Genomic DNA, 113113 nt, shown 5'->3' with positions numbered 1-113113 from the left:
CGCCTCGGCCTTCAGCGGCGGCCAGTTGGTGGCGCATTTGTCGTAGCAGTTGGATTTGCCCTTCTCGTCCTTGTCGTAGGTATAAAGCGTCATGCCGTTGGCATCGGTGTAGATCTTGGTGCCATTGACCTCGGCTTCCTTCCAGGCGTCGGCGGCAAAGGACGCGGCGGTGCTGAGCAGAAGTGCTGTCAGCCCTGCGGTTATGATTTTCATGGAAATCTCCCTGACTGATATCTGGAGACACGCGGGAAATCGCGGCCTCACTGTATCAACGCCATGTGCTGGTGCTTTCTTCCCCGGCCGCGATGACTTGCCACACGATCTTGCCACACGATGGTGATTGGCGGACAAACCCGCGTGCCACTATATCGTCGCCATAACAGTCGGAGCTTTGGAATGGCATTGGACATCGGCTATGTCAGCGCGGTCGGGGCGGGCGCCATCTCGTTCCTGTCGCCTTGCGTGCTGCCGCTGGTACCGCCCTATCTCTGTTACATGGCCGGCGTCTCGGTTGACGATTTCCGTGGCAATGCGGGTGCGACGGCGCGCGCCGGCGCGCGTGGTGCGCTTCTCTATTCGTCGATCGCCTTCGTGCTCGGTTTCTCGACCGTCTTTGTCGCGCTCGGCGCCGGCGCATCGACCATCGGCCGGCTGTTGCGCGTCTGGCAGGAACAACTGGCGATGGGCGCCGGCGTGCTGATCATCCTGATGGGCCTGAATTTCCTCGGCATACTGCGCATTCCGCTGTTGTCGCGCGAAGCCCGCTTCCAGTCGCAGGGCAAGCCGGCAAGTGCGGTCGCCGCCTATGTGATGGGATTGGCCTTCGCTTTCGGCTGGACGCCCTGCATCGGCCCGGTGCTGGGACCGATCCTGACGCTGGCCGGAGGCCGCGAGACGGTGGGCGAGGGCGCGCTGCTGCTTGCCGCCTATTCGCTCGGCCTCGGCATCCCGTTCCTGATCGCCGCCCTGTTTTCCGGCGCCTTCATGCGCTTCCTCGGCAAATTCCGCGTCCATCTCGGCCGCGTCGAAAAAGCGATCGGCGCGCTGCTGGTGGTCGCCGGCGTGTTTTTCCTCACTGGCGGCGTGCAGACGGTCTCTTACTGGCTGCTGGAGAATTTTCCGGTGCTGGGGCGGCTGGGTTAAGCGGGTATCATCTCTCGAATACGGGTTGGTTGGGTGTTCAAAAAACAGTTTCTTTCATCACCCCTATGAGATTTTCGTGCTCAAAGGAGCTGTCATATTCGATCGTGGTTATAACCAGCTCTTTGCCCGCCCCAACTAGCAAATTGCTGCGCCTAGTGGATTGATCGGGACAGAAGAGTCCTTTTTGGGATTCCCCGGATCGCTTCGGCATGCGACATTGCGGGATGCGCACTGGTATCAGCATCGACATCACGGCTTCGGACAGAATTCGGCTTGAAGGGATCGTCGCAGCACGGAGTTCGCCTCAGAAGCATGTCTGGCGAGCGCGGATCATTCTGTTGAGCGGTGATGGCCTGGGGACCGCCGCGATCATGACGATGACAGCCAAGTCGAAGACCTGCGTGTGGCGCTGGCAGGAGCGCTTCATGAACGAAGGCGTCGACGGCCTGCTGCGCGACAAGACGCGGCCACCGGGCATTGCACCGCTTCAGTCTGTGCTGGTCGACAGGGTCGTGGCGCTGACACTCGATCCGCCAGACCACGAGGCGACGCACTGGACGGTCCGCGCGATGGCGAAGGCGGTCGGCATCGCGGCGTCTTCGGTGGTGAAGATCTGGCACGACCATGGCCTTGCGCCTCACCGCTGGCGCAGCTTCAAGCTGTCCAACGACAAGGCGTTTGCCGAGAAGCTTCACGATGTGGTCGGGCTCTACGTCTCGCCCCCCGCTCATGCCATCGTGCTGTCGGTCGACGAAAAGAGCCAAATCCAGGCGCTCGACCGCACTCAGCCGGGGTTGCCGCTGAAGCGCGGTCGCGGGGCGACAATGACGCACGACTACAAGCGCAACGGCACGACGACCCTGTTCGCCGCGCTCAACGTCCTCGATGGCTCGGTGATCGGCCGTAATATGCAGCGCCATCGCCATCAGGAGTTCATCCGCTTCCTCAACGCCGTCGAGGCTGAACTTCCGCCCGACAAGGCCGTCCATGTGATCCTCGACAACTATGCCACTCACAAGCAGCCCAAAGTACGCGCTTGGCTGGCCAGGCATTCGCGCTGGACCTTCCATTTTGTGCCGACATCCTGCTCATGGCTCAATGCTGTCGAGGGCTTCTTCGCCAAGCTCACACGCCGCCGGCTGAAGCACGGTGTCTTCTACTCCGTCGTCGATCTCCAGGCCGCCATCAATCGCTTCATCACCGAGCACAATCAGCAATCCCGACCGTTCGTCTGGAGAGCCGACCCACACAAAATCATCGCCGCCGTCAGGCGCGGGCACCAAACGTTGGAATCAATCCACTAGCTGCCATTCCACTCCGATCGTCTCTATGAAAATGAACCACCAATCCGTCAAAATAGAATCGAAACATAGGTTGATAGTATTCCGCCGATTCTCCAATTTTTGGAACGTATTTATCCTCTGCAAGAGGTGTCATATTGTGGATTATTCCGATGGTCGAAAATTGTGTCAGGCTGGCTGCGAATAAGTCAAAGGGTTCTGGATTGCGATCGATCAGCATCCGTCGGAGTTGCTCGATTTCGGTTGGCGTCAATATTACTTCTGACATTTCCTCTAGGGTCGATACGGCAGCGCGCCACAGCAAGCTCAACAAAAACAGGCGCAGCATTGTTGGGTCTTCCATCGTGATTTTGCGAGCACCCCAAGGCGTGTTCGGTATCGATGAATGAAGCTGGCCAAGCGCCATCATTGGCCCCCAACCGCTCCAAACTAGCTTGTTGGAACGGAGATATTTGATCGCCCAGTCATCGTAGAAAGATAGGATTTCCTCACCTGCCTCTGTGACAATCGATCTATCATACCAGCTATGCCACCTTCGGACTGCACGTCGACCGTGGCCACCCTGGATCAGTGGCAAGCCCGCTTGCTCGGACAATGTCAGCGCCTTTGGAAGGATATGCGATTTGACTAACTTCCCGGTTTGGCCAGTTAATTTGCAGACACCGTTTGCCATCTTGATCTTGTCGAATCTTGTTAGCCAGATTGTTTGATCGGCTTAGAACATGTGACCTGCTGCGAACAGACGGCGGGAGGGTCTCACCGGAATTTAACCGCATTGGTGCAGCATGGCGCCACTGCTACCCTGATCTGATTCCCAACCCATTTCATATGGTTGCTATCCCATGAGCCAGAGATCCTGCCTGTCCGTCATCCTTGCCGCCGGCGAAGGCACGCGCATGAAGAGCGTGCTACCGAAGGTGCTGCACCAGATCGCCGGCCTGCCGATGGTCGCCCATGTGGTGAAGGCAGCCGAAGCCGCCGGTGCTGGCAGCCAGGCGCTGGTGATTGGCCATGGCGCGGACGAGATGCGCAAGGCTGCGGCGAAGTTTGCGCCAAAGGCTGAGACATTCGTGCAGGAAAAGCGCCTTGGCACCGCACATGCCGTGTTGGCCGCGCGCGATGCGATATCAAAGGGTTATGACGATATCCTGGTGATGTTTGGCGACACGCCGCTGATCGACGCCGATGCGCTCACCGTGGCGCGGCTGAAACTGGCGGAAGGTGCTGCCGTCGTGGTCATCGGCTTCCGCCCGCCCAGTGCGACCGGTTATGGCAGGCTGATCGAGAAGGACGGCAAGCTGATTGCCATCCGCGAGGAGAAGGATTGCTCCGAGGAGGAGAGGAAAATAACCTTCTGCAATGCCGGCATGATGGCGGTTGCCGGCGCCCACGCGCTGAAGCTGCTCGATGCGGTTGGCAACAACAATGCCAAGGGCGAGTATTATCTGACCGACATTGTCGAGATCGCCGGCGCGCGAGGCCTCGATGTCGTCGCCACCGAAGCCAGCTTCGAGAGCGCGCTCGGCATCAACAACCGCGCCGAACTGGCGCAGGCCGAGGGCATCTGGCAGGCGCGCCGCCGCCATGAGGCAATGCTGTCGGGCGTGACGCTGATCGCGCCGGAGACCGTGTACTTCTCGCACGACACCGAAATTGGCGCCGACACGATCGTCGAGCCCAATGTCTGGTTCGGTCCGGGCGTGAAGATCGCCACGGGCGTCAAGATCCATGCCTTCAGCCATATCGAAGGCGCCACCATTGCGTCCAATTGCGATGTCGGGCCGTACGCGCGGCTGCGGCCGGGTGCGGATCTCCGGAACAAGGCCAAGGTTGGTAATTTCTGCGAGGTCAAGCAGGCCGTTATCGAGGAGGGCGCCAAGGTCAACCATTTGACCTATATCGGCGATGCCCGCGTCGGTGCGGGGGCCAATATCGGTGCCGGCACCATCACCTGCAACTATGACGGCTATTCGAAATTCTTCACCGACATCGGCGAGGGCGCCTTTGTCGGCTCGAATTCGTCGCTGGTGGCGCCTGTCACCATCGGCAAGGGCGGCTACATCGCCTCGGGCAGCGTGATCACGGAAAGCGTACCAGACGATGCGCTGGCCTTCGGCCGTGCTCGCCAAAAGACGATCCCCGGCAAGGGCAAGGAATTGCGCGAGCGCTTTGCTTCGGCCGCGGCTGCGAAGAAAAAGTAAAACCGGCCCGCAAAAAACCGAACGATTGCAGTAACCGGATTGCAAGAGCGGTCTGTCATGGTGCATCGACAAGAATGAGCGTTCCGTTACACGGGACGAAATGCAATGTGACTTTCGCGGCGGGCCGGCCTTCCCTAAATAGCGCTGGTTTTCCACAGGGAATCGGGGCTGTCTGCATGTGCGGTATCGTTGGAATCGTCGGCCACTCGCAGGTTGCGCCGCTCATCGTCGATGCGCTGAAGCGGTTGGAATATCGCGGCTATGACTCGGCCGGCGTTGCCACCATCGAGCATGGCCAGCTTGCCCGCCGCCGCGCCGAAGGCAAGTTGATCAACCTCGAGCGCCGGCTCAAGGACGAGCCGCTCGACGGCACGATCGGCATTGGTCACACACGCTGGGCGACGCATGGCGTGCCCAACGAGACCAATGCGCATCCGCATTTTTCCGACGGCGTCGCCATCGTCCATAATGGCATCATCGAGAATTTCGCCGAACTGCGCGAAGAGCTGATCCGCGACGGCTATTCTTTTTCGTCGCAGACCGACACCGAGGTCGTCGCCCATCTGGTGGCGCGGGAACTGGCCAGGGGGCTGAAGCCGGTCGAGGCCGCGCACCAGGCGCTGAAGCGGCTGGAAGGCGCCTTTGCACTGGCGATCCTGTTCAAGGGCGACGAGGATTTGATCGTCGGCGCCCGCAATGGCCCGCCTTTGGCTGTCGGCCATGGCGATGGCGAGATGTTCCTGGGTTCCGACGCCATCGCGCTCGCCCCCTTCACCAATTCGATCACCTATCTCGAAGATGGCGACTGGGCGGTGGTGCGCCGCGACGGCGTCACCATCTTCGACATCGACGGCACAAAGGTCGACCGCAAGCGCCAGCAGTCGCTGTCGACCAGCTTCATGGTCGACAAGGGCAACCGGCGCCATTTCATGGAGAAGGAAATCCATGAGCAGCCCGAAGGGATCTCGCACACGCTGGCGAATTATCTGGATTTCGTCGGCGGCGTCTCCAAGCCGCTCGACCTGCCTTTCGATTTCGCCAAGATCGACCGGCTGGCGATTTCGGCCTGCGGAACCGCCTATCTCGCCGGCCTTATCGGCAAATACTGGTTCGAGCGTTATGCGCGGCTGCCGGTCGATATCGATGTCGCCTCAGAATTCCGCTACCGCGAAATGCCGCTGTCGAAGAACGATGCGGCTTTCTTCATCTCGCAATCGGGCGAGACCGCCGACACGCTGGCCTCGCTGCGCTACTGCCGCAAGGCCGGGATGAAGATCGGCGCCGTCGTCAATGTGCGCGAATCGACCATGGCGCGCGAATCCGACGTGGTGTTGCCGACGCTGGCCGGACCGGAGATCGGCGTCGCCTCGACCAAGGCGTTCACCTGCCAGCTGTCCGTGCTGGCATCGCTAGCCGTGCGCGCCGGCGTGGCGCGTGGGACAATCTCGAAGGAGCAGGAAAAGACCTTTGTGCGCGAACTGTCGGAAGCGCCGCGCTTTGCCAACCAGGTGCTGAAGCTCGACCATCAGATCGAAAAGATCGCGCGCGACCTCGCGCACTACAAGAACGTGCTCTATCTCGGCCGCGACACCAATTTCCCGCTGGCCATGGAAGGCGCGCTAAAACTCAAGGAAATCTCCTATATCCACGCCGAAGGCTATGCCGCCGGCGAGTTGAAGCATGGGCCGATCGCGCTGATCGACGAGAACATGCCGGTCATCGTTATCGCGCCGCACGACCGGATCTTCGAAAAGACCGTGTCGAACATGCAGGAAGTGGCGGCGCGCGGCGGCAAGATCATCCTGATCACCGACAGCAGGGGCGCGGCACTGACGAGCGTCAAGACGATGGAGACCATCGTGCTGCCGGACGTGCCGGAAATCATCTCCCCGATCATCTACGCATTGCCGATCCAGATGCTCGCCTATTTCACCGCCGTGTTCATGGGCACCGACGTCGACCAGCCGCGCAATCTGGCGAAATCGGTGACGGTGGAGTAAGTTTCATCCTTTCGTCATCCACGGGCGGAGCAGGAGCGAAGCTCCTGCGCAGACCCGAGGATCCATTCCGTGACGGTGGTGGCGGATCAAGCGGTGCAGAACTTGGCGCTACCACCCAGTCCCGCGAAAAAGCTCGAACCACTCCGGATTGGCCTTTTCGATCAGTTCGATCTTCCATTGACGCGGCCAACGTTTCAGCGACTTCTCGCGCTGGATCGCATCGCGGATGTCGAAATATTCTTCGTACCAAACCAAGCGTTCTACGCCGTACCGTCCAGTAAAGCGCGAACCCTCGCCAGACTTGTGCTCGGGCATTCGGCGGCCGAGATCGTTCGTGACACCGATATAGATGGTGCCGCGTTTCCGGCTTGCAGTTAAATAGACATAGCCCGTCATGAACGAAGTATAGCGGCCGAACGATCCGCCGACCATCTTGAGGGGTTGCATTCTTCGGCCGACGTCACGGAATGGATCCTCGGGTCTGCGCCGCGTCGCTTCGCTCCTTGCTCCGCCCGTGGATGACGAAGGGAAGGATGTTTCGGCTAGTCGCGAACGTATGCTGGTTCCGTTTGGATTGCTTCGCTGGAAGCGGCGGCATAATCGGCCCTTTAAAAACCTCGCAGGTCCAAAGCGCCTTCCGGTTCACAGAGCCGCTGTGATGCAAATGCCATCACAGCGGCCCTTTTTCTTTTGAGCATGATCTTTTTCCGAAAACCGGTTCCCACTTTTCGGGATCATGCTCTATGTTGCGGTGCAATCCGTGCCCCGGTGAACCATGTCCGACGCTCCCAAGACCTCCGGCATGACCCGGCTGAGGAACTATTTCCTCACAGGCTTCATCGTCTGCGCGCCGCTGGCGATCACCGCCTACATCGCCTGGTCATTCATCGGCTGGGTCGATTCCTGGGTGAAACCCTATATTCCGGTCCGTTACAGCCCGGATTCCTATCTGCCGTTTCCGGTCCCGGGGTTCGGACTGATCGTGGCGCTCATCCTGATCACGCTGATCGGCTTCCTGACGGCCAACATTGTGGGCCGCGCCATCGTCAATTTCGGCGAGCGCCTGCTTGGCCGCATGCCGCTGGTGCGCGGCATCTATGGCTCGCTGAAGCAGATTTTCGAGACCGTGCTGTCGAATAAGGGCGACATGTTCCGCCAGGTCGGGCTGGTTGAATATCCGCGCAAGGGCGTGTGGTCGCTGGTGTTTGTCGCCAGTGAGAAGGAAACCGAGATCAACCAGAAGCTCGATCAGGAAGGGGATCCGCTGACCGCCGTGTTCATGCCCTGCACGCCGAACCCGACCACCGGCTTTCTCATGTATGTGCCGAAGTCCGACATCGTGCTGCTCGACATGACGATCGAGGACGGCGCCAAGCTGATCGTCTCGGCCGGGCTGGTGGCGCCCGAGGTCAAGCAAATGGTTGTCGTGAATGGCGAGCCGATCGAGGGGATGCTCGCCAACCCGTCGGTCGCCGCCTTGGCTCAGCCGGCGCGTAAGAGCCGCACGGCCTCATCGCGGCCGAACAAATAAAGCAGCAGGCGCAACGCCTCGCCGCGCTCGGATTGCAGCTCCGGGTCGCGGGACAGGATCAGCCTGGCATCGTCGCGGGCGGCCTCCAGAAGGTCGGCATGGACCTCGATGCGCGCCACTTGGAAACCCGGCGTGCCCGACTGGCGGGTGCCCAGCAATTCGCCTTCGCCGCGCAGCTTCAGATCCTCTTCGGCGATCAGGAACCCGTCCTCGGTCTCGCGCATTACCGACAGCCGGCGTTTTGCGGTCTCGCCGAGCGGGTCCTTGTAGAGCAGCACGCAGGACGACTTGCTGTCGCCGCGCCCGACCCGGCCGCGCAGCTGGTGCAATTGAGCGAGGCCAAAGCGCTCGGCATGCTCGATGACCATGACAGTGGCGTCGGGCACGTCGACGCCGACCTCGATGACCGTGGTGGCGATCAGGATGCGTGTCTCGCCCTGCTTGAAGGCGCGCATTGCCTCGTCCTTGTCGGCGCCTTTCATGCGGCCATGGACCAGGCCGATGCGGTCGCCGAACAGGGGTTTCAGCGAGGCGAAGCGATCCTCGGCGGACATCAGCTTGATCTCTTCGGATTCCTCGACCAGCGGACAGATCCAATAGATCTTCTGGCCGCCGGCGACGGCGTCGACCATGCGGCCGACCAGTTCGTCCAACCTTTCCAGAGGCAGCGTGACGGTGCGGATTGGCTGGCGGCCGGCTGGTTTTTCCGTCAGCTTCGACACATCCATGTCGCCGAAGGCAGTCAGCACCAGCGTGCGCGGGATGGGTGTGGCCGTCATCACCAGCATGTCGGGCGCGTCGCCCTTGGCGGTGATGGCAAGCCGCTGATGGACGCCGAAGCGGTGCTGCTCATCGATGACGGCGAAGACCAAGTCGTGGAAGGTGACCGTCTCCTGGAACAGCGCGTGGGTGCCGACGACGATGTCGGTCTCGCCGCTCGCCAGACCGGCCAGCGTGTCTGCGCGTTCGCGGCCTTTTTCACGGCCGGTGAGGATAGCGATGCGCAGCCCGACCTTGGCGGCGAGCGGCGCGATGGTCGCCAGATGCTGGCGCGCCAGGATTTCGGTCGGCGCCATCAGTGCTGCCTGGCCGCCGGCCTCGACGGCGCGCGCCATGGCCAGCAGCGCAACGACCGTCTTACCTGACCCGACATCGCCCTGCAGCAGCCGCAGCATGCGTTCGGGGTCGGCGAGGTCGGCATTGATTTCGGCCAGCGCAAACTCTTGGCTTGATGTCAGCGAATAGGGCAGTGCGGCGCGCAGTTTTTCGACGATGCTGCCGTCGCCGACCAGGGGACGCCCGGACAGGCGGCGGACTTTTGCCCGCACCAGCGCCAGCGAGACCTGGCCCGCCAGCAACTCGTCATAGGCGAGCCGCCGCCACGCGGCGCCGTCGACGGAGACATCGATCGGGTCGGCCGGATTGTGGATGCGGGCGAGCGCATCGTCGAAGGCCGCAAACGTGTGCCGGCGCATGAAGGCGCCATCCTGCCATTCGGGGAATTCAGGCACACGCGCCAGCGCCTGGCCGATCGCCCGGCGCAGCACCTTGCCCGAGAGCCCAGCTGTCAAGGGATAGACCGGTTCGACCAGCGGCAGGTTTTCCGCCTCGCTGGCGAGCGCAATATGGTCGGGGTGGACCATGCTTGGGCGGCCGTTGAACCATTCCATGCGGCCCGAGACCACGACATGCTCGCCTTCGGGCATCGCCTTTTCGAGATAGGAAGCGTGAGCATGGAAGAAGGTCAGCGCGATCTCGCCGGTGTCGTCATGAGCGTAGACCCGATAGGGCACCGACCTGTTGCCGCGCGGCGGCGGCTGGTGGCGGTCGATGCGCACCTCGAGCGTCACGATCTGGCCTTCCGCGGATCCTGCGATACCCGGCCGGCTGCGGCGGTCGATGACGGTGTGCGGCAGCACGAACAGAAGGTCGCCCGCGCGAGCGGGGCGGTCACCGAGGTCGGCCGGGACGACCTTTTCTATAAGCGCGCCGACTTTCGGCCCGACGCCGGCAAGTGACGTGATCGGGACAAACAAGGGATCGAGGATGCTCGGGCGCATTTTTTACTCTCCCCCTTGTGGGGAGGGTCGATCCGCGAAGCGGAGCGGGGTGGGGGAGCCGGCGCCCCCATTTCCCAGGGAAAGCGGAGAACCAGCGTCGCACCCCCACCCCGTCTCACTCGCTTCGCTTTGCGAAGCGCGCTCGCCGACCCTCCCCACAAGGAGGAGGGTGAAGTGCTGGCGATGTCCGGTCCACCCTCCGCAGCTGCAGCGCAGCTGCTGCGGAGGACGGGCAGGACAGAGGGGGGTGCCTGGGCCGATGCTGTCAGGAATGTTTGTCACACCCGAGATGTTAGACACCCGCCGGGCCGTTGCAAGGCTGACAGCACCTTCTATCCACGCTATATGCGCCGCAGCAAGTGAGGATGCGGCACAATGACCGGAACGACGAGATCAAGCGAGGGGCTGGACGCCCACCGCCGCAAGCTTCTGTTTCGCTCCTGGCATCGCGGCATGCGCGAGATGGACCTCATCCTCGGCACTTTTGCCGACGCTGAGATCGCTGCCTTGACCGGCGAGGAAATCGACCAATATGAGAGGCTCCTCGACATTCCCGACACCGAATTCCTGCCTATGGTCACCGGCGAACGCCCGGTCCCGGCGGATATCGATTGTGCTGTCCTGCAAAAGATCCTGGCTTTCCGCCACTCCATGACATTCTGAACACAAGCAATTCCAGGAAAAGTGCGAAGCGGTTTTCCGTTCGGAATTGCGATAAAACAAGACCGTGATTTCATGAGCCTCATTCCCACCATCGGCCTGCCGAAAGGCCGCGCTGGCCAGTTCATCGTCGACGGCGTCGCCGACGGCTATGAAGCCTTTGCGCTTATACAGGCCGCACTCGAGATCGCGCCCGACAAGCCGGTGCTGTTCGTGGCACGCGACGGCCAGCGGCTGCCGTCGATCATCGAGGCGCTGTCTTTCGCGGCCCCCGGCCTTCCCGTGCTGGAACTGCCGGCGTGGGATTGTCTGCCTTACGACCGCGTTTCGCCCGGTTCGGACGCCGCCGCCAAGCGCCTCGATGCGCTGACGGCTATGATCGCACTGGCGAAGAAGCCGCACCGCGCCGTCATCCTCACCACCGCCAATGCGCTGCTGCAGCGCATTCCGCCGGCCGAGCTGGTCGAGGCACAGACGTTCCACGCCAGGCCCGGCAACCAGATCGACATGAACGTACTGGTGTCGCGGCTGGAAACGTCCGGTTTCGAGCGCGTGCCGACAGTACGCGGTATCGGTGAATTCGCGGTGCGCGGCGGCATTCTCGACCTGTTCGCGCCCGGCTGGACCGAAGCGCTCAGGCTCGACTTCTTCGGCGACACGCTGGAATCGATCCGCGTCTTCGACGCCGCCACCCAGCGCACCACCGGCCAACGCAAGTCGATGGCGCTGCAGGCGATGAGTGAAGTGGCGCTGACGCCGGAAACCATCAGCCGCTTCCGCCGCTCCTATATCGAAGCCTTTGGCGCCCCGCAGCGCGACGACGGGCTTTATGCAGCGGTCAGCGAGGGCAGGCGCTTCGCTGGCATGGAGCACTGGCTGCCGTTCTTCTACGAACGGCTGGAGACTGTGTTCGACTATCTGCCTGACACGCCTGTCATCTTCGACCACCTGGCGCATGAGGCGCTGGCCGAGCGCCACACGCTGATCCTCGATCACTACGAGGCGCGCAGGAAGCAGGCCGACGGCGCGCTGAAGGATGCGGTGCCCTACAAGCCGGTGCCGCCGGACCTGCTCTATCTCTCGCCGGAAAACCTGATCGCCTCGCTCGGGCCGCGCGAAGCGATCGATTTCACGCCGTTCGACGCACCCGATGCCGGCGCGAAAAAGGTCTACCACGCCGGTTCGCGCCACGGCCGCAGCTTTGTCGAGGAGCGCGCCGACCCCAGCATCAATGTGTTCGATGTCGTCGTCAAACACATCGCCGACGAGCGAGCGGCGCGCCGCCGCATTGTTATTGCCGGCTGGACCGAAGGCTCGCTCGACCGGCTTGGCCAGATCCTTGCCGAACACCGTCTCGGCAACCTCAAGCAGGTCGCGACGCTGGCGGAAGCCGAACAGCTCGAGCCGGGTCAGGCGGCCCTGGCCGTGCTGCCGCTGGAATCCGGCTTCGAGACCGAAAAACTGGTCGTCGTCGCCGAACAGGACATTCTCGGCGACAGGTTGATCCGGCGCTCGAAACGCAAGAAGCGCCCCTCCGACTTCATCGCCGAAGCCTCGGCGCTGTCGGCCGGCGACATTGTCGTCCACGCCGATCACGGCATTGGCCGCTTCATCGGCCTGCGCACCATCGAAGCGGTCGGCGCGCCGCATGACTGCCTGGAAATCCACTATGCCGGCGACGACCGGCTGTTCCTGCCGGTGGAGAATATCGAGCTTCTGTCGCGCTACGGTTCTGACACAGCCGAGGCGACGCTGGACAAGCTTGGTGGCGGCGCCTGGCAGTCGCGCAAGGCGCGGCTGAAGAAACGCCTGCTCGACATGGCTGGACAGTTGATCCGCATCGCCGCCGAGCGGCAGATGCGCGCCGCACCGGCACTGGTGCCGGCCGACGGCCTTTATGGCGAGTTCGCCGCGCGCTTTCCCTATGAGGAGACCGACGACCAGCAGACGGCGATCGACTCGGTGCGCGACGATCTGGCCGCCGGCAAGCCGATGGACCGGCTGATCTGCGGCGATGTCGGCTTCGGCAAGACCGAAGTGGCACTACGGGCCGCCTTCATCGCGGCGATGGAAGGGTTTCAGGTGGCGGTGGTGGTGCCGACGACATTGTTGTCGCGCCAGCATTTCAAGACGTTTTCGCAGCGTTTCTCCGGGCTGCCGATTCGTGTCGGCCAGGCCTCGCGGCTGGTCGGCGCCAAGGAGTTGGCGGAAACCAAGAAAGGCATCGCCGAAGGGCAGGTCGACATCGTTATCGGCACCCATGCGCTGCTCGGTTCCGCGATCTCGTTCAAGAGCCTTGGCCTGCTGATCATCGACGAGGAGCAGCATTTTGGCGTCAAGCACAAGGAGCGGCTGAAGGATCTGAAGACCGATGTGCATGTGCTGACGCTGTCGGCGACGCCGATCCCGCGTACGCTGCAGCTGGCGTTGACCGGGGTGCGCGAGCTGTCGCTGATCGCCACGCCGCCGGTCGACCGCATGGCGGTGCGCACCTTCATCTCGCCCTTTGATCCGCTGGTCATTCGCGAGACGCTGCTGCGCGAACGCTATCGCGGCGGGCATTCCTTCTATGTGGTTCCACGCATCAGCGATCTGGCGGAAATCCATGATTTCCTGAGAGAATCCGTGCCGGAGCTGAAGGTCGCGGTGGCCCATGGCCAGATGCCGCCGGGCGAACTCGACGACATCATGAATGCCTTCTATGACGGCCAGTACGATGTGCTGTTGTCGACGACCATCGTCGAATCCGGCCTCGACATTCCGACCGCCAACACGCTGATCATTCATCGCGCCGACATGTTCGGTCTTTCGCAGCTTTACCAGTTGCGTGGGCGCGTCGGGCGCTCGAAGGTGCGCGCCTATGCACTGTTCACGCTGCCGGCCAACCGCAAGCTCACCGACACCGCCGAGCGGAGGCTGAAGGTGCTGCAATCGCTCGACACGCTGGGCGCCGGCTTCCAGCTGGCCAGCCACGACCTCGATATAAGAGGCGCCGGCAATCTTCTCGGCGAAGAGCAGTCCGGCCACATCAAGGAGGTCGGCTTCGAGCTCTACCAGCAGATGCTGGAAGAGGCCGTCGCCGAGGTGAAGGATTCCGGCGAAGTGCAGGATGGCGGCTGGTCGCCGCAGATCGCCGTCGGCACGGCGGTGATGATCCCGGAAGGCTATGTTCCGGACCTGCAGCTCAGGCTGGCGCTTTATCGCCGTCTCGGCGATCTCGAAAACACCGAGGAAATCGACGCCTTCGGTGCCGAGCTGATCGACCGCTTCGGCCCGCTGCCGGAGGAGGTCAAGCATCTCCTCAAGATCGTCTTCATCAAGGCGCTGTGCCGCAAGGCCAATGTCGAGAAGCTCGACGCCGGGCCGAAAGGCGTCGTCATCCATTTCCGCAAGCGCGAATTCTCCAACCCGGTCGGGCTGGTTCGGTTCATCGGCGAGCAGGGCTCCTTGGCCAAGATCCGGCCGGACCACAGTGTCGTCTTCGTGCGCGACTGGCCGACGGCCGAGAAGCGGCTGGCGGGCTCCGCGGTGGTGATGACCCAACTGGCGCGGCTGGTGGAGAAGGCGGCGTAGCGCAGCCGGCGCATTCGCCAGCGCCTGAATTCCGGTCTAGAATAGGAAATCGGCTTCGTGTATGGAGCCGCGATCCCCATATGGGGGCGGGAATGGCGGAGTATAGGCCGCTGGAAAGAGCGTTGGGTGCAGCGATGACGAAATGGTCGCCGAATTCGTGGAGAGCAAAGCCGATCAAGCAGGTTCCTGCCTATCCGGACCTTGCCGCGCTGAAGAACACGGAAGCCCAGCTCGCAACCTTTCCGCCGCTGGTTTTTGCAGGTGAGGCGCGCAAGCTGAAGAAGCAGCTTGCGGCTGTCGCTGCCGGTGACGCATTCCTTCTCCAGGGCGGCGATTGCGCCGAGAGTTTTGCCGAGCATGGCGCGGACAACATCCGCGACTTCTTCCGCGTCTTCCTGCAGATGTCGGTGGTGCTCACCTTCGCCGGCGCGCAGCCGGTGGTGAAGGTCGGCCGCGTTGCCGGCCAGTTCGCCAAGCCGCGCTCGTCCGACAACGAGACCAAGGGCGAGGTGACGCTGCCCAGCTATCGCGGCGACATCATCAACGGCATCGAATTCGACCCCAAGTCGCGCATTCCCGATCCTGCCCGCCAGGAAATGGCGTACCGCCAGTCGGCGGCGACGCTCAACCTTCTGCGAGCCTTCGCGCAGGGCGGTTATGCCAACCTGGAGAATGTGCATAGCTGGATGCTCGGCTTCGTGTCCGATAGTCCGCAGGGCGAAAAATATGAGTCGCTCGCCAACCGCATCACCGAGACGATGGACTTCATGAAGGCCGTCGGCATCACCTCGGAAACCAACTACGCGCTGCGCGAGACCGATTTCTACACCAGCCACGAGGCGCTGCTGCTCGGCTACGAGGAAGCGCTGACCCGCGTCGATTCGACCTCCGGCGACTGGTACGCCACCTCAGGCCACATGATCTGGATCGGCGACCGCACCCGCCAGCCCGACCATGCGCATGTCGAATATTGCCGCGGCATCAAGAACCCGCTGGGGCTGAAATGCGGACCGTCGCTGACGCCGGACGGCTTGCTGGAGCTGATTGATCTGCTCAACCCCGAGAACGAGCCCGGCCGGCTGACGCTGATCGCGCGCTTCGGCTCCGACAAGGTTGCCGACCATCTGCCGAAGCTGGTGCGCGCGGTGCAGAAGGAAGGCCGCTCCGTGGTGTGGTCGTCGGACCCGATGCACGGCAACACGATCGAGGCCGCCGGCTACAAGACGCGGCCGTTCGACCGCATCCTGAAGGAGGTGCAGACCTTCTTCGAGGTGCACCGCGCCGAAGGCACGCATCCGGGCGGCATCCATGTCGAGATGACCGGCAAGAACGTCACCGAATGCACCGGTGGCGCGCGCGCCATAACGGCCGAGGAGTTGCAGGACCGCTACCACACCCATTGCGACCCGCGTCTCAACGCCGACCAGGCGATCGAACTGGCGTTCCTGGTCTCGGATTTATTGAAGAAGAGCCACCCGGTGCAACACAAGCAGGCCGTAAACGGCTAGGCTTGATTTCAGCCGGAACGGTTGACTGAAAAAGCGCTGGAGAAATCCGGCGCTTTTCTTTTGGTTGGTTCAGTGTCCGCGTTCCCAGCGCAGGCCAACGAGACGGGGATCGGCAAAGGCGGTTCTGGAGAATTCGATCCGCTTTTCCGGAAATTCGCAGATCGCCTGCACGCCGAACGCGCCGAGGCGAATGCGCCAGGTCTGTGGCTCCATCGGCTTGGCCTTGGCAAAGCCGCCGCAGGTCAGCAGCGCAATGTTGGCGCCTTTGGGGTCACGCGCCGAGCGGTAGCGGATCGCTTCCAGCCCGGCCTCGCGGGCGACGTCGGCAATGGCTTGGCAGGCCGCATAATCGGTTGGATGCGTCCACGCCGCGGCGTTGCGATCGAGCGGCGGCCGGGTGATGTCGATCGCCCTGGTGCATTTGATCGCGGCGGCAAAGGCCGTGTATTCGGCGGCATCGCTCGGCCAGGGTGTTTTGGGCGACTCGGCAAAGAACAGCAGCCGATAGAAGGCCATTTCGGCAACCGCAGTCATCATGGTTTCGGCCGCATAGTAGACGCCTTGGGTCCTGCCGGCGCGGCGGAAGCGCGAACCGTGCGGATAGACCGAGCCGTAACGGAAGGGCGTTGCCAGGAGATAGTGGAGATGGCGGCATTCGAGGGGAATCTGCGGCTTGGTTTCCTCGATCAAGTCTTCCAGCATCGCCTGCTCGTCGAGCGTGTCGACGATTTTCAGCGTCGAGACATGGTGCTGCGCCTCGACCATGCGCCAGTATTTGCCGTAGACGCCGACTGCCTCAGACGAGAGCGCGTCGGGAGTCCAGATAGGCGATGACATCGACAAGCCCGGTGATGGTGATAATTTTTTCAAGCGGAGCGGCATCGAACGCCGTGTTGGCGTTCTTCAGCCATGCCCGGGCGACAGCTGCGTCGCCGCCGACAATGGCGTCGAGCGAGCGGAACAGCCTGACGAACAACACGGCGAGCTCGAATGGCTTGGTGCCGCGCTCGAGCAGGAATTCGTCCCTGCGCATGCGCGAAACCGTGGCCTCCGAAACGCCGATCACCGAGGCCAGCATCCTGGCGGTGATGTCCAGCAGATCGGCCGCGCGCAGCGTTGCCTTGGTCAGGACTGCATTCTCGGCCGTCTTGGCAGCGGTTTGAAGTTGCATCGCGGCACTTTCCTATTTCTGTGGAAAATATAGGCCACAAAAATTCATATGGAAAGGGGCGGATGCAAAACAATCCGCAGAAGCGACCGAAGGGGAAGCTCAGTCCTTCTTGTAGAGCAGCCAGCTCTTGCCGGCCCGGCCAGCCATCGTCGAGTGCTTGGTGACGCGGTTGCGGCCGCTGACCTTCGAGCGATAGAGCGCCCGGTCGGCCTTGGTGTAGAGATCCTCCGGCCCCTCGGCCTCGGATGCCATGCAGATGCCCATCGAGACGGTGACGGTGCCGTAATTGGTGCCGGTCTGGCTGCTGGTGAACGGCGTCTGCTCGATCAGGGCGCGGATGCGCTCGGCGATCTCATAGGTGGCGTCCTCGCTGGCGCCCTCGATGATCAGCGCGAACTCCTCGCCGCCGGTGCGGGCGACGAACATGTCGCCGCGAATGCCGGTCTGGAAGATGTCGGCGATGATCTGGATGATCTTGTCGCCGACCGGGTGGCCGTAGCGGTCGTTGATGTCCTTGAAGCGATCGATGTCGGCAAGGATCAAGGCGTTGAACAGGATACCCCTGTTGCTGTTGTAGATCCTGGTGATTTCCTTGTCGAAGGCGCGGCGATTCCAGATATGGGTCAAGGGATCGGTATCGGCCAACCGCTTGTACTCTTCGAGTTTCGACTTGACGCTCTCGAGTTCGGCCGTCTTGTCGCTGAGCGTCGAGGCCACCTGCCTGCCGTGATCGATCGTCGAATTGGTGGCAGTCGCCATGGCGTTGGCGATCTTCTGCAAAAGATCCTGAGACAGAAGGCTGCGACCGCTGAGGCCGCTCGATGTCTCATCGAGGATCCTGCCGTATTTCTCGATATGGCTGCGCTCGCTCCGCAACAGCGAAGCGACCTCCTCGAGCTCCCTGGCGATGATGTCTCTGGCATGCTCGACGATGCCGGGACCATGGTTATGGGCAAAGAAAGTGCGCCCGATCTGATCCAGTTCATCTTGTGTCGGCCGGCTGCTCAGCGAAACGACGGCGAGGCTGAGTTCGCGATTGGTGCCGCTCAGTGCCTCGTAGAAAATCTCGTAGTTGCGCGGCAGGCCGAGCACACCCAGCTGGCGCATTGTGGCAACAACACTGGCTGTGATGTCGGTGCTTCGTTCGGTCGGGAGAGCTGCCGGCTGCATTTTTGATTCTTCCCTCGGATTCCGCTGCAGAATTCGCGGGTTCCCTTTGTCGCCGACCGGGGGAATGCGACCGACACTCCAGAACAACTTGCAAAGGGTTGCGTCCCCACCCACGATCTTCGCTTGCCGTGACCATAAATGCGCCAGCGCTAAAGTTTCCTTAATTTGTAAAAACGAACACGTTTTTCTCTGTAAAAGCTTTAATCCGGCCACCAACAATCCGTAACGACGCCAGTTTGGTGGCTTTGAATCCGAAGTTCGCGCCTTGCGCTCTAAAAAGGGAAACTGAATTTCGGATTCACCGCGCCAGTACATGTCGCATTTGCTTGCGTGTGGTCGCCGCAAAGCTGGAATCCTGATGGCGATGCCGGGCAATTTTTCTTCAAGGAGGGGTCGACGTGAGTGATAGTCACCGAGGATCGTGTTTGTGCGGAGCGGTCCGCTTCAGAACGGACGGAGCGTTGCGTGGCGTCGTCTATTGTCATTGCTCGCAATGCCGCAAGCAGAGCGGACATTTCTATGCCGCGACCAATGTTGCCAACGCCGACATCGTGATCGAAGGCACGGAAAGCATCACCTGGTACGAAGCATCTGCCTTCGCCAAGCGCGGGTTTTGCAAGGCATGCGGGTCGGTGCTGTTCTGGAAGCCGCGAGACCAGGACTACATTTCAGTCATGGCGGGATCGTTCGACAAGCCGACAAGCCTTGAGGGGGAATGCCATATCTTCGTCGGTGACAAGGGCGACTATTATTCAATCGACGACACGCTGCCGCAATTCGAAAAGTCGACGCCGTCCATACCGGTCGCTGAATGAATCTTGGACAAGTCGCCTTATTCCATTGATCTGGCCAGCCATTGCATTATCCCGTGCCGGTGATTCGGAAAGGGGTTTGCGCATGCAGCGGCTGATCGACGCTTTTTTCAATTCGGTGCGGGCGTTTCGCAAACTGGCCGTCAGCGAGAAGGCCTTCCAGCAGGAACTGATGCTGTTCGCGCTGGCCTTGCCGCTCGGCTGGTTCGTTTCGATCTCGTGGCGCGGCTATGCCTTGCTGATCGGCGCGGTGCTCTTGCTTATCATGGTCGAAGTGCTGAACACCGGCATCGAGGCGGCATGCGACGCCTTCAGCCGCGAGTTCAATGTCGACATCCAACTGGCCAAGGACTGTGGTTCGCTGGCGGTGTTGATTTCGGTGCTCATCGTCGCCGGAGTATGGGGCATCGCCATTATCGAGCGGATCACGGGGCTACCGATCTAGCATCCCAGCTCCTATATGACGGTATCTAAAGGAAACCGTCATGTCTGAAGCCACGAACTTTCTGCTTCTTGAGCGAGCCGGCCTGCCAGACGATCTCCGCTGGCTGACTGAGAAATATCCGCGTGAAAACTGGCAGGGCCATGCCAACATCCATGGCATCGCCAATATGTGGCTGCAGCGGCACGACATGTTCCGCGAACTTGGCGGTATGCTGACTAACGGCATTGGCGACTACCGCGAGGGCAAGCTGACGGCGCCCGACTTCGCGCGCTGGTTCGCGCCGCGCCTCAATCATTTTCTCGGTAATCTCGACGGTCACCACAATGTCGAGGACCATCACTATTTCCCGGTCTTCGCCAAGGCGGAGACGCGGCTGAAGCGCGGCTTCGAGATCCTCGATGCCGACCACCACACCATCCATGAAGGGCTGGAGCGCAATGCCGAGGCGGCCAATGCCTTCATCAAGACGCTTCAGGGGAGCGAGGACAGACAGCGCTTCGCCGCCGACGCCTATGCCGACGAAAACAGCCGGCTGATCGCCATGCTGACCCGGCATCTTGCCGACGAGGAAGACCTCATCATCCCGCTGATCCTCGATCGGGGCGATGTGGCGCTCGGCGTAGACTAGGACTCGTTGATATTCGGGGCACGTCCGGATCAGCTCTCCCTGGCGCGTTCCTTTTTGGCGACATGGCGGGCGACGAACCAGCCAAGGACCGCCACCGTCAGCCCAATGGCAAGCGCGATCAGCAACCGCTCATGATGAGCCAATGCCTGTCCGATGATGCGCTCGGCGCCCAGCCCGAAGACATAGCCGATGGTGCTGAACAGAACGGCCCAGATGATCGATGAAAGCGCGTTGAGAATGACGAAACGCTGTACCGTGATGCGCGACAGCCCGGCTGCAATGCCGCCGACAAGGCGCATGCCGTAGACATAGCGGTTGGACAGCACGAAAATGTTGGGACGGGTGTTGAACAGGCGAAAGGCGCGGCGAAAGCCGGGCCGCTTGCGCAATCTGACGACATAACGATGGTCGGCAAAGCTTCGTCCAAGGATGAAGAAGAAGGTGTCGCCGACGAAGGCGCCGAGGGCGGCTGCAAGGAAGGCGTGCCACAGCACGAAGACGTGCTGGTGGGCGAAGAAGCCGCCGAGGATGGCGGCACTTTCGCCCTCCGCGACGCAGCCGAGAAAGACCGCAAGCAGCCCGTATTGTTCGATGAAATGATGGATGGCCTGCGTCATGAGGGCTGGGTCTGGGGGGTGAGCCGTTCGTCAATCCGCTTCAGCTGTTCGGCTATCTGCGCGATCTCATCGCGCATGCCGATGATCTGGCTGTGGCGCAGTTCGTCCAGCTTTTCGTGCAGCGCCATGATCTCGATCTCGGCCTTCAGATTGACCTCGTAGTCGTGGGCGGCGTCGATGCGGTCGCGCGCCGCCTGGCGGTTCTGCGACATCATGATCACCGGCGCCTGCAAGGCGGCGATCATCGAGAGGACGAGGTTGAGGAAGATGAAGGGGTAGGGATCGAACGAATCTCGCCCCAGCAGCCACCAATTGGCGCCGATCCAGAGGATGAGGAAGGCGATGAAGGACAGGATGAACGTCCACGAACCGCCGATGCGCGCTATGGCGTCGGCGATACGGTCGCCCGCGCCCTGAAGGCCGGCAAGGTTGTTGGTATCTTGCGATATAGGCTTGCGGTCGACGGTACTCTGCAGCACCCGTCTCTCCAACTCGCTCAAATTCTCCGGGTTTCGCCTCAGCCAGCGATTGGCCAGTTCGGGCACGGTCTTGTTCATGGATGTCTCCATACAAAGCATCGGCTTGGCAGCCTGGTTTCCATATAGGAAGATGCCGGCTCGTCAAAAGCACGGCGTGAGGATGCAAGCAGAATGCCTGATTTCGCAAAAATCCGCGCACGCGCTGCAAAACGCAAAGGCGGCGAGGAGGAATTGACGTCACTGCTGGGCCCGGCACCCGACAATGCCGCCGTGGCTGACATTGCGGACGATCGCATTCTGTCTGTTATGGCCGAGCGCGTCTTTGCCGCCGGTTTCGTCTGGCGCGTCATCGAGCAGAAATGGCCGGGCTTTGAAGAGGCGTTTCTGCGCTTCGAGCCGAAGCGGCTGTTGTTCCAGCCCGATGATTTCTGGCACGATCTGGCTTCCGATCAGCGCATCGTGCGCAATCCGCAGAAGATCAGATCCGTTCGCGACAATGCCGCCTTCGTCGAACGCGTGTCCGGGGAATATGGCGGCTTCGGCGAATTCCTCGCCAACTGGCCGGCCGACGACCAGGTCGGGCTGATGGCTTGGCTCGGCAAGCATGGCAGCCGGCTCGGCGGCAACACCGGCCAATATTTTCTGCGCTGGCTGGGTTGGGATGCCTTCGTCATCTCGGGGGATATGGCTGCGGCATTGCGCGACGCCGGCCTCGACATCGCCGGAAGCCCGACCTCGAAGAGGGATCTCGACAAGATCCAGGCACAGATCAACTTGTGGGTGGCGCAGACAGGCCTGCCGCGCCGCCATATCTCGCGCATCCTGGCGATGTCGATCGGTGAGAACCATTCGCCGCAATCGCTGCGCGAATATATGGGCGACGATTGATACCAGTCGTCTGGCCACATTCGTCGATCGGGCAGGACATGAATGACATATGTCATTCAGTCGGGACACGATCGATATCGATCGGTCCGAATTGGTCCAAACGAACGCCATTGCCCGGCGAAATCTGCCGCGCTAAGTCAGCAGGCATGACTAAGAAACTCGACATCCTGCGCATCGCTGTCGCCCAGCTCAATCCGACCGTCGGCGACATATCAGGCAATCTCGCCAAGGCGCGCGAGGCGCGGGCGGATGCCGCGCGCCAGGGCGCCGATCTCGTGCTCTACACAGAGCTTTTCCTCGCCGGCTATCCGCCGGAGGATCTGGTGCTGAAGCCGGCATTCCTGAAGGCCTGCGAAAGGGCGGCAGAGGACTTTGCCGCCGATACCGCCGATGGCGGCCCCGGCGTCATCATCGGCACGCCGCTGAAGCGCAAGAGCGGCACGCACAATTCGATCATCTTCGCAGACGACGGCAAGATCATCGCTGAACGTTACAAGCTCGATCTGCCCAATTACGGCGAGTTCGACGAGAAGCGCGTCTTCCAGGCTGGTCCCGAGATCCAGGGGCCGGTCAATTTCCGCGGTGTGCGGATTGGGGTTCCGATCTGCGAGGACATCTGGGGCGACGTCGACATCTGCGAATCGCTGGCCGAAAGCGGCGCGGAAATCCTGCTGGTGCCGAACGGCTCGCCCTACTACCGCGCCAAGATCGATGTCCGCCACCAGGTCGTCATCCGCCAGGTCATCGAATGCGGACTGCCGATGATCTATGCCAACCAGCTTGGCGGCCAGGATGAGCTGATATTCGACGGCGCGTCATTTGCAATTGGCGCCGACAAGACGCTCGCCTTCCAGATGAGCCAGTTCGAGGAAGCGGTCGACGTCACCACCTGGAAGCGGCAAGGCGATCATTGGGTCTGTTCTGAAGGTCCGATGTCGAAGATACCAGACCGGGAGGAGGCCGACTACCGCGCCTGCATGCTGGGCCTGCGTGATTACGTCAACAAGAACGGCTTCAAGAACGTCGTGCTTGGTCTGTCCGGAGGCATCGATTCGGCGATCTGTGCGGCGCTCGCCGTCGATGCGCTCGGCGAGGAACGCCTGCGCGCGGTGATGATGCCCTACCGCTACACCTCGAAGGACTCGCTGAAAGATGCCGAGGACTGCGCCCGTGCGCTCGGCTGCCGCTATGACATCGTGCCGATCTTCGAGCCGGTCGAAGGCTTCCTGCACGCATTGACGCAGATGTTCGAAGGCACCAAGGAAGGCATCACCGAGGAGAATCTGCAGAGCCGTGCGCGCGGCACCATCCTGATGGCGATCTCCAACAAGTTCGGCTCGATGGTCGTCACCACAGGCAACAAGAGCGAGATGTCGGTCGGCTACGCCACGCTCTATGGTGACATGAATGGCGGCTTCAACCCGATCAAGGACCTTTACAAGATGCAGGTCTACGCGCTGTCGCGCTGGCGCAACAGCCACGTGCCACCGGGCGCGCTCGGGCCTTCGGGCGAGCTGATCCCGAAGAACATCATCGACAAGGCGCCGTCGGCGGAATTGCGCGAGAACCAGACCGACCAGGATTCGCTGCCGCCCTATCCGGTGCTGGACGATATCCTCGAATGCCTGGTCGAGAATGAGATGGGCGTCGATGACATCGTCGCACGCGGCCATGACCGGGCGACGGTGACGCGCATCGAGCACCTGCTCTACATCGCCGAATACAAGCGCCGGCAGGCGGCGCCCGGTGTGAAGATCACCAAAAAGAATTTTGGTCGCGACCGCCGTTATCCCATCACCAATCGGTTCAGAGATCGCGGCTAGCTTGCTCGTCATTGTTGCAAAATAATCGCAGTGGTTGGGCCAGATACACTTCTGGCGTGAACTCGTCTTGGCGATGCATCGGAGCGTCTCTATAAAGACCTTTCCGCGATTCATTTGCGGGAGGTCCGAATGGCAGTATTTGAAATGGTAATGCGAGGCCGCGAAGCCTAGGTCTCATCCGGCACTCCGCGAAAGTTCACCCTTCGCACGGATGCCGGATCGAGCACAGGCTTATGCCGATGCCGGTCGCCGCCCGATTACGGGCGAGACGCCAAATATGCCACTCCGCTTTCTGGGCACTCATTGGCCCCTTGCGCGGCTTCTTCAATTTTCGACCTTACTGGGATCGGGCTCGTTTGCGCCCGAATGACATCATGGCTCGTTTTAAGATCGATTTGCGCGCAAGCGCCTTTCGCAGCGTTCTCGGCTTCACGCTCACCCATTGGCGGCGCCAGCCGTGGCGGCTTTCACTCATCATGGGCGGCTTCCTGCTGTCGACGCTGGCCGACGTCCTGACGCCGCTCTATTCCGGCCGGCTGGTCGATGCCGTCGCCAGCAGCGCCGGCGCCGACACGATTGCCTGGAATGCCGCGATGGCGGCGTTTTCGATGCTGATGGCCCTGGCATTGACCGGCGTTGTCTTGCGCAACCTTGCGTTCATGGCGATCGTCGAGCTGACGCTGAAGATGATGGCTGACATTGCCGCCGACGCCTTCCACCGCGTCCAGCGCTTTTCCACCGACTGGCATGCCAACAGCTTTGCCGGCTCGACCGTGCGCAAGGTGACGCGCGGCATGTGGGCGCTCGACCTGCTCAACGACACCATCCTCATCGCGCTGCTGCCGTCCGTCGTCATGCTGGTCGGCTCGACGCTGCTGCTCGGCTGGTTCTGGCCGCTGATGGGCGCGGTGGTTGCCGCCGGCTCGGTGCTGTTCATCACGGTGACGGCGATGCTGTCGCTTGGCTATGTCGCCCCGGCGGCAAGGCTCGCCAACACCTGGGACACGCGCCTCGGTGGCTCGCTGGCCGACGCGGTCAGCTGCAACGCCGTGGTCAAGGGCTTTGGCGCCGAGGAGCGCGAGGAGCGCCGCCTTGCCAGGGTCGTCGCCAAATGGCGTGCGCGCACGCGGCGCACCTGGGTGCGCGGCACCATCAACGGCACCACGCAAGGGGCGCTGCTGCTGGTCATGCGCGCGGCGGTGATCGGCCTGGCGCTGATGCTGTGGTCGTGGGGGCAAGCGAGCGCCGGCGACGTCGCCTTCGTGCTGACCTCGTTCTTCGTGCTGCAGGGCTATTTGCGCGACATCGGCACGCATATCCGCAATCTGCAGCGCTCGATCAACGACATGGAGGAACTGGTCGATTTCCAGTCCGAACCGCTCGGCATCGAGGACCGGTCCGGCGCCAAGCCGATCCGGATCACCGAAGGGGATATCCGCTTCGACAACGTCACCTTTCACTACGGCAGTCACCGATCGGCGCTTTACCGCGATTTTTCGGTTGATATCGCGCCGGGTGAACGCGTCGGGCTTGTCGGCCATTCTGGTTCGGGCAAGACGACTTTGGTCAAGCTGATCCAGCGGCTCTATGACGTGAATGCGGGAAAAATCCTGGTCGACGGCCAGGACATCTCGCAGGTGGCACAAGCGTCGCTGCGCGGCCAGATCGCCATCGTCCAGCAGGAGCCGATCCTGTTCCACCGGTCGCTGGCCGAGAACATCGCCTATAGCAGGCCGAGTGCTACGCAGGAGGACATCGAGCATGCCGCGAAGCTGGCGAGCGCGCACGACTTCATCACCAACCTGCCGAAAGGCTACGGCACGCTGGTCGGCGAACGCGGCGTGAAACTGTCGGGTGGCGAACGTCAGCGCGTGGCAATCGCGCGTGCGTTCCTTGCCGATGCGCGCATCCTGATCCTGGACGAGGCGACATCGAGCCTCGATTCGGAATCGGAAGTGCTGATCCAACAGGCGATGGAGCGGCTGATGGTCGGCCGCACGACGCTTGTCATCGCGCACCGGCTCTCGACGGTGCGGGCGCTCGACCGGCTGCTGGTCTTCGACCGCGGCAACATCGTCGAGGAAGGCTCGCACGACGAACTGATCCGGCTGAAGGGCGGCATCTACCGCCGCCTGTTCGAACGCCAGGCGCTGGAACTGACCAAGGGCCTGGTGATCTGACCTGAGGTGGCCTCCGGCTTCGGCCGGAGGCCGCCTCTGTCCGGCGCTGTCAGCCCAGCGGGTTGGAGCAGGGCACGCAATTGCGCGGTACAGCCGAACCTGCCCATCAGCGGCGTGAGGCATTCGAGGTCCCTGTCAGCGTATGCTAAATTTGCCTGCGAGCTCCTGTTCCGGGATACTAAGTTTTCAGACCTCTGTTCATCATACTGACCGAGATACGTTGTTTCTACCTTTGGTTGATATATATTTGATCGAGGCAACCCAAGGGCGCTCTTCACGATGCATCTTGTTTCCGCAAATGCCGGTCTGGAAAAGCTGGCTGCGCCCTCGGTGCTGGAATCTCAGCACGGCTCGGTTCGGCCGCTCGCTGCCGAAGATCTCGAGAGCGTCGCCGCACTCTTCCTGACGAAGTTTCGCCGGCGGCGGCGTCATCTCCTCGATCGCGCGATCGCGGAGACGGCCGAGTATATGAGAGAGATTTATCTTGACCCTGCCGGCCAGTCCGGTGCGAGCAACGCTCTTGTCCAGATCAACCGGCAGGGTCGTCTGGGTGGGTTCCTCGGCGTCCTGAAAGCTCGCTACGAACTCAACGGAGCGGCATTGAATGCGGCGATCATCGGTCCGCTCATGGCCGACCCCGGCACCGATGACGGCTCGGCCGGACCGCAATTGCTGCGTGCCTTGCATCAAGGCGAATTCGATCTGCAGCTGACCGATTCGGCCAACCGGACATCTTTGGCCTTCGCTCGCCCGATGAAGTATCAGCTCCTGCCGGCGCATTGTCTGGGATGGACATATGTTTTCCGGCCAGCCGCGATGGCCGCCGCAGCACTGCACCGTAAATGGCCTGGCCTGCCGCGCTTGGCACTCGATCCATGCGCGCGAGCATTCGATGCTCTAGCGAAACGAAGGTTCGAGCCCCCCGTCCAGCCTTCATCGTCGCATCGCATCCACCGTGAGCCGATCGATGCCGTGCAATTTGCCGAGAAGCTGCCGACCCTCCTGTCCGGTTACTCTCTTCGGCCGAGTTGGAAGGATGGCGAGCTGCCACGGCTGCTCGCGCTGGCGGCCGAGAAGCGGGCCGACGGCCCACTTCATTTCGGTGGAACTTACGACGAAACGGGCAAAATGCTCGGTTGCTATGCCTTCTACGGTCAAGCCGGCGACGTCGCGAACCTGTTGCAAATCCAGGCGTCCGGATCTCACTGGGGCGCGACGCTGGATGGTCTTGTCGCCACCGCGTGGGAGATGGGCTGCGTGGGCATCACTGGTCAGACGCAGAGTAGATTCATGCCCCAACTCTTCGGCTACAAGAATGTCTTCTTCCGCTATACCGGAGGGACGATGGTCCGCTCACGAATCGCCGAGGTCACGGAAGCGGTCCGTTCCGGCGACATCTTTATCGGTGGGTTGATGGGCGACCGCTGGACACGCCTCAGCTCCGACGACTTCGGCCGCTGATCGCCGCAACCGTTCGTCGGCTCCATCGGCTGGCCGCGCGGTTATAAAGGCCGCCGCCGGACTGGGCGCCGCCTGAGGCGTCCACCGCCCGGTCTTTTCATTGCGCGTGCCATGTTCTATGTCTGCCGGACAGCGCGGGGGCGCGTCTTGTCAACCACAAAAGCATCCGGTACGCCCCGCTCATGACAGTTACGGTTCGTTTCGCCCCTTCGCCAACCGGCCGCATCCATATCGGAAATGCGCGCACGGCCCTGTTCAACTGGCTGTTTGCCATGAACAACAAGGGCCGCTTCATCCAGCGCTTCGACGACACCGACATTGCGCGCTCGAAGCAGGAGTTTTCCGACGCCATCCTCTACGACCTGCATTGGCTGGGCATTTTCCCCGATGCCACCGAGTACCAGTCGCGGCGCATCGAGATCTATGACGCGGCGGTCGAGAGGCTGAAGGCATCAGGCGTTCTCTACGCCTGCTACGAAACGCCCGAGGAGCTCGATCTGAGGCGCAAGGTGCGCCGCACGCGCGGCCTGCCGCCGGTCTATGGCCGCGAGGCGCTGGCGCTCACGGGGGAGCAAGTCGCCGAATACCAGGCCGATGGCCGCCGGCCACACTGGCGCTTCCTGCTGCCCAATTTCACGGGGGATCCGCTGCAGCCAGAACGCACCGAAATCCACTGGAACGATCTGGTGCGTGGCGAGGAAACCGTTGACCTCGCTTCGCTGTCCGATCCGGTTCTGGTGCGCGAGGACGGCACCTATCTCTATACGCTGCCTTCCGTCGTCGACGACATCGAGATGGGCGTCAGCCATGTCATCCGCGGTGACGACCACGTCACCAACACCGGTGTGCAGATCGCCCTGTTCCAGGCGCTGGCAGCCGAGCCGCCGGTGTTCGGCCACCACAACCTCCTGACCACGGCATCGGGCGAAGGACTTTCGAAGCGCACCGGCGCGCTCTCGATCGAAAGCCTGCGCGAGGACGGCATCGAGCCTATGGCGGTGGCTTCGCTGGCCGTGCTGGTCGGCACCTCGGAGAACGTCGCGGCGGTGCCGACGATGGGTGAACTCGCAGAACGCTTCGATCCGGCGGCGACATCGAAATCCGCGGCCAAGTTCGATCCGGACGGGCTGTTCGTGCTCAACCGGTCGCTGCTGCACCACATGCCATTCGCCGAGGCGCAAGACCGGTTGATCGTGCTCGGCGTCTCGGGCGAGCATGCCGAACCGTTCTGGCTGGCGGTGCGCGGCAATCTCGATCGGCTGGCCGATGCGGTCAACTGGTGGCGTATCCTGCGCGAAGGGCCGCAGGAGAGGTCGGAATTTTCAGATGACGACCGCGATTTTCTTCAACAGGCCTTCGACCTGCTGCCGGAGGAACCCTGGACCGCGACGATCTGGAAGGACTGGACGGGCAAGATCAGGGAAGCAACCGGCCGCAAGGGCAAGGCGTTGTTCATGCCGCTCAGAACAGCCCTTACCGGACTGCCTTCGGGGCCGGAGCTTGCAGATCTATTGCCGCTGATGGGTCGGGAAGGAACGTTGGCCCGACGACCCTGACCTTGCGCTGTTCCGGCGGCAGCGCGGACACCGGCGACGTCACCGGCTTGGCGGAAAGCCGCTTGATCGCCTCGCGATCGAGCCCGCCTTCCAGATTGGCCAGGCTTTCAGGATCGGAGCCCGGATCTGACTTGGAAACCGGGACCGGAATGAACGGTGCCGTATCCGTTTCGGGCTGCGATTGCTCCGGATTTGGCGGATTGCCGGCGATGATCTGGAAGCCCTGCGCGGCGGCGTTACAGCCGCAAGCCGGCGGACGCGACATGTCGGGCTGCTTGTAGAGATAGGCGGTCGGCAATTCGCTGTAGGGCCGGCCGGTTACCGATGACGTCATCGAAGCCGAATCGTCGTCCATGCCGCGCGAGTAGAAAACCTGCATCTCGGTGCCGGGGCAGCTCGATTCGCAATTCTTCTGGTCACGCTCGAAATCGCCTGCCGAGGCCGAGTTCGACATCGGGAAGAAGTAGCCGTCGCAGGTGCGCACACAGGAGGTGTGGAATTCACCGCCGACGCTCGGAGAATCCGGTACGCCGGGCTGGTTGAGCACCCGGCGGACGCTGCGCTCTTCACCGGGATCATCAGGCTGGTCAAGTGCATCCGATGTATCGAGTTGCCGGCTGTTGCCGCCGAAAAGCTGGTCGAACAGGTTTGTGCTGCCGTCTTCGCGGTTCGCTTCCTGCAGGGGCGCGCGCCGTGGCGCAACGGTGTCGTCGCGGCAGCCATTGGCGTCAAGCGCCGCCAGGATGCGTCCGCGGTCACGGCGCGAGCCGCCGCCGGCCAGCCGCTCGCGCTTGTTTTGCAAAGCATCGAGATTGGTATTCATGCGATCGATGGTGGCGTTGAGCCCGGCGCATTCATTGAGGTTGCGGCCAAACAGCGAAAAGCCGCATTCGGCCCGGCCCGCCTGGCTGCGGGCCTTCGAGATCTGCTCATGCTGCCTGGAAATTGCGGAGTCGTATTTCCGGATCAGCGCCTGACCGCCACCACCGCCCCGTGAGGCCGCGGCAAGATCGGCCTCCAACTGACGGCAGACCCGCGAAGCGGCCTGTGGCTCGGCTATCCCCCAGGTTGCGGACAACAGGAGGCCTAGCAGCACGGCAGCATGCGCCTGCTTCCACCCTCCGCTTGCCATACGCCCAAACTCCGCCTGCCCAAATCCCGCCCGTTGGCCGCAAGGCTACAGTGTTCGCGGTTAACTGCAGTTTACCCGAAATCCGTGTTCAGCCCAGATTGACGACCGCCTGCGCCTTGTGGGCGGCTTCGACCACGGCAAGCGCCGTCATATTGACGACGCCGCGCGAGGTGACCGACGGCGTCAATATGTGCGCCGGCATGTCGGTGCCGAGCAGGATCGGCCCGACATGCAGCGCATCCATCATGGTCCTGAGCGCGGTCAGCGTGATGTTGGCCGAATCGAGATTGGGGAACACCAACAGGTTGGCTTCGCCCTTCAGCCTGGAGTGGGGATAGACGCGCTGGCGCAGATGCTCGGACAAAGCACTATCCGCATGCATCTCGCCGTCGCACTCAAGGTCAGGCGCGATGCGCGCCAGGATCGCCGCGGCTTGCCGCATCTTGAGCGCGCTGGGTGAATCGCGCGAGCCGAAATCCGAATGCGAGAGAAGTGCGGCCTTCGGCTCGATGCCGAAGCGCTGAATTTCTTCCGCCGCCAGCACGGTCATCTCGGCGATCTCCTCGGCCGTCGGGTCGACGGAGACGTGCGTGTCGGTCAAGAAGATGATGCCGCGCTGCGAGATCAGCATGGAAAGCGTCGACAGGTCGTGGTCCTTGACGCCGGCGCGAGGGCCGATGATCAGGGTGACGTTGCGCAGATGCCGCTCGAAGCGGCCTTCGAGGCCGCAGACCATGGCATCGGCATCGCCGCGCTTCAGCGCAAGTGCTGCAATCACCGTGTTGTCGGTGCGCACCATGGTGCGCGCGGCCTCCGTCGTCACGCCGCGCCGGCCGGCGAGTTCGATCAGCAGGTCGACATAGTGGCGGTAGCGCGGATCGTCCTCCGGGTTGATCAGGCCGAAATCGACGCCGGGCTTGATGCGCAGCCCATAGCGCTTCAGGCGCACCTCGATGACGTGCGGGCGGCCGATCAGGATCGGTTCGGCAATGCCTTCCTCGAGCACCACCTGGGCGGCGCGCAACACCCGCTCATCCTCGCCGTCGGCATAGATGACTCGCTTGGCCGTTGAGGCCTTGGCGGATGAGAATACCGGCTTCATCACCAAGCCGGAGCGGAAGACGAAGCGGTTCAGCTTGTCGATATAGGCGGCGAAGTCGGTGATCGGCCTTGTCGCGACACCGGTGTCGCAGGCAGCCTTGGCGACCGCCGGGGCGATGCGCAGGATGAGGCGCGGATCGAAGGGCGAGGGGATCAGGAACTCGGGTCCGAAGATCGGCGTCTCGCCGGAATAGGCGCGGGCAGCGACGTCCGAAGGTTCCTCGCGTGCGAGCGCTGCGATTGCCCGCACCGCCGCCATCTTCATCTCCTCGTTGATGGCGCTGGCGCCGCAATCTAGCGCACCGCGAAAAATGTAAGGGAAACACAGTACGTTGTTGACCTGATTGGGAAAATCGGACCGGCCGGTGCAGATCATCGCATCGGGACGCGCCGCACGCGCTATTTCCGGCATGATCTCCGGATTGGGGTTCGCCAGTGCCAGGATCAGCGGCTTCGGCGCCATGTGCTCGAGCAGTTCCGGCTTCAGCACGCCTGCCGCCGACAGGCCGAGGAAGACGTCGGCGCCTGAGATGACGTCGGCCAGCGTACGCGCCTCGGTGTCCTTCACATAAGGATCTTTCCAGCGGTCCATCTCCTCGGTGCGGCCCTTGTAGGCGACGCCGAAACGGTCGGTGACCCAGATGTTTTCGACCCGCGCGCCGAGCGAGACCAGCAGGTTGAGGCAGGCAAGGGCGGCAGCGCCGGCGCCGGAGGTGACGATCTTGATGTCCGATATGGTCTTGCCGGCGAATTCCAGCCCGTTGAGCACGGCGGCGGCGACGATGATGGCGGTGCCGTGCTGGTCGTCGTGGAACACCGGTATGCCCATGCGGGCCTTCAACTGCTCCTCGACCTCGAAGCATTCCGGCGCCTTGATATCCTCGAGGTTGATGCCGCCGAAGGTCGGCTCCAGCGCCGAGATCGTCTCGACCATGCGCTCGATCCCCGGCGCGTCGATCTCGATGTCGAAGACGTCGATGCCGGCGAACTTCTTGAACAGGACCGCCTTGCCTTCCATCACCGGCTTGGAGGCCAGCGGGCCGATATTGCCAAGGCCGAGCACCGCCGATCCATTGGAGACCACACCGACCAGATTGGCGCGCGCGGTGTAGTCGGCGGCGGTCGCCGGATCGTCGCGGATTTCCAGGCAAGGGGCGGCGACGCCAGGCGAATAGGCGAGCGCGAGGTCGCGCTGGTTGCCAAGCGGCTTGGTCGCCTGGATCTCGAGCTTTCCCGGCCTTGGATGCTTGTGGAAGTAGAGGGCGGCTTCGTCGAGGTCCGAACGTGCCGTCTTTTTGCTCTCGCCTTCCATGCGGCCGCTCCCTCGAAATCTGCCTGGAGATTCTCTTTTAGCATGCAGCCGAGGTTTTTCGCGATGCTAATTGACGCGCCGGCAGCTTTACCCGGCGGCGCGTCGAAAGTCATGATCTATCAAATGCTTATGCCGATTTCATAGCAGATGAGTCCTGCTGTTCGGCAGGTGCGTCGATCAAAAGGCGCTGACGTAGAGACCGCCGTCGACCGGTATGTTCTGCCCGGTCAGATAGCCGGCATGGACCGAGCACAGGAAGGCGCAGATCTGGCCGAATTCTTCCGGCGTGCCGAGCCGCTTGGCCGGAACATCGGCGCTGATGCGGGTCTTGCGTGCTGCGGCGGCCGTGGGGTCCTCGACGGTGCCGGCCTCGTGCGGCCCGCGCAGCCGGTCGGTGTCGAGCTTGCCCGGCAAAAGACTGTTGATGGTCACGTTGCGGTCGATGACGGTTCGGGCCACGCCGGCAAGGAACGAGGTCAGGCCGGCGCGCGCGCCGGACGAGAGATCAAGGCCGGGAATGGGCACATAGACCGACAGCGAGGTGATGTTGACGATGCGGCCGAAGCCGCGCGCCGCCATGCCGTCGAGGACAGCCTGGACCAGCTCGATCGGCGTCACCATGTTCTGGGTGACGCCTTCGAGGATCTTTTCGCGATCAAGCGTGCGGAAGTCGCGAAGCGGCGGCCCGCCATTGTTGTTGACGAGGATATCTGGCTCGGGACAGGCCGCGAGCAGCGCCTTCTGCACCTCCGGCTTTGAGACGTCGCCGACCACTTCCGTCACCGTGACGCCATAGCGCTGGCGCAACTCCGCGGCGGTTTTCGCCACCAGCTCGGCATTGCGCCCGTTGACGACGATATCGCAGCCGGCTTCGGCCAGCGCCATGGCACAGCCGCGCCCAAGCCCCTTGCTCGAAGCGCAGACGATGGCCTTCTTCCCGCGAATGCCGAGATCCATGATGATTTTCTCCTTGTAAGCCGGCGGCAGGCTAGTCCTTCGGCTGGACCAATCGCAACCGTCATACGGTTGTTGCATGAATCGGGGCATAGCCTCTCGCGAAAGCAAGGGTGAAATCGCGATGTCCGGCCAAGAGCCCCGCACTTTTCGCAGCATGTTCATCTCCGACGTCCATTTGGGCTCGAAGGCGGCGAAGGCCGAATTCCTGATCGATTTCCTTCGACATCACGACGCCGACATCATCTATCTGGTCGGCGATATCGTCGACGGCTGGCGGTTGCGGCGGAGCTGGCACTGGCCGCAAAGCCACAATGATGTCGTGCAGAAATTGCTGCGCAAGGCGCGCAAGGGCGCCAGCATCACCTACATCGCAGGCAATCATGACGAGTTCGCCCGCCAGTTCCAGGGCGTGCATTTCGGCGGCATTGTTGTCGCCGACCGCGCCATCCACGAGACCGCCGACGGCAAGCGCCTGCTCGTCATCCATGGCGACCAGTTCGACACCGTCGTCCACAATGCGCGCTGGCTCGCCTATCTCGGCGACCATGCCTATGACGCGGCCATGCTGGTCAACCGTGTGGTAACGCGGCTGCGCCAGCTGCTTGGCCTGCCTTACTGGTCGTTTTCCTCCTGGGCCAAGCATAACGTCAAGAAGGCGGTAAATTTCATCGGCTCGTTCCAGACTATGCTTGCGGACGAGGCGCGCCGCTCGCATGTCGACGGCGTCATCTGCGGCCACATCCATCATGCCGTCATCGAGAATTTTGGCGATGTCCAGTACATCAACACCGGCGACTGGGTGGAAAGCTGCACGGCTGTGGTCGAGCATTTTGATGGCCGGATGGAAATCCTGACCTGGGCGCAGGTGCTGCCCGAGGCACCGGACGAACCCTTTATCCCGCTGCTCCTCGAAGACCGGGTAGGGCAGGCGGCATAGCGCCGAAGTTCATCCACGCTCTGGGATCAATCGATTAGTCCAACCGGTTTCGCCCGGTTTTTCCCCATGTTAAGGGATCGATACGCGTTGCCGTCCGGCCGAGTGCAGCGTGATTGGATCGATTCATGTCCCTGCCGCCGCTTTCGCCCGAACAACTCGTCAAGCCGCGCCATTTCGAACTGCGCATGAGCCTGATCTTCGCGACGCTGTTCGTGCCGCTCGGAACGCATCTGCCCTATTTTCCGCTGTGGCTGCAGGCCAAGGGTTTCCATGCCGAGCAGATCGCCGTCATTCTGGCGGCCCCTATGTTCCTGCGCGTGGTGACGACGCCTTTACTGACCGCGCTGGCCGACCGTGCCCGGGACCGCGCCGATGTCTATGTCGCGCTGATGGCTGCGTCGCTGCTTTTGTCGGCAGGTTATTTCCTGACGCCGACCTACGCCATGGTGCTGGCGGTTTCACTGGCGCTGACCATTGTCTGGACGCCGCATTCGCCGATCGCCGATTCGCTGGCACTTTCGGGTGTGCGCCGCTTCGGCTCGAACTATACGAGCATGCGCAAATGGGGCTCGATCTCCTATCTCTGCGCCAATGTCGCCGGTGGCTTCATTCTGTCGGCAACCGGCTCGCGGGCGGTTCCGGTGATCATTCTGGTGGCGTTTGTCGCGGCCCTTGCCGCCGGCCTGCTGGCGCCGCGTCTTGGCCGTCCGCGACGCGCCTCGCCGCTGTCGGCCACCGACATCCAGCACGCCGCGCCGAAGCTTCTCAACCCGTATTTCCTGTATTTTTCCATCGGCGTCGGCGTCATCACCGCCAGCCACGCATTCCTCTACGGCTTCGTGTCCATCTACTGGAAATCGATCGGCATCAGCGATTCGGTTGTCGGCCTTTTGTGGGCGTGGGGCGTGGTGTCGGAAGTCTGCATGTTCATGATGTTCACCCGCTTTTTCGACCGGTTCTCCGTCGTGTCGATCATGGTGATGGCAGGGATCGGCTCGATCGTGCGCTGGATCGCCTTTCCGCTGGTCTGGCCGCTCGGGCTCGGCGTTGCCGGATTTTTCGGTGTCCAGACGCTGCACTCGGTCTCGGTGGCGCTGGTGCTGATCGGCCTGCAAAAGATGATCGGCGAAACGGTGTCAGAGGAGCGAACAGGTGCTGCGCAAGGCATCGCCTATTTCTCCAACGGCTTCTTCATGGCGGTGGTGACGCTGGCGTCCGGCCCGCTTTACGACCGTTTCGGCGTCGACGGCTTTTTTGCCATGATCCCGATCGCCTTGATCGGCCTGTTGCTGATCGGGCTTGCGGCGCGCTCAGCCCCACAGCGCCGTATCAGGCGGTGACACCAGCGATCCCTGGTAGACAAGGCCGGGCACACGGTCGCGGGCAAGCAGCAGGGGACCGTCGAGGTCGACGAAATCGGCATCCTGAGCGAGCAACACCGCCGGCGCCATGGCCAGCGACGTGCCGACCATGCAACCGACCATCACGCCGAAACCGAGTTCACGGGCACGATCGCGCAACACAAGGGCGGCTGTCAGGCCGCCCGACTTGTCGAGCTTGATGTTGACCGCGTCGTAGAGGCCGACAAGCGCTTCGAGATACTCAGCCTCGTGCACGCTTTCATCGGCGCAGATCGGCATGGGATGCGCGATATGGCGCAGGATTTCGTCATGACCGGCCGGCAGCGGCTGTTCGATCAGCGCGATGCCCTGATCGGCGGCAAAGGCAAGGTTCGCAACGATGTTGTCGTCGGTCCAGCCCTCATTGGCGTCGAGGATGATGCGGCTGTCGGGCGCCGCTAGCCTGACCGCGCGGATGCGGGCGATATCGTTGTCGCCGCCGATCTTGACCTTGAGCAGCGGCCGCGCCGCATTGCCGCGGGCCTGCGCCGCCATCGCATCTGGCTCGCCCAGCGACAGCGTGTAGGCGGTTTCGAGCGCCCGCAGTGGAGTGGCACTTATGCTCGATGCCACCGGTCTACCGCTCAGCTTGGCTTCGAGATCCCATAAGGCGCAGTCGATGGCATTGCGGGCGGCGCCGGCCGGCATGGCATCGAGCAAGGCGGTCCGGCTGATGCCGCCGGCGATCCGGTCGCGCATGACCTCGATCGCCTCGCGCACGCCGTCCATGGTCTCGCCATAGCGCTTGTAGGGAACGCATTCGCCGCGGCCGGCATGGCCGCCCTCGCTGATCGTGCAGGAGATCACTTCGGCTTCGGTCTTGGAACCGCGCGAAATGGTGAACGTTCCGGCGATTGGAAAACGCTCGGCCTCAACCGAAATGACACGCGCCATATTTTTCTGCTCCTGCTATGCGACAAGCGTTGTCGGCAAATCGACAGGTCAGACCCGTCAGGCTAAACAGGACGCCATGTTGACCATCGGCAAGCGCGACGCAAGCGGCACGACCGCAGGGGAGGCTGACCACGAACCGCGCGTGGCGATCGGCGAGGAGGACGGCGTTCTCGGCTGCGCCTTCTCCGGAATCTGGACGACACGGACCGTTGCGGTGATCGACGCCGACATGCGCAAGATCGAAAAACGAAGCGGTTTCAAAACTTTGGCGCTCGATGTTTCCAAGATCGAGAAGATGGACACCGCCGGCGCCTGGCTGATCGACCGGCTGGTCAGCGCCTTCGAGAAGAAGGGCGTCGAGATCCAGATGCAAGGCCAGAGCGAGATCGCTTCGATCCTGCTCGACGCTGTGGGCGAGGCCGTGCGGCGCGAACCCGAATCTGGTCCGGCGCGACCGCCCAATATTGTCATTCGCGCGCTGGAGGCGGTCGGGCGCCGCGTCTACGAGATGCGCGACGACTTCCTCGCTTCGATGAACATCCTCGGCGCCACCATCCGCGGCGCGCAGATGAAGCTCGGCCGTGGCCACGCCGTCAACCCGGCGGCGATCTTCAACCAGATCGACCGCATGGGTGTCGGCGCCATTCCGGTGGTGGTGCTGATGTCGGCGATCGTCGGCGCCATCGTTGCCCAGCAAGGCGCCTATCAGCTCAGCTATTTCGGCGCCGATATCTTCGTCGTCGACCTGGTCGGCGTGCTGATCTTGCGCGAGCTTGGCGTGCTGATGACGGCGATCATGATCGCCGGCCGCTCCGGCAGTGCGATCACCGCCGAGATCGGCTCGATGAAGATGCGCGAGGAGGTCGACGCGCTGAAGGTCATCGGGCTCAACCCGATCGGTGTCCTGGTGTTTCCGCGCCTGGTGGCGCTGGTCATCGCCTTGCCGTGCCTGACCATCATCGCCAATTTCGCCGCACTCGGCGGAGGCATATTGGCTGCCTGGCTCTATTCCGACATCCCGCCTGCCGCCTTCATCGACCGGCTGCGTGTCGCCATCGATCTCAGCACCATCTTTGCCGGCCTGATCAAGGCACCTTTCATGGCCATGATCATCGGCACGATTGCCTCGGTCGAAGGCATGAAGGTTGGCGGCAGCGCCGAATCGCTCGGCCAGCATGTTACCGCCTCGGTGGTGAAGTCGATCTTCGTCGTCATCATCCTCGACGGACTTTTCGCCATGTTCTACGCAGCGATCGAGTTCTGAGATGAAGCTGCGAAATCGGAAAAAGGCAGGCGCATTGGCTGATGACGCGGGTGAGGGCGACATCGTGCTATCCGCGCACGACATCAGCGTTTCCTTCGCCGACAAGCTTATCCTCGACAAGCTGTCGCTCGACATAAGGCGCGGCGAAATCCTTGGCTTTGTCGGCGCCTCGGGCGCCGGCAAATCCGTTTTGCTGCGCACCATTCTCGGCCTGACACGCAAGCAATCGGGCACGATCAAGCTGTTCGGCGTCGATGTCGAGAAAGCTGATGATGCCGAGCGTCTGCGCATCGACATGCGGCTTGGCGTGCTGTTCCAGCACGGCGCCCTGTTTTCGGCGCTGACGGTGCTGGAAAACGCCCAGGTGCCGATGCGCGAATATCTCGACCTGCCGCGAAAGCTGATGGACGAACTGGCGATGCTCAAGGTTGAACTGGTCGGACTGCCGCCGGACGCGGCGCAGAAATTCCCGTCCGAACTGTCCGGCGGCATGATCAAGCGGGCGGCGCTGGCCCGGGCGCTCGCGCTCGATCCCGACATCGTCTTCCTCGACGAGCCGACATCGGGCCTCGATCCGATCAGCGCGGCGGAATTCGACGAACTGGTGGTCAAGCTGCGCGATACGATGGACCTGACCGTCTATATGGTGACGCATGATCTCGACACGCTTTTCACCGCTTGCGACCGGGTGGCCGTGCTCGGCAAGAAGAAAGTGCTGGTCGAAGGCACGATCGACGACATGCTGAAGAGCGAGGAACCGTGGGTAAAGTCCTATTTCCGCGGAAAACGCGCCCGGCAACTTGATCTTGCAGCGCGCGCATAGCCATAAGTGGGACAATGGAAACCAGAGCCAACTACGTCATTGTCGGCATTTTCACGCTGGCTGCGATCCTGGCGGCGTTTGCCTTCGTCTACTGGACGGCGGCGATCGGCGACAAGGGCGAGACCACGTTGCTGCGCGTGCGTATTCCAGGCTCGGCGTCCGGGCTTGGCCGCGGCAGTTTCGTGCTGTTCAACGGCGTCAAGGTCGGTGATGTCAGGCGCGTCTATATCGACGTCGACAACCCGACGGTCGCCATCGCCGACACCGAGATCGATCGCCTGACGCCGATCACCAAGTCGACGCAAGCCGATATCGGTCTTGCCGGTCTCACCGGACAGGCCAACATCGAGCTCAAGGGCGCCGACCCCAAGGAGGTAAAACTCCTCGACCAGGCGGAAAAGGAAGGCAAAGTCGCCGAGATTGTCGCCAACCCCTCTGCGGTGACCAACCTCTTGCAGACAGCCCAAAACATCTTCACCCGCGCCGACAAGGTGCTGACGGAACTCGAAGGCTTCACCAGGGACGTTCGCGGGCCGCTGACGCAGACCGTGCAGAATGTGCAGACGTTCTCCGATGCGCTGGCCAAGAATTCGGACGGCATCGACAAGTTCCTGTCCGCCGCCAGCACGCTGGCGGATGAGCTGAAAGGCGTTTCCGGCAAGCTCGATGGCACGCTGAAGGCAGCCGAAGGCCTGCTCAATGCCGTCGACAAGGACAAGATCAAGAGCATCGTCGCCAATGTCGACACGGTGACGGGGAACCTCAAGGAGACTTCGAAGCAGCTCGACGGCGTCATCAAGAACGTCGACACGGCCGTCGGGTCGGTCAACGATTTCGCCAAGCAGACACAAGGCACGCTGGCCAAGGTCGACGGCGTGCTCGACGGCATCGACCCGGCGCAGGTGCGCTCGGCGCTCGCCAACATCCAGAAGGCCAGCGAAAGCGCCGACAAGGCCGCCGCCGACATCGCGGAGGTGACCGACAAGTTCGCCAACCGGGCTGATGATATCGACCAGACGATCAAGGATGCCAAGCAACTGGCGCAGCGCCTCAACGACGCCTCGGTGCGCGTCGATGGCATCCTCGCCCGGGTCGACACCTTGCTCGGGTCCGGGCAGGCCGACGGCGTGATGGCGGATGCCAGGGCGACGCTGAAATCGTTCAAGCAGGTCGCCGACACGCTGAACGCCCGCCTTGGCGTCATCACCGACAATCTGGCGCGCTTCTCGGGTCAGGGGCTTTCGAATGTCGAGGCGCTGGTGCAGGACAGCCGCCGTTCGATCAGCCGCATCGAGGAGGCGGTGACCGATCTCAGCCGCAATCCGCAGCGCATTCTAACGGGCGGCGAAGGAGAGGTCCGTCAGTTTGACGGCAGGGCGCGGCGTTGACTTCGGCGTCGGCGCGCCCCAGAAACATGAGCCGCGAAAGCGGGTTGATCTTACGCTCCGGGGACAACGGGGATCGCGCGTGAAGTCTGTGTGGGTGAAAACGGGCGGGGTGACATCGGCTGCGGCGCTGCTTGCCCTGACGCTGGCCGGCTGCGCGGCGTTGGGCGGCAAGCCGGCGCCGCTCGATACGTTCGAATTGTCGGCGCCGTCGGTCGACGCGCGTGGCCACAGTAGCCGCCAGATCCTGATCGCACAGCCGTCGGCGCTCAAGGCGCTGGACAGCCAGAACATCGTCATCAAGCCATCTGACCGCTCGATCCAGTACCTCAAGGGCGCGCAATGGGCCGACCGGCTGCCACTGATCGTGCAGGCGCGGCTGGCCGAGACCTTCCAGCGTTCGGGCAGCTTCGCCGGCGTCGGCAAGCCGGGCGAGGGCCTGGCGATCGACTATCAGGTGATCGTCGAGATCCGGTCGTTCGAAGTGCGCGTCGACGGCGGCGAGCATGCCGAGGTCGATCTGTTCGTGCGCATTCTCAACGACCGCAACGGCGAGGTGCGTGCCTCCAAGAGCTTCACCGCATCCGCGCCCGTTTCGGGCAGCGGCAATCCCGCCTATGTCAGCGCGCTCGACAACGCGTTTGGCGACGCCGCCAGCCAGATCGTGCGCTGGACGGATTCGGTTATCTGATCGCGAGGCACGCCGGAATCCCACCCAAACTCTTCTACAAGCGGTCGAAGATGTCCGGCCGGAGCTTTCCGGTCTTCATCAGATGCCGCAGGGTGTAGGCCACGGACAGCGCGTCATCGAGCGCGTCGTGCCCCTGCAATGGCGGGTGCTCGACGTCATAGTAATCCGCGAGTTTGTTGCTCGGCGTTCTCGCCAGATCCTCGATCGGCATCCCAGCCGCGATCAGCAGCTTGACGGCATTGTCAAACCGGGTGGCCGGGATCGAAGGTTGAATGCCCGCGACAATAGCAGCTGATGGCGATCATGTTCAATTCGTCCTTGCCCCAGGACCAGAACCGCGCTCCTCCGGAAAAGCGATCCATATCCGCGAGGGCTTCTCCCAGCGCGACCCCTTTGGTCTCCAAGTCTTCCTCGGTGACGCCGGTCAGAGTGGTGAAGAACGGGTCGAGGGCGTATCTCTGACCAAACCGGTCGACCGGTCTGATATAGGCCTTGTGCATGCCCAACAGGGGATAGTCGTCCTCAAGTCCAAGCCTGACCGCGCCGATCTGTGCGATCACCGGGTCGGGATCGTGGGCCGCGCACCAGAACCTGCGTTGCGAACCCTCGAGGCAAAGAAACTCGCAGTCGAATATGATTGCCGTCTTCACGATCACACCCTCTGAGCATCAGGGTAGCGGTTCTGTCGGTGGATTTCAGTGCCGCTGGGAAGCGGACTTTGGGCGATCCCCGAACGCATCCATCGGCCCGCAAAACTTATTGAGGCCAGCGCGTGCCGGAGGTTTAGGCAGTCACAGGCGGGACCATCGCCCCGCCTGTTCCATTCCTGTGTTAGTGCAGGCGGCTGCTGGCGTGGGCCAGCATGGTGTAGACCTTGCCGGTGTCCGACGTCAGGTAAGTCTGCGCCATGATGTTGTCGCGGTCGTTGCGCGAAACGTCCTTGAGCAGCTTCTCGAAATCGTCGCAGTAACGGTCGACGGCGGCGCGGAACTCGGCCTCCGCCTGATATTTGCGACGGATCTCGTCGAACGTCTGCTGGCCCTTCAGCGTGTAGAGCCGCCGCGTGAACACGTCACGCTCGCCGCGCCGGTAGCGGTTCCACAACTCGATCGAAGCATCGTGGTCGATGGCCCGCGCGATATCGACGGAGAGCGAGTTCAGCGATTCCACGACATGCAGTGGCGAGCGCTGGGCAGGGGTCGCGCGCGGTGCTTCCGCGGGCGCCGAGGGTGCTACGGACCTCAGGTCCTCATCGTTCGACGCCGCGGTCAAGAGATCACGCACCCAGCCGCCCTGAGGCGTGCGGGCGCTGGCGTCTGAACGCTGGCGCGGTGCCGCCTCGGCCGGACGCTCAAGGTCGAGCGTGCCACGCAGCGCAGGGCCGCCCAACGGCGCCTGAGGCGTGCGCAGGTCCGGCTGCGGTGCCGGCGACGCACGCCGCGCCGGCTCGGCGGCGCGTGCGGCCGGCGCTTGCGGCGCCGGGCGCAGATTGCCATCCCCGTTGCGACCGGACTTCGCAACGATGTCGGAAAGCTCTTTCAGGGCGTTGATCTGCTCGGAAACGGCGCGGCGGATGGCCGAGGTCGATTCCTTTGCCTCTTCCGGCATCTCGATGACACCCTTCTTGAGCTCGGCGCGGGTGAGGTCGAGTTCGCTCTTGATCGAGCCCGCGGTGCGCCGCATCTCCTCGGTCGCATCGGCGAAGCGCTTGGTTGCCGAATCGACGACGTCGGTGATGGCGATGCGGATCTTGTCGGCCGACTCCATCGTCTTGCCTTCGGCGTTCTGCAGCGTCTGGCCAACGAGATTTTCGAACGAGCGCATGACCCTTTCGAGATCTTCCGACTTCTTGACCAGGCCAACGGCGAGATCCTCGAGCGACGACTGCCGTTCGAGCGTGTGCTCGAGGTTGCTCTGGGCCGAGCTCAACAAATCCGAAGCGCTGGACAGCAGGCGGCTGTGCTCGTCGAACTTGGTGGCGATCGACGCGACCTCGCGCAAGGTCGACGACGACAGTTCCGTCAGCCTTGTCGTGTTCGAATCGACCAGTCGCGCCGAGCTGGCGAATGTCTGCGCGGCTTTCTCGGTGGTGGCGGCGAAGCTTTGCGTGCTGCCGCTGAGGCGTTCATCGACCTGGCCGAGATTGACCGCGGCCTGCTCGATCAGCTGACCGAGCTGCGAGCTGGACTTGGTCATGCGGCCGATGAGGTCGGCAACGCTGTCGGACAGCGACGAGCGCGCGCCCTCGACCGCCGACAAGGTCTCGGCGGTGCGGCTGGCGAGCGCGTCGACAAGTGCGGCATTCTCGCTGCGCAGCTTCTCGGTGGCGCGTTCGGTGACCTCTTCCATGCTCTTTTGCAGTTCCGAGCCGCCCTGGGCGAAGCGCTCGACCAAAGGCCGTGCGGTTTCGTCGAGGATCTTCGACATCTCGGCCGAACGTGCCGCGAGCATGGTGTTGAGTTCGCGGGTGTTGGCGCCGATCGTCTTGGCGGCATCGTTGGTGCTCTGGCCGATATGCTGGCCAACCGCGGTGAAGGTCTCCGCGATCACATTGGCGCGCGAGACGAGTTGCGCCTCGGCATTCGACACCTGCTCGTTGAGCTTCTGGCCCATCGTCTCGGCCGTGAAGGCGAGGCGGTTCTCGACGCCTGAGACCTGCTCTTCGACACGGGCGGCCGCGGCTGCGGCGCTCGATGCGAGCCGCTCGTCGGCGCTGGCAAGCGCCTGCTCGATTTCGCGGGCATGCACGGCCATTTCCTGGCCGGTCCGCCTTGCGCGTTCGGCGACCCGTTGCTCGGTATCGGCAAAGGCGCCGACGATGGTCTCGGCATGCTCGCCGATCGTGGTGGTGCTGTTGGCGATGCGCGACACCAGACGCTGATCGGCATCATCGAAGATGCGGCCGATTTCCGAGGCGCGGCTCGACAGGGCTTCCGAACCTTCGGCGATGCGCGAGACCAGTTGCTTGTCGGCGGCATCGAAGATGTGGCCGAGGTCCGATGCACGTGCGGCAAGCGCTTCGGCCGATTCGCCGATGCGTATGCCGAGCCGCTGGTCGGCGCCTTCGAAGTTGCGCAGGATGTCGCCGGCGCGAGCGGCCAGCGACTGGGCCGTTTCGATGGCGCGGGCGACCAGTTTCTGGTCGGCGGCATCGAACGTACCGGCGATCTCGCTTGCACGGGCGGTCAGCTGATCGGCCGTTTCCTGGGCGCGGGCGGCGAGCTTCTGGTCGGCCACGTCGAAAGTGCCGGCGATCTGGCTTGCACGAGCGGTGAGCTGATCGGCGGTTTCATGGGCGCGGGCCAACAGCGAGCTGGACGTATCGTCCGCGCGGGCAAGCAAGGCGTTCGACGTATCTTCCGCACGGGCATGCAGGCGACGATCGGCCTCCTCGAAAGTACGGGCGATGTCTTCGGCCCGCGTCAGCAGGGCGGCAGAGGTCCGCTCGGCACGCTCGGCGATCTTGCGGTCGGCGTCACTGAACGCGGCACCCGCCTGCTCATGCAGCGTGCTGGTGACTTCCAGCACCTTTTCGCGCAGGGCGCCGGCGACAAACACAGCGCTCTTCTCGAGCACGCTGCGGACATTGTCGACGCCTGTCGAGAGCGCACGCTCCATGGTGCCGGCGCGCTCCTCGATGATGCCGGTCTGACGACTGAACGCCTGCTCGATCTTCTCGACATCGGCAGCGATCGCGTCGGAAATGCCGGTGCTCCTGGCGGCGATCTGATCGATATGGCCCGACAGCGAGCGGTCGACGTCCTTGCGGGTCTCGGCGAGCTTGCCGAGATCGTCTTCCAGCGCGCGGGTCAGCATATTGCGACCTTCGGACAGCTTGCCGACATGTCCGGCAATGACGTCGTCGATACCGCTACGGCTTTCGGTCAGCTTCTGCAGGTCAGCTTCCAGGGCGCGTTTGAGAATGTCGCGGCCCTCGGCCAGTTTCTCCACCTGACCAGCGACCAAACCGTCGATGCTGGAGCGGCTTTCGGCCAGCTTGGCGAGGTCGTCCTCAAGCGCCTTCGACAGGGTCGAGCGTTCCTGGACAAGCCTTTCCGCGTGGCTGTTGACGAGGCCGCCGACGTTTTCGAGGTCGGCCTCAAGTGACCTCGACAGCGTCGAACGATCCTGGGCGAGCCGTTCGGAATGGCTGTTGACGAGGCCGTTGACGCTTTCGAGATCAGCCTCGAGCGCCCGGGCGAACTGTGCCCGGTCATCGACCAGTTTCTGCGACTGATCGGCGATGGTCCCCTTGATCGCATTGAGATCGGATTCCAGAGCGCGCCGCAGGATATCTCGGCCCTCAGACAGCTTCTCGACCTGACCCGCAACCAGCCCGTCGATGCTGGAGCGGCTGTCGGCAAGCTTGGCGAGGTCATCCTCAAGTGCTTTGGACAGAGCCGAGCGATCCTGAACCAGCTTGTTCATGTGGTCGGCGATGACGCTGTTCACATTCTCCAGGTCGGTTTCCAGCAACCGCGAAAGCTGCCCACGATCCTCGGCCAGCTTTTCCGACTGGCTTGAGATAACGCCCTTGATCGTGTTCAGGTCGGATTCCAGCGCGCGCTTGAGAATGTCGCGGCCCTCGGCCAGCTTCTCGACCTGGCCGGCGACCAGCCCGTCGATGCTTGAGCGGCTATCGGCCAGCTTGGCAAGGTCGGCCTCAAGGGTCTGCGACAGCAGGCTGCGGTCCTCGGCCAGCCGTCCCGAATGGCTTTCGATCAGGCCGCGTATGCCGGACAGATCGTTGTCGAGCGAATGGGAAAGCTGCGTGCGGTCCTCCGCCAGTTTGGCGGAATGGGTTTCGATGAGGCTCTTGATGCCGATGATGTCGTTTTCCAACGCCTTGGCGAGCACGGCGCGGCCTTCGGCGATCTTCTCGACCTGACCGGCGACCAGACCGTCAATGCCGGCGCGGCTGTCGGACAGTTTGCCGAGATCGGCTTCCAAAGCGCGCGACAGAATGTTGCGACCCTCGGCGAGCTTACCGACATGCCCGGCGACCATTTCATCAATGATCGTACGAGCTTGCACCAGTTTCCCCGAGTCTTCATTCAAGGCGGTGGAGAGCCTGTTGCGGCCTTCTTCCAGCCTTTCGAGATGGCTGCCGAGCGATGCATCGATGGCAGCCCGCGATTCATTGACCTTGCGCAGATCCTCTTCGAGAGCGCGCGAGATCAGGCTGCGGCCTTCGGCCAGCTTCTGCACCTGGTTGGTCACCGCCGCATCGATGCCGGCGCGGCCCTCGGCGAACTTTGCCAGGTCGACCTGCATCGCCTCGGCCATGCGCTCGCGGCTTTCGGACAGTTTTCTGCTGTGGTTCTCGACGGCTTCCTCGATGCCGACGCGGGCGTCGGCGAGCCGCTGGATGTCGCTGTCGAACGAACGCGACACGACGTGACGGGCGGCTTCCATGCGCCCGGCGAAGTCGCTGGCGCGGGCTTCGAGCATCGAGGAGGTCGAGGTGACGATGTCGGCCATGTCGGCGCCGATCTGGGTCTTGCCCTGATCGATCATCGCCGACAGCGTATCCTTGCTCTCGGCAAAGGTATGGGCGATTTCGCGAGCGCGCTCGACCAACGTTTCGTTGATTTGGCGGGCGCGGGCCTCGAGTGCCGCATTGAGCTTCTGCGTTCCGGTGTCCAGCGCTTCGGCGCGAGTCTGGAATTCGCTAATAAGCGCCTGGCCGCGTTCGGCGAGCGTCCGCTCGATGCCGTTGAGGCTGGCCTCGAATTCGGAATTGAGGGTGCGCGCGGCGCCGCCAAGCAGGGACACCATGCCGGTGGTGCGATCGTCGAGCAGATCGGTCAACGACCGTGTCAGGCCGTCCGTGGTGTCCGTCAGCTTGGCAATGCGGGTGTCGAGAAGGCTGGCGAAGGCCTCGCCCGAGGTCGACAGACGGTCGGTGATCGAATCGAGCCGGCCTTCCACCGAATCGAAGATCGACATCGAACTTTCGTTGATGCGGTCGATCAGCGTGTCGCCGGAATTGGTGATGGTCATCGACAGTTTGGTCGACGCATTGAGGATCGAGTCGCGGATGATGTCGGAGGCGGCGCCGATCTCGTCCTTCAGCGTCTCGTGCGCGCCGGTGATCGAGGCGCGGACGCGCTCGGCATGGGTGACGACGGCTTCGCGCTCGCTGCCGAGCCCGTCGACCAGCGAACGGATGCGGGATTCATTCTCGGAATAGGAGCGTTCGATCTGGTTGACTTCGCTGTGGACCAGCGTTTCCAGTTCGACGGCGCGGGCAAGCGTGCGTTCGATGCCTTCGCCCATGGCCGCAACCTCGCGACGAACGGCCTGGCCGATCATCATGACGCGATCCTGGGCAAGGTTTTCCGGCTCGGTCAGGCGGAAGGCCACTTCGGTCATGGACTGGGCGGCAATGCGCATTTCCTGCGCGCGGCGAATCATTGCCGCGAAGGCCCAGAACAGGATGACGGGCACGATCGCCGCGACCGCCAGGCCGATCAGCTCTGGACGGGCAAGGAACTGGTCGAGCGTGCGGATCCTCCAGATGCTCGGTCCGAAAAGGAGGTTGGCCAAGCCGCCGGCACCGGCGAACCAGGCGAGCGAAACGAAGGCAACGACCCAGTAAATGGTGTTCGAAGCACGCCTGTTGAGGCTGTGCAGAAGCGTCTTGTAGTCTTTCTGGCGATCGTCATTGGCCGGCGCGAAACCCGCGGGCTGGGCACCATTGCGTGTCTCCACGGGGCGCAACTCGGCAGGCTTGGCCTTTGGCGCGGGTTTTGCGGCCTGGCCCTGGGCCTGGCTCTGATTGACCACGGACTCTGGTTTCTGATTGCGTCCCTCGCGTGCCAGCTCGTCGGCGGCCTGGGATATCTGCGCTTCCAGATCCTCCATCGAAGCCGCGATGTCGAGGTCGCCGCTGCCGATCTCATTGCTGAGGTCGATATCAAGCGCCTTTTCCAGTTCCCTGGCCACGTCGCTGTCGAGAGTTCTCGTCGTTGGTTTCTTTGCCATGCCTTCGCTACCCTGTACTGCTGCCGCGGGCTTATAATTCTGTTTGTCGTACCACGCGCAGGAGGCTGAAAATGGACCCCTCGTATCGTAATGACACAGGGGGGTAAAGAAAACATGCATTCCGCGGGATACGTAAAACTTTAAATATAAGGTTAACGCAACCGTGATTTGGGCGCCGTTTTGGCAACATTTTTCCCGGCCATTCATTAACCCGTTGTCCATTGGATTCGCCTAGGTTTTTGGGCGATCGAAGAAACGGAGTTCGAGTTCATGCGTGGCGAAAGCGGCATTGCCTTCTCAATGCCCGGGGGCGACGTATCCGGACCAAGGCGGTCACGGCCGGTCGATTTGGCACACCTTGCCCGCCAGACGATGGGCGACCGCAGCCTCGAGCAGGAGGTGCTGGCGCTGTTTGTACAACAGGCGCTGTCGGTGCGCGATAGAATAGTCGACGCCGACATCAAGGACCGGCTTCTGCTCGCCCATGGGCTCAAGGGTTCGGCACGGGGCGTGGGTGCCTTTGCCATTGCCGATTGCGTCACCGAGATAGAGCGCCAGCCGGAAGACAACCAGACGCTCAAGCGGCTCGGCACGCTGATCGACGAAGTGCGCGATTTCATCGCCGCCATCAATCGCTGAATCCGGCGCTGAACCCGGTTTGCGGAAAAACGTCACGGAGCGACGCTTTCGCGCGGCAGTTGACTTGCTCGCCGGAGTGATTATCTCGGCTGAGACTCCCTCAGGTGACAAATGACCAAGCTGACTTTCATCGCCCATGACGGCACACATTTCGACATGGACGCCGAGAACGGCTCGACGGTCATGGAGAACGCGATCCGCAACGCTGTGCCCGGGATCGAGGCGGAGTGCGGCGGCGCCTGCGCCTGTGCTACCTGTCACGTCTATGTCGACGAAGCATGGACGGCTGAAGTCGGCGAACCGGAAGCGATGGAAGAGGACATGCTGGACTTCGCCTACGAGGTCCAGCCGAACTCGCGGCTGTCGTGCCAGATCAAGGTGCACGACGCGCTTGACGGTCTGGTCGTGCGGGTGCCCGCCCGCCAGGGCTGAGACACCGGTTTTTTGCCGGCTGCTGCTTGGCAGCAGCGGCTTGCTCATGCAGTGTCCTCGGCAACAAACAGCGAGGCGCATCGCATGACCAACATCACCAAGACAGACGCGCTTATTGTCGGGGCAGGGCCGGTCGGCCTGTTTGCCGTGTTCGAACTCGGTCTGTTCGACATGAAGTGCCATCTGATCGACATCCTCGACCGGCCGGGCGGCCAATGCGCGGAACTCTATCCGGAAAAGCCGATCTACGACATTCCCGGCTGGCCTTCGATCTCGGCGCAGGGGCTGGTCGACAAATTGCTCGAGCAGATCGCGCCGTTCAAGCCTGATTTCACCTACAACCGAATGGTCTCCAGCCTGGAAAAGCTGGAGGATGGCAGTTTTCGCGTCACCACCGACGAGAATGAGGTGTTCGAGGCCAAGGTGGTGGTGATTGCCGCCGGTGGCGGCTCCTTCCAGCCCAAGCGTCCGCCGATCCCGGGTATCGAGCCCTATGAAGGCAAGAGTGTCTTCTATTCGGTGCGGCGGATGGAGGATTTTCGCGGCCACGACCTCGTCATCGTTGGCGGTGGCGACTCGGCGCTCGACTGGACGCTCAACCTGCAGCCGGTGGCAAAGAGCGTGACGCTGGTGCACCGGCGGCCCGAATTCCGCGCCGCGCCCGACAGCGTCAACAAGATGTATGCCATGCAGGAGATGAAGCAGCTCGAATTCCAGGTCGGGCAGGTGACCGGACTGACAGGCGCTAACGGCCAGCTGTCATCGGCCATCATCAAGGGACCGGATGGCGACGTCGAGGTGCCTTGCACGCGCATGCTGCCGTTCTTCGGCCTGACCATGAAGCTCGGACCGATCGCGGAATGGGGCCTCAACCTTCACGAGAACCTCATTCCGGTCGATACCGAAAAATTCCAGACATCGGTGCCGGGCATCTTCGCGGTCGGCGACATCAACTGGTATCCGGGCAAGCTGAAGCTGATCCTGTCGGGATTCCACGAGGTGGCGCTGATGGCGCAGGCCGCCAAGCGCATCATCAGCCCCGGCGAGCGCATCGTGTTCCAGTACACGACCTCGTCGACCAGCCTGCAGAAGAAGCTCGGCGTGGTGGAAACCACCTGAAGCGCGCCGCGTTGAAACGGATTCAGTCGACGCGCTTCAAGTCTTTGTTTTCATGCATGTCGTTGCCCCAAAACCGCTGCACACTTTTGGGCGACATGCATCAGTCAGCCAGCACCGGAGCCTCGGGACGGCCGCGCAGTGGCTTTTCCGGCATCAGCACGAGCGCGACGAGCGCCATGACCAGCATCGCAGCCGCGACGAAGAAGATCATCACGAATGCCTTGGCCTCGACGGCGGTGCTGGCCGCCTGGGTCCCTTCTCCGGCAAGCGGCAGGCCGTAGCCGAGCGCGACCGCACCAAGGATGGCGACGCCAAGCGCGCTGCCCAAAGAACGAAGGAAGGTCAGTACGCCGGTGGCGACGCCGAGATGGGTCTGATCGACGGCATTCTGAACCGACACGGTGGCAACCGGAAATGTCGTGCCGCTGCCCAGGCCGATGCAGGTCGTCAGAATCTCGACGATCAGCAGCGAAGCATGTCCCGCCACCAGGCTGAGTATGCCCAGGCACAGGATGGCGAAGGTCACTCCGACCATCGCGATCCGCTTGTAGTGAACGAACCGGGAAATCGTGCGGCCGCTGAATGTCGCGCCCGCAACGGTGCCGAGCATGAGCCCAAGCATGGCGGTTCCCGATCCACTGGCCGAAAGCCCGAGGATCGACTGCAAGTAGACCGGCAGATAGACCGCGAGCCCGATATTGGCGGCCTGCAGCAGGAACAATGACAACGTGCCGGCAAGGACGATCGGGTTGCCAAGCACTTCGAGCGAGATCAGCGGTTCGGCTGCGCGCAGCAGCCGCAACGCAAAGGCGCTCCAGATGACCGCCGAACAGGCGAGCAGTCCAAGGATTTCGCGTGACAGCCATGGATATTCGCTGCCACCCCAGTTCAACGCCAGCAACAGCAAGGCGGTGGCCGCGACGAGCAGCAACGCGCCGAGGCCATCGATGCGATGGTGTTTTGCCGCGATCGGCAGCTTTCTCAGCGGCTTGTTGATGATGGCCATGGCGACGAGACCAAGGGGGATGTTGATCCAAAAGATCAGCGACCAGTGCAGATGCTCGGCGAAGGTGCCGCCCAAAAGCGGTCCTGCGATGCTGGCGACCGCCCAGGTTCCCGCGATCCAGGCCGAGTAGCGCGCGCGCTCGCGCGGCGGCACGAGGTCACCGATCACGGTCTGCGCCAGCGCAAACAGGCCGCCGCCGCCGGCGCCCTGAATCGCGCGGCCGACGATCAGAACCAGCATGTTAGGCGCCATGGCGCTGACCAGGGATCCGGCAAGGAAGATGAGGATTGCCGCGTAAATCGTTGGCCGGCGACCATAAACGTCCGATATCTTGCCATAGAGCGGCGCCATCGCGGTGGCGGTCAACAGGTAACCGGTCACAATCCAGGGCAGATATTCGGCATGGCCGAGCAGGCGCGCCATGGTCGGCATCGCCGGTGCGACAATGGTCTGGTCAAGCGCGGCCAGTAGCATCGACAGGAGTACGCCACCAATGATGGCGTTCTTTTCGCTTTCACTGAGAGGCGCGTCGGTCTTCACCACCGTCTGACTATCGACAGTCTGGTCCATTTTATTCATCCGTATGTTTACGGCTGGCCGGCGTCATCAGCCGTTCCTGTGCGTTGAACGCGTAAGCCGCATTGATCTTTCGAAGGTTGCCTTGGCGAACCTGACATATGTCGTCCCGTATAGGCCGATTTCGACCTGCGCTCGAAAATTTTTCGAAGCTGGCACTACGCTTCAGCGCAATTGGCCTGCGCCGCCGCCATTCAACGCGTCGGCAGGATTCAGGTCGGCGGCAATCGGCCGTTCCCGATGCGCTCCATCCGGTAGCGCAGCAGCCTCAGGATGCGGCTTTCGAAATTGACGCTTTCGACACGGTCGAACTGGATCTGGGCCCGGTCGTGCCTGGCAAGAACGGCCGCGGTGATTGCGGCGGCCTTGGCCTTGGCGGCGTTGCAGTTCTTTTGTGGGTAGGTGGCCTTCAGCGCCTCTTCGAGTTCGCCGCCATGGTTCTTGGCGATCTCGACGTGTCGCTCCTCATGGCGCTTGATGTCGGCGGACAGCGTGTCCCAGAACAGCCTGACATCGGCATCGGCCTTGCGTGGGCGGCGCCACTCGGGGAGGATCACCTTCACCTTGACGGTCACCACGGCGTCGGCGATCCGGCAGGCGTTCGATGTCTGCGCATAACTGATACGGGTGGTGAACGCCATCTGCGTGGCGCCCGGGTGACGCGTGCCCGTGCTTTTCACCTCCGGCCCGCGTTTGGAAAGCTGTGCCTCAATGTCTTCGAGCGTGCTGCCGCCAATGGCGAAATAGCTGTAAGTCTTGACGAGATTGGCCGCACCCGCCGGGAGCGGGGTCATGGCGAGCAGCAGCGCGCCGGCCAAGGATTGTTTCACGCCAAGCATGGATCGTTTCATCATGTTGCCTCTTCGACCACCTTGCTTTACGGCCGTTGCCGACGCAACGGAATTGATCCACCGGGGATCACACATGGTTGATGAACTCCATGGTTGATGAGCAATGACGGCCAGGCGATGGCGGTTGGCGCATGGGCGCTATCTCGACCTTGGCGGCAAGGCCGTGGTCGTCGGCATCCTCAATGTCACGCCTGACAGTTTTTCCGACGGCGGTCTGTTCGATGCTCCCGAAAAAGCGCTGGTCCAGGCACGACGCATGATCGGGGAAGGGGCATTGGTCGTCGATGTCGGCGGAGAATCGACCCGCCCCGGTGCCGCCGCGGTATCGGCCAGCCAGGAACAGGCCCGCATCCTGCCGGTGATCGAAGCGCTGGCGGGCACCAAGGAGGTGCTGATTTCGGTCGACACCTATCGCGCCGACACGGCGCGGCTTGCGGTTGCCGCCGGCGCGCATATCGTCAACGATGTCTGGGGCTTGCAGCGCGAGCCCGACATTGCACGTGTCGCCGCCGATACCGGCGCCGGGCTTGTCATCATGCATACCGGGCGGGATCGCCAGAAGCTGCCGGACGTGATTGCCGATCAACTGGAATTCCTGCGAAAATCGCTGGAAATCGCCCGCCAGAACGGCGTTGCCGACGATCAAATCGTGCTCGATCCCGGATTCGGCTTCGCCAAGGAGACGGCGGAGGAAAATCTCGACCTGATGGCTCGCTTTTCGGAGTTGCATACGCTCGGCTTGCCGCTGATGGCCGGAACGTCGCGAAAACGCTTCATCGGCACGGTCACCGGCCGCGATGCGGCCGACAGAGGTGTCGGAACGGCGGCGACCAGCGTCATCCTGAGGCTCAAGGGCGCCGATCTGTTTCGCGTCCACGATGTCGCATTCAACGTGGACGCATTGGCGCTCGCAGATGCTATGCTGGCGCGTCAAACCGACTGGGCGAGAAACTGAGCGATGTATGTCATCCGCATGAAGAACTGCGCTTTCTTTGCCCGGCACGGCGTGCTGGACGAGGAGGAAAGGCTTGGCCAGCGCTTCTATGTCGATGCCGCTCTCACCGTCGATCCCGGCCGGGCGCTTGTTGACGATTCCATCGAGGATACCGTCAACTACGGCATCGCCTTCACGGTGATCGAAAAGATTATCACCGGGCAGCGCCGTTTTCTGATCGAGTCCCTGGCGCTCGAAGTGGCCCGTGCTCTGACGGCGCGTTTTCCGCAGATCAAGAAAGCCGAGATCACGGTGCGCAAGCCGAACGCCCCGGTGCCCGGCGTGCTCGATTACGTCGAGGTGACCGTTGTCTGGCCCGAATAGCACGGTCTATCTCAGCCTTGGCGGCAATCTTGGCGACCCGGCGAAATCAATGGGCGCGGCGCTGCGCATGCTGGATGCCGACGCGGATACGCGTGTCACCGGCGTCTCCTCGCTCTATCGCACGCCGCCCTGGGGCAAGCTCGATCAGCCTGACTTTCTCAATGCGGCTGCCGAAATTTCCACCGGACTTGCTCCGCGCGCCTTGCTCGACCTTTGCCTCGACGCCGAACGCAAGCTGAAGCGGGTGCGCGAGGAGCGCTGGGGGCCGCGGCTGATCGATATCGACATTCTGGTGTTCGGCGACCGCGTCATCCACGAGACCGGGCTGGAGGTGCCGCATCCGCGCATGCTGGAGCGCGCCTTCGTGCTGGCGCCGCTGGCCGAGATCGCGCCCGGTCTGGTTGTCGGTGGTCGCAGCATCATGGATCGGCTGGTCGCCGTCGACACGTCTGGCATCGAGCGCTTGTCATCCGGCCGGGATTGGTGGCTGGCCTGACATCTGGATGAGGCGGCAGTCGAACTTTAGCCCGAGAATCCGCCGCCATCCAGGAACGTCTGCTCCTGCGGCGTGGTTTCGCGACCAAGCATCCTGTTTCGGTGCGGAAAACGGCCGAAATTCTGAATAATATCGCGATGTTCGACAGCATACTTCAGGTAGGGTTCGGCCCTGGCCTGGGTCAGATCGACCGATATGTGCTGATCGGCGAGCAGTTCCGAATGCTCGTACGGCAGATAGAGGAAGACGCGGAGTTCTTCCTCGAGCGCCAGATCATGGCCGGCCGCGATCGCCCTCTCGGCGAAATGTCTTGCGAGCGGATCGGTCGCGTACATATGGCCGGTGCCGCGAAAGCAGTTCCGCGGAAACTGGTCGAGCAGGATCATCAGCGCCAGCGCGCCTTCGGCATGCTTCAGCCAGTCGTCGCATTCACGCCGCGCGGCGGCGTAGTGCAGGTCGAGAAAGCGGTCGCGGAAGTCGGCATCGAATGCCTCGTTCTTCTCGAACCAGGCATCCTCGCCGGCATCGCGCCAGAATTTGGTGACCGACAGGGCTCTGCTGTCCAATTCCATGCCTAATTCCTTGCTCAGTCGGCGGGTTCGGATTTGTGCAGCACGCCGGCCGTCTCTTCGTTGAGTGCCTGGCCCGCGCGACGCGGCGTGGAGAGCGGTGTTGGAATCGGCGTGCCGATATTGCCCCGCAAGAAGCGCTGTCCGGCGCGAATGCCTTCGGCGAGCTGGGTTTCGAAGCGGTCGTTGTCGCGGCGTCTGACGTCTTCGATCGTTTCAGCCACGTCTTCCGGATCGACACCCAGCGATTCCAGCGCCGAGCCGCCGAAAATTAGTGCGGATTCGAAGGTTTCACGCAGTTGGTAATCAACGCCGGCGCGAATGAGTTGCAGTGCGGTACCACGATCGAAAGCGCGTGCCAGCACGGTGAGCAAGGGAAACTCAGCCTTGACGAGTTCCGCGATGCGGACGGCAGCATCGGCCTTGTCGACGCAGATCAGCACGGCCCGCGCCCGGCCGGCGCCTGCGGCATGCAGGATATCGAGCCGTGTGCCGTCGCCATAATAGACCTTGAAGCCGAAATCGGCGGCGGCCTGGATCATTTCGACGTCATTGTCGATGATCGAGACATCGATGCCGCGCAGCAGCAGAGGCTGGCTGGCGATCTGGCCGAAGCGGCCGAAGCCAATGACCAGCACGCTGCCGGTCAGGCCATCGGCGACATCGACGCCATCGAGCGACTGTTCGTCGCGCGGCGTCAGATACCGCAACGCGATGATCGCCAGCGGTGTCAGCACCATGGAGATGATGACGATCGCCGTCAGCGTCGCGTTGGCGTTGCCGTCGATGATGCCGACCGCCGCGGCGGCGGAATAGAGGACGAAGGCGAATTCTCCGCCTTGCGCCATGAAGACCGCGCGCTCCAGCGCCTCGCGATGGCCTGACTTCAGGATGCGGGCGACGATGTAGATGCCGAACGCCTTCATCACCATGTAGGCGACGACATAGATGGCAATCAGCCGCCAGTTCGCGGCGACCACATGCAGGTCGAGCGACATGCCGACGGCGAGAAAGAACAGGCCGAGCAGGATGCCGCGGAAAGGTTCGATGTCGGCTTCGAGCTGATGGCGGAAGGTCGATTCCGACAGCAGCACGCCGGCCAGGAAGGCGCCCATCGCCATCGACAGGCCGCTGAGCTGCATGGCGAGCGCGGATCCGAGAACGACCAGAAGCGCTGCCGCCGTCATCACCTCGCGGGCGCGGGCATCCGCCAGGATGCGGAAGAACGGATTGAGCAGATACCGGCCGGCCACCACCAGGCCGACAATCGCGGCAAGGCCGATGCCGACCTCGGTCAGCCGCTCCGACAGGCTGGTGTCTGCCCCACCGGGCGCCAGGAACGCGATCAGGGCCAGCAGCGGCACGATGGCAAGGTCCTCGAGCAGCAGGACCGATACGATGCGCTGGCCTTTCGGCGCGGCGATTTCGCCGCGCTCCTCGAGAAGCTGCATGACGATCGCCGTCGAGGTCAGCACGAAGCCGGCGCCGGCAACGAAGGATTGCGAGATCGGGAAGCCTCCGGCCACACCGACACCGGTGAGCAGGACCGCGCAGACGCCGACCTGCAGCGCGCCGAGGCCGAAGATCTCGCGGCGCAGGCCCCACAGCCGCGACGGCTGCATTTCCAGCCCGATGATGAACAGGAACATCACCACGCCGAGTTCGGCGACATGAAGAATGGCTTCCGATTCGGAAAAGACGCCGAGGCCAAACGGACCGATCACCACACCGGCGGCCAGATAGCCGAGAATGGAGCCGAGGCCCATGCGCTTGAAGATCGGAACGGCGACCACGCCGGCGGCAAGCAGCGCCACCACTTGAATGAGATCGCTGCCCGATGCTTCCGCCGCCATGCCTCTTGTCCCTGTGTCGTACAGCACTCCTTGCATGCAGTGGGAGCGGGAGGCAAGGGTGGGAAGCCTGCCAGGAAGGGTAGGGTGCCGTTGACGCGACCCCTGTTGGAACAACGGTCCCCGCTTGTCTGCCGGACGTTTGGCATCTATATCTGCCAAATGCTTGACCATCCGTCCCGGCCGTCTTCGCCGCCACATATCCCGATGGATGCGCTCAGCGAAGTCCTGCAAGACTTTCGCTTGAATGGCGTCAACTACGGCCGCTGCGAGCTCCGACATCCTTGGAGCATAGAATTTCCGCAACAATCGCTGCTTCGGTTTCATTTTGTCGGCCAGGGTCCATGCTGGATTCATACCGAAGCGCAAGGCTGGCAAGAGTTGCGCGACGGCGATCTGGTGCTGCTGCCGCAAGGTATCGCCCATCGGCTGGCGAGCGCGCCGGACGTGGTGGGCGACTCGCTCAAGGATTGCCAGGTGATCAAGTTGGGGGGCAACGTCTGCGAAGTGGTAAGGCAGGGAACGGGCGCGACAAGCACGCTTTTCTGCGGCTCGATGGCCTTGGACTCCTGTGCGCTTAACCCATTGATCACGTTGATGCCGCCTGTCATCAAGGGTTGTGACGTGGCTGGCAATGACCCGGTGGTTGGCCCTTTGCTGGCGGCTATGACGGCGGAGGCCGCACAACCTCAGATGGGGAGCGCCACTATCTTGTCGCGTATGGCGGACCTGCTGACAGCCCGGCTCATCCGCTGCTGGGTCAATTGCAATGGAGCCTCGACCACCGGTTGGCTCGCAGCCATCCGCGACCCGCATATCGGCCGCGCTCTGGCAGCCATGCACAAAGACCCGGGCCATAATTGGACGCTGCAAAGCCTCGCCGGCGTCGCAGGCCAATCGCGATCGATTTTCGCCGAGCGTTTCAGCGCTGTATTGGGGGAGGGTGCTGCGCGCTATCTCGCCCGCCTGCGCATGCAGCTTGCCCGCGAGTTGCTGGGCCAAAACGGCATGTCGGTTGCCGAGGTCGCTACCCGTTTGGGCTATGATTCCGAGGCATCCTTCGCCCGCGCGTTCAAGCGCATCACCAATGTCTCGCCGGGCGTTGTGCGTCGCACAATTCCCGGACGAATAGATATGAATTTCGGATTGTGAGATACATATCATCCGGAAGGACTCGTCTATGAAGGTCTCCAAACTTTGGAGATCCTTCCGTGACTGACACAACATTACAGCTTGAAGACGCCGCGATCGGCCTTGATGCCGCTGCTCCAGCCGCATGGAGCGCAGCCACCTGGTTCGCGGTCCTTTCGTTGGCGGCCACCAGCTTTGCCCTGGTGTCCGCCGAATTCCTGCCGGCAGGTCTGTTGACGCCAATGGCGCGCGATCTCGGCATCAGCGAGGGGACGGCCGGGCAGGTCGTCACCGCCACCGCTTCCGTCGGCGCCGTGACGGCCATGTTGAGCAATGTTCTCATCGGCCGATTGAACCGCAAGACGGTGCTTGTTGGCCTCATGGCCTTGGCGGTCGGGTCCAATATTCTTGCGGCGTTGGCGCCCAATTTCTGGCTGTTATTGTTAGGCCGGGCCGGGCTGGGGATCGCTCTCAGCGCTTTCTGGGCACTTTCGGTTGCCGTCGTAGCGAGGCTGGTTGGCGCCAATGCGACAGGCCGAGGCATGGCTATCGTCACCCTCGGCGTCTCGCTCGCCACCATTGCCGCGCCGTCGATGGGTGCGTTGATCAGCGACTGGCTGGGATGGCGCAGCGCCATGGCCATGACAGCGGGCCTGGCTGTGTTGGCCATGCTGGCGCAGTTGCTTAGCCTGCCGACCTTGCCGGCAACAGCAAGCAATAGTCTTGCAGACGTATTTCGGCTGACACGGCGGCGCGGCATTCAAATCGGTATGCTGGCTATTGTCTTGCTGATGACGGGGCATTTTGCCGGCTCTGTCTATGTGCGCCCCTTCCTCGAACACGTGACGCTCCTTGCGACCGGTCCAATTGCCCTGGCTCTCCTCGGATTTGGCATCGCCGCTGTGATCGGCAACATTGCCGGCGGCCGCATGGCCGATGCCAATATTCACATGGCTCTCGTGGTCACCGCCGCGTTGATGGCGTTTGCGGCGCTGGCATTGGTGCTTTGGGGCGTGCACATTGGCGTTGCCTTCGGGTTCGTCACGCTTTGGGGCTTCGCCTTCGGCATGGGGCCGGTGGTGCTGCCGACCAATCTGTCGCGTGCGGCACCTGATGCGCTGGAAGCAGCGGGCAGCCTGATGGTCGTCTCTTTCCAAATTGCCATCACCATCGGCGCGGTTGTCGGTGGCTATGTCGTGGACACCTATGGCCCTACAGCGCCTTTGACTCTGACTGCTATCCTTGCCGCATCGACAGCCGTCTTGGCGCTGCTGCAGCCACGCAGCTGAACTTTGCTGCCGCCGACACAATAGCCTGAATCCTGCCGCTGGCGATGTTGCAGGCGCGATACACAAGTTGACACCGGGAACACGTTGCATCTTGCCACAATCGATGGCTAAGGACGCTCGGCTTCGGCCATTGGAGGGTGATCGACGATCAAGTCGCACCCTTTTTGAGGAGATGACTGACATGAAGAAGTTTTTGTTTGTTGCCGTCGGCCTGGCGGTGCTTGCCGGTTCGGCTTGCTCGAAGGCGCCTGAGTGCACGGCGGAGATCGCGACCAAGAAAGCGCAGGACATGGCTACCGCGCTGCAGGAGGCGATCACCAAGGACCCGTCCAAGGCAGCTGATCTGACGGCCAAGGTCCAGGCGGTGACAACCAAGTACCAGGGCGCCACGACGTTGGCCGACGCCTGCAAGGCCTATGACGAAGTGACGGCCGCAATCAAGGGCTAACACCCTGATTCGAGATCAAGGGCTAAGCGCCTGATTCTACCGGTTCAAACAGGCGGCGACCGTTGGGTCGCCGCCTTTTTCTTTGAATTGTTCAGTTCGGCGCGATGGAGCCGACTTCGACGGCGTCGACGCGCTTCAGGCTCATGCCGATCACAGGCACCAACTGGTCGTCGACGCGCACGGCAATGGTCACCGTCATCGAATTGTCGTCGGGGATGCGGGCCTGCATGACGCCGCGCAGCTGGTTGCGGTTGATGGTAAAGACCACCTTGCGGGCGTCGACCACATTGCCGCCGATGATGTCGAGGCCGGAGCCGGTGGCGCCGCCCATGAAGCTGCCCTTGTAGCCCTCGCGGCCCTTGCGCTCGATCTTGGCCGACATCTGCTGGGTGAACATGCCGACCCGGCAGCCGCCGTCGAGCGACATGCCGACCTTGCCGTCCGGCGTGGAGCCGGTGAAGCTGCAGTTGAACTTGGTGCCCTTGTACTTGCCGGCGACGATTTCACCGGGGCCGTTCCATTTGCCTTCGGCCGACTGGAAGAACTGCCTGTCCGGTTCCGCCGCGGAGGCTGCCCCGGCAATGCCGACGACTGCTGTGATCACGGCTGCCAGGGGCAGGAGGCTGGATAGAATTACGCTTTTCATCGACGACATCCGGCAACAAAGAGGCTGTTTGGAACCCGTCTGACCATGAACAAGATTGGTTAATGCTTCGTCACTACGGGGTCGCCGTAAAGCAGTCCGGCAACGATTCCGAAGGTCCAAAGGCTCACTTGCCGGACGGCGCTGTTTCAACATCTTTCCTGGTTGCAAACGATGTCAGCGCCGAGAGGAAATCGCCCAGTCCGGGGCGCTTCGCGGCGCTGAAGGGCAGGGGGCGCGCCGTCTCCATCGCCGCGATGCCGATGCGCGCCGTCATCATGCCGTTGACGACGCCCTCGCCAAGCTTGGCCGAAAGGCGTGCCGCCAGGCCGTGGCCGACGATCTGCTGGACGAAGCTGTCGCCGACCGCGATCGAGCCGGTGACCGCCAGATGCGCCAGCACGCTGCGTGCCAGGCGGAAGAAACCCAGCGTTCCCGGCCGTCCGCCATAGAGTTCCGACAGGCGGCGAATGAGCCGCCCGGCCTCGAACACGACATAGGCAACATCGACAAGTGCGCGCGGACTGACCGCCGTCACCAGCGAGACGCGTTTAGCGGCCTCGAGAATCATCACCTTTGCCCTGGCATCGAGGGGTCCGAGAATTTCGGCCTCGGCCAGGCGTACCAGGTTGCCGCCGTCGATGATTTCGCCGCGCAGTTCGGCCAGCGCGCGTCGGCCGGCCGCGGTCTCGGGCTTGGCCGCGACAAAGGCCGACAATTCGTCGACGACCGATCGGGCTGCCTTGGGATCGTCACGCGCGATCGCATCGAGCGCCCGCTTCTGCAGCTTTTCGACCTCGGCGAGGCGAGCGATGGCCAGGAACTCGCGAATCAGGATCACCACAAGCGCCAGCACTGCGATGGCGGCCATGCCTGCGGCCAGCCAGCCCAGCCATTCGGCGCGCGCAAAGAGGTCGCGTATGAGCTGGTCGGTCCACAGGCCGACCGCCAGCGAAACCAGCACGCCAAAGGCGCCGAAGAAGATGCTGCCGAGCAGCGAGCGCTTCCTGGGGGCGATCGCCGGTGGCGGTTCGGCGGCAATGATATCGGGCTCGTCGAAGACATCGACTTCCGCCGGTATGACCATCGCGACATCGGTCTTCATCGCGCGGGGTTTGCGCTGGGTGTCGGTCTGGGCATGGGTACCAGCCTGGGCGCGGCGCGTCTCCGGCGCTTCTTGTCTCGGTGTGGCTTCCGGCTCGATGCGGAATGCTGCCGGCTTGCGGGGCGCGGTCATGCCAGATGATCTCCGATGAGGAACTGCAAGGCACGGTCGAGCCTGATATGCGGCAGCGACAGCGTGACACCTTCGGCCGTGCGTTCGAGCTTGGGCGGACGGAAACGGACGAAGCGGATTGCCGGGTCCGCGGAGTCCTGCCTGTGATCGGCTCCCGAAACATCGAAAACCGCGTCAATATTCTCCGGTAAGTCACCGGGAAATATGGCTGTTTCTGTCTTTCCATCAAAGGTTTCGCCGTTGATCTTCTCGCCGGCGATCGGCGTGCCGATGATGACGGGAAGCGTCTCCCGGCCCTGCTTCACGGTGCCTTCGCGCGTCGCGCGCACCGCCGCCATGGCGACCACATCGACATCGGCGCCGGTGAAATTCGCCCGCGCCACGGCGCGGTCGGCAAGCCGCCGCACGATCGCCTGGAGGCGGTCATGGCTTTCGTGATGCAGATGGTCGGCCTTGGTCGCGGCAACCAGTATGCGGTCGATGCGCCGCGAGAACAGGTCGGTGAGGAAGCTGCCCCGGCCGGGGCGGAAGCAACTGAGGATCTCGGTCACCGCGCGCTCCAGGTCGGCCATGGCGCCTGGACCGGCGTTCAGCGCCTGCATGGCGTCGATCAGCACGATCTGACGATCGAGACGCGTGATGTGTTCGCGGAAGAACGGCTTGACGACATGCGTCTTGTAGGCCTCGTAACGCCTGTCCATCATGGCGTGCAGCGAGCCCGGGCGCGGACGCCTGTCGCCGACCCCAGCCAGGGGCGCGAAGGTCAGTGCGGGCGAGCCTTCGAGATCGCCAGGCATCAGGAAGCGGCCGGGCGGCAAGGTCGAAAGCGCGCGCTCGTCGAGCTTGCACGCCTTCAGATAGGCGGCGAAGCTCTCGGCCAGGCGGCGCGCCGTCATTTCGTCGGCATCGGCGTTCGGATCGGTCTCCGCCGACAGCGCCCGCCAGGTCTGCGACAGGTACTCGCGCACCGGCAGAACGGCCATTTCGAAGGCTTCGTGCGAAAAATCGGCGAAGGATTTGCCGAGCAGCGGCAGATCGAGCAGCCATTCGCCGGGATAATCGACGATATCGACCGACAGTTTGCCTGAGGAAAACATGCGGCTCCAGCCGGAGGCCGATTCATATTCGATGGTCAGCCGCAATTCCGAAATGGCGCGCGTCGAATCGGGCCAGGCGCGGTCGTTGACCAGGGCGGCGATGTGATCCTCGTACTGGAAGCGCGGCACGGCGTCGTCCGGCTGCTGCTCGAGGAAGGCGCGGGCGATGCGTCCCGATTTCTGCGCCTCGAACAGCGGCAGGCGGCCGCCATGGATCAAATTGTGGACAAGGGCCGATATGAACACCGTCTTGCCGGCGCGGGACAATCCGGTCACGCCGAGGCGCAGCGATGGGGAAAAAAGCCCGGTGGCGCGGCCTGACAGCGTGTCGAGGGCAATCCTCGCCTCGTCGGTGAAGGTGGTCAGCGATGATGCCAAAATATGCTCTCTCGGACTTCGGTCCGTCCGATATAGGCTCTGCAACCTAGCTTTGAAATGGCTTCAGAGATCGGCCGGCGTCAGGAACGCTTCGAGATAGCCGGTGCCCTGGGTGGCCTGGGCAAGGTCACCGTCAAAGCGGACGACCGCCAGAGCCGCGGTCGGGAACCCATGGTTGAGCGTGGCCCGCGCTGTCTCGTCGCCGTCGCCCGAAACCGCCATGGCGAGATCTTCCGTCATCGGGTTGTGACCGATGACCAGCAATGAACCCGACCCGCCATTGTCGCGGATCAGGTGGAGGTAACCGGCCGCGTCCGCGCTGTAGAGCGCGTCGAAGAACAGGACCCGGCCGGTGTCGGTCTGACCGGCCAGGCCTTCCAGCGTCTCCTTGGCGCGTTTGGCGTTGGAGCACAGCGTCAGGCCCGGAACATAGAAGCGGGCGCGCATGGCGGCGCCCATCATTTCGGCATCGGCGCGGCCGGACGCATCGAGCGGGCGATCGAAATCTCGCATGCCGGGCAGCGCCCAACCAGCCTTGGCATGTCGCAACAGATAAAGCCTGCTCACCCAACCTCCGAATGCCGAAGCCTTCCAGGATTAGCCATGAGAACGGCGTTGCGCACAATGGCCCGTGTTCTTCGAACACTGCGAATCACCCATGCTGCGGTGCCGCAAAAGGCGTTGTGCATTGGCCCGAAGATCACGGTCGATCTTCGGAAAGCATGTTTCACCGGATCCAAAGTGTCGCAGCGCTGTTTGGTATCACATCGACCGTACGCTGCTGCAAAGGTGCGCGCCTGTGCACATTGACAATTGCGTGAGACAGCGGCCGATTGCGCTTGTGCAGGCGTCGGGCGACGAATATATAGGCGCCAAATTTGGGGCAGTTTGGGTGAGTCGAATGAACGACATCGTTACCGCCGATTACGTACCCTCCGAAGACGAGCCGTTCATGAACGAGCGGCAGAAATCCTACTTCCGCTCAAAGCTCGTCACCTGGAAGAATGACATATTGCGCGAAGCGCGCGAAACACTGGAAATCCTGCAGCAAGAGAACGCCAACCACCCCGATCTGGCCGATCGCGCCTCATCGGAAACCGATCGCGCCATCGAGCTCAGGGCCCGCGACCGTCAGCGAAAGCTGATTGCAAAGATCGATTCCGCCCTGCAGCGGATCGACGAAGGCACTTACGGCTATTGCGAGGAGACCGGCGAGCCGATCGCGCTTAAGCGGCTCGATGCGCGTCCGATCGCGACGTTGTCGATCGAAGCGCAGGAGCGGCACGAGCGCCGCGAAAAAGTCTACCGCGACGATTGAGGGTCAAGGCCGACAGGCGCACGACCAGCCGCCATGAGCGACGTTGATTTGAAATGGCCGGTTTTCCGGCCATTTTCATGGTTCGGCAAACCAAACCGGTTACGATTTTCGTTTGAAGTAGCGACTCAGCGGCCGCTCATCTCTTCTGGCTGGAAAGTTCGCCGAGAAGCTTCGTCATTTCGTCGTCGAGCGACTGCGGCGCCTTCGCCACCGGTTTGCTCACCGGGCCGCTCGAACGGGGCTGGTCGAGCGACACTTCGAGTTCCCTCATCAGCGTTTCGTCGATGCTGTCCTGTCTTGGCGGCGGCGGTGGTGCATGCCGAACGACATTGGCGTTGGCGGAGCCATAGGCGGGCAGCGGCGTGACATTGGTCGGCTGGTAGCTTGGCGCCGCCGGCTTTGGCGCAGGTGCTGGCGCTGGAGCTGTTTGGCGCGGGCGGGCGGGCGGCGCGGTGTTCACCGGCTGCGGAGCGGGTGCCTGTCTTGCCGGCGGTGGAGCCGGTTGCGGCGGACGCGGCCTTGCTGCGGGGGCTGCAGTGGCCGGCACCGGCTGCAAGCCGCCGTCTCCGGTCAATGCCGGCCGGCGCAGCGCCGAAAGGCGGATATCGCGCTCGACGACGACGTCGGTCGGGCCGCCGATCAGAAGCAGGTGCTCGATGTCGTCGCGGCGTACCAGCACCAACCGGCGATGGCTGTCGACAGCGGTGGCATCCATGACGGCCAGCCGCGTCTTGCGATTCCGGCCGCCGGCGACAAAGGTACCGAACGTCAGATTGCGCACGAGCTTGATGATGACGAGAACGATGACCAGCAGGACAAGTGCTGCAAACGTCCACAACAGTGCTGCGGCATAACCGGGGCCCGCCACGCTATCCAGCCATTGCATTGGTTTCCCCTGATTGCCCTTGGAAGTGACGCGACACTAGACCGTTGCGGCGGGCCACCGCAAGTTGCGTTTCACGCTGGTGAACAGCTAGAAAAACTCCGAAGGCCGGAAGACATCATTTTTATCCGACATTTGCCGCCCAGGCCTTTTCCGGACTAGGAGAATGTGATTCAACCCGCTAGGGGCGGGTGTCGGAACACCGGAATTCACGAGCAGGGGGCACATGGCCAAGGAAGTGCGCGGCGATTTCTATCCGGTACCGATCGTCGACCAGAATACGCGACCGGGCGCGGTCACTCGGCTTATCATTTTCATCGTGGTTCTGACGGGGGCGGCGATCGTTTTCGGCCTGTTCCGCGAACGCCTCGGCGATCCTTTCCTGCTCGGCATGCTCGGCGTGCTGGCGATGATCGGCGTCGGCTTCCTGTTTGCCACAGCCATCGGCTTCGTGCAGGTGACGCCACGCTCGACAGGCGACGAACTGTCGAAATCCTTCGTCGATTCCATGTCGCAGGGCCTTCTCGTCACCGACACCAAGGGCCGTGTCGTCTATGCCAATCGCGCCTATGCCGACATGACCGGAGCGTCGTCGGCGGCCGACCTGAAGACGGTCGAGGGGTTGCTCTCGGATGTTCCTGAAGCCTCGGTGACGATCTATCGCCTGGCATCCGGCCTGCGCGACGGCCAACCGGGCGACGGCGAGTTTCGGCTGGCACAGTCCATTCGGCCCGGCGCCGAGCCCGGCGCCCGCTGGTACAGGGCGCGGGCGCGCGCCTTCAGCGTTCCAGGCCAGCGGCTGCCGATGCTGGCCTGGCAGCTTGCCGACATTTCGCAGGAGCGGGCCGAGCAGGAGCGTTTCTTCCTCGACCTGCAGAAGGCGATCGATCACCTCGACCACGCGCCGGCCGGCTTCTTTTCGGCCGACCAGGAAGGCCGCGTCACCTACATCAACGCCACGCTCGCCGAATGGCTGGGCATCGACCTCACCAGCTTCACGCCCGGTGCCGTCTCCTTGGCCGAAATCGTGGCTGGCGACGGCATGGCGCTGGTCCGCTCGGTCAAGGCCGACCCCGGCACGACACGCAACGCCGTGATCGATCTCGATCTGACGACGATGACGGGCGAGGCGCTACCGGTGCGCTTCATGCATCGCGTTTCGGCCAGCCGCGAAGGCCTCAACGGCCCGACACGCACGATCGTGCTCAACCGCACGCAAGGCGAAGACTCCTCTGCCGATTTGCGGGCCTCGGAAGTGCGCTTCACCCGCTTCTTCAACTCGACACCGATGGCGATCGCCGGCGTCGACCACAACGGGCGTATCCTGCGCACCAATGCGCCGTTCCTGTCGCTGTTTTCATCCGTCGTCGACCGCGACGCCGTCGATCGCCGTGTGCGGCTCGACACGGTGATCCATGAACGCGACCGGCCGACCTTTGCGGCTGCCTTCGAAAAAGCGCAGCAGCGGCAGGCCGACATCGAGCCGATCGATACGCTTCTGCCCGGCAACGACGAGCGGCACATCCGTTTCTACGTCAACGCGGTCGCCGACGGCACCGGCGGCGAGGGCGCCGAGGAGTCGGCCATCGTCTACGCCGTCGAGACGACGGAGCAGAAAGCGCTCGAAGGGCAGATGGCGCAAAGCCAGAAGATGCAGGCGGTCGGCCAGCTTGCCGGCGGCATCGCGCATGATTTCAACAATGTGCTGACCGCCATCATCATGGCGTCTGACCTTCTGTTGACCAACCACCGTCCGTCGGACCCGTCCTTCCCCGACATCATGAACATCAAGCAGAACGCCAACCGGGCGGCTTCACTGGTGCGGCAACTGCTGGCCTTCTCGCGCAAGCAGACGCTGCGGCCGGAAGTGCTCAACCTGACCGACGTGCTCGCCGATCTCAGGATGCTGCTGGCCCGACTGGTCGGCAACGACATCAAGCTGAAAGTCGACCATGGCCGCGACCTCTGGCCGGTCAAGGTCGATATCGGGCAGTTCGAGCAGGTGGTGGTCAACCTTGCGGTCAACGCGCGCGACGCAATGCCGGCGGGTGGCGATCTCACCGTGCGCACCCGCAATGTGACCGCCGAGGAGTGCAAGGCCTTTTCCTACCGCGAACTCGCCCCGGCGGACTATGTCGTGGTCGAAGTCGAGGACACCGGCAGCGGTATCGCGCCCGACGTGCTGAAGAAGATCTTCGAGCCCTTCTTCACCACCAAGGAAGTCGGCAAAGGCACCGGCCTTGGCCTGTCGATGGTCTACGGCATCATCAAGCAGACCGGCGGCTTCATCTTCTGCGATTCCGAAGTCGACAAAGGCTCGACTTTCCGCATTTTCCTGCCGCGCCATATCGCGGAAGCGAAAAAAGCAGGCGAGCCCGACGATGTGCCGGCAGCGCCGGCAAAGGTCGCCGATGCGGCCAAGGATCTGTCGGGCTCGGCCACGGTGCTGCTCGTCGAGGACGAGGACGCCGTGCGCATGGGCGGCATGCGGGCGCTGGTGTCGCGCGGCTATACCGTGCATGAGGCATCCTCGGGCGTCGAGGCGCTGGAAGTGTTCGAGGCGCTGGGCGGCAAGGTCGACATCGTCGTTTCCGACGTGGTGATGCCGGAAATGGACGGGCCGACGCTGCTTGGTGAATTACGCAAGCGCCAGCCGGACATCAAGTTCGTCTTCGTGTCCGGCTATGCCGAGGACGCATTCGCCAGAAACCTGCCCGCCGACGCGCATTTCGGCTTCCTGCCAAAGCCGTTTTCGCTCAAGCAACTGGCGACGATCGTCAAGGATGTGCTGGAGTCTTAGAGTTTCCTGATGTTCTTTCCCTTGCACAACGCCGTGACAACGCCATGATTGCAGGTGAAACGGCAGGCGGGCCTGGGGGAGCAGCGGTTGACGCCACACAACGAAGCGGACAAGGACGATTACGCCGACACGGTGTTGTTGCCGGGCGACCCGCAGCGTGCCGAATGGATGGCGCAGACTTTCCTGGAAGCGCCGCGCTGCATCAATCGCCGACGCGGCGCGCTTGGCTTCACCGGGCTGTTTCGTGGCAAGCCCATCAGCATTCAGGCGACGGGCATCGGTGTTTCATCGTTTCTGATCTATGCGCATGAATTGCTGGACCATTTTGGCGCCCGGACGTTGATCCGTACCGGCACCTGCGGCAGCCTGACCGCAAAGGCAAAACTGCGCAGCCTTGTCATCTCGCAGTCGGCACAGGCGGAAAGCGCCCAGAGCGGTCAGGTTTTTGGCATTTATGAACCCGCCGGCCCGGATCCGGCGCTTCTCGCATGTGCGTTGGCCAAGGCGGCCGAACTTGGCATCGACCATTGTGCCGGCCTGACGGTGTGCAGCGACATCTTCTATCACCCGGAAGGACGCGCCCGTTTTGCCGATGCGCAGGTGGCCGGAGCCCTGGCCGTGGATATGGAAACCAGCGCGCTCTATCGCATCGCCGCGCATTTCGGGGCTCGCGCGCTGTCGATCTGCGTCGTGGTCGACAACATCGAGACCGGCGAACAGACCGACTATTCAGAGCGTCAGGCGCTGTTCACCGACATGGGCCGGCTTGCGCTCGCTGTCGCCGTCGACGGCTAGGCCGCTTCCCGCTTCGGCACCATCTGCTCATCCATCCCTGGCCGATGGCCGCGCAGATAGAGCGCGCAGGTGGTGCGCAGCATCGACGCAAAGTTCGGAATGGCGCCGTTGATCTCGATGGCTTCGTCATAAAGCTTGGAGATGAATTTCGGCGTCGTCAGGTTCTGGTTTTCGGCGATTTCGTCCAGCAACGCCCAGAATGTCGCTTCAAGCTGGATGCTGGTCGAGTGGCCGTCGATGCGAATCGACCGGTTGATCTGGCGATAGCCTTCGGGGTCCTGGCCCGCAAACACCCTGCACATCCGAAAAACCTCCCATGATTGTTGGTCTTGGGTGGACTGGCGTGCAGTTTGATACTGCTTAACCTGTCCCCATATGCACTCTCGGGCAAAATTGCCGGTCCGGCAATCGGACTTTCGTCCCGTTCACGGTTCCGGGCGTGGTAACCGGCTGCCACCACCTTTTGTCCGCGCCGCGCATAATCGCCTCCACACCACCGCGGAGACTGATTTGGCCAAGGCGATCCACAGCATGATCCGGGTTCTCGACGAGACCCGATCCGTCGATTTCTACCGAAATTGCCTTCGCGCTCGATGTCGGCCGACAGGCTGGACTTCGAGACATTCACGCTCATCTACCTCGGCAATGCCGAGACAGGATTCGAGCTCGAACTGACCGTGAACAAGGATCGGCAGGGGGCCTACGCGCTCGGCGACGGCTACGGTCACCTCGCGGTCTCGGTCGTCGACCTCGACAGCGAACATGACCGCCTCGGCGCGCTTGGCCTCAATCCGAAGAAGATCGTTGAATTCAACCGCGACGGGTCTCTGATCGCCCGCTTTTTCTTCATCGAGGATCCGGACGGCTACAAGATCGAGGTTCTGCAACGCGGAGGTCGCTTCCAATAGGAGACATAGCAGCCGCACCGGCAGGTGCAGCGCCAGCAACGGCACTCTCAAGAGTGCACATAGCAAGCAGGGAGGAATAAAATGGTCACGATCTATGACGCGAAGCCCGGGCTTTCACGTCGTGAGCTTCTCAAACGCGGTGGCATCGGCGCGCTGCTCGTCATCTCCGGCAGCGCGGTCATCAGTCCCGAGCATGCCTGGGGGCTCGAGACATCGGCGCTCAAGCCCGAAACCATGGCGACGCTGATCCAGATGGCTCGCGACATCTATCCGCACGATCAGGTTCCCGACAAATATTACGCCATTGCCGTGAAGGGCCATGACGAGCAGGCCGGCAAGGACGCCGCCTACAAGGCGATGATCGAAGACGGCATCGCCGACCTCGACAAGAAGTCCGGTGACGGAGGCTATCGGGGCCTCGGCTGGGAGGATCAGCGCGTCGGCGTGCTGAAGCAGATCGAGGCGACGCCGTTCTTCCAGGCCATCCGTGGCGGCCTTGTCGTCAGCCTCTACAACCAGAAGGAGGTGTGGCCGATCTTCGGTTACGAGGGCGAGTCCTATTCCAAGGGCGGCTACATCGCGCGCGGTTTTGACGACATAGAGTGGCTCTGAGCCCGTCGTTCCTGAACCCGCAAACAGAAATCATGGGAGGAAACCATGGCAGCTTCATTTGATCTGAACAACGACGGCGTCGTCGTCATCATCGGCTCGGGCGCCGGTGGCGGCACGCTCGGCAACGAACTCGCCCAGAAGGGTGTCGATGTCGTCATCCTGGAAGCCGGCGCACGCCACGAATATGAGGATTTCATCAATGACGAGTGGGGTTCGTTCAGCCAGCTCGCCTGGACGGACAAGCGCACCACGTCGGGTGACTGGCGTGTGGCCAAGGACTTTCCCAACCTGCCGGCCTGGATCGTCAAATCGGTCGGCGGTTCGACCACGCACTGGGCCGGAGCCTCGCTGCGCATTCAGGAGCATGAGTTCAAGACGCTGTCGACCTACGGCAAACTGGAGGGCGCCAACCTGCTCGACTGGCCGATCACGCTGGCCGAGATGGAGCCCTACTACGCCAAGGCCGAAGCCAAGATGGGCGTCACCGGCACCAATGACTGGCCGAGACTGCCGGGCAACAACAATTTCAAGGTGTTGAAGGCCGGTGCCGACAAGCTCGGCTACAAGGAATGCCACACCGGCAACATGGCGATCAACTCGGTCGATCGCGACGACCGCATGTCCTGCCAGCAGACCGGCTTCTGCTTTCAGGGCTGCAAATGGGGCGCCAAATGGTCGACGCTCTACACCGAAATCCCCAAGGGCGAGGCGACAGGCCATCTCGAGGTCAGGCCGAACGCCATGGCGATCAAGATCAACCATGACGCCTCGGGCAAAGTGACCGGCGTCGTCTATGCCGACAAGGACGGCAAGCTGCAGGAGCAGAAGGCCCGCATCGTCGCCGTCGCCGGCAACTCCATCGAAAGCCCGCGGCTGCTGCTCAATTCGGCGTCGGGCAAATTCCCTGACGGCCTTGCCAACTCGTCGGGGCAGGTGGGCAAGAACTATATGCGCCACACCACCGGCTCGGTCTATGCCATCTTCGACAGACCGGTGCACATGTATCGCGGCACGACCATGGCCGGCATCATCCGCGACGAGGCTCGCCATGACCCGTCACGCGGGTTCGTCGGCGGCTACGAATTCGAGACGCTGTCGCTCGGCCTGCCGTTCATGGCGGCCTTCCTCGATCCGGGCGCCTGGGGCCGGTCGTTCACCACGGCACTCGACCACTACGACCACATGGCCGGCCTGTGGATCGTCGGCGAGGACATGCCGCGCGCGGAGAACCGCATCACGCTGCATGCCGACGAGAAGGACGCGCACGGCATGCCGATCGCCGACGTGCATTTCGACGACCACCCGAACGACACCGCGATGCGCAACCACGCCTACAAGCAGGCCACGGCGCTCTACGCGGCGGTTGGTGCCACGCGCACCTTCCCGACGCCACCCTATCCGTCGACCCACAATCTCGGCACCAACCGGATGAGCGAGAAAGCGGCCGACGGCGTCGTCAACAAGCACGGCCAGGCGCACGACATCAAAAACCTGTTCGTGTCGGACGGCAGCCAGTTCACCACGGGTGCCGCCGAAAATCCGACCTTGACGATCGTCTCGCTGGCGATCCGCCAGGCCGATTACATCGCCGCGCAGATGTCGGCCAAGACGATCTAGTCACATCCTCCCGACGGACTGCTGGCGCGGAACCCACAAGGTTCCGTGCCTTTTTCTTGCCGCCTCATTGCTTGGTGCAGGTCGAGGCGGTGAAGGCGCCGTCGGGTTGCTTCATGATGATGTCGAAGGAGGGCGTGCTCTGGCCGTCCAGCGTTGCCTGAGTCAGCGACAGCGAGTTGCCGCCGGCGGTATAGCCGCCCAATGGCCCCAGCCAGGAGATCACGCCGTTTGCGTCCATTTGATAGTTGTACCCCTGCTGCGCGGTCCCGAAGGTCACCGGGCCGCTGTAGACGTTCCCCTTGATGGTGATGTCGCCGAGGCTGAGGAACATGCCGAGCAGGTAGACCTCGCAGTGATAGTTGCCGTCGGGCATCTTGCCGTCGCTAAAGTCTGCTCGCGCGGCCCCGGTTGCTGCCGCCAGAAGCAATATGCCGATAAAGATGCGTGAAATGCCGGAAGCCATGACGTCGCTCGTTTGAGGAACGAGCTTGCCCTATTTTTGCGTCGCGCCGCAACACCGGTCGTCTGCGACACGCCTGTGAAGATCAAAATCTAGGCATTTTGCCAAAATGGGCGAAAATTAGGCAATCATCGCGTATGCTGCGCAAATTTCTCTCAATCGATTTTTAACCGGTTCTCTTTGTTTTTGTAAGCCTAATATTTCAAGACCCTGATAATGCTCGGTTATTCGTGTCCCGTCGGCGTCGCCAAAGCGATTGGCATGGGGGTTGCATTGTAGTGTTGCGGTGCAATCAACCAGCTTGGGAGTCTGTAATATGAGGGGTAATTTCTCGACAATAACAAAAATGTTTTCGGCGAGCGTGGTTGCCGCCGGCCTGTTGATGTCTGCGCCCGCCAGGGCGGCCGAGGACACCATCAAGGTCGGCATTCTTCATTCGCTGTCGGGGACCATGGCGATTTCGGAGACGACGCTGAAGGACGCCATGCTGATGCTCATCGACGAGCAGAACGCCAAGGGCGGCCTGCTCGGCAAGAAGCTCGAGGCGGTCGTCGTCGATCCTGCGTCCAACTGGCCGCTGTTTGCCGAAAAGGCGCGCGAGCTGATCTCCAAGGACAAGGTCGCGGCGGTGTTCGGCTGCTGGACCTCGGTGTCGCGCAAATCGGTGCTGCCGGTGTTCTCCGAGCTCGACAACATCCTGTTCTATCCCGTCCAGTATGAGGGCGAGGAAAGCGAACGCAACGTGTTCTACACCGGTGCCGCGCCGAACCAGCAGGCCATCCCGGCGGTCGACTATCTGATGAGCGAGGACGGCGGTTCGGTGAAGCGCTGGGTGCTGGAAGGCACCGACTACGTCTATCCGCGCACCACCAACAAGATCCTCGAGGCCTATCTGAAGGCCAAGGGCGTCGCGGCGGAAGACATCCTGGTCAACTACACGCCGTTCGGCTTCTCCGATTGGCAGACCGAGGTTTCGGCGATCAAGAAGTTCGGTTCGGCCGGCAAGAAGACCGCCGTCGTCTCGACGGTCAACGGCGACGCCAACGTGCCGTTCTACAAGGAACTCGGCAACCAGGGCGTCAAGGCCGAGGATATCCCGGTCATGGCCTTCTCGGTCGGCGAAGAAGAGCTTGCCGGTCTCGACACCGCGCCGCTGGTCGGCCATCTCGCCGCCTGGAACTACTTCGAGAGCGTCGATACGCCCGAGAACAAGAAGTTCATCGCCGACTGGCACAAGTTCATCAAGAACGACAAGCGCACCACCAACGACCCGATGGAAGCCCATTATATAGGTTTCAACATGTGGGTGAAGGCGGTCGAGAAGGCCGGCACAACCGATCCGGACAAGGTCATCGACGCCATGATCGGCGTGTCGGTGCCGAACCTGACCGGCGGCTATTCGACGATGATGCCGAACCACCACATCACCAAGCCGGTGCTGATCGGTGAAATCCAGGCCGACGGCCAGTTCGAAACCGTGTCGCGCACGCCGGGTCTGGTGATGGGCGATGAATGGTCCGACTATCTGCCTGACTCCAAGGACCTGATCTCCGATTGGCGCGCGCCTCTGTCCTGCGGCAACTTCAACGTTGCCACCGGCAAGTGCGGCGGCAAGGGCACGAACTGATCCCTCCCAGGGCTGACCTAGTCAGACCGCGCGCGTCCGGACGGCTTCCTCCGCCGTCCGGACGCCCACTTCAACCTTCAAAGGTTACCAGAAACCGATGAACCTGTTTCGTGCGATTGGTTTGACGCTGTTGTTCCTGCTGGCGACGCTGTCGCCATCGGGCGCTGGCGAAGCCGATCTGCGCGGCATCATCGTCAAATTCGCGACGGCCAAGGGTTTTTCGGAGATCGGAGCCGTCGTCCACGAACTGGCGGCCACCGGCGATCCGGCAGTGGAGCGGCCGCTTGCGGCACTGGCCGACGGCAACCTCTACATCCGCAAGGTTGATTCCCTGGTGTTTGTCGGCAAGGAAGCCGGCGAAAGCGTCCAGCTTTCCGACCCGTTGAGCGGCGAGGCATCGGGCGAGGCGGCCAAGGACGACATCACCAAGATCAAGGTCAACAACACGCTGCGTCGCGCCATCCGCGATGCGTTGGGCACGCTGACGCTTGGCGCCAAGGATCCGGCTGTCCGCATTGCCGCCGCCGACACCATGTTCAAGACGCCCGATGCCGCAAACATCGGGCCGCTCGACACGGCCATTGCCAGTGAGACCGTGGCCAGCGTCAAGGCTCTGCTCGAACAGGCTCGTGCCGCTTCAGTTCTTGTCTCGGATCGGCCTGAAGCCGACAAGCTCGCTGCCATCGCGCTGATCGGCGCGCGTGGCGACCGAGACGCGGTTTCGCTGCTCACGTCTGTCGAGGCGAATTCTTCGGACGCGGTCGAGCAAGCTGCCACGGCCGCGATCGCCAACATCAATTCGACCCTGGCCTTCTGGGATGCCGGCCAGAACATCTGGTACGGTATTTCGCTGGGCTCGGTGCTGCTGCTGGCGGCGATCGGGCTTGCCATCACCTTCGGCGTCATGGGCGTCATCAACATGGCGCATGGCGAGATGGTCATGCTCGGCGCCTACACGACCTTCGTTGTGCAGCAAGTGATCCGCACATCCTTTCCCGGCCTGTTCGACTGGTCGCTGGTCATCGCGCTGCCGCTCGCCTTCCTCGTCTCGGCTCTGGTTGGCCTGATCATCGAGCGCGGCGTCATCCGCTTTCTCTATGGCCGGCCGCTGGAAACGCTGCTGGCGACATGGGGCGTCTCGCTGATCCTGCAGCAAGCGGTGCGTTCGATCTTCGGGCCGACCAACCAGGAGGTGGGCAACCCCTCGTGGATGTCGGGCTCGTTCAATGTCGGGCAGCTTGCAATCACCTGGAACCGGCTGTGGATCCTGGTTTTCGCGCTCGCCGTGTTCGCGGTGCTGCTCTATGTGATGAAGCGCACGCCCTGGGGCCTGCAGATGCGCGCCGTCACCGCCAACCGACGCATGGCCGCCTCGATGGGCATCAGGACGCCCTGGGTCGACGCGCTCACCTTCGCGCTTGGCTCCGGCATTGCCGGCATTGCCGGTGTCGCGCTTAGCCAGATCGACAATGTCTCGCCCAATCTCGGCCGCGGCTACATCATCGACAGCTTCATGGTCGTCGTCTTCGGCGGCGTCGGCAATCTGTGGGGCACGCTGGTCGGCGCCTTCTCGCTCGGCATCGTCAACAAGTTCCTCGAGCCCTATGCCGGCGCGGTACTCGGCAAGATCGTCGTGCTGGTGCTGATCATCCTGTTCATCCAGAAGCGCCCGCGCGGCCTGTTCGCGCTCAAGGGCAGGGCGGTGGAAGCATGATCACGGGACGCTTTTTCGCTGCAGGCGCGGACCGCCGCATTGCCATCACGATCTTCATCCTGCTGGCGGTGGCCGTTATCGTGCCGCTGCTCAATCTCGCGGTGTCTCCCACCAGCGCCTTCTATGTCCCACCCTATATCGTCGCGCTGACCGGCAAATATCTCTGCTACGCGCTGCTCGCCTTGGCGCTTGACCTGGTCTGGGGCTATTGCGGCATTCTCTCGCTCGGCCACGGCGCTTTCTTCGCGCTCGGCGGCTATGCGATGGGCATGTATCTGATGCGCCAGATCGGCTCGCGCGGCGTCTACGGCAACCCCATCCTGCCCGACTTCATGGTGTTCCTGAACTACAAGGAATTGCCGTGGTTCTGGTATGGCTTCGACCATTTCTGGTTTGCCGGCCTCATGGTGCTGGCGGTGCCTGGCCTGCTCGCTTTCGTCTTCGGCTGGTTCGCCTTCCGCAGCCGCGTCACCGGCGTCTATCTCTCGATCATCACGCAGGCGATGACCTACGCGCTGCTACTCGCCTTTTTCCGCAATGACATGGGTTTTGGCGGCAACAACGGCCTGACCGATTTCAAGGATATTCTGGGCTTCAACGTGCAGGCCGACGCGACTCGCTCGGCGCTGTTCGCCGCCAGCGCCGTGATGCTTGCGCTTGCCGTGTTCATCACCTGGGCGATCGTCGGCTCCAAATACGGCAAGCTCTTGATGGCGGTGCGCGATGCCGAGAGCCGCACGCGCTTCCTCGGCTGGCGGGCCGAAAATGTAAAGCTGTTCGCCTTCACCATCTCGGCTGTCATGGCCGGCATTGCCGGCGCGCTCTACGTGCCGCAGGTCGGCATCATCAATCCGGGCGAGTTCGAGCCGGCCAATTCGATCGAGGTCGTGGTGTGGGCCGCCGTTGGCGGGCGCGGCACCATCGTCGGGCCGATCATCGGTGCCTTGCTGGTCAATGCCGGCAAATCCTGGTTCACCGGCGTGTTGCCGGAGTTCTGGTTGTTTGCGTTGGGTGGGTTGTTCGTCGCCGTCACGCTTTTGCTGCCCAAGGGCATTATCGGCATGTGGGATTCCTGGCGTGGCAACGCCAAGGCGTTGCGAGCAGCCTCGATTGCCGAGGAAGCCGGCACCGATGCCGACGTTCCGCCGCCGGCGAAAATCGTTCGCAGCGAAGCGAGACAGCCCGGCGACTGGTCCGCATCCAGCCCCGAACCGCAGCCGGCGGAGTGAGCGATCATGTCGAAGTCGAACACGATCCTCTATCTCGACGGTGTCTCGGTCTCTTTCGACGGTTTTCGCGCCATCAACAATCTATCGCTGGTGCTCGACAAGGGCGAGATGCGCGCCATCATCGGCCCCAACGGCGCCGGCAAGACGACGATGATGGACATCGTCACCGGCAAGACGCGGCCCGACGAGGGCGAGGTGTTCTTCGACGGCCAGGTCGATCTCACCAAGCACGATGAAGCCGAGATCGCCATGATGGGTATCGGCCGCAAGTTCCAGAAGCCGACCGTCTTTGAAAGTCACACGATCGAGGACAATCTGATGCTGGCGCTGAAAGGGCCGCGCTCGATCTTCCCGGCGCTGTTCCATCGCCGCTCGGCCGCCGAGACGCGGCAGATCGACGATATCCTCGGCATCATCCGGCTCGGCGACAAACGTAGCGAACTGGCGGCCAATCTCAGCCATGGACAAAAGCAGTGGCTCGAGATCGGCATGCTGCTGGCGCAGGATCCGAAGCTGCTTCTGGTCGACGAACCGGTCGCCGGCATGACCGATGCCGAGACCGAGGAAACCGCACGCCTGCTCAGGGATATCGCGCGCGACCATTCGGTCATCGTCGTCGAGCACGACATGCATTTCGTGCGCGAGCTCGGCGTCAAGGTCACCTGCCTGCACGAGGGCTCGGTGCTCTCAGAAGGCACACTCGATTTCGTATCGGCCGACGAGCGCGTCGTCGAAGTCTATCTGGGGAGATGAGCATGGTCTGGCGGGTTCAATTCCATCGCTTCGATCTGTCGTTTCTCAGGTTCTGGAGGAGGCGCTGACATGCTCGAAGTTTCCAATGCCACGCTGCACTACGGCGCCGCCCAGGCGCTGCGCGGCGTGTCGCTGAAGGCCGGCGCCGGCAAGATCACTTGCGTGCTCGGTCGCAACGGCGTCGGCAAGACCAGTTTGATGAGATCGATCGTCGGCCACCACCGGCTGACGAGCGGAAGCGTTGCCTTCGAGGGGAAGGCGCTCGACCGGAGCGCGGCGTATGACCGCGCCCGGTCGGGCATCGCATTCGTGCCGCAGGGCAGGGAGATCTTTCCGCTCCTGACCGTGCGGGAAAATCTCGAGTCCGGCTTCGCGCCGCTGAAGCGTGCGGACCGTAAAGTGCCCGCTCATGTCTTCGAGCTGTTTCCGGTGCTGAAGCAGATGCTCGGCCGCCGCGGCGGTGACCTTTCCGGCGGCCAGCAGCAGCAGCTCGCCATTGGCAGGGCGCTGGTGATGCGGCCGAAACTGCTGGTGCTCGACGAGCCGACGGAAGGCATCCAGCCGTCGATCATCAAGGATATCGGCCGCGCCATCCGCTATCTCCGCGACCAGGCCGGTATTGCTGTGCTGCTGGTCGAACAATATCTCGATTTCTGCCGCGAACTCGCCGACGAGGTCAACATCATGGACCGCGGAGTGATCGTCCATACCGGCCCGGCGGAAGATTTAGACCGTGCTGATGTCCGCAAGTTCCTGACGGTCTAGAATCGTCGTTGGACTTCAGTTGACGATCCGAAGTCCTTGGCAAGTTCAATATTTCTCCGGCCCAGCCATCTGCGTCACTGGTGCACCTGGGGCTGCGTGCTAGTCTTTCCCAGGGCTTTTGTGAGTCGGCCGCTTCCGTATCAGTCTGGTTCATCGCAGATCGAAGGCGCGGCTACCGCCGGCAAGTCTCACGCAAGCAAGGCTTCCTAGCTTCCCTCCTGCGATCTGTTTGTCGTTCAACGCGTTTGGGCACACAGGCTAAGGGACAGCCATGGAACGTTACGTCGAGGACCACCACAAGCGTCGGCTTACCGAACGCGTCGACATCATCACAGCCATAAACATCTTGCGATCACAGGGCTGCGAATACGACGATCTGATCGAGGAAATCACCAAGGTTTTCTATGTCGATCTCGATGCCTTCAATGAGATCGTGATGGCGGCATAGGCGCCGCGATTACCCATCCGATAACCGCCAGACGGCATTGATGCGCGCGGTCAACCTGCGCGCCGGAATGGAGAGGCGGTGACGCGGTTGCGGCCGCCACGCTTGGCGGCGTAGAGCGCCTTGTCGGCGGCGCTGAGCACCTTGTCGAAGCTGAGGCCCTCCTTGGTGCCGAAAGCATATCCGGCACTGACCGTGCACGCCAGCGAGCCCGTCTCGGTTTCGATGCGGTGCGCGGCGAAAGCTGCCCGTATGGCCTCGGCGGTGGCCTCCACCGTTTCGGGCAAGGTCCGCTTCAGCACCAGCGCGAATTCCTCGCCGCCCATGCGCGCGGCGATGTCGGTCGGACGAAGATTGCCGGCGAGTTCCCTGGCGAACACTTTCAGCACTTCATCGCCGGCGGCGTGGCCGAATTCGTCGTTGATGGCCTTGAAGCTGTCGAGGTCGAAGACAATCACCGCCATGAAGGCACCGACCGGCGCATTGCCATGCCTATCGAACAGCGCGCGCCGGTTGAGCAGGCCGGTCAGCGGGTCGGTCAGGGCGTTGCGGTGATGATGCCTGGCCAGACGCCCCTGATTGAGCGCCAGGGAAAGCGCTCCGATGCCGGTCATGCTGGCAATGACGATGATGAGGCTCAGTTCCTCGGCCCAGTTGCTGGGCGCATGCCCAAGGATGAGCTTTCCATCCCAGACAAGAACCATGGCGCACAGAGCGAAGGACGTGGCCGTGGCCGAATAGAGCGCGGTGATACCGATCGTCAGGGCAGGGGCTTCGTCGCGGCCCTTCCAGTATTCGAGCGCCGTTGCGAACAGGAGCAATGCGGCGAAGGCGTTTTCCAACATGAAGCCCAGCCCGTCATAGCCAAGAGCCATGGGAGGCAGCGTCACAGCCAGCGAAATGGCGCTGCCAAGCAGCGTCCGCTGCATCGGCGAGCCGCCGGTTCTGAACTGGTAGGCGGCGCCCAGCATGGTCGAAAAACCAAGCAGGAGCAGGGCAAGGGTGGCGATGCCCAGCAGGCGCCCAGGCATATCGATATAGGCGTCATAGGCAAAAATATCGCCGACCACGAACACCAGGCTGATCGCCCATGTCAGCAGGAATTTCTCCGAGCGAGCGGTCAGCCACATGCCGAACAATGTCAGGCTCAGGCAGGCGGCGGAAAAACCGACAGCCAGCAGAAGTGAAGTGTAGTCGAGCGACATGCCCCTCGTCCTTGCCCCAAATCTGTGACTTGGCCTGCCTGGATTCATGCAGCAAGGAGGTATCGATAAGGTTACGACGCCGGTGAAGATGCCGTAATTCCTTGGGTTATTGGGTTAGAAGATCACCACCGACAATAGCAGAACGACGCCGACCGCCATCATCAGCAGACCCGGCCAATTCTGTGACAGGCCGAGGAAGCCTAATCCGCGCCGTCGTGGTTCAAGCGTCGGGCCGGACGTTGCGAGATTCGGCATCGGGCGGTCCGAAGCCGCGGGCGTCGGCTCACTGAGCCGCCCGCGTCTGAGAACGGCGTCAGCCATGTACACAACGCCGGCGATAGTGAGCAACGCCCCGATGAGGATGATCGCCATCTTTCCTCGCTTTCTTCTGGTTCTCCTGATGCCGGCGGTGCGCCGGTTGGGCGCGCCTGGCCATCTCTGGGAAAACCGGTCTTCGGCGAACAGCGAACCTATCGCATCCACGCGAGGCACTCGCCCGGTCGCCGCTAGTGAGGTAAAAACGATCAACCTGCCCTGCAGGTTCCGACAGGAGTTGCCGGGCCGGACCCGAGAGTGCATTCGACGCTTAAACGGAAGGATAGCGCCGCAGGCTCGCTGCTCTAATCCGCCACCCGCTTCATCAGCGCCATCGCTCCGAACGGCGCGCGCACCTTGCCCTCGGTGATGAAGTAGACGAACACGTCGCGCGGCTTGACCGGCGCCTCGGTCGAAGGATCGGCGCGTCGGAGATCGGCAGGCACCTTGCCTTCCGCCCAGACCTTTGCCCGTGCTGCCCATTCATCAAGGCCCTTCGGCGTGTAGCAGTCGGGATTGTCGTCGCTGCCGGTCTGCAGCCGGGCATAGATGAAATCGCCGGTGACGTCGGCGATATCAGGATATTTGGCATGGTCGGCATAGACGATCGCGACCTTGTATTTGCGCACGAGCGCGGCGAATTCCGGCACGATAAAACTGTCGTTGCGGACCTCGACCGCGTGGCGCAGCGCAACGTCGTCCTGCTTTTCCGGCAACAGTTTGAGGAAAGCTTCGAAATCGTCCGGATCGAATTTTTTGGTCGGCGCGAACTGCCACAGGATCGGTCCGAGCTTTTCGCCCAGTGCAGCAACGCCCGAGCCGAGGAAACGTGTCATCGATTCACCGGCCTCGCCGAGCACGCGCCGGTTGGTGACGAAGCGGTTGCCCTTCAGCGCATAGACGAAACCGTCCGGCGCCTCATTCGCCCATTTGACGAAGGTCGGCTCCTTGAAGCTGGAATAATAGGTGCCGTTGACCTCGATGCTAGGCACCTGCCGGCTGGCGTATTGCAACTGCTTGGCCTTCGAGAGCTTGTCCGGATAGAAGGACGTGTCCCAGGGCTCGAAGGTCCAGCCGCCCATGCCGGAGCGGATTGTTCCCGATTTGCTCATTGTCGTCCTCCCAGGTTCAGAAAGTCTGGCCGAGTTCCGAAAGATCAGGCCGTCGTGACCTCGTCGACCGATTTTGCCATGTCGACAAGCACCCATCCTGGTCGATAAGGATTGGGCCGGCGACCCGTTTCGTGGAAACCATAAGCCAGATAGAGCGCAATGTTCCGCTCCATTCTGGCGTTGGTGTAGAGCCGCACTTCTGGCAGGCTCCACAAGCGCGTCTCTTGATCCGCATGACTGAGCAGCTTTATGCCGAAGCCCTTGTCCTGGAAGGCGGGCGACACCGCGACGGAGAAGATCATCGCGTGATCCTCATGCCGCTCCAGTGTGAGCACTCCAGCCAGTTCATCGCCGCTCTCCAGCAGCCAGACCTCGCCCTCCTCGATGCGCGGCGCATAGTCCTCGGTGACCGGTATCGGGGGCGCGCCGAGAAGGGCGGTGTAAGGGGCACAGGCGGCTTGCGTCAGCGAGACGACAGTTTGGAGATCACCGGCAAGCGCTTTTCTGATTGTCATTCAAAAGCTCCAGGCACCAACCGGTCCGATCATCACTCCGCCGCTTCGCGTTTGCCTCCGGGGCGGCGCTCCAGCAGTTCCTTGAGGAACTGGCCGGTGTAGCTGCGCTTTTCGCGCACGATCGCTTCCGGCGTGCCGGAGGCGACCAGTTCGCCGCCGCCGTCGCCGCCCTCGGGGCCGAGGTCGAGCACCCAGTCGGCGGTCTTGATCACCTCGAGATTATGCTCGATGACCACCACCGTGTTGCCCTGGTCGACCAGTTCGTGCAGCACTTCCAACAATTTGACGACATCGTGGAAATGCAGGCCGGTGGTCGGCTCGTCGAGGATGTAGAGCGTCTTGCCGGTCGCCTTGCGCGATAGTTCCTTGGCCAGCTTGATGCGCTGCGCCTCGCCGCCGGACAGCGTCGTCGCCTGCTGGCCGATGTGGATGTAGCCGAGGCCGACCTGCTTCAGCGTTTCGAGCTTGTCGCGCACGCCGGGCACGGCGGCGAAGAAGTCGACGCCTTCCTCGACCGTCATGTCGAGCACGTCGGCGATCGACTTGCCCTTGAACACGACGTCGAGCGTCTCTCTGTTATAGCGCTTGCCGTGGCAAACGTCGCAGGTGACGTAGACGTCGGGCAGGAAGTGCATCTCGATCTTGATGACGCCGTCGCCCTGGCAGGCCTCACAGCGGCCGCCCTTGACGTTGAACGAGAAGCGTCCCGGCTGATAGCCGCGCGCCTTGGCTTCGGGGAGGCCGGCGAACCAGTCGCGTATCGGCGTGAAGGCGCCGGTATAGGTGGCGGGGTTGCTTCGCGGGGTCCGTCCAATCGGCGACTGGTCGATGTCGATGACCTTGTCGAGGAATTCGAGGCCCTCGATGCGGTCGTGGTCGGCCGGATGTTCGCGCGAGCCCATGATGCGGCGCGAGGCCGCCTTGAACAGCGTCTCGATCAGGAAGGTCGACTTGCCGCCGCCCGACACGCCGGTCACGGCGGTGAAGGTGCCGAGCGGGATTTCGGCAGTGACGTTCTTCAGATTGTTGCCGCGTGCGCCGACGATCTTCAGGCGGCGGTTCTTCTTCGCCTCACGCCTGGCGCCGGGCGTCGCCACTTCAAGCGCGCCCGACAGGTATTTGCCGGTGATCGAATTGGGATTGGCCATGACCTGCTGCGGCGTGCCCTGGGCGATGATCTCGCCGCCATGGATGCCGGCAGCCGGGCCCATGTCGACGACATAGTCGGCATGCAGGATGGCGTCCTCGTCATGTTCGACGACGATCACCGTGTTGCCGATGTCGCGCAGATGCTTCAGCGTATCGAGCAGGCGCGCATTGTCGCGCTGGTGCAGGCCGATCGATGGCTCATCCAGCACATAGAGCACGCCGGTGAGGCCGGAGCCGATCTGCGACGCCAGACGGATGCGCTGGCTCTCGCCACCCGACAGCGTGCCGGAATTGCGCGACAGGGTCAGATAGTCGAGCCCGACATCGTTGAGGAAGCGCAGCCGCTCACGGATTTCCTTCAAGACGCGCACCGCGATCTCGTTCTGCTTGTCGTTGAGTGACGCCGGCAGGTCGGTGAACCACTGGTCGGCCTTGCGGATGGAAAGCTCGGTGACTTCGCCGATGTGCCTGCCGGCGATTTTCACCGCCAGCGACTCAGGCTTCAGCCGATAGCCCTTGCAGACCGGGCAAGGCGTGGCCGACATGAAGCGCTCGATTTCCTCGCGCATCCAGGCGGATTCGGTCTCTTTCCAGCGCCGCTCGAGATTGGGGATGACGCCTTCGAAGGTTTTCGTCGTCTTGTAGGAGCGTAGGCCGTCATCGTACTGGAAGGTGATCTCGCGCTCGCCGGTGCCGCGCAGGATGGCTTCCTTTGCCTCTTCGGTCAGATCCTTGAACTTGTCGCCGAGCTTGAAGCCAAAGGCTTTGCCCAGCGCTTCCAGCGTCTGCGCGTAATAGGGCGAGGTCGACTTGGCCCACGGGCTGACGGCGCCGTCGCGCAGCGAGATGTTTTCGTCGGGCACGATCAGATTGCCGTCGATGGCGCGCTGGCTGCCGAGCCCGTCACAGGTCGGGCAGGCACCGAACGGGTTGTTGAACGAGAACAGCCGCGGTTCGATTTCCGGAATGGTGAAGCCGGAGACCGGGCAAGCAAATTTTTCCGAGAACAGGATGCGCTCATGCGTCTCGTTCTTCGACTTGTTGACCGAATCCTCGCCGGTCTGGCTGGAATCGAGCGGCTTGTCGGCGAATTCGGCGACCGCCAGCCCTTCGGCCAGCTTCAGCGCGGTTTCGATGGAGTCGGCAAGCCGCGTTGCCAGATCGCCGCGCACGACGATACGGTCGACGACGACGTCGAGGTCATGCTTGTACTTCTTGTCGAGCGCCGGCACGTCGGCGATCTCATAGAAGACGCCGTCGACCTTGACGCGCTGAAAGCCCTTCTTCTGCAGTTCCAGCAGTTCCTTGCGGTACTCGCCTTTGCGGCCGCGCACCATCGGCGCCAGGATGAACAGGCGCGTGCCTTCCTCGACTGCCAGCACGCGGTCGACCATCTGCGAAACCGTCTGGCTCTCGATCGGCAGGCCGGTGGCCGGCGAATAGGGGATGCCGACGCGCGCGAACAGAAGCCGCATGTAGTCGTAGATTTCGGTGACGGTGCCGACGGTCGAACGCGGGTTCTTCGAGGTCGTCTTCTGCTCGATCGAGATGGCAGGCGACAGGCCGTCGATCTGGTCGACATCAGGCTTCTGCATCATTTCGAGGAATTGCCGGGCATAGGCCGACAGGCTTTCGACATAGCGGCGCTGGCCTTCGGCGTAGATGGTGTCGAAGGCGAGCGACGATTTGCCGGAACCCGACAGGCCGGTCATGACAATCAGGCTGTCACGCGGCAGGTCGAGATCGACATTCTTCAGATTGTGTTCGCGCGCCCCGCGAATGGAAAGATATTTATGGTCGGCCATCGCCGGTCGCCGCCTCAGAATCTGGAATTTCCTGGAATGGCGGGTTTTCCCGGCCATCCCCTATGTAGGTAGTTTTGCCGCCACGTCGAGAGACGCCACAATTCCCGACAAAAGCGTTTAAGCGTCTTTCGCGTGAACGGGCAAGCGGAAAGAACAAAGGCCGAACACGCTCCTGACAAAGCTGTGCAAAAACTGACTTGCACGTAACCTCCCAGCGATCACATTTTTCGGTAACCGGCTATTGATGGTTGACGCCACGGACTCAGGGGCGCAGTCTCCAGCAGTCAACGAAGCCGGCCGTCTTTCGATGGTCTCGCCGCGCAGAGGCGGCCTGCGAGACGCCGCAGGCATTCGCGATTTGTGCTTCGAATTGACAACAATCGCAACGGACAGAGGAGCGGAGCTATGACGCCACCGGATCGTCCCCTAGGGTTCCAGTTGTCACTGGAGCCGCGGCAGGCATAAGTGCCAGGGTTTAGCGTTTGCGCCACCCGACAAACCGTGACCTGCCATATCCCGTAAAAATTAGAGACTGCTAGTCGGATCGTCGGCTGAATGCCGCGGTGCATCCGAAATCAAACGCCGGCAGTACACTCCCGGTAAAATTGGATTTGAGATCCAAAAAGGCCCCGTCCGTTCGCGCAAAGCACGGCGGGGCCATTTTTATGTGCGGATTGTCTTGTTGGCGATAGGCGCAGCACGCCGGCACATACGCACTATCAGTGGCGCGGCAGACCGATTGAGCCGGCGCCGACATCGACGGTGATGCTGCCGGAAATCCTGACGTCCGTATCGCCGATCTTGAACTGACCGTTGCCGTTGCTGGGAAACGCGTCATCGGGTTCGGGCTTGGGAGCCGGCTTGGCGATGCGATAGTCGCCGGTCACGCCGGGCAGGGTGCCTTTCTGCGCCGGCGAACTGTCCTCGGCAAAAGCCGCTCCGCTCACGAGGCCGGCAAAAGCGAGCACCACAACGGCGATGATGCGGTGCAATGGTCTGGGCGGATGAGTGTCGGTCATCTCAGGACTATAGTGACGTGCCGGCGACGGGACCAGACCAGCATCGTCAAATCTTCGGCAACCGGCAGGAGCCGGATAGGCCCCTGTCTTTACGCCGCCTTTTTGCGCGTGTCGAAAACGTGGTCGACGATGCCCCAGGCCTGGGCCTCTCGGGCCGTCATGAAGTGATCGCGATCCAGCGTGCGCTCGACCTCTTCATAGGTACGGCCGCAATGCTGCGCGTAGAGCTCAGCCATGTGCCGTTTCGTCCGGCCGATGCGCTCGGCATGGCGCTGGATGTCGGAGGCCTGGCCCTGGAACCCGCCCAGCGGTTGGTGCAGCAGGATGGTGGCGTTCGGCAGCGAGATCCGACGTCCCGGTGTGCCTGCCATCAGCAGGAACGAGCCCATCGAGGCGGCAAAGCCCATGCACACGGTCGACACCGGGCAGCTGATATATTGCATCGTGTCGTAGATGGCGAAACCGCTGGTCACCACGCCGCCCGGCGAGTTGATGTAGAGCGAGATCTCCTTGTCGGGATTGTCCGATTCCAGCGACAGCAACTGCGCGCAGACCAGCGCCGAGATGTCGTCGTTGATCTCGCCGTTGATGAAGACGATGCGCTCGCGCAGCAGCCGTGAGAAGATGTCGAAGGCACGTTCGCCGCGGCTCGATTGCTCGATCACCATCGGCACCAGACTGGCAAGGCCGCTCATTGTATGTCTCCGTTGCTGTGTATGTCGCTCAGGCTGCAAGCAGCAAGAGGCGAGGCGTGTTTGCGGCGATTGGCTTGCGGGAAGCGGTTGCGTCGAGCGAAAGCCGGCAGCTGGCACCGGCCATGGCAACCGCGGGCACTGTCATCCGGGCGAAGCCGTCATGGACGATGCGCAGATGCGTGCCGCCGGAAACCGTGCGGGCGAGTGTGAAGGTGACAATGCTGTCCAATGGGCTGTCGAGCGGATCCTGCCGCGCCGCATCGCCTGGCTGCAAGCGCTCCCGCCAGGAATAGCGCAACAGCCGTTCGGGCTCGGCGTCGAGGATTTCGCATTCGATCGGCGCATTCGGTCCGGCGAAGGCAAAACGGTTGCCGATCTCGGGGCTGATGTCGTTCGGCATCATCCAGGCGGCGAGCAATTCCGGCACGGTCAGGGTCCGCCACACCTTTTCCGGCGGCTCGGCAAGGTCGTACTCGAACTCAAGCGCATCCGCATCTGTGGAGTTGCTTTGGCTCTCGTGGGTCATTGATCCATGTCCTTCAAAACCGCTTTCAGCCTTTCGATGCGTTCCGGCCAGAAGGTCCGGTAGCGTTCGATCCAGGAAAGCAAAGGGGCAAGCCCTTGCGGGTCGGCGCGGTAAAAGGCGTTGCGGCCCGCACGCCGCTCGACCACCAGGCCGGCGCCGCGCAGCACCGCCAGATGCTGCGACACCGCCGGCTGCGACACCGTCATGCCGGTGCGCAATTCCGATACACTCATCTCGCCGGCGGCGAGCCGTTCAAAGACGGCGCGGCGCGTCGGGTCGGCCAGGGCCCGGAAAATCTCTGCTTCGATCATGACCAAAGCATAAGTATGCACTTATTGATTTGGCAAGCGTTCTTTTCAAACCCATATGTGGGCCTCCGGCATTGCTGCCATTCCTTGACAATAAGCGGTGATGCAGATAAGAACGAAAAGGGAACAAAAAACCTTGTGGGTAAAGGCAGCCATGGCAGGCGGCTGACGCCTGCAGCCTGTAAGGTGCTGCGACAAAAATTTGTTTCAGATGAGCGCGGAGAAATATCATGGCGGGTAGCGTCAACAAGGTCATTCTGGTCGGCAACCTCGGTGCGGACCCTGAAATCCGTCGCCTGAACTCGGGCGAGCCGGTCGTCAACATCCGCATTGCGACGTCGGAAAGCTGGCGCGACAAGAATTCCGGCGAGCGCAAGGAAAAAACCGAGTGGCACAACGTCGTCATCTTCAATGAGGGCATCGCCAAGGTGGCCGAGCAGTATCTGAAGAAGGGCATGAAGGTCTATGTCGAGGGCCAGCTGCAGACGCGCAAATGGCAGGACCAGACCGGTGCCGACAAGTACACGACGGAAGTCGTGCTGCAGAAATTCCGTGGCGAGCTGCAGATGCTCGACGCGCGCGGACAGGGCGAAGGCGGCCAGGTCGGCGGCTATGCCGGTGGTGGCAGCAGCCGTGGTTCCGATTTCGGCCAGTCCAGCCCGAGCGAAGGCTTCAATCGCGGTGGCGGTGGCGGCGGTGCCAAGAGCGGCGGTGGCGGCGGTTCGTCGCGCGAACTGGACGATGAAATCCCGTTCTGAGAACAGTCGATCGTAAAGAGGGGCAACCACCGGAGAGGGGGCAATGTCGCTGGGACCGCTGCTTGCCGCACCCGCTCCTATACCCTGGCATGCCTTTGCGGCCTTCGCCGCACTGGCGATAGGGGCCACACAGTTGGCACTGCCGAAGGGAACGCCGCGTCATCGCATCGCGGGTTATGTCTGGGCCGCGCTGATGCTGGTCATCGCAATCTCGAGTTTCTGGATTCATCAGATCCGCCTCGTCGGCCCTTTCAGTCCGATCCATCTCCTGTCGATCCTGGTGCTGGTCACCGTGCCGCTGGCGGTGTGGCACGCCCACAATCATCGCGTCGCCAGGCACAGCAAGGTGATGATTGCGCTCTATGTTTTCGCGCTGGTCGGCGCCGGCACCTTCACGCTGCTGCCGGGCAGGGTCATGCACGACGTCGTCTTTGGCGTCGCGCGAGCCGGCCCGTGATCCTATCTGATCCCTGAGGCGGATGACCCAAAGGAAGGAAATATCAGGTGAAAGCACGCGTAAAATGGGTTGAGGAGCGCACCTTCGTCGGCGAATCCGGCAGCGGCCACAAGGTCGTGCTCGGAACAGCGCACGGACCGGAAGGCAAGACGCCGGGCCCAAGCCCGATGGAGCTGGTGCTGATCGGCACCGGCGGCTGTTCGGCCTATGATGTCGTGCATATCCTCGAAAAGGGCCGCGAGGCGATCGAGGACTGCGTCGTCGAACTCGACTCCGACCGGGCCGAAACCGAGCCCAGGGTCTTTACACGCATCCACATGCATTTCATCGTCAAGGGCAGGGCGCTGTCCAGCGACAAGGTCAAACGCGCCATCGACCTTTCGATCGAGAAATATTGCTCGGCATCCGCGATGTTGGCCAAGACCGCCACGATTACCCATGATTTTGAAGTGATCGACACTGCTGCTTGAGTGAGGGTCGGGCCGATGTCCATAGCAGCTTCGCCCAAGGCGTCACTCTATGGCCTACTTGTCGCTGAAATAGCGCGAATCGCCGCGCAGAACGAACCGATACAGCTGACTTCTGAAGGAAAATTTGTTGATAGGAAACAGATAGATAAGGCTGAGGTCGGCCGAAAGGGAAGTGTCTTCTGTCACAACTTCACGTCGGCCTTTGAGGGGGCTTCTTTCGTCCTCTGGGCACTTGAGATAGCCGAGCCCGTCAAGCAGACCGGTGCACATTGGACCATAGTTCGAGATCATCCCCCGGCAGCATGAGGCCTTACTATCAACTTCAACACGATGTCGATTCCATAGCTGCCGTGGCAGCCAACGAAGTGTCACGTATTTTTCCGTCCCTAGATTATGTCTTGAGTACGTATCTCGATGTAGTCGAGCAGTCGATGTATCTCTTGGTCGGGTTTGCAAAAGTATTGAACGATAGCGGCGAATGGGACTCGGAAAAACAACTTAAACAGGCAGTCGGCTCGATGTTGCCGGACGGATACACAGGAGCGCGCGTGGAACTGCCGGCCGTTTTTGAATCGTCAGTTCCCCGATTGGCGACGTTGTTGGAGAGAGCAGGCTATGTCACCGGCGAAAACGGCCACCTAGCTTGGACGGAAGCGGCGGCACCGGCTTTGCGAGGCAACTGGTACGCCTTGCAAGGCGGCGACGTCAGTATTGATGACGGTCGGCCACGGCTGCGGCTGCGGCACTAGATCGGATGTGTCGATCGGTCAGCCCGCCATTAGCGCTTTGATGCCATCCGCCACGAACTGCACGGCCAGTGCCGCCAGGATGACGCCGAGCAGGCGGGTCAGGATCGAGCGGCCGGTCTGGCCAAGGATGCGGTCGATGCGTTCCGACAGCACGAACACCAGATAGGTGATGGCGAGGCAGACGAAGATGATGCCGACCAGTGCCGCCTGCGCGGCAAAGCCCTGGAACGAGCCGGAGAGCAGCACTGTCGCCGAAATGGCGCCCGGGCCGGCGATCAGCGGGATCGCCAGCGGGAAAGCGGCGATGTTGTGGATCATGTCCTTGGTGATGGCGACGTCGCCGATCTTTTCCTTGCGGTCCTGCCGGCGCTCGAACACCATTTCGAAGGCGATGAAGAACAGCAGGAAGCCGCCAGCGACGCGGAAAGCCGGCAGCGTGATGCCGAACACCGACAGGATCGAGGCGCCGGCCACCGCAAACAGCGCCATCACGAGAAAGCCGATGATTGAGGCGCGGACGGAAACCTGCTGGCGCTCCTCGCGGTTCATGCCGCGTGTCACGGCGAGGAACAGTGGCGCCAGGCCAGGCGGATCGATGGTCACGAGAATGGTGACGAAGGCGTTGAACAGGCTGTCGAAACTCGGCATCTCTGACCACTCCGGCCGGGCCGTGCCCGTACCAGGATATTGGTAGAGCAAAGCCCGTTCGGTGGGAACTGGCGGGACAGCGAAACTGGTTTAGCCGGCAGCGCCGCAATAGGCCTCGATGCGATAACCGTCGGGATCGACGACAAAGGCGGCATAATAGCTATCGCCATAGTCGGCGCGCAGACCCGGCGCGCCATTGTCACTGCCGCCTTGGCGCAGAGCGCCGGCATGGAAGGCGTCGACGCTGGCCCGCGTCGGTGCGGCGAAGCAGAAATGCAGGCCGGACTTTTCATCTGATGGCACAGGCCGCACCGCTTCATTGACCCACAGCGCGACGCCTTGAGCGCCATAACCAAGCGAGCCCGGTGACTGGCTCAGACAGCTGTAGCCGAGCGGCTTCAGTGCGGCATCATAGAAGCGCTTGGATGCGGCGGTGTCGCGGACGCCGATCGAGATGTGATCGAACATGGTTTTCTCCATTGTTACAATGTCTTGTGCCGTCAGCTTGTTGAGGTTCGGCGCGCCAGGAACTCGACTTCCAGCCGCCATGTCGCGCCATTGTCGTTCGAGCGCTCGCCGAGCCAGCGGAAGCTGTCTTCGGTGATCCGGGAAAAACTCCAGCGCACCGAACTGCCTGTGCCGTCGGCGCCCACTTGCACGATCGTGTGGCCCTCGGCGCGGCCGAGCTGGCGGCTGAAATACTGGTTGCGCGGGTCGCTCCAGAAGATGTGCCAGGCATCCGCGCCGGGATCATAGACGCGCAGCGTCGTGCCGTAGAACGTCCAGGCGCCGAGCGAGGGCGAGGGGCCGGCGTCACGGGCGGGCAGGATCCAGACGTCCTGGATCGCCCGGCCTTCCAGCACCCAGCCGAAATGCACCTCGCCACGCCCGGTCAGCACAGTGCCGTCCTCGAGGTGGCGCGAGGCGTCAAACGTCCAGGCGCCGACGAAGCGGCCGTAAAGGCTCAGCTTCTCAGCAAGCCCTTCTGCTGGTCCGGGGCTGTGCAAGGCTTCGGCAAAGGGGTCGAACATGGTTCCGGTCTCTTCTTGTCAGGAGACCGAGAGGAGTAGGCCGTAACGGGGTTCTGGGCTTGGGAAAAATTGCTATAGTTCGGTCATGACAGCGACCACGCATACGCTCGCATCCGGACTCGGCTGGCACGTAACGGACGTGATCTGCACGGCCGGCGCCAGCGACCGGCCGTTCGAGGAAGCGCACCAGGATTTCTGTGTCGCTGCGGTCGCCAGCGGCACGTTCCGCTACCGTGCGCAACAAGGCACGGCCATGCTGGCGCCCGGCGCGCTCCTGCTCGGCAATCCCGGCACATGTTACGAATGCGGACATGAGCATGGTAGCGGCGACCGTTGCCTCTCGTTCCATTTCAGACCGTCCTACATGGAACGGATCGCGGCTGGCGTGCCGGGCACCAGGAAGCTGGCCTTCGCAGCGCCGCGTCTGCCGCCTTTGCCGGTCCTGGCGCCACTGCTGGCCGAGGCGGAAACCGCGCGCGACATGGCCGACAACGGCGCCTTCGAGGAACTTTCCCTGCGCATGGCCGGTGCTGCCGTGGCCACGGTCTCTGGCGCTACGCATGTCAGGCGCGCGCCGAGCCGTCGCGATCAGAAGCGGGTGGCCGAGGCAGTGCGGCGGATCGAGCTGGATGCCGACGGGCCGGTCTCGCTTTCAGCGCTTGCCGATGAGACTGCGACCAGTCCTTACCATTTCCTGCGCATCTTCCGGCAGGTCGCGGGCATGACGCCCTACCAATTCCTGCTCAAGACGCGGCTGCACAGGGCGGCGGTGCGGCTGCGCATGTCGGACGATGCGGTCTCGGCGATCGCCTTCGAGGCCGGCTTCAACGATCTGTCGACCTTCAATCGCCGGTTTCGGCGGATCATGGGGGAGACGCCGGGCCAGTATCGCACCCGCCGTGGCGTACTGGCCGTTCCCGCCTTGTGAATTGGCCCAGTGCTCGCAAAGGCAGTCACGCAGGCTTTTGCCTCAGTGCGGCGAAAACCGCCTTGGCCATATCGTCGCAATCAGTGGTATCCTTTTGAAATTACCACCAAAAATGACACTGGAAAAGTGTTGGGGACGTTGGAGTTTCAGCCTTGCTTCCTATATAAGCACCAAGTGATTCCTGATTAGATTGTGATCCGATTTGACCGACCAGAAGACACCGCGCGGCGCCGACGGCGGCCCCACCGGCATCGAGCCGATATCCATCGTCGAGGAGATGCAGCGTTCCTATCTCGATTACGCCATGAGCGTGATCGTCAGCCGTGCGCTGCCCGACGTGCGCGACGGCCTGAAGCCGGTGCATCGCCGCATTCTCTTCGCCGCCCATGAGAGCGGTTACCACTGGAACCGCAAATATGTGAAGTCGGCGCGTCCGGTCGCCGACGTGATGGGTAAATACCATCCGCATGGCGACGCTTCCATCTATGACGCCTTGGTGCGCATGGCGCAGGACTGGTCGCTGCGCGTGCCGCTGATCGACGGACAGGGCAATTTCGGCTCCATCGACGGCGATCCGCCGGCGGCGATGCGCTACACGGAAGCGCGGCTGACCAAGGTCGCGCACGAGCTTTTGGAGGATATCGACAAGGACACCGTCGATTTCCAGGACACGTATGATGCGTCGGGCAGCGAACCGAAGGTTCTGCCGGCACGTTTTCCCAACCTTCTGGTCAACGGCTCGGGCGGCATCGCGGTCGGCATGGCGACCAACATCCCGCCGCACAATCTCAGCGAGATCTGCAACGGCGCGATCGCCCTCATCGACAATCCGGCCATCGACCTGCCGGCGCTGATGGAAATCATTCCGGGACCGGATTTCCCGACCGGCGGCATCGTGCTTGGCCGTTCCGGCATCTACAGCGCCTATTCGACCGGCCGCGGCTCCATCGTCATGCGCGGCAAGGTCAACATCGAACAGCGCGGCAACGATCGCGAGTCGATCATCATCACCGAAGTTCCTTATCAGGTGAACAAGTCGTCGATGATCGAGAAGATGGCCGAACTTGTGCGCGACAAGCGCATCGAGGGCATTTCCGACATCCGCGACGAGAGCGACCGCCAGGGCTACCGCGTCGTTATCGAGTTGAAGCGCGACGCCGTTGCCGACGTCATCCTCAACCAGCTCTACCGCTTCACGCCGCTGCAGACCTCTTTCGGCGCCAATATGGTGGCGCTGAACGGCGGCAAGCCGGAAGTGATGAACCTGACCGATATGCTGAAGGCGTTCGTCGCCTTCCGCGAGGAGGTGATCACCCGGCGGACGAAATTCCTGCTGCGCAAGGCGCGCGACCGCGCCCATGTGCTGGTCGGTCTCGCCATCGCCGTCGCCAACATCGACGAGATCATCAAGCTGATCCGCACCGCGCCGGATCCGCAGACGGCGCGCGAGCAGTTGATGGAGCGGCGCTGGCCTTCCGGCGACGTCGAATCGCTGATCCTTCTGATCGACGATCCGCGCCACCGCATCAACGAGGACGGCACCTACAATCTGTCCGAGGAGCAGGCGCGCGCCATCCTCGAACTGCGCCTGCAGCGCCTGACCGCGCTCGGCCGCGACGAAATCGCCGACGAGTTGAACACGATCGGCGCCGAAATCATCGATTATCTGGATATTTTGTCGTCCCGCGCGCGCGTCCAGCAGATCGTCAAGGACGAGCTTGCCGCTGTGCGCGACGAGTTCGGCACGCCGCGCCGCACCGAGCTCACCGATGGTGGGGCGGACATGGAAGACGAGGACCTGATCCAGCGCGAGGACATGGTCGTGACGGTGAGCCATTCCGGCTACATCAAGCGTGTGCCGCTGTCGCTCTACCGGGCGCAGCGCCGCGGCGGCAAGGGCCGCTCCGGCATGTCGACCAAGGAAGAGGATTTCGTCACAAGGCTGTTCGTGGCCAACACGCATACGCCGGTGCTGTTCTTCTCCTCGCGCGGCATCGTCTACAAGGAAAAGGTCTGGCGGCTGCCGATCGGCAACCCGCAATCGCGCGGCAAGGCGCTGATCAACATGCTGCCGCTGGAGCAGGGCGAGCGCATCACCACCATCATGCCGCTGCCCGAGGACGAGACCAGCTGGGGCGAGCTCGACGTGATGTTCGCCACCACGCGCGGCACCGTGCGCCGCAACAAGCTTTCCGACTTCGTCCAGGTCAACCGCAACGGCAAGATCGCCATGAAGCTGGAGGAGGAAGGCGACGAAATCCTCGGCGTCGAGACCTGCACCGACAATGACGACGTGCTTCTGACGGCGAACTCCGGCCAGTGCATCCGCTTCTCCGTCGGCGACGTGCGCGTCTTCCAGAGCCGCAATTCGGTCGGCGTGCGCGGCATCACCATGGCCGAGACCGACCGCATCATCTCGATGTCGGTGATCGAGCATGTCGATGCTTCACCGGCGGAACGCGCCGCTTACCTGAAACGCGCGGCAGCGGAGCGGCGGCTTGCCACCGAGACGGCCGGCGAAGAGGAAGAGATTGCGCTCACCAATGAGGAGATCGGCGAGGAGACGGAGCTTTCCGACAGCCGTTACGAAGAACTCAAGACGCATGAGCAGTACGTGCTGACGGTAACGAAGTATGGCTACGGCAAGCGCTCGTCGTCCTACGATTTCCGCCTGACCGGTCGCGGTGGCAAGGGCATTCGCGCCACCGACGTGTCGAAAACGGCCGAGATCGGTCAGCTGGTGGCGACCTTCCCGGTCGGCAATGACGACCAGATCATGCTGGTTTCGGACGGCGGCACGGTCATCCGGGTGCCGGTTAACGGCATCCGTTTCGCCAGCCGCGCCACCAAGGGCGTGACCATCTTCAATACGGCTGAAGGTGAAAAGGTGGTTTCGGTCGAGCGGATCTCGGAGCCGCAATCGGACGAGGAAATCGAAGAAAGCGCCGATGCCGGTGCCGAGACTGATCCGGCGGCTGACGCCGGCCCGGAGGGTGCGGAGTAAGCCCGGCACCTAGGTTTTGACATAGCAACGCCGGCCCACGGGCCGGCGCGGCAGCAGGTTCAGGCTTTATCAGTAGTGACGATACGGCTTGCGAGGGCCGAAGCCTTCGAAGCGCTTGGTGTTGGCCTTGACGCGGATGCGTTGTGCCTCCTGATGCAGCCCAAATACGGTGGCGATCAGCATGGCGACGGTCATTGCGGTGGCGAGCATGTAGATCAGCATGTGCGTGTTCTCCTGCGCCTAACAACGGATAGATGGGATTTTGGTTTCATCTTATTAAGATGCAACCTAGTGAACGCTGCGTGAAGGCTTCGTGATCAGCGTGTTCATCTGTCGTTCATGTGCCGGAAAAGGTTCACGGCCGGCGTGCCGATCGGATTTGCCTTTGCGAGAGAGGCTCGCTAGAAGCACCTGCCATGACTGAACGCATCGCCCTCTATGCCGGCTCCTTCGACCCGCTGACCAACGGCCATCTCGATGTGCTGAAGGCGTCGCTGGCCGTGGCCGACATCGTTTATGCGGCGATCGGCATCCATCCGGGCAAGCAGCCGCTGTTTTCCTTCGAGGAGCGGGTGAGGCTGATCGAGACGGCGACGAAGGCAGAATTCGGCAGCGACGGCGCCCGCATCAAGGTCGTCGCCTTCGACGGGCTGGTCATCGACGCGGCCAGGAAGCAGGGCGCCTCGATCATGATCCGCGGCCTGCGCGACGGCACCGACCTCGACTATGAGATGCAGATGGCCGGTATGAACGAGACCATGGCGCCTGAGTTGCAGACGGTTTTTCTGCCCGCCAGCCCCTCCGTGCGCACCATTACCGCCACACTTGTCCGCCAGATTGCCTCGATGGGAGGCGACATCCGCCCCTTCGTGCCGGCGGCGGTTGCCGGTGCGCTCACCGCCAAATTCAAGAAATAAGACCCGGAGACAGATATGCAGCTGAAAAAGCTCGCCTCGTTCCTCATTGTGCTTGCCGGTCTTGTGACCGCATCGGTCTCGGCTTTTGCCGCCGACCCGGAAAACACCATGATCATCACGCTGAAGGACGGCGACGTCACCATTGCGCTTCGGCCCGATCTCGCGCCCAACAACGTCGCGCAGATCAAGAAGCTGGTGCGGCAGGGCGCCTATGACAACGTCGCCTTCCACCGCGTCATAGACGGCTTCATGGCGCAGACCGGCGACGTCAAGTTCGGCAACATCAAGAAGGGTTTTAGCGCCCAGGCCGTCGGCACCGGCGGTTCCGATCTACCCGACCTGCCGGCCGAATTCTCGCAGACCGAGCGCTACACGCGCGGCGTGGTCGGCATGGCCCGCTCGCAGGACCCCAACTCCGCCAATTCGCAGTTCTTCATCATGTTCGCGCCGGCACCGCCGCTCGACGGCCAGTACACCATCGTCGGCAACGTCGTCAGCGGCATGGAACTGGTGGATCAAGTCAAGAAGGGCGACGAAGCGGACAATGGCACGGTCACCGACCCCGACCAGATGATCAAGGTGCGCATCGCCGCCGACAAATAACTCTGTTTCTCAAAAGGATATCTGACATGGCCGAAATCAAGGACCGCGAGAACGCGCTCGTCATGGAAACGACCAAGGGCACGGTCGTCATCGAACTTTTCCCCGACCTGGCGCCCGGCCATGTCGCCCGCATCAAGGAACTGGCGCGTGAAGGCGCTTATGACGGCGTGGTTTTCCACCGCGTCATCGAGGGCTTCATGGCGCAGACCGGCGACGTCAAGTTCGGCAATTCGAGCAAGCCCTCGTTTGCGCCGTCGCGAGCCGGCATGGGCGGCTCCGAAAAGCCGGACCTGAAGGCCGAATTCTCCAACGCCAACCATGGCCGCGGCACCTGCTCGATGGCCCGTTCGCAGAACCCGAACTCGGCCAATTCGCAGTTCTTCATCTGCTTCGACGATGCCGCCTTCCTCAACCGCCAGTACACGGTCTGGGGCCAGGTCATCGAAGGCATGGACAATGTCGACAAAATCAAGCGCGGCGAGCCGGTGCCGGATCCCGACAAGATCGTGTCGCTGAAGGTCGCGGCCGACGTCAAGTAAGGTAAACGACAATGATGGGCGCCGTCTGGTCGCTTCTCGGCATCCTGTCCGGCGCCTTCATTGCCATTCAGGCACCGATCAATTCGCAGCTGGCGCGCGGCCTGGGTCTCCCGGTCGCAGCGGCTGCGTTTTCGTTCCTGTCGGGCGCGATCGTGCTCGGCATCATCTCCGTTACGGTGGTGAAGCTGCAAGGCATCTCGCTCGACTGGAAAGCGCCGGAGCCCTGGCTGTTCGTCGCCGGCGGCATGCTCGGCGGCTTCTATGTCACGCTGTCGACGATTCTCACGCCACGCATCGGTGCCGCCGCGCTGATGGCATTTCTCGTGGCCGGCCAGTTGCTGGCCGGCATGCTCATCGACCGCGTCGGCTTCCTCGGCGTCGCGGTGCGTGAAATGTCACTCGGCCGCGTCGCCGGCGCGGTGCTGCTGCTGGCCGGAGCGCTGCTCGTCCGGCTCTACTGATGCGCGTCGATCTCTTTGACTTCGATCTGCCGGAAGAGTGCATCGCACTCCGTCCGGCGGAGCCGCGCGACAGCGCCAAGATGCTGGTGGTCAAACCCGGCGAAGGGTTCGACGACCGCAGGGTTGGCGACCTGCCGTCCTTGCTCAAAGCCGGTGACGTGCTGGTGTTCAACGATACCAAGGTCATTCCAGCGCAGCTCAAAGGCATCAGGCGGCGCGGCGAGGCGGCGGCGCAGGTCGAAGCCACCCTGCACATGCGCATGGCACCGGACCGCTGGCTGGCCTTCATGCGGCCGGGCAAGCGCATCGCCGCCGGCGACCGCATCCATTTCGGTCATGACGGCAATTCGTGTTTCCTCGGGCAGCTCGACGCCACGGTGATCGAAAAAGGCGAGGGCGGCGAGGCGCTGCTTGCCTTCGACCTGTCGGGCCCCTTCCTCGATGAAGCGCTGCACGCGGTCGGCCACATTCCGCTGCCGCCCTACATCGCCTCGAAGCGCGACGACGACGAACGCGACCGGGTCGACTACCAAACTATCTATGCCCGCGAGGAAGGCGCCGTCGCGGCACCGACGGCTGGCCTGCATTTCACGCCGGAGCTTTTCGCAGCGCTTGACGCCAAGGGCATCGAACGCCGCTTCGTCACCTTGCATGTCGGCGCCGGCACGTTCCTGCCGGTGAAGGCGGACGACACCACCGATCACAAGATGCATGCCGAGACCGGTTCGGTCAGCGAGGCCACTGCGGACGCCCTGAATGCCGCAAGAGCAAGGGGCGGGCGCATCGTCGCCGTCGGCACGACCTCGCTGCGCCTGCTGGAGAGTGCCGCGCGCGAGAACGGTACACTGGTTCCATGGTCCGGCCCGACCGACATCTTCATCACGCCCGGCTATCGTTTTCGCACCGCCGACATGCTGATGACCAATTTCCATTTGCCGCGCTCGACGTTGTTCATGCTGGTTTCGGCCTTCAGCGGCCTCGACACGATGCGTGCGGCCTATGCGCATGCGATCGAGAACCGCTACAGATTCTATTCCTATGGCGACGCAAGCCTGCTTTTCCGAGCGGAGACGAGCGATGGACGATGATCTTGAGAGCCTGGACCGCGATGCCCTGATCGCGGAGGTGAAAAAACTGCGCGCGGGTATTCGCCAGCATCGTGATGCGACCGGCCATGAATTGTGCTGGCACCACCCCGATCTGTGGGACCTGCTGCCGGAGAAGACCGAGCCTTCGATCGCCGTGCCGCCCTGGCCCAAATTCATGCGCGGCTGCATCCACTACCGCCAGTCGCTCGACAAGCAGGCACCGGGCGCCCCGGTCCACGACAAGGAATTCAATGGCTAAGCCTTTCAGCTTCAAGGTTCTGGCGACTGACGGCAAGGCGCGGCGCGGTGTGATCGACATGCCGCGCGGTGAAATCCGCACCCCGGCCTTCATGCCGGTCGGCACCGGCGGCACCGTCAAGACGATGTATATGGACCAGGTACGCGGTGTCGGCGCCGACATCATCCTGGGCAACACCTACCATCTGATGCTGCGGCCCGGCGCCGAGCGTGTGGCGCGGCTCGGTGGCTTGCACGAGTTCGCCCGCTGGCCGCATCCGATCCTGACCGACAGCGGCGGTTTCCAGGTGATGTCGCTGTCGAAGCTGAGAAAGCTGACCGAAAAGGGCGTCACATTCCGCTCGCATATCGATGGCGCCGCCTACGAGATGTCGCCGGAGCGTTCGATAGAGATCCAGGGATTGCTCGATTCCGACATCCAGATGCAACTCGACGAATGCACGGCGCTGCCGGCGGAGATGAAGGAGATCGAGCGCGCCATGGAGCTGTCGCTGCGCTGGGCCGAGCGCTGCAAGACGGCGTTTGGCGACCAGCCGGGCAAGGCGATGTTCGGCATCGTGCAAGGCGGCGACAATGCAGCGCTCAGGGTGCGTTCGGCGCAGGCGCTGAGCGCGATGGAGCTGAAAGGCTATGCGGTCGGCGGCCTGGCCGTCGGCGAGCCGCAAGCGGTGATGCTCGAAATGCTCGACATCACCTGTCCGGAACTGCCTGATGACAAGCCGCGCTATCTGATGGGCGTCGGCACGCCTGACGACATCCTGAAATCGGTGGCGCGCGGTATCGACATGTTCGATTGCGTGATGCCGACGCGAGCCGGCCGGCACGGCCTTGCCTATACAAGGCGCGGCAAGGTCAATTTGCGCAACGCCCGCCATGCCGACGATCCGCGCCCTTTGGACGAGGAAAGCGACTGCCCGGCAGCGCGGGACTACTCGCGCGCCTATCTGCACCATCTGGTGCGCTCGCAGGAGGCGCTTGGCGCCATGCTTTTGACCTGGAACAATCTTTCCTACTATCAGAAGCTGATGCAGGACATCCGCGCTGCGATCGAGGCCGGCACCTTCGAGGCGCGCGGCGCAAAAATCACCGAGGGCTGGGCGAGGGGCGATATCCCGTTGCTGTGAGGCCTCAGGTGCTGAGCGAGTTCGAGGCACGCAGGCTGCAGCCGGTAATCTGGAATGTACCGTCGGGCTGTTGCTGCAACGTGTAAACAGCCTCGTAGTCCTTGCCGTCCGGCCCGACGATCAGCACCTGCTGGACGATCGACCCCGGTGCCGTCTCTTCGACCTTGCCGAAGGAATAGGTCCGCGGCTTGCGCACCGGTGGGTAGCCGTTGGTCACCATGTTCATGAAGGCGTCGACGGTCGGGAAGATCCGCTTCACATTCGGGGCGGCGAAGCTGTAGGCGGTGACGCCATCATTGGCGATGAGGGACTTCAACTGGCCATCGATGACAGACTGCCCTGCCTTGATCTCAGCATCACCGGCGAATGCCGACGGCACGAAGAGGAATGGAACGACTGCGAATGCGAAAAAGGCGCGGCGCATGGCCTATCTCCGTTGTCCCGCGAAATATCTTCCTTCAAAAACAGTGCTGTCCGAAGATGCTTCATAACATACGCTTGGTGGTGCATCGCGGTTTCAGCGATTGCGAATATTCATCTCGCCTCCGCGGAGTGCGAGCATCGTGCGGCACGCCGGTGGCGGGGCTGCGGGACGCCTTCGCCCAGGCCCGGGCCGGCTAAGTACGGATTCCAGCGCTTGAAAGCCCGCCTCCAGTCTGCCAGAAGGGCCGCTTGGACTTGGACGTTTAGCGGGACGAAGCCATGAAGGCGTTTTTCGTGCAGATCAAATGCGAGCTGGGCAAATCCTATGAGGTTGCCAGCGCGCTTGCCGATGCCGAGATCGCCTCGGAAATCTACTCCACCGCCGGCAACTACGATCTGCTCGCCAAATTCTACGTCGACGACGAGGAAGACGTCGGCCATTTCGTCAACGAGAAGGTGCAGATTCTCCCCGGCATTAAGGACACGTTCACCGTGGTAACGTTCCGCGCTTTCTAGCCAGGAAACGCATTTGCCCGGGCACGAGGCAAAGCCTGATCAAGGTCCTATTTCAGCTGCCTCAATTTTAGGCAGGCGCGACATACTGATCGGCCGTATCTCCCAAATCACCGATTACGCTTGATTTTCTCCGGCGACGCCAGTGAAATGGCGTCACAGGGGAGTATGCGATTGGCACCGTTCGATGAAATGCTTCCGGAAGTCTCCGGATTGAGAAGACCGTATTCGGCTTATGATCGCTGGCTGAAGGAGCAGGATCCGGCCAGGTTGACCGAGAAGATGCAGGACGCCGAACGCGTCTTCCGCAAGACCGGCATCACCTTCGCCGTCTATGGCGAGCAGGAAGCCTCCGAACGGCTGATCCCCTTCGACATCGTTCCACGCATCATTTCAGGAAATGAATGGCGACGCCTCACGCAAGGCATCGAGCAGCGCGTGCAGGCGCTGAACGCCTTCCTCGACGACATCTACCATCGCCAGGAAATCCTGCGGGCAGGGCGCGTCCCAAGGGAATTGATCGCCAGGAATGAAGCATTCCTGCCGGAGATGATCGGGGTCAGGCCGCCAGCCGGCGTCTACACCCACATCATCGGCGTCGACATCGTCCGCATCTCAGAGGACGAATTCTACGTGCTGGAGGACAATGCGCGCACGCCGTCGGGTGTCTCCTACATGCTGGAGAACCGCGAGACGATGATGCAGCTGTTCCCCGAACTGTTCCAGAAGATCAAGGTGCGGCCGGTGGAAAACTACCCGCAGCTTCTGCGCCAGTCGCTGGCGGCGGTGCGGCCGCAAAGCACCAAGGGCGCGCCGACCATTGCCGTGCTGACGCCCGGCAGTTTCAACTCCGCCTATTTCGAACATGCCTTCCTCGCCGACCAAATGGGCGTGCAGCTGGTCGAAGGCCAGGATCTGCGGGTCGTAGACGGCCATGTCGCGATGCGCACGACCGAAGGCTACAAGCAGATCGATGTGCTTTACCGGCGCGTGGACGATTCTTATCTGGACCCGCTGACGTTCCGGCCGGACTCGGCGCTTGGCGTGCCCGGCATCATGGATGTCTATCGGGCCGGCAACATCACCATCGCCAACGCGCCTGGCACCGGCATCGCCGACGACAAGGCGATCTATTCCTACATGCCCGAGATCATCGAATTCTACACCGGCCGCAAGGCGATCCTCGGCAATATTCCGACCTGGCGCTGCTCGGAGCCGGACAGCCTGAAATACGTGCTCGAACACATCGACGAGCTGGTGATCAAGGAAGTGCACGGTTCCGGCGGCTACGGCATGCTGGTCGGGCCGGCGGCAACCAAGAAGGAATGCGAGACCTTCGCCAAGAAACTCCAGGCAAAACCCTCGAACTATATAGCCCAGCCGACACTGGCGCTGTCGACCTGCCCGATCCTGACGGAAAAGGGGTTGGCGCCGCGCCATGTCGATCTCAGGCCCTACGTGCTGGTTTCCGATCGCATCCAGATCGTGCCCGGCGGGCTGACCCGCGTTGCGCTCAAGGAAGGCTCGCTGGTGGTCAATTCCTCGCAGGGCGGCGGCACCAAGGATACGTGGGTGCTGGATGATTGATTTTCATTTGAAGGTTTTTGTATGCTTTTAGGCCGGACCGCCAACGGGCTTTACTGGATGAACCGCTATATCGAGCGGGCCGAGAATATGGCGCGGCTGGTCGATGCCGGGCTGCGCATGGCGCTGACCCGCACGCAGAGCGCGTCGGAAGAATGGAACTCGGTGCTGCTCAGCGCCGGTTCTGACGTCACCTTCAGCCAGAAATATTCTGACTATACGGCCGCGAACGTCGCCGACTTCCTGTTGCGCGACACGTCGAACCCGTCGAGCACGATGGCGGCGATCGAGACGGCCCGCAACAACGCCCGCATGGTGCGCACCGCGCTGACGCGCGAGACCTGGGAAAGCATCAACGAAGCCTGGATGTCGCTGAAGCGGATGCTGGCAAGGCCGATCGACGAGCGCGACCTGCCCAGCGTGCTCGACGCGATCAAGCGCGAGACGGCGCTGATCCGCGGCTCGTTCTACGGCACCATGCTGCGCAACGAGATTTTCGACTTCTCGCAGCTCGGCACCTATGTCGAGCGCGCCGACAACACGGCGCGCATCCTCGACGTGAAATACTACGTGCTCCTGCCGTCGATCTCCTGGGTCGGCTCGACGCTCGACAACTACCAGTGGGAATCGATTCTGCGATCGGTGTCGGCGCATCGCTCCTATCGCTGGGTCTATGACGCCGATTACAAGCCGACCAACATTGCCGACTATCTGATCCTCAATGTCCGCATGCCGCGCTCGCTAACCTTCTGCTACCGCTTCCTGTCGGAGCATCTGAAATTCCTCGGCGACGATTACGGCGAACGCCATGCCTGCCACGCAACGGCCGAGAAGACGCAGACAATGCTGAGAGCGGGGTCGATCAAGGATATTTTCGATACCGGCCTGCATGAATTCCTGGCCAATTTCATTCGCGACAACACCAAGCTCGGGGACGAGATCGCACAAGATTACCGGTTCAATTGAGCATGGTCCCGGACCGGAGGACCGCGATAGCGAAAAGTGGGTACCGGTTTTCGGACAAGATCATGCTCACAAACGGAAAAAAAGCATGCGGCTGAAGATCACCCACCGGACCGAATACCGCTACGATGCGCCGGTGCACTATCTGTTGCAGCGGCTGCGGCTGCTTCCGGTCAGCGGATCGACGCAGACCGTTCTGTCCTGGGCTCTGACCATCGAAGGCGCGCGCGAAGAGGTTCGCTTTGTCGACCATTTCGGCAACGACACAAGGCTGTTGAGCGTCGAGGGCGAACGCGACTTCATCACGGTGGAAGCATCAGGCGAAGTGGTGACGCGCGACACCGCGGGTGTTTCGGGACCACACCAGGGCTTCACGCCGCTCTGGCTGTACAGCCATGAAACGCCATTGACGACGATTGGCAGCGGTGTTCGCGAACTCGCCGCATCGATCGGCAAGGGCACCGACATCGAGAGGCTTCACCGGCTGATGGCTGTCATCGGCGAGCGCGTCGCCTACACGCCCGGCACCACAAATGCGACGACGCCGGCAGAGGAAGCCTTGGCGCTGAAAACCGGTGTCTGCCAGGATCACACGCATATCTTCGCCGCCGCCGCGCGCGCCATGGGCTTTCCGGCCCGCTATGTCAGCGGCTATCTGATGATGGATGCGACGGTCGAGCAGGCCGCAAGCCATGCCTGGGCCGAAGCGCATGTTTCGGGTCTCGGCTGGGTTGCCTTCGACGCCGCCAATGGCATTTCGCCTGACGAGCGCTACGTAAAGGTGGCAACCGGCCGCGATTACCGCGACGCCACGCCGGTGTCGGGAATTCGGCTGGGACAGGCGGAAGAACAGCTTGCGGTCACCGTCACGGTAGAGCAGTAATTCCCGGCAAGATCACTGCCAAAGAGATTCCATGACCTATTGTGTCGGCCTGAAGATCGATCGCGGGCTCGTGTTCATGTCGGACACGCGCACCAATGCCGGCATGGATTCGATCTCGACCTTCAAGAAAATGCATATCTGGGAGCAGCCGGGCGAGCGCGTCATCGTGCTGATGTCGGCCGGCAACCTGGCGACGACACAAGCCGTGGTCAGCCTGCTCGACGAGCGCACCAAGGCGGTGGCGGATCGCCATGCGACGCTGCTCGAGACACCCTCCATGTACCAGACGGTGCGACTGGTCGGCGATACGGTCAAGGAAGTCATCGCCAGTTCGTCACCCGCGGGCGAGAAGGCGGATTCCTACTTCAATGCCTCCTTTATTCTCGGCGGCCAGATCAAGGGCAGCGAGCCGCGTTTGTTCATGATCTATCCCGAAGGCAATTTCATCGAATCGACCGATGACACGCCGTTCTTCCAGATCGGCGAGACCAAATACGGCAAGCCGATCATCATCCGCGCCTACGAAAAGACGATGAGCCTCGCCGAGACGGTGAAGCTGCTTTTGGTGTCGTTCGATTCGACACTGAAGTCGAACCTGTCCGTCGGCTTGCCGCTCGACCTGCTCTTCCTGGAGCAGGACGCCTTCAAGGTCGGGTTGAAGAAGCGGATCGGCCAGGACGACCAGTATTACCGCACGATCTCGGACGGCTGGTCGAATGCGCTGAAGACGGCTTTTGCCAGCCTGCCGGATTTTCCTGGCTAGGCTGCGCGACGTTCGCCAGCGGTTGCATATATTTCACGCGTTAATTAATAAGAGGCCAGCCGCGACGGATGGCGGCGAGAGATCATGTCGGGAGGACAGGGTGAACAACAAAGAGTTCCGGCAATGGTCGCGGCGCGCCGCCGACTGGGGCGCCGACTACCGCAGCACGCTGCGCGACCGCCCGGTGCGGCCGCTGGTCGAGCCTGGCGCCGTTTTCAAAAGCATAGAGACTTCGCCGCCCGAAGACGCCGAGCCGATGGACCGGATCTTCGCCGACTTCGAAGAGAAGATTCTGCCTGGAATGACGCATTGGCAGCATCCGCGCTTCTTCGCCTATTTCCCGGCCAATGCGGCGCCGGTCTCCGTGGTGGCGGAATATCTGGTTTCGGCGATGGCCGCGCAATGCATGCTCTGGCAGACGTCGCCGGCGGCGACCGAACTCGAAACGCGCACGGTCGACTGGATGCGCCAGGCGCTCGGCCTGCCCGAAGGGTTTTCCGGGGTGATCCAGGATTCAGCCTCGTCGGCGACGCTGGCCGCGGTGCTGACCATGCGCGAACGGGCACTTGACTGGCAAGGCAACAGACAAGGCCTGGCAGGGCAGGCAAGGGTGCGCATCTATTCCTCAGACCAGGTGCACACTTCGATCGATCGGGCGATCTGGGTGTCCGGCATCGGCGAGGACAATCTCGTGCGCATTCCCGTCGGCGGCCGTTTTCGCGCCATGGATACGGCAGCGCTCGAGGCGGCAATCATCGCCGACCGGGAAGCCGGCATGCTGCCGGCCGGCATCATCGCTTGCGTCGGCGGCACCAGCACCGGCGGCACCGACGACATTGCTGCGGTTGCCGAGGTGGCGCGGCGGCATGGGCTCTATCTTCATGTCGATGCCGCCTGGGCCGGATCAGCGATGATCTGTCCGGAGTATCGGCATTTCTGGGCCGGCGTTGAAGGCGCCGATTCTATCGTTTTCAATCCGCACAAATGGCTGGGCGCGCAGTTCGACTGCTCGATTCAGTTCCTGCGCGACCCCGAAAGCCATGTGAGGACGCTGGCCATCAAGCCGGATTATCTGAAGACACACGGTCATGACGGCATCATCAACTATTCCGAATGGTCGGTGCCGCTCGGCCGGCGGTTCCGCGCGCTGAAATTGTGGTTCCTGCTGCGTGCCCATGGCCTGGAAAGCCTGCGCACGATGATCCGCAATCATGTCGCGTGGAGCGAAGGGCTTGCCGCGCGGCTGGCAAGGGAGCCCGATTTCGAGATCGTCAGCGAACCGATGCTTTCGCTGTTTTCCTTCCGGCACAAGGTCCTAAGTGATGACGATGCGGACGCGCACAATCTGCGGCTGGTCAATGCGATCAACGACGATGGCCGCATCTACCTGACGCAGACGAGGGTCGATGGACTGATAGCAATCCGTTTCCAGGTCGGCCAGTTCGAGGCGGCCGCCGCCGATGTCGATATGGCCTTCACCGTCATCACGGAAATCGCTCGCGCAATGGCTTGATCAGGTCCGATCTGGTTTGCGTTCGCATTTGCCTTGACGGTCACATGCCTTTCATTAGCCGGCTTATGCCTTTTCATCGGTTTCGTTTTCGACTATAGACAAGAAAAACGAAAACGGGAGGTTGCCCTATGTATCTGTCGCCACGCCATGCCGAAATCGTCCAGATGGCCAAGGATCAGGGGCGCGTGCTGGTCGATGACCTGGCCACCCACTTCAATGTGACGCCGCAGACGATACGCAAGGACCTCAACGATTTGTGCGACCAGCGGCTGCTTTCGCGCATCCATGGCGGCGCATTGTTCCCGTCCGGCATCGAGAACATGGAGTATGAGGCGAGGCGCAAGATCGCCGCCGACGAGAAGGAGGCGATCGGCCGTGCGGCAGCCAGGCTGATCCCCGACAATGCTTCGCTGTTCATCAATATCGGCACCACGACGGAGTCGGTGAGCAAGGCGCTGCTCGATCACAGCGGGCTCATGGTCATCACCAATAACATCAATGTTGCCAATAGGATGCGGATATATCCCTCGATCGAGGTGGTGATCGCCGGCGGGGTTGTGCGTGGTTCCGATGGCGGCGTGGTCGGCGAAGCGGCGGTCGACTTCATCAGGCAGTTCAAGGTCGACTACGCGGTGATCGGAGCGTCGGCGATCGACCATGACGGCGCGTTGCTCGATTTTGATTTTCGTGAGGTCAAAGTGGCGCAGGCGATCATCGCCAATGCAAGGCATGTCATCCTGGTTTCCGACCAGACCAAGTTCGAGCGAACCGCACCGGTGCGCATCGGCCACTTGTCGCAGGTCAACACCTTCATCACCGACCGTTGCGACATTCCATCGGTGCGCAAGATCTGCCAGGAATCCGAGGTTCAGTTGATCGAGACATCGCTCGCTTAGGTGGTTTCTGCCTGATGTCACGCTCTCGTGATATTTCGTTTGACATTCGTTATCATTTCGAAATAATTCCGACACGGTTTCGTAAAAGCCCAAAAATGGTGCAATGCGAAATCGTTGGAGGAATTTGTGGACGCATCTCCGATCCGTGACATTTTCGTCATAGGTGGCGGCATCAATGGCTGCGGCATTGCCCGCGATGCCGTTGGGCGTGGCTTTTCAGTGTTTCTCGCCGAGATGAACGACCTCGCCAGCGGAACCTCCTCCGGTTCGACCAAATTGATCCATGGCGGCCTGCGCTACCTCGAATTCTACGAATTCCGCCTGGTGCGCGAGGCGCTGATGGAGCGCGAGGTTCTGTGGAAGAACGCGCCGCACATCATCTGGCCGATGCGCTTCGTGCTGCCCTATGCCAAGGGCCTGCGTCCGGCCTGGCTGATCAGGCTCGGTCTCTTCCTCTACGACCACATTGGCGGGCGCAAATTGCTGCCGGCGACCAAGACGCTGGACATGGCCAGGGATCCGGCCGGCAAGCCTTTGAAGCCGCTGTTCAAAAAGGCCTTCGAATATTCGGATGGCTGGGTCAATGATGCGCGGCTGGTGGCGCTGAACGCGCGTGATGCCGCCGACCGCGGCGCAACGGTCCGCACCCGTACCAAAGTGGTCGGCGCGCGTCGCGAAAACGGTTTGTGGACGATCCAGGTCGAGGACCTGCAGACCGGCGAGGCCGAGGAGATCAAGGCGCGGCTGCTGGTCAACGCCGCCGGACCCTGGGTCGATCATGTGCTTTCCGGCGTCGTCGGCCTCAACGATGTACACAATGTCCGCCTCGTGCAGGGCAGCCACATCGTCATCGCCAAGAAATTCGACGATCCGCGCGCTTATTTCTTCCAGAACAGGGATGGCCGCATCATCTTCGCCATTCCCTACGAGGAAGAGTTCACCCTGATCGGCACCACGGACCAGGATTACCCCGGCGATCCGCATGACGTGAAGATCAGCGACACCGAGATCGATTACCTCTGCGCCGCGGCAAGCGAATATTTTGCGCAGCCGGTGAAGCGCTCGGACATCGTCTGGACCTATTCGGCCGTCCGCCCGCTCTATGATGACGGCGCCTCCAAGGCGCAAGAAGCGACGCGCGACTATGTGCTCAAGGCCGATGGCGGCGAGGGCGCTGCCCCGATCGTCAACGCCTTCGGCGGCAAGATCACCACCTATCGCCGGCTGTCGGAATCGATGCTGGAAAAGATCGAGGGTTTTCTCGGCAGGCGCGGCAAGCCATGGACGGCAAACGCGCCACTGCCGGGTGGCGATTTCCCGGCCACCGGTTTCGATGCCGAAGTGGCGAAACTGAAAACCGCCTATCCGTTCCTCGACGCGCGCCTGGCCCGCCGGCTGACCCGGCTCTACGGCACCCGCGCAAGGATGCTGCTGGGGCTGGCCAAATCGAATGCTGATCTCGGCCGTAACTTCGGCGCCGATCTTTATGAGGCAGAGGTGCGCTATCTCGTTCAAAACGAATGGGCAGTCACCGCCGAAGATGTATTGTGGCGCCGGACCAAACGCGGTCTGCATCTCAGCCGCGAGCAGGTGGCGGCGCTCGATGAATTCATGCACGGCATAAGCCGGCGACATGTCGCAGCTGCCGAATGAAGAGGGGTTGAGCTGATGCGGAAGGCCTGGGAGGAGGCGTCATGCTGGAACTGAGGAACGTCACCAAGACGGTCGGTGCGGTCGAGCATATCCGCGACGTGTCGCTGACGCTTCAGCACGGCTCGCTCAACGTGCTGCTTGGACCGACGCTGTCCGGCAAGACCAGCCTGATGCGGCTAATGGCCGGCCTCGATGTGCCGACCTCCGGCTCGATCTGGTTCGACGGCCAGAATGTCACCGGCGTGCCGGTCCAGAAGCGCAAGATCGCCATGGTCTACCAGCAGTTCATCAACTATCCAGCGATGACCGTCTATGAGAACATCGCCTCGCCGCTCCGGGTGGCCGGCACAGACCAGGCGAAGATCGACAAGGAAGTGCGCAATGCCGCCGCACTTCTCAAGCTGACACCCTATCTCGACCGCACGCCGCTCAGCCTGTCCGGCGGCCAGCAGCAGCGCACCGCACTGGCGCGCGCCATCGTCAAGAACGCCAGCCTTGTCCTGCTCGACGAACCGCTCGCCAATCTCGACTACAAATTGCGCGAGGAACTGCGCGCCGAATTGCCCAGGATATTCGCCGCCGCCGGCACCATCTTCGTCTATGCCACGACCGAGCCGCACGAGGCCCTGCTGCTCGGCGGCAACACGGCGACGCTTTCCCAGGGCAAGATCACGCAGTTCGGACCGACCATCGAGGTGTTCCGCAAGCCGGTTGATCTGGTGACGGCCAAGACGTTTTCCGATCCACCGCTCAACACCATCGTGCTTGCCAAGAAGGGCCGGGATTTCCTGCTGGAGGGGGGCGTGAACCTGCCGGTGCCGGCCGAACTCTGCGGCATTGCCGACGCCATGTATACGATCGGCTTTCAGCCGCATCATCTGTCTCTCGAGCGGCCGGATGCTGCTGCCGTGCCGGTGCGTGCAAAGGTGACGATCACCGAGATCACTGGGTCGGAGAGTTTCATCCATCTCGATTTCGCCGATGCGCGCTGGGTCATGCTGACCCATGGTATCAGGCATTTCGAGCCGGACGAGGTGGTCGAGGTGTTCATCGATCCGCGCCACATCATGGTTTTCGACGAGCACGGCCGCGCCGTGACCGCGCCGAAGCTGGCGGCTTGAGGGCAAAGAGATGGCACGCATCGACGTCAACCATGTCAGACATTCCTACCTGCCGAACCCGCAGAAGGATGCCGATTTCGCGCTGCGGGAAGTGCATCATGTCTTCGAGGACGGTGGCGCCTATGCGCTGCTCGGGCCCTCGGGCTGCGGCAAGACCACGCTGCTCAACATCATTTCTGGCCTGCTTCATCCCTCGCATGGCCAGTTGCTGTTCAACGGCAGGGACGTGACCAATCTGTCGACGCAGGAGCGCAACATCGCGCAGGTGTTCCAGTTCCCGGTCATCTACGACACCATGACCGTCTACGACAATCTGGCCTTCCCGCTGCGCAATCGCGGCGTGCCGGAAGCCGATGTCGATCGCAAGGTGCGCGAGACGCTGGAGATGATCGACCTGGCGTCGTGGGCGAAGAAGAAGGCGAGGGGCCTGACTGCCGACCAGAAGCAGAAGATATCGCTCGGCCGCGGGCTGGTGCGCTCGGATGTCAACGCGATCCTGTTCGACGAGCCGCTGACCGTCATCGACCCGCATATGAAGTGGGTGCTGCGCTCGCAGCTGAAGCAGCTGCACCGCCGCTTTGGCTACACCATGGTCTATGTCACGCACGACCAGACCGAGGCGCTGACCTTCGCCGAGCAGGTCGTGGTCATGTATGATGGCGGCATCGTGCAGATCGGCACGCCGGCCGAATTGTTCGAACGCCCGCGCCATACCTTCGTCGGTTATTTCATCGGCTCGCCCGGCATGAACGTCATGCCGGTGGCAATCGACGGCAAGACCGCGACGCTCGGCTCGCAACGCATCGAACTGCCGGGCGCACCCAAGGCAGGCAGCGGCGCCGTCGAGCTTGGCATCCGTCCCGAATATGTCCGTCTCGGCCGTGATGGCATGGCCGTGCAAGTCAGCAAGGTCGAGGATCTGGGCCGCCACAAGGTGGTGCGTGCCAAGCTCGAAGGCCGCGACATCGCTGCCGTGATCGGTGAGGACGAGACCCTGCCCGCCGATCCGAAGGTGCGGTTCGACCCGGCCGGCATCAACATCTATGCCGATTCCTGGCGTGTCGAGATGGAGGCCTAGATGGAGAAGACCTGGAACAACAAGGCATGGTTCATGGTGCTGCCGGTTCTCCTGCTGGTGGCGTTCTCGGCGGTGATCCCGCTGATGACGGTGGTCAACTATTCGGTGCAGGACACGTTCGGAAACAACGTCTTCTTCTGGAACGGCTCGGACTGGTACACCGAAATCCTGGAGTCGGAACGCTTCTGGCTGTCGATGGTCCGCAACCTGATCTTTTCCGCAACCATCCTCGCCATCGAGATTCCGCTCGGCATCTTCATCGCTCTCAACATGCCCAAGAAAGGCTGGGGCGTGCCGGTCTGCCTGGTGCTGATGGCTCTGCCGCTGCTGATCCCGTGGAACGTCGTCGGCACGATTTGGCAGGTTTTCGGCCGCATCGACATTGGCCTGCTCGGTTACACGCTGTCGGCGCTCGGCTTCGACTACAACTATGTCAACGATCCGACCGACGCCTGGGTGACGGTCATCCTGATGGACGTATGGCACTGGACAAGCCTCGTCGTTCTGCTCTGCTACGCCGGGCTAGTCTCGATCCCCGATGCCTTCTACCAGGCGGCCAAGATCGACGGCGCCTCACGCTGGGCAGTGTTCCGCTACATCCAGCTGCCGAAGATGAACCGCGTGCTTGTGATTGCAGTGCTGCTGCGCTTCATGGACAGTTTCATGATCTACACCGAGCCGTTCGTCGTCACCGGCGGAGGCCCCGGCAATTCGACGACGTTCCTGTCGATAGACCTCGTCAAGATTGCCATCGGCCAGTTCGACCTCGGGCCGGCGGCCGCCATGTCGATCATCTACTTCCTGATCATCCTTTTGCTGTCATGGGTGTTCTACACCGTCATGACCAACGTCGATGAGGAGCGCTGAGATGAGCGGCGCCAACGAAGGAACGACGAGGCAGGACCGAGTGCGTGAGACGGCGGTTTCGGACGGGCTCGCCAGCA

At 62.4% G+C, this 113113-nt stretch carries 106 protein-coding genes and 2 pseudogenes (2 of these 108 only partly in view); 68 read left to right on the top strand and 40 right to left on the bottom strand.

Going from position 1 to position 113113, the window contains the following annotated elements; all coding sequences use genetic code 11:
* Positions 1-213, bottom strand: partial view of a COG4315 family predicted lipoprotein gene (locus ACFOJ9_RS16925; protein WP_378980040.1) — the 5' portion only. 165 nt of this gene lie to the left of the window's left edge; 213 of the gene's 378 nt are visible here — the first part of the coding sequence; its start codon is at positions 211-213; its stop codon lies off the left edge, out of view.
* Between the two features lie 183 nt (positions 214-396).
* Here ACFOJ9_RS16925 and ACFOJ9_RS16920 point away from each other — a divergent pair, with 183 nt between their 5' ends.
* Positions 397-1143, top strand: coding sequence for a cytochrome c biogenesis CcdA family protein (locus ACFOJ9_RS16920; RefSeq protein WP_378980038.1), 747 nt, complete (start codon positions 397-399; stop codon positions 1141-1143).
* A gap of 224 nt (positions 1144-1367) precedes the next feature.
* Positions 1368-2447, top strand: a complete 1080-nt coding sequence (locus tag ACFOJ9_RS16915) for an IS630 family transposase (RefSeq protein WP_378977646.1) — start codon at positions 1368-1370, stop codon at positions 2445-2447.
* On the opposite strand, the gene ACFOJ9_RS16910 is transcribed toward ACFOJ9_RS16915, so the two are convergent.
* A complete protein-coding gene (locus tag ACFOJ9_RS16910; RefSeq protein WP_378980036.1) occupies positions 2410-3117 on the bottom strand; it encodes a hypothetical protein in 708 nt (235 codons plus the stop codon). The genes ACFOJ9_RS16915 and ACFOJ9_RS16910 overlap by 38 nt on opposite strands.
* Before the next feature lie 169 nt (positions 3118-3286).
* Between ACFOJ9_RS16910 and glmU the strand changes: the two genes are divergently transcribed.
* Both glmU and glmS read left to right on the top strand, forming a co-directional pair.
* Entirely contained in the window at positions 3287-4645 is a 1359-nt protein-coding gene (glmU, locus tag ACFOJ9_RS16905; protein ID WP_378980035.1) for a bifunctional UDP-N-acetylglucosamine diphosphorylase/glucosamine-1-phosphate N-acetyltransferase GlmU, read from the top strand.
* Between the two features lie 176 nt (positions 4646-4821).
* Entirely contained in the window at positions 4822-6645 is a 1824-nt protein-coding gene (gene glmS, locus ACFOJ9_RS16900; protein WP_378980034.1) for a glutamine--fructose-6-phosphate transaminase (isomerizing), read from the top strand.
* 108 nt (positions 6646-6753) lie between these two features.
* Here the strand turns inward: glmS and ACFOJ9_RS16895 are convergent, their stop codons facing one another.
* Entirely contained in the window at positions 6754-7041 is a 288-nt protein-coding gene (locus tag ACFOJ9_RS16895; RefSeq protein WP_127383549.1) for a GIY-YIG nuclease family protein, read from the bottom strand.
* A 379-nt stretch (positions 7042-7420) separates the two neighbouring features.
* On the opposite strand from ACFOJ9_RS16895, the gene ACFOJ9_RS16890 reads away from it, so the two are divergent.
* Positions 7421-8176 (top strand): DUF502 domain-containing protein, encoded by a 756-nt coding sequence (locus ACFOJ9_RS16890; RefSeq protein ID WP_378980033.1) that lies wholly within the window; start codon positions 7421-7423, stop codon positions 8174-8176.
* Here the strand turns inward: ACFOJ9_RS16890 and recG are convergent.
* Positions 8128-10236, bottom strand: coding sequence for an ATP-dependent DNA helicase RecG (gene recG / locus ACFOJ9_RS16885; RefSeq protein ID WP_378980032.1), 2109 nt, complete (start codon positions 10234-10236; stop codon positions 8128-8130). The two genes, ACFOJ9_RS16890 and recG, sit on opposite strands and share 49 nt — an antisense overlap.
* A 375-nt stretch (positions 10237-10611) precedes the next feature.
* On the opposite strand from recG, the gene ACFOJ9_RS16880 reads away from it, so the two are divergent.
* The 3 genes from ACFOJ9_RS16880 to ACFOJ9_RS16870 all read left to right on the top strand — a co-directional run bounded on the left by ACFOJ9_RS16880 (position 10612) and on the right by ACFOJ9_RS16870 (position 15977).
* A complete protein-coding gene (locus ACFOJ9_RS16880) occupies positions 10612-10899 on the top strand; it encodes a succinate dehydrogenase assembly factor 2 (RefSeq protein WP_378980031.1) in 288 nt (95 codons plus the stop codon).
* A gap of 72 nt (positions 10900-10971) precedes the next feature.
* Entirely contained in the window at positions 10972-14469 is a 3498-nt protein-coding gene (gene mfd / locus ACFOJ9_RS16875) for a transcription-repair coupling factor (protein ID WP_378980030.1), read from the top strand.
* A 134-nt stretch (positions 14470-14603) separates the two neighbouring features.
* Positions 14604-15977: a class II 3-deoxy-7-phosphoheptulonate synthase gene (locus ACFOJ9_RS16870; protein ID WP_378987820.1), complete on the top strand. Its 1374-nt coding sequence runs from the start codon at positions 14604-14606 to the stop codon at positions 15975-15977.
* A 69-nt stretch (positions 15978-16046) separates the two neighbouring features.
* On the opposite strand, the gene ACFOJ9_RS16865 is transcribed toward ACFOJ9_RS16870, so the two are convergent.
* The 3 genes from ACFOJ9_RS16865 to ACFOJ9_RS16855 all read right to left on the bottom strand — a co-directional run bounded on the left by ACFOJ9_RS16865 (position 16047) and on the right by ACFOJ9_RS16855 (position 18318).
* Positions 16047-16814, bottom strand: a complete 768-nt coding sequence (locus tag ACFOJ9_RS16865; RefSeq protein ID WP_378980029.1) for an RES family NAD+ phosphorylase — start codon at positions 16812-16814, stop codon at positions 16047-16049.
* Complete coding sequence (locus tag ACFOJ9_RS16860) at positions 16774-17148, bottom strand: MbcA/ParS/Xre antitoxin family protein (protein ID WP_378980028.1); 375 nt, start codon at positions 17146-17148, stop codon at positions 16774-16776. The genes ACFOJ9_RS16865 and ACFOJ9_RS16860 overlap by 41 nt, the downstream gene beginning before the upstream one ends.
* A 99-nt stretch (positions 17149-17247) precedes the next feature.
* On the bottom strand, positions 17248-18318 hold the full coding sequence (locus ACFOJ9_RS16855) for a diguanylate cyclase (RefSeq protein ID WP_378980027.1): 1071 nt from the start codon (positions 18316-18318) through the stop codon (positions 17248-17250).
* Between the two features lie 398 nt (positions 18319-18716).
* Here ACFOJ9_RS16855 and ACFOJ9_RS16850 point away from each other — a divergent pair, with 398 nt between their 5' ends.
* From ACFOJ9_RS16850 to ACFOJ9_RS16840, 3 genes are all read left to right on the top strand, one after another.
* On the top strand, positions 18717-19133 hold the full coding sequence (locus ACFOJ9_RS16850) for a GFA family protein (RefSeq protein WP_378980026.1): 417 nt from the start codon (positions 18717-18719) through the stop codon (positions 19131-19133).
* Positions 19134-19215: 82 nt separating this feature from the next.
* Positions 19216-19575, top strand: coding sequence for a diacylglycerol kinase (locus tag ACFOJ9_RS16845; protein ID WP_378980025.1), 360 nt, complete (start codon positions 19216-19218; stop codon positions 19573-19575).
* Positions 19576-19615: 40 nt separating this feature from the next.
* Positions 19616-20203, top strand: coding sequence for a hemerythrin domain-containing protein (locus ACFOJ9_RS16840; RefSeq protein ID WP_378980024.1), 588 nt, complete (start codon positions 19616-19618; stop codon positions 20201-20203).
* A gap of 29 nt (positions 20204-20232) precedes the next feature.
* Here ACFOJ9_RS16840 and ACFOJ9_RS16835 read toward each other — a convergent pair whose 3' ends face one another.
* Together ACFOJ9_RS16835 and ACFOJ9_RS16830 are read right to left on the bottom strand one after the other, a co-directional pair.
* A complete protein-coding gene (locus ACFOJ9_RS16835) occupies positions 20233-20820 on the bottom strand; it encodes a DedA family protein (RefSeq protein WP_378980023.1) in 588 nt (195 codons plus the stop codon).
* Entirely contained in the window at positions 20817-21377 is a 561-nt protein-coding gene (locus ACFOJ9_RS16830) for a DUF1003 domain-containing protein (protein ID WP_378980022.1), read from the bottom strand. Before ACFOJ9_RS16830 ends, ACFOJ9_RS16835 begins: the two co-directional genes overlap by 4 nt.
* Positions 21378-21470: 93 nt before the next feature.
* Here ACFOJ9_RS16830 and ACFOJ9_RS16825 point away from each other — a divergent pair, with 93 nt between their 5' ends.
* The 5 genes from ACFOJ9_RS16825 (at position 21471) to gltX (ending at position 29207) form a co-directional block, all read left to right on the top strand.
* The gene (locus ACFOJ9_RS16825; protein ID WP_378980021.1) at positions 21471-22187 is read left to right on the top strand and encodes a DNA-3-methyladenine glycosylase I; all 717 of its coding nucleotides are present in this window, start codon (positions 21471-21473) and stop codon (positions 22185-22187) included.
* A 146-nt stretch (positions 22188-22333) separates the two neighbouring features.
* The gene (locus ACFOJ9_RS16820; protein WP_378980019.1) at positions 22334-24010 is read left to right on the top strand and encodes an NAD+ synthase; all 1677 of its coding nucleotides are present in this window, start codon (positions 22334-22336) and stop codon (positions 24008-24010) included.
* 374 nt (positions 24011-24384) lie between these two features.
* Positions 24385-26190 carry an ABC transporter ATP-binding protein gene (locus tag ACFOJ9_RS16815; protein WP_378980017.1) on the top strand — a complete coding sequence of 602 codons (1806 nt, stop codon included), beginning with the start codon at positions 24385-24387 and terminating at the stop codon, positions 26188-26190.
* Positions 26191-26469: 279 nt separating this feature from the next.
* Positions 26470-27651 (top strand): hypothetical protein, encoded by a 1182-nt coding sequence (locus tag ACFOJ9_RS16810; protein ID WP_378980015.1) that lies wholly within the window; start codon positions 26470-26472, stop codon positions 27649-27651.
* A 182-nt stretch (positions 27652-27833) separates the two neighbouring features.
* Positions 27834-29207 (top strand): glutamate--tRNA ligase, encoded by a 1374-nt coding sequence (gene gltX / locus ACFOJ9_RS16805; protein ID WP_378980013.1) that lies wholly within the window; start codon positions 27834-27836, stop codon positions 29205-29207.
* On the opposite strand, the gene ACFOJ9_RS16800 is transcribed toward gltX, so the two are convergent.
* The 3 genes from ACFOJ9_RS16800 to ACFOJ9_RS16790 all read right to left on the bottom strand — a co-directional run bounded on the left by ACFOJ9_RS16800 (position 29125) and on the right by ACFOJ9_RS16790 (position 33709).
* Positions 29125-30339 carry a DUF2865 domain-containing protein gene (locus ACFOJ9_RS16800; RefSeq protein ID WP_378980011.1) on the bottom strand — a complete coding sequence of 405 codons (1215 nt, stop codon included), beginning with the start codon at positions 30337-30339 and terminating at the stop codon, positions 29125-29127. The genes gltX and ACFOJ9_RS16800 overlap by 83 nt on opposite strands.
* Positions 30340-30427: 88 nt before the next feature.
* On the bottom strand, positions 30428-32752 hold the full coding sequence (locus tag ACFOJ9_RS16795) for an NADP-dependent malic enzyme (RefSeq protein ID WP_378980009.1): 2325 nt from the start codon (positions 32750-32752) through the stop codon (positions 30428-30430).
* Positions 32753-32929: 177 nt separating this feature from the next.
* Positions 32930-33709, bottom strand: a complete 780-nt coding sequence (locus ACFOJ9_RS16790; protein WP_378980007.1) for an SDR family oxidoreductase — start codon at positions 33707-33709, stop codon at positions 32930-32932.
* A gap of 121 nt (positions 33710-33830) precedes the next feature.
* Here ACFOJ9_RS16790 and ACFOJ9_RS16785 point away from each other — a divergent pair, with 121 nt between their 5' ends.
* The gene (locus ACFOJ9_RS16785) at positions 33831-34646 is read left to right on the top strand and encodes a UDP-2,3-diacylglucosamine diphosphatase (RefSeq protein WP_378980005.1); all 816 of its coding nucleotides are present in this window, start codon (positions 33831-33833) and stop codon (positions 34644-34646) included.
* A 125-nt stretch (positions 34647-34771) separates the two neighbouring features.
* Complete coding sequence (locus ACFOJ9_RS16780; RefSeq protein ID WP_378980003.1) at positions 34772-35986, top strand: MFS transporter; 1215 nt, start codon at positions 34772-34774, stop codon at positions 35984-35986.
* Here the strand turns inward: ACFOJ9_RS16780 and dgcA are convergent.
* The gene (gene dgcA / locus ACFOJ9_RS16775; protein ID WP_378980001.1) at positions 35957-36940 is read right to left on the bottom strand and encodes an N-acetyl-D-Glu racemase DgcA; all 984 of its coding nucleotides are present in this window, start codon (positions 36938-36940) and stop codon (positions 35957-35959) included. The two genes, ACFOJ9_RS16780 and dgcA, sit on opposite strands and share 30 nt — an antisense overlap.
* A gap of 76 nt (positions 36941-37016) precedes the next feature.
* Here dgcA and ACFOJ9_RS16770 point away from each other — a divergent pair, with 76 nt between their 5' ends.
* The 4 genes from ACFOJ9_RS16770 (at position 37017) to ACFOJ9_RS16755 (ending at position 41103) form a co-directional block, all read left to right on the top strand.
* Positions 37017-38204, top strand: a complete 1188-nt coding sequence (locus ACFOJ9_RS16770; protein ID WP_378979999.1) for an MlaE family ABC transporter permease — start codon at positions 37017-37019, stop codon at positions 38202-38204.
* A gap of 1 nt (position 38205) precedes the next feature.
* Positions 38206-39027, top strand: a complete 822-nt coding sequence (locus tag ACFOJ9_RS16765) for an ABC transporter ATP-binding protein (RefSeq protein WP_378979997.1) — start codon at positions 38206-38208, stop codon at positions 39025-39027.
* Between the two features lie 14 nt (positions 39028-39041).
* A complete protein-coding gene (locus tag ACFOJ9_RS16760) occupies positions 39042-40415 on the top strand; it encodes an MlaD family protein (protein WP_378979995.1) in 1374 nt (457 codons plus the stop codon).
* A gap of 79 nt (positions 40416-40494) precedes the next feature.
* Positions 40495-41103 (top strand): ABC-type transport auxiliary lipoprotein family protein, encoded by a 609-nt coding sequence (locus ACFOJ9_RS16755; RefSeq protein ID WP_378979993.1) that lies wholly within the window; start codon positions 40495-40497, stop codon positions 41101-41103.
* Positions 41104-41137: 34 nt separating this feature from the next.
* On the opposite strand, the pseudogene ACFOJ9_RS16750 reads toward ACFOJ9_RS16755, so the two are convergent.
* Positions 41138-41753: pseudogene (locus tag ACFOJ9_RS16750) on the bottom strand (3'-5' exonuclease).
* Positions 41754-41934: 181 nt separating this feature from the next.
* Positions 41935-48090: a kinesin gene (locus ACFOJ9_RS16745; protein ID WP_378979991.1), complete on the bottom strand. Its 6156-nt coding sequence runs from the start codon at positions 48088-48090 to the stop codon at positions 41935-41937.
* Positions 48091-48360: 270 nt separating this feature from the next.
* On the opposite strand from ACFOJ9_RS16745, the gene ACFOJ9_RS16740 reads away from it, so the two are divergent.
* The 3 genes from ACFOJ9_RS16740 to ACFOJ9_RS16730 all read left to right on the top strand — a co-directional run bounded on the left by ACFOJ9_RS16740 (position 48361) and on the right by ACFOJ9_RS16730 (position 50280).
* Positions 48361-48729, top strand: coding sequence for an Hpt domain-containing protein (locus ACFOJ9_RS16740; RefSeq protein WP_136618936.1), 369 nt, complete (start codon positions 48361-48363; stop codon positions 48727-48729).
* 111 nt (positions 48730-48840) lie between these two features.
* The gene (locus ACFOJ9_RS16735) at positions 48841-49161 is read left to right on the top strand and encodes a 2Fe-2S iron-sulfur cluster-binding protein (RefSeq protein ID WP_378979989.1); all 321 of its coding nucleotides are present in this window, start codon (positions 48841-48843) and stop codon (positions 49159-49161) included.
* Between the two features lie 84 nt (positions 49162-49245).
* The gene (locus ACFOJ9_RS16730) at positions 49246-50280 is read left to right on the top strand and encodes an NAD(P)/FAD-dependent oxidoreductase (protein ID WP_378979987.1); all 1035 of its coding nucleotides are present in this window, start codon (positions 49246-49248) and stop codon (positions 50278-50280) included.
* A gap of 100 nt (positions 50281-50380) precedes the next feature.
* On the opposite strand, the gene ACFOJ9_RS16725 is transcribed toward ACFOJ9_RS16730, so the two are convergent.
* Together ACFOJ9_RS16725 and ACFOJ9_RS16720 are read right to left on the bottom strand one after the other, a co-directional pair.
* Positions 50381-51856 carry an MDR family MFS transporter gene (locus tag ACFOJ9_RS16725; protein WP_378979985.1) on the bottom strand — a complete coding sequence of 492 codons (1476 nt, stop codon included), beginning with the start codon at positions 51854-51856 and terminating at the stop codon, positions 50381-50383.
* 218 nt (positions 51857-52074) lie between these two features.
* The gene (locus ACFOJ9_RS16720) at positions 52075-52716 is read right to left on the bottom strand and encodes a DUF922 domain-containing Zn-dependent protease (protein WP_378979983.1); all 642 of its coding nucleotides are present in this window, start codon (positions 52714-52716) and stop codon (positions 52075-52077) included.
* Between the two features lie 100 nt (positions 52717-52816).
* Between ACFOJ9_RS16720 and folP the strand changes: the two genes are divergently transcribed.
* Genes folP through folK form a run of 3 tightly spaced genes read left to right on the top strand, consistent with a single transcriptional unit; the run spans position 52817 to position 54527 of the window.
* Complete coding sequence (folP, locus tag ACFOJ9_RS16715) at positions 52817-53668, top strand: dihydropteroate synthase (RefSeq protein ID WP_378979981.1); 852 nt, start codon at positions 52817-52819, stop codon at positions 53666-53668.
* Positions 53669-53671: 3 nt separating this feature from the next.
* Positions 53672-54031, top strand: a complete 360-nt coding sequence (folB, locus tag ACFOJ9_RS16710) for a dihydroneopterin aldolase (RefSeq protein WP_258593802.1) — start codon at positions 53672-53674, stop codon at positions 54029-54031.
* The gene (gene folK / locus ACFOJ9_RS16705) at positions 54015-54527 is read left to right on the top strand and encodes a 2-amino-4-hydroxy-6-hydroxymethyldihydropteridine diphosphokinase (RefSeq protein WP_378979978.1); all 513 of its coding nucleotides are present in this window, start codon (positions 54015-54017) and stop codon (positions 54525-54527) included. Before folB ends, folK begins: the two co-directional genes overlap by 17 nt.
* A 26-nt stretch (positions 54528-54553) precedes the next feature.
* Here the strand turns inward: folK and ACFOJ9_RS16700 are convergent, their stop codons facing one another.
* Positions 54554-55099 (bottom strand): DUF924 family protein, encoded by a 546-nt coding sequence (locus ACFOJ9_RS16700; RefSeq protein ID WP_378979976.1) that lies wholly within the window; start codon positions 55097-55099, stop codon positions 54554-54556.
* 14 nt (positions 55100-55113) lie between these two features.
* The gene (locus ACFOJ9_RS16695) at positions 55114-56949 is read right to left on the bottom strand and encodes a monovalent cation:proton antiporter-2 (CPA2) family protein (protein ID WP_378979974.1); all 1836 of its coding nucleotides are present in this window, start codon (positions 56947-56949) and stop codon (positions 55114-55116) included.
* 159 nt (positions 56950-57108) lie between these two features.
* Between ACFOJ9_RS16695 and ACFOJ9_RS16690 the strand changes: the two genes are divergently transcribed.
* The 3 genes from ACFOJ9_RS16690 (at position 57109) to ACFOJ9_RS16680 (ending at position 59814) form a co-directional block, all read left to right on the top strand.
* Complete coding sequence (locus ACFOJ9_RS16690; RefSeq protein WP_378979972.1) at positions 57109-58098, top strand: AraC family transcriptional regulator; 990 nt, start codon at positions 57109-57111, stop codon at positions 58096-58098.
* Between the two features lie 59 nt (positions 58099-58157).
* Positions 58158-59366, top strand: coding sequence for an MFS transporter (locus tag ACFOJ9_RS16685; RefSeq protein WP_378979970.1), 1209 nt, complete (start codon positions 58158-58160; stop codon positions 59364-59366).
* Positions 59367-59547: 181 nt separating this feature from the next.
* A complete protein-coding gene (locus ACFOJ9_RS16680; RefSeq protein WP_292179208.1) occupies positions 59548-59814 on the top strand; it encodes a hypothetical protein in 267 nt (88 codons plus the stop codon).
* 91 nt (positions 59815-59905) lie between these two features.
* Here ACFOJ9_RS16680 and ACFOJ9_RS16675 read toward each other — a convergent pair whose 3' ends face one another.
* The 4 genes from ACFOJ9_RS16675 to ACFOJ9_RS16660 all read right to left on the bottom strand — a co-directional run bounded on the left by ACFOJ9_RS16675 (position 59906) and on the right by ACFOJ9_RS16660 (position 63736).
* Complete coding sequence (locus ACFOJ9_RS16675; RefSeq protein WP_378979969.1) at positions 59906-60460, bottom strand: hypothetical protein; 555 nt, start codon at positions 60458-60460, stop codon at positions 59906-59908.
* A gap of 124 nt (positions 60461-60584) precedes the next feature.
* Complete coding sequence (locus tag ACFOJ9_RS16670; RefSeq protein WP_378979967.1) at positions 60585-61694, bottom strand: YcjF family protein; 1110 nt, start codon at positions 61692-61694, stop codon at positions 60585-60587.
* Positions 61691-63169: a YcjX family GTP-binding protein gene (locus ACFOJ9_RS16665; protein WP_378979965.1), complete on the bottom strand. Its 1479-nt coding sequence runs from the start codon at positions 63167-63169 to the stop codon at positions 61691-61693. The genes ACFOJ9_RS16670 and ACFOJ9_RS16665 overlap by 4 nt, the downstream gene beginning before the upstream one ends.
* 63 nt (positions 63170-63232) lie before the next feature.
* Positions 63233-63736, bottom strand: coding sequence for a SixA phosphatase family protein (locus ACFOJ9_RS16660; RefSeq protein WP_378979963.1), 504 nt, complete (start codon positions 63734-63736; stop codon positions 63233-63235).
* Positions 63737-64070: 334 nt separating this feature from the next.
* Between ACFOJ9_RS16660 and dksA the strand changes: the two genes are divergently transcribed.
* The gene (dksA, locus tag ACFOJ9_RS16655; RefSeq protein ID WP_013531862.1) at positions 64071-64487 is read left to right on the top strand and encodes an RNA polymerase-binding protein DksA; all 417 of its coding nucleotides are present in this window, start codon (positions 64071-64073) and stop codon (positions 64485-64487) included.
* Positions 64488-64623: 136 nt separating this feature from the next.
* Here dksA and ACFOJ9_RS16650 read toward each other — a convergent pair whose 3' ends face one another.
* Positions 64624-65373: a hypothetical protein gene (locus ACFOJ9_RS16650; RefSeq protein WP_378979960.1), complete on the bottom strand. Its 750-nt coding sequence runs from the start codon at positions 65371-65373 to the stop codon at positions 64624-64626.
* Between the two features lie 223 nt (positions 65374-65596).
* Between ACFOJ9_RS16650 and cckA the strand changes: the two genes are divergently transcribed.
* Positions 65597-68170: a cell cycle histidine kinase CckA gene (gene cckA, locus ACFOJ9_RS16645; protein WP_378979958.1), complete on the top strand. Its 2574-nt coding sequence runs from the start codon at positions 65597-65599 to the stop codon at positions 68168-68170.
* Between the two features lie 87 nt (positions 68171-68257).
* Positions 68258-68965: a purine-nucleoside phosphorylase gene (locus ACFOJ9_RS16640; protein WP_378979956.1), complete on the top strand. Its 708-nt coding sequence runs from the start codon at positions 68258-68260 to the stop codon at positions 68963-68965.
* On the opposite strand, the gene ACFOJ9_RS16635 is transcribed toward ACFOJ9_RS16640, so the two are convergent.
* Positions 68962-69267 carry a ribbon-helix-helix domain-containing protein gene (locus ACFOJ9_RS16635; protein ID WP_013531854.1) on the bottom strand — a complete coding sequence of 102 codons (306 nt, stop codon included), beginning with the start codon at positions 69265-69267 and terminating at the stop codon, positions 68962-68964. The two genes, ACFOJ9_RS16640 and ACFOJ9_RS16635, sit on opposite strands and share 4 nt — an antisense overlap.
* 208 nt (positions 69268-69475) lie before the next feature.
* On the opposite strand from ACFOJ9_RS16635, the pseudogene ACFOJ9_RS16630 reads away from it, so the two are divergent.
* The 3 genes and pseudogenes from ACFOJ9_RS16630 to ACFOJ9_RS16620 all read left to right on the top strand — a co-directional run bounded on the left by ACFOJ9_RS16630 (position 69476) and on the right by ACFOJ9_RS16620 (position 72102).
* Positions 69476-69873, top strand: a pseudogene (locus ACFOJ9_RS16630) (VOC family protein).
* Positions 69874-69954: 81 nt separating this feature from the next.
* Positions 69955-70485, top strand: coding sequence for a gluconate 2-dehydrogenase subunit 3 family protein (locus ACFOJ9_RS16625; RefSeq protein ID WP_224699138.1), 531 nt, complete (start codon positions 69955-69957; stop codon positions 70483-70485).
* Between the two features lie 45 nt (positions 70486-70530).
* The gene (locus ACFOJ9_RS16620) at positions 70531-72102 is read left to right on the top strand and encodes a GMC family oxidoreductase (RefSeq protein ID WP_378979954.1); all 1572 of its coding nucleotides are present in this window, start codon (positions 70531-70533) and stop codon (positions 72100-72102) included.
* Positions 72103-72166: 64 nt separating this feature from the next.
* Here ACFOJ9_RS16620 and ACFOJ9_RS16615 read toward each other — a convergent pair whose 3' ends face one another.
* Positions 72167-72565: a hypothetical protein gene (locus ACFOJ9_RS16615; RefSeq protein WP_378979952.1), complete on the bottom strand. Its 399-nt coding sequence runs from the start codon at positions 72563-72565 to the stop codon at positions 72167-72169.
* 313 nt (positions 72566-72878) lie between these two features.
* On the opposite strand from ACFOJ9_RS16615, the gene urtA reads away from it, so the two are divergent.
* From urtA to ACFOJ9_RS16585, 6 genes are all read left to right on the top strand, one after another.
* Complete coding sequence (urtA, locus tag ACFOJ9_RS16610) at positions 72879-74189, top strand: urea ABC transporter substrate-binding protein (RefSeq protein ID WP_378979951.1); 1311 nt, start codon at positions 72879-72881, stop codon at positions 74187-74189.
* Positions 74190-74286: 97 nt separating this feature from the next.
* Positions 74287-75903, top strand: coding sequence for an urea ABC transporter permease subunit UrtB (gene urtB / locus ACFOJ9_RS16605; RefSeq protein WP_378979949.1), 1617 nt, complete (start codon positions 74287-74289; stop codon positions 75901-75903).
* Positions 75900-77132, top strand: coding sequence for an urea ABC transporter permease subunit UrtC (gene urtC, locus ACFOJ9_RS16600; RefSeq protein ID WP_378979947.1), 1233 nt, complete (start codon positions 75900-75902; stop codon positions 77130-77132). Before urtB ends, urtC begins: the two co-directional genes overlap by 4 nt.
* Before the next feature lie 6 nt (positions 77133-77138).
* Positions 77139-77885, top strand: coding sequence for an urea ABC transporter ATP-binding protein UrtD (gene urtD, locus ACFOJ9_RS16595; protein WP_378979945.1), 747 nt, complete (start codon positions 77139-77141; stop codon positions 77883-77885).
* Positions 77886-77954: 69 nt separating this feature from the next.
* The gene (gene urtE, locus ACFOJ9_RS16590) at positions 77955-78650 is read left to right on the top strand and encodes an urea ABC transporter ATP-binding subunit UrtE (RefSeq protein ID WP_378979944.1); all 696 of its coding nucleotides are present in this window, start codon (positions 77955-77957) and stop codon (positions 78648-78650) included.
* A gap of 271 nt (positions 78651-78921) precedes the next feature.
* On the top strand, positions 78922-79098 hold the full coding sequence (locus tag ACFOJ9_RS16585; RefSeq protein ID WP_378979942.1) for a hypothetical protein: 177 nt from the start codon (positions 78922-78924) through the stop codon (positions 79096-79098).
* Positions 79099-79148: 50 nt separating this feature from the next.
* On the opposite strand, the gene ACFOJ9_RS16580 is transcribed toward ACFOJ9_RS16585, so the two are convergent.
* The 9 genes from ACFOJ9_RS16580 to ACFOJ9_RS16540 form a co-directional block, all read right to left on the bottom strand.
* Entirely contained in the window at positions 79149-80300 is a 1152-nt protein-coding gene (locus tag ACFOJ9_RS16580; RefSeq protein ID WP_378979941.1) for a GGDEF domain-containing protein, read from the bottom strand.
* Positions 80301-80414: 114 nt separating this feature from the next.
* Complete coding sequence (locus tag ACFOJ9_RS16575) at positions 80415-80672, bottom strand: hypothetical protein (protein ID WP_378979940.1); 258 nt, start codon at positions 80670-80672, stop codon at positions 80415-80417.
* Positions 80673-80920: 248 nt separating this feature from the next.
* Positions 80921-81727, bottom strand: coding sequence for a DUF72 domain-containing protein (locus tag ACFOJ9_RS16570; RefSeq protein ID WP_378979939.1), 807 nt, complete (start codon positions 81725-81727; stop codon positions 80921-80923).
* 44 nt (positions 81728-81771) lie between these two features.
* A complete protein-coding gene (locus tag ACFOJ9_RS16565) occupies positions 81772-82242 on the bottom strand; it encodes a GNAT family N-acetyltransferase (protein ID WP_378979937.1) in 471 nt (156 codons plus the stop codon).
* A 32-nt stretch (positions 82243-82274) separates the two neighbouring features.
* Complete coding sequence (gene uvrA, locus ACFOJ9_RS16560; RefSeq protein WP_378979935.1) at positions 82275-85196, bottom strand: excinuclease ABC subunit UvrA; 2922 nt, start codon at positions 85194-85196, stop codon at positions 82275-82277.
* A 719-nt stretch (positions 85197-85915) separates the two neighbouring features.
* A complete protein-coding gene (locus tag ACFOJ9_RS16555; RefSeq protein ID WP_378979934.1) occupies positions 85916-86215 on the bottom strand; it encodes a hypothetical protein in 300 nt (99 codons plus the stop codon).
* 89 nt (positions 86216-86304) lie between these two features.
* Positions 86305-86910, bottom strand: coding sequence for an ATP-dependent Clp protease proteolytic subunit (locus tag ACFOJ9_RS16550; RefSeq protein ID WP_378979932.1), 606 nt, complete (start codon positions 86908-86910; stop codon positions 86305-86307).
* A gap of 28 nt (positions 86911-86938) precedes the next feature.
* Positions 86939-87436 carry an SRPBCC family protein gene (locus tag ACFOJ9_RS16545; RefSeq protein ID WP_378979930.1) on the bottom strand — a complete coding sequence of 166 codons (498 nt, stop codon included), beginning with the start codon at positions 87434-87436 and terminating at the stop codon, positions 86939-86941.
* Complete coding sequence (locus ACFOJ9_RS16540) at positions 87433-87747, bottom strand: ArsR/SmtB family transcription factor (RefSeq protein ID WP_056582312.1); 315 nt, start codon at positions 87745-87747, stop codon at positions 87433-87435. Before ACFOJ9_RS16540 ends, ACFOJ9_RS16545 begins: the two co-directional genes overlap by 4 nt.
* A gap of 227 nt (positions 87748-87974) precedes the next feature.
* On the opposite strand from ACFOJ9_RS16540, the gene ACFOJ9_RS16535 reads away from it, so the two are divergent.
* From ACFOJ9_RS16535 to ACFOJ9_RS16520, 4 genes are all read left to right on the top strand, one after another.
* Positions 87975-88502, top strand: a complete 528-nt coding sequence (locus ACFOJ9_RS16535) for a single-stranded DNA-binding protein (RefSeq protein WP_378979928.1) — start codon at positions 87975-87977, stop codon at positions 88500-88502.
* A 43-nt stretch (positions 88503-88545) separates the two neighbouring features.
* The gene (locus tag ACFOJ9_RS16530) at positions 88546-88959 is read left to right on the top strand and encodes a DUF2306 domain-containing protein (RefSeq protein ID WP_378979926.1); all 414 of its coding nucleotides are present in this window, start codon (positions 88546-88548) and stop codon (positions 88957-88959) included.
* Between the two features lie 47 nt (positions 88960-89006).
* Positions 89007-89429, top strand: a complete 423-nt coding sequence (locus tag ACFOJ9_RS16525) for an OsmC family protein (RefSeq protein ID WP_378979924.1) — start codon at positions 89007-89009, stop codon at positions 89427-89429.
* A 350-nt stretch (positions 89430-89779) separates the two neighbouring features.
* Positions 89780-90178, top strand: coding sequence for a hypothetical protein (locus ACFOJ9_RS16520; RefSeq protein WP_378979922.1), 399 nt, complete (start codon positions 89780-89782; stop codon positions 90176-90178).
* 18 nt (positions 90179-90196) lie between these two features.
* On the opposite strand, the gene ACFOJ9_RS16515 is transcribed toward ACFOJ9_RS16520, so the two are convergent.
* The 3 genes from ACFOJ9_RS16515 to ACFOJ9_RS16505 all read right to left on the bottom strand — a co-directional run bounded on the left by ACFOJ9_RS16515 (position 90197) and on the right by ACFOJ9_RS16505 (position 91857).
* Entirely contained in the window at positions 90197-90826 is a 630-nt protein-coding gene (locus ACFOJ9_RS16515; RefSeq protein ID WP_023670949.1) for a MarC family protein, read from the bottom strand.
* Positions 90827-90916: 90 nt separating this feature from the next.
* Complete coding sequence (locus ACFOJ9_RS16510; RefSeq protein ID WP_378979920.1) at positions 90917-91294, bottom strand: VOC family protein; 378 nt, start codon at positions 91292-91294, stop codon at positions 90917-90919.
* Between the two features lie 32 nt (positions 91295-91326).
* Complete coding sequence (locus ACFOJ9_RS16505) at positions 91327-91857, bottom strand: hypothetical protein (protein WP_378979918.1); 531 nt, start codon at positions 91855-91857, stop codon at positions 91327-91329.
* A gap of 85 nt (positions 91858-91942) precedes the next feature.
* On the opposite strand from ACFOJ9_RS16505, the gene ACFOJ9_RS16500 reads away from it, so the two are divergent.
* A complete protein-coding gene (locus ACFOJ9_RS16500) occupies positions 91943-92785 on the top strand; it encodes a helix-turn-helix transcriptional regulator (protein ID WP_378979916.1) in 843 nt (280 codons plus the stop codon).
* A gap of 202 nt (positions 92786-92987) precedes the next feature.
* On the top strand, positions 92988-95789 hold the full coding sequence (gene gyrA, locus ACFOJ9_RS16495) for a DNA gyrase subunit A (protein ID WP_378979915.1): 2802 nt from the start codon (positions 92988-92990) through the stop codon (positions 95787-95789).
* Positions 95790-95858: 69 nt separating this feature from the next.
* Here gyrA and ACFOJ9_RS16490 read toward each other — a convergent pair whose 3' ends face one another.
* A complete protein-coding gene (locus tag ACFOJ9_RS16490; protein WP_081714296.1) occupies positions 95859-96011 on the bottom strand; it encodes a hypothetical protein in 153 nt (50 codons plus the stop codon).
* 194 nt (positions 96012-96205) lie between these two features.
* Between ACFOJ9_RS16490 and coaD the strand changes: the two genes are divergently transcribed.
* The 7 genes from coaD to tgt all read left to right on the top strand — a co-directional run bounded on the left by coaD (position 96206) and on the right by tgt (position 100779).
* Positions 96206-96706, top strand: a complete 501-nt coding sequence (coaD, locus tag ACFOJ9_RS16485) for a pantetheine-phosphate adenylyltransferase (protein ID WP_378979913.1) — start codon at positions 96206-96208, stop codon at positions 96704-96706.
* A 108-nt stretch (positions 96707-96814) separates the two neighbouring features.
* On the top strand, positions 96815-97309 hold the full coding sequence (locus ACFOJ9_RS16480; protein ID WP_378987817.1) for a peptidylprolyl isomerase: 495 nt from the start codon (positions 96815-96817) through the stop codon (positions 97307-97309).
* A 26-nt stretch (positions 97310-97335) separates the two neighbouring features.
* On the top strand, positions 97336-97848 hold the full coding sequence (locus ACFOJ9_RS16475; RefSeq protein WP_378979912.1) for a peptidylprolyl isomerase: 513 nt from the start codon (positions 97336-97338) through the stop codon (positions 97846-97848).
* 11 nt (positions 97849-97859) lie between these two features.
* Positions 97860-98309, top strand: coding sequence for a DMT family transporter (locus ACFOJ9_RS16470; RefSeq protein ID WP_378979910.1), 450 nt, complete (start codon positions 97860-97862; stop codon positions 98307-98309).
* The gene (gene queA, locus ACFOJ9_RS16465; protein WP_378979908.1) at positions 98309-99397 is read left to right on the top strand and encodes a tRNA preQ1(34) S-adenosylmethionine ribosyltransferase-isomerase QueA; all 1089 of its coding nucleotides are present in this window, start codon (positions 98309-98311) and stop codon (positions 99395-99397) included. The genes ACFOJ9_RS16470 and queA overlap by 1 nt, the downstream gene beginning before the upstream one ends.
* A complete protein-coding gene (locus ACFOJ9_RS16460; RefSeq protein ID WP_378979906.1) occupies positions 99387-99656 on the top strand; it encodes a hypothetical protein in 270 nt (89 codons plus the stop codon). The genes queA and ACFOJ9_RS16460 overlap by 11 nt, the downstream gene beginning before the upstream one ends.
* Entirely contained in the window at positions 99649-100779 is a 1131-nt protein-coding gene (gene tgt / locus ACFOJ9_RS16455; protein WP_378979904.1) for a tRNA guanosine(34) transglycosylase Tgt, read from the top strand. Before ACFOJ9_RS16460 ends, tgt begins: the two co-directional genes overlap by 8 nt.
* Positions 100780-100783: 4 nt before the next feature.
* Here the strand turns inward: tgt and ACFOJ9_RS16450 are convergent, their stop codons facing one another.
* Positions 100784-101203, bottom strand: coding sequence for a DUF4864 domain-containing protein (locus ACFOJ9_RS16450; protein WP_378979903.1), 420 nt, complete (start codon positions 101201-101203; stop codon positions 100784-100786).
* Positions 101204-101481: 278 nt separating this feature from the next.
* Between ACFOJ9_RS16450 and ACFOJ9_RS16445 the strand changes: the two genes are divergently transcribed.
* The 12 genes from ACFOJ9_RS16445 to ACFOJ9_RS16390 form a co-directional block, all read left to right on the top strand.
* Positions 101482-101718 (top strand): Lrp/AsnC family transcriptional regulator, encoded by a 237-nt coding sequence (locus ACFOJ9_RS16445; RefSeq protein WP_010909609.1) that lies wholly within the window; start codon positions 101482-101484, stop codon positions 101716-101718.
* Between the two features lie 171 nt (positions 101719-101889).
* The gene (locus tag ACFOJ9_RS16440) at positions 101890-103302 is read left to right on the top strand and encodes a circularly permuted type 2 ATP-grasp protein (protein ID WP_378979901.1); all 1413 of its coding nucleotides are present in this window, start codon (positions 101890-101892) and stop codon (positions 103300-103302) included.
* Positions 103303-103323: 21 nt separating this feature from the next.
* Positions 103324-104265: an alpha-E domain-containing protein gene (locus tag ACFOJ9_RS16435; protein WP_378979899.1), complete on the top strand. Its 942-nt coding sequence runs from the start codon at positions 103324-103326 to the stop codon at positions 104263-104265.
* Between the two features lie 85 nt (positions 104266-104350).
* Positions 104351-105145, top strand: a complete 795-nt coding sequence (locus ACFOJ9_RS16430) for a transglutaminase family protein (protein WP_378979897.1) — start codon at positions 104351-104353, stop codon at positions 105143-105145.
* Positions 105146-105176: 31 nt separating this feature from the next.
* A complete protein-coding gene (locus ACFOJ9_RS16425; RefSeq protein WP_378979895.1) occupies positions 105177-105908 on the top strand; it encodes a peptidase in 732 nt (243 codons plus the stop codon).
* Positions 105909-106008: 100 nt separating this feature from the next.
* Positions 106009-107421: a pyridoxal phosphate-dependent decarboxylase family protein gene (locus ACFOJ9_RS16420; RefSeq protein ID WP_378979893.1), complete on the top strand. Its 1413-nt coding sequence runs from the start codon at positions 106009-106011 to the stop codon at positions 107419-107421.
* A gap of 128 nt (positions 107422-107549) precedes the next feature.
* A complete protein-coding gene (locus ACFOJ9_RS16415; protein WP_378979891.1) occupies positions 107550-108317 on the top strand; it encodes a DeoR/GlpR family DNA-binding transcription regulator in 768 nt (255 codons plus the stop codon).
* Between the two features lie 126 nt (positions 108318-108443).
* Positions 108444-109970 carry a glycerol-3-phosphate dehydrogenase gene (gene glpD, locus ACFOJ9_RS16410; protein ID WP_378979889.1) on the top strand — a complete coding sequence of 509 codons (1527 nt, stop codon included), beginning with the start codon at positions 108444-108446 and terminating at the stop codon, positions 109968-109970.
* Between the two features lie 41 nt (positions 109971-110011).
* A complete protein-coding gene (locus ACFOJ9_RS16405; protein ID WP_378979888.1) occupies positions 110012-111091 on the top strand; it encodes an ABC transporter ATP-binding protein in 1080 nt (359 codons plus the stop codon).
* A gap of 10 nt (positions 111092-111101) precedes the next feature.
* Positions 111102-112169, top strand: a complete 1068-nt coding sequence (locus tag ACFOJ9_RS16400) for an ABC transporter ATP-binding protein (protein ID WP_378979886.1) — start codon at positions 111102-111104, stop codon at positions 112167-112169.
* Complete coding sequence (locus tag ACFOJ9_RS16395; protein WP_378979885.1) at positions 112170-113036, top strand: carbohydrate ABC transporter permease; 867 nt, start codon at positions 112170-112172, stop codon at positions 113034-113036.
* A 1-nt stretch (position 113037) separates the two neighbouring features.
* A protein-coding gene (locus tag ACFOJ9_RS16390) for a carbohydrate ABC transporter permease (protein WP_292327764.1) crosses the window boundary here: on the top strand, positions 113038-113113 show its 5' end (the start). 848 nt of this gene lie beyond the right edge of the window; only the first 76 of its 924 coding nucleotides appear in the window; its start codon is at positions 113038-113040; its stop codon lies off the right edge, out of view.

It is taken from the genome of Mesorhizobium cantuariense (genome assembly GCF_042647205.1).
Lineage (GTDB): Bacteria > Pseudomonadota > Alphaproteobacteria > Rhizobiales > Rhizobiaceae > Mesorhizobium > Mesorhizobium cantuariense.
This window is presented reverse-complemented; position numbering and strand designations above follow the sequence as displayed.

Coding starts and splice junctions, on each gene's coding strand:
- ACFOJ9_RS16920 (WP_378980038.1), top strand. CDS start 397: ATGGCATTGGACATCGGCTATGTCAGCGCGGTCGGGGCGGGCGCCATC.
- ACFOJ9_RS16915 (WP_378977646.1), top strand. CDS start 1,368: ATGCGCACTGGTATCAGCATCGACATCACGGCTTCGGACAGAATTCGG.
- ACFOJ9_RS16910 (WP_378980036.1), bottom strand. CDS start 3,117: ATGGCAAACGGTGTCTGCAAATTAACTGGCCAAACCGGGAAGTTAGTC.
- glmU (WP_378980035.1), top strand. CDS start 3,287: ATGAGCCAGAGATCCTGCCTGTCCGTCATCCTTGCCGCCGGCGAAGGC.
- glmS (WP_378980034.1), top strand. CDS start 4,822: ATGTGCGGTATCGTTGGAATCGTCGGCCACTCGCAGGTTGCGCCGCTC.
- ACFOJ9_RS16895 (WP_127383549.1), bottom strand. CDS start 7,041: ATGACGGGCTATGTCTATTTAACTGCAAGCCGGAAACGCGGCACCATC.
- ACFOJ9_RS16890 (WP_378980033.1), top strand. CDS start 7,421: ATGTCCGACGCTCCCAAGACCTCCGGCATGACCCGGCTGAGGAACTAT.
- recG (WP_378980032.1), bottom strand. CDS start 10,236: ATGCGCCCGAGCATCCTCGATCCCTTGTTTGTCCCGATCACGTCACTT.
- ACFOJ9_RS16880 (WP_378980031.1), top strand. CDS start 10,612: ATGACCGGAACGACGAGATCAAGCGAGGGGCTGGACGCCCACCGCCGC.
- mfd (WP_378980030.1), top strand. CDS start 10,972: ATGAGCCTCATTCCCACCATCGGCCTGCCGAAAGGCCGCGCTGGCCAG.
- ACFOJ9_RS16870 (WP_378987820.1), top strand. CDS start 14,604: ATGACGAAATGGTCGCCGAATTCGTGGAGAGCAAAGCCGATCAAGCAG.
- ACFOJ9_RS16865 (WP_378980029.1), bottom strand. CDS start 16,814: ATGTCATCGCCTATCTGGACTCCCGACGCGCTCTCGTCTGAGGCAGTC.
- ACFOJ9_RS16860 (WP_378980028.1), bottom strand. CDS start 17,148: ATGCAACTTCAAACCGCTGCCAAGACGGCCGAGAATGCAGTCCTGACC.
- ACFOJ9_RS16855 (WP_378980027.1), bottom strand. CDS start 18,318: ATGCAGCCGGCAGCTCTCCCGACCGAACGAAGCACCGACATCACAGCC.
- ACFOJ9_RS16845 (WP_378980025.1), top strand. CDS start 19,216: ATGCAGCGGCTGATCGACGCTTTTTTCAATTCGGTGCGGGCGTTTCGC.
- ACFOJ9_RS16840 (WP_378980024.1), top strand. CDS start 19,616: ATGTCTGAAGCCACGAACTTTCTGCTTCTTGAGCGAGCCGGCCTGCCA.
- ACFOJ9_RS16835 (WP_378980023.1), bottom strand. CDS start 20,820: ATGACGCAGGCCATCCATCATTTCATCGAACAATACGGGCTGCTTGCG.
- ACFOJ9_RS16830 (WP_378980022.1), bottom strand. CDS start 21,377: ATGAACAAGACCGTGCCCGAACTGGCCAATCGCTGGCTGAGGCGAAAC.
- ACFOJ9_RS16825 (WP_378980021.1), top strand. CDS start 21,471: ATGCCTGATTTCGCAAAAATCCGCGCACGCGCTGCAAAACGCAAAGGC.
- ACFOJ9_RS16820 (WP_378980019.1), top strand. CDS start 22,334: ATGACTAAGAAACTCGACATCCTGCGCATCGCTGTCGCCCAGCTCAAT.
- ACFOJ9_RS16815 (WP_378980017.1), top strand. CDS start 24,385: ATGGCTCGTTTTAAGATCGATTTGCGCGCAAGCGCCTTTCGCAGCGTT.
- ACFOJ9_RS16810 (WP_378980015.1), top strand. CDS start 26,470: ATGCATCTTGTTTCCGCAAATGCCGGTCTGGAAAAGCTGGCTGCGCCC.
- gltX (WP_378980013.1), top strand. CDS start 27,834: ATGACAGTTACGGTTCGTTTCGCCCCTTCGCCAACCGGCCGCATCCAT.
- ACFOJ9_RS16800 (WP_378980011.1), bottom strand. CDS start 30,339: ATGGCAAGCGGAGGGTGGAAGCAGGCGCATGCTGCCGTGCTGCTAGGC.
- ACFOJ9_RS16795 (WP_378980009.1), bottom strand. CDS start 32,752: ATGGAAGGCGAGAGCAAAAAGACGGCACGTTCGGACCTCGACGAAGCC.
- ACFOJ9_RS16790 (WP_378980007.1), bottom strand. CDS start 33,709: ATGGATCTCGGCATTCGCGGGAAGAAGGCCATCGTCTGCGCTTCGAGC.
- ACFOJ9_RS16785 (WP_378980005.1), top strand. CDS start 33,831: ATGTCCGGCCAAGAGCCCCGCACTTTTCGCAGCATGTTCATCTCCGAC.
- ACFOJ9_RS16780 (WP_378980003.1), top strand. CDS start 34,772: ATGTCCCTGCCGCCGCTTTCGCCCGAACAACTCGTCAAGCCGCGCCAT.
- dgcA (WP_378980001.1), bottom strand. CDS start 36,940: ATGGCGCGTGTCATTTCGGTTGAGGCCGAGCGTTTTCCAATCGCCGGA.
- ACFOJ9_RS16770 (WP_378979999.1), top strand. CDS start 37,017: ATGTTGACCATCGGCAAGCGCGACGCAAGCGGCACGACCGCAGGGGAG.
- ACFOJ9_RS16765 (WP_378979997.1), top strand. CDS start 38,206: ATGAAGCTGCGAAATCGGAAAAAGGCAGGCGCATTGGCTGATGACGCG.
- ACFOJ9_RS16760 (WP_378979995.1), top strand. CDS start 39,042: ATGGAAACCAGAGCCAACTACGTCATTGTCGGCATTTTCACGCTGGCT.
- ACFOJ9_RS16745 (WP_378979991.1), bottom strand. CDS start 48,090: ATGGCAAAGAAACCAACGACGAGAACTCTCGACAGCGACGTGGCCAGG.
- ACFOJ9_RS16740 (WP_136618936.1), top strand. CDS start 48,361: ATGCGTGGCGAAAGCGGCATTGCCTTCTCAATGCCCGGGGGCGACGTA.
- ACFOJ9_RS16735 (WP_378979989.1), top strand. CDS start 48,841: ATGACCAAGCTGACTTTCATCGCCCATGACGGCACACATTTCGACATG.
- ACFOJ9_RS16730 (WP_378979987.1), top strand. CDS start 49,246: ATGACCAACATCACCAAGACAGACGCGCTTATTGTCGGGGCAGGGCCG.
- ACFOJ9_RS16725 (WP_378979985.1), bottom strand. CDS start 51,856: ATGGACCAGACTGTCGATAGTCAGACGGTGGTGAAGACCGACGCGCCT.
- ACFOJ9_RS16720 (WP_378979983.1), bottom strand. CDS start 52,716: ATGATGAAACGATCCATGCTTGGCGTGAAACAATCCTTGGCCGGCGCG.
- folP (WP_378979981.1), top strand. CDS start 52,817: ATGACGGCCAGGCGATGGCGGTTGGCGCATGGGCGCTATCTCGACCTT.
- folB (WP_258593802.1), top strand. CDS start 53,672: ATGTATGTCATCCGCATGAAGAACTGCGCTTTCTTTGCCCGGCACGGC.
- ACFOJ9_RS16700 (WP_378979976.1), bottom strand. CDS start 55,099: ATGGAATTGGACAGCAGAGCCCTGTCGGTCACCAAATTCTGGCGCGAT.
- ACFOJ9_RS16695 (WP_378979974.1), bottom strand. CDS start 56,949: ATGGCGGCGGAAGCATCGGGCAGCGATCTCATTCAAGTGGTGGCGCTG.
- ACFOJ9_RS16690 (WP_378979972.1), top strand. CDS start 57,109: ATGCTTGACCATCCGTCCCGGCCGTCTTCGCCGCCACATATCCCGATG.
- ACFOJ9_RS16680 (WP_292179208.1), top strand. CDS start 59,548: ATGAAGAAGTTTTTGTTTGTTGCCGTCGGCCTGGCGGTGCTTGCCGGT.
- ACFOJ9_RS16675 (WP_378979969.1), bottom strand. CDS start 60,460: ATGAAAAGCGTAATTCTATCCAGCCTCCTGCCCCTGGCAGCCGTGATC.
- ACFOJ9_RS16670 (WP_378979967.1), bottom strand. CDS start 61,694: ATGACCGCGCCCCGCAAGCCGGCAGCATTCCGCATCGAGCCGGAAGCC.
- dksA (WP_013531862.1), top strand. CDS start 64,071: ATGAACGACATCGTTACCGCCGATTACGTACCCTCCGAAGACGAGCCG.
- ACFOJ9_RS16650 (WP_378979960.1), bottom strand. CDS start 65,373: ATGCAATGGCTGGATAGCGTGGCGGGCCCCGGTTATGCCGCAGCACTG.
- cckA (WP_378979958.1), top strand. CDS start 65,597: ATGGCCAAGGAAGTGCGCGGCGATTTCTATCCGGTACCGATCGTCGAC.
- ACFOJ9_RS16635 (WP_013531854.1), bottom strand. CDS start 69,267: ATGTGCAGGGTGTTTGCGGGCCAGGACCCCGAAGGCTATCGCCAGATC.
- ACFOJ9_RS16625 (WP_224699138.1), top strand. CDS start 69,955: ATGGTCACGATCTATGACGCGAAGCCCGGGCTTTCACGTCGTGAGCTT.
- ACFOJ9_RS16620 (WP_378979954.1), top strand. CDS start 70,531: ATGGCAGCTTCATTTGATCTGAACAACGACGGCGTCGTCGTCATCATC.
- ACFOJ9_RS16615 (WP_378979952.1), bottom strand. CDS start 72,565: ATGGCTTCCGGCATTTCACGCATCTTTATCGGCATATTGCTTCTGGCG.
- urtA (WP_378979951.1), top strand. CDS start 72,879: ATGAGGGGTAATTTCTCGACAATAACAAAAATGTTTTCGGCGAGCGTG.
- urtB (WP_378979949.1), top strand. CDS start 74,287: ATGAACCTGTTTCGTGCGATTGGTTTGACGCTGTTGTTCCTGCTGGCG.
- urtC (WP_378979947.1), top strand. CDS start 75,900: ATGATCACGGGACGCTTTTTCGCTGCAGGCGCGGACCGCCGCATTGCC.
- urtD (WP_378979945.1), top strand. CDS start 77,139: ATGTCGAAGTCGAACACGATCCTCTATCTCGACGGTGTCTCGGTCTCT.
- urtE (WP_378979944.1), top strand. CDS start 77,955: ATGCTCGAAGTTTCCAATGCCACGCTGCACTACGGCGCCGCCCAGGCG.
- ACFOJ9_RS16585 (WP_378979942.1), top strand. CDS start 78,922: ATGGAACGTTACGTCGAGGACCACCACAAGCGTCGGCTTACCGAACGC.
- ACFOJ9_RS16580 (WP_378979941.1), bottom strand. CDS start 80,300: ATGTCGCTCGACTACACTTCACTTCTGCTGGCTGTCGGTTTTTCCGCC.
- ACFOJ9_RS16575 (WP_378979940.1), bottom strand. CDS start 80,672: ATGGCGATCATCCTCATCGGGGCGTTGCTCACTATCGCCGGCGTTGTG.
- ACFOJ9_RS16570 (WP_378979939.1), bottom strand. CDS start 81,727: ATGAGCAAATCGGGAACAATCCGCTCCGGCATGGGCGGCTGGACCTTC.
- ACFOJ9_RS16565 (WP_378979937.1), bottom strand. CDS start 82,242: ATGACAATCAGAAAAGCGCTTGCCGGTGATCTCCAAACTGTCGTCTCG.
- uvrA (WP_378979935.1), bottom strand. CDS start 85,196: ATGGCCGACCATAAATATCTTTCCATTCGCGGGGCGCGCGAACACAAT.
- ACFOJ9_RS16555 (WP_378979934.1), bottom strand. CDS start 86,215: ATGACCGACACTCATCCGCCCAGACCATTGCACCGCATCATCGCCGTT.
- ACFOJ9_RS16550 (WP_378979932.1), bottom strand. CDS start 86,910: ATGAGCGGCCTTGCCAGTCTGGTGCCGATGGTGATCGAGCAATCGAGC.
- ACFOJ9_RS16545 (WP_378979930.1), bottom strand. CDS start 87,436: ATGACCCACGAGAGCCAAAGCAACTCCACAGATGCGGATGCGCTTGAG.
- ACFOJ9_RS16540 (WP_056582312.1), bottom strand. CDS start 87,747: ATGATCGAAGCAGAGATTTTCCGGGCCCTGGCCGACCCGACGCGCCGC.
- ACFOJ9_RS16535 (WP_378979928.1), top strand. CDS start 87,975: ATGGCGGGTAGCGTCAACAAGGTCATTCTGGTCGGCAACCTCGGTGCG.
- ACFOJ9_RS16530 (WP_378979926.1), top strand. CDS start 88,546: ATGTCGCTGGGACCGCTGCTTGCCGCACCCGCTCCTATACCCTGGCAT.
- ACFOJ9_RS16515 (WP_023670949.1), bottom strand. CDS start 90,826: ATGCCGAGTTTCGACAGCCTGTTCAACGCCTTCGTCACCATTCTCGTG.
- ACFOJ9_RS16510 (WP_378979920.1), bottom strand. CDS start 91,294: ATGTTCGATCACATCTCGATCGGCGTCCGCGACACCGCCGCATCCAAG.
- ACFOJ9_RS16505 (WP_378979918.1), bottom strand. CDS start 91,857: ATGTTCGACCCCTTTGCCGAAGCCTTGCACAGCCCCGGACCAGCAGAA.
- ACFOJ9_RS16500 (WP_378979916.1), top strand. CDS start 91,943: ATGACAGCGACCACGCATACGCTCGCATCCGGACTCGGCTGGCACGTA.
- ACFOJ9_RS16490 (WP_081714296.1), bottom strand. CDS start 96,011: ATGCTGATCTACATGCTCGCCACCGCAATGACCGTCGCCATGCTGATC.
- coaD (WP_378979913.1), top strand. CDS start 96,206: ATGACTGAACGCATCGCCCTCTATGCCGGCTCCTTCGACCCGCTGACC.
- ACFOJ9_RS16480 (WP_378987817.1), top strand. CDS start 96,815: ATGATCATCACGCTGAAGGACGGCGACGTCACCATTGCGCTTCGGCCC.
- ACFOJ9_RS16475 (WP_378979912.1), top strand. CDS start 97,336: ATGGCCGAAATCAAGGACCGCGAGAACGCGCTCGTCATGGAAACGACC.
- ACFOJ9_RS16470 (WP_378979910.1), top strand. CDS start 97,860: ATGATGGGCGCCGTCTGGTCGCTTCTCGGCATCCTGTCCGGCGCCTTC.
- queA (WP_378979908.1), top strand. CDS start 98,309: ATGCGCGTCGATCTCTTTGACTTCGATCTGCCGGAAGAGTGCATCGCA.
- ACFOJ9_RS16460 (WP_378979906.1), top strand. CDS start 99,387: ATGGACGATGATCTTGAGAGCCTGGACCGCGATGCCCTGATCGCGGAG.
- tgt (WP_378979904.1), top strand. CDS start 99,649: ATGGCTAAGCCTTTCAGCTTCAAGGTTCTGGCGACTGACGGCAAGGCG.
- ACFOJ9_RS16450 (WP_378979903.1), bottom strand. CDS start 101,203: ATGCGCCGCGCCTTTTTCGCATTCGCAGTCGTTCCATTCCTCTTCGTG.
- ACFOJ9_RS16445 (WP_010909609.1), top strand. CDS start 101,482: ATGAAGGCGTTTTTCGTGCAGATCAAATGCGAGCTGGGCAAATCCTAT.
- ACFOJ9_RS16435 (WP_378979899.1), top strand. CDS start 103,324: ATGCTTTTAGGCCGGACCGCCAACGGGCTTTACTGGATGAACCGCTAT.
- ACFOJ9_RS16430 (WP_378979897.1), top strand. CDS start 104,351: ATGCGGCTGAAGATCACCCACCGGACCGAATACCGCTACGATGCGCCG.
- ACFOJ9_RS16425 (WP_378979895.1), top strand. CDS start 105,177: ATGACCTATTGTGTCGGCCTGAAGATCGATCGCGGGCTCGTGTTCATG.
- ACFOJ9_RS16415 (WP_378979891.1), top strand. CDS start 107,550: ATGTATCTGTCGCCACGCCATGCCGAAATCGTCCAGATGGCCAAGGAT.
- ACFOJ9_RS16405 (WP_378979888.1), top strand. CDS start 110,012: ATGCTGGAACTGAGGAACGTCACCAAGACGGTCGGTGCGGTCGAGCAT.
- ACFOJ9_RS16400 (WP_378979886.1), top strand. CDS start 111,102: ATGGCACGCATCGACGTCAACCATGTCAGACATTCCTACCTGCCGAAC.
- ACFOJ9_RS16395 (WP_378979885.1), top strand. CDS start 112,170: ATGGAGAAGACCTGGAACAACAAGGCATGGTTCATGGTGCTGCCGGTT.